Annotated in this window: 95 protein-coding genes, 2 pseudogenes and 1 riboswitch (2 of these 98 only partly in view); of the genes and pseudogenes, 44 read left to right on the top strand and 53 right to left on the bottom strand. The window is 49.8% G+C overall.

Annotation, left to right across the window (positions count from 1 at the left end):
• Nucleotides 1-202: the 5' portion of a hypothetical protein gene (locus tag ACJJI0_RS12155; protein ID WP_444882772.1), read on the bottom strand. Its footprint begins 311 nt before the window's first position; the window shows 202 of its 513 coding nt (coding positions 1-202); its start codon is at nucleotides 200-202; its stop codon lies beyond the left edge, outside the window.
• A gap of 534 nt (nucleotides 203-736) precedes the next feature.
• Between ACJJI0_RS12155 and ACJJI0_RS12160 the strand changes: the two genes are divergently transcribed.
• The 6 genes from ACJJI0_RS12160 to ACJJI0_RS12185 all read left to right on the top strand — a co-directional run bounded on the left by ACJJI0_RS12160 (nucleotide 737) and on the right by ACJJI0_RS12185 (nucleotide 8,018).
• Nucleotides 737-2,518 carry a trans-sulfuration enzyme family protein gene (locus tag ACJJI0_RS12160; RefSeq protein WP_444882773.1) on the top strand — a complete coding sequence of 594 codons (1,782 nt, stop codon included), beginning with the start codon at nucleotides 737-739 and terminating at the stop codon, nucleotides 2,516-2,518.
• Nucleotides 2,519-2,627: 109 nt separating this feature from the next.
• Nucleotides 2,628-3,926, top strand: coding sequence for a S1C family serine protease (locus ACJJI0_RS12165; RefSeq protein ID WP_444882774.1), 1,299 nt, complete (start codon nucleotides 2,628-2,630; stop codon nucleotides 3,924-3,926).
• Nucleotides 3,917-4,954: an FHA domain-containing protein gene (locus ACJJI0_RS12170; protein WP_444882775.1), complete on the top strand. Its 1,038-nt coding sequence runs from the start codon at nucleotides 3,917-3,919 to the stop codon at nucleotides 4,952-4,954. The genes ACJJI0_RS12165 and ACJJI0_RS12170 overlap by 10 nt, the downstream gene beginning before the upstream one ends.
• Nucleotides 4,951-6,024 (top strand): histidinol-phosphate transaminase, encoded by a 1,074-nt coding sequence (gene hisC, locus ACJJI0_RS12175; RefSeq protein WP_444882776.1) that lies wholly within the window; start codon nucleotides 4,951-4,953, stop codon nucleotides 6,022-6,024. The genes ACJJI0_RS12170 and hisC overlap by 4 nt, the downstream gene beginning before the upstream one ends.
• Nucleotides 6,025-6,100: 76 nt before the next feature.
• Entirely contained in the window at nucleotides 6,101-7,009 is a 909-nt protein-coding gene (gene mepA / locus ACJJI0_RS12180; RefSeq protein ID WP_444882777.1) for a penicillin-insensitive murein endopeptidase, read from the top strand.
• A 4-nt stretch (nucleotides 7,010-7,013) separates the two neighbouring features.
• Nucleotides 7,014-8,018 carry a D-alanine--D-alanine ligase gene (locus tag ACJJI0_RS12185; protein WP_444882778.1) on the top strand — a complete coding sequence of 335 codons (1,005 nt, stop codon included), beginning with the start codon at nucleotides 7,014-7,016 and terminating at the stop codon, nucleotides 8,016-8,018.
• A gap of 85 nt (nucleotides 8,019-8,103) precedes the next feature.
• Here ACJJI0_RS12185 and ACJJI0_RS12190 read toward each other — a convergent pair whose 3' ends face one another.
• Complete coding sequence (locus ACJJI0_RS12190; RefSeq protein WP_444882779.1) at nucleotides 8,104-8,673, bottom strand: HNH endonuclease; 570 nt, start codon at nucleotides 8,671-8,673, stop codon at nucleotides 8,104-8,106.
• Between the two features lie 801 nt (nucleotides 8,674-9,474).
• Between ACJJI0_RS12190 and ACJJI0_RS12195 the strand changes: the two genes are divergently transcribed.
• The 5 genes from ACJJI0_RS12195 (at nucleotide 9,475) to ACJJI0_RS12215 (ending at nucleotide 16,189) form a co-directional block, all read left to right on the top strand.
• The gene (locus tag ACJJI0_RS12195; protein ID WP_444882780.1) at nucleotides 9,475-10,953 is read left to right on the top strand and encodes a DUF7133 domain-containing protein; all 1,479 of its coding nucleotides are present in this window, start codon (nucleotides 9,475-9,477) and stop codon (nucleotides 10,951-10,953) included.
• 82 nt (nucleotides 10,954-11,035) lie between these two features.
• Complete coding sequence (locus ACJJI0_RS12200) at nucleotides 11,036-11,287, top strand: exodeoxyribonuclease VII small subunit (RefSeq protein WP_444882781.1); 252 nt, start codon at nucleotides 11,036-11,038, stop codon at nucleotides 11,285-11,287.
• Nucleotides 11,288-12,196, top strand: a complete 909-nt coding sequence (locus ACJJI0_RS12205) for a polyprenyl synthetase family protein (protein WP_444882782.1) — start codon at nucleotides 11,288-11,290, stop codon at nucleotides 12,194-12,196.
• Nucleotides 12,197-12,290: 94 nt separating this feature from the next.
• Complete coding sequence (gene dxs, locus ACJJI0_RS12210) at nucleotides 12,291-14,207, top strand: 1-deoxy-D-xylulose-5-phosphate synthase (RefSeq protein WP_444882783.1); 1,917 nt, start codon at nucleotides 12,291-12,293, stop codon at nucleotides 14,205-14,207.
• 131 nt (nucleotides 14,208-14,338) lie between these two features.
• On the top strand, nucleotides 14,339-16,189 hold the full coding sequence (locus ACJJI0_RS12215; RefSeq protein WP_444882784.1) for a DUF885 domain-containing protein: 1,851 nt from the start codon (nucleotides 14,339-14,341) through the stop codon (nucleotides 16,187-16,189).
• Between the two features lie 71 nt (nucleotides 16,190-16,260).
• Here ACJJI0_RS12215 and ACJJI0_RS12220 read toward each other — a convergent pair whose 3' ends face one another.
• Nucleotides 16,261-18,336, bottom strand: a complete 2,076-nt coding sequence (locus tag ACJJI0_RS12220) for a TonB-dependent receptor (protein WP_444882785.1) — start codon at nucleotides 18,334-18,336, stop codon at nucleotides 16,261-16,263.
• Nucleotides 18,337-18,625: 289 nt separating this feature from the next.
• Between ACJJI0_RS12220 and ACJJI0_RS12225 the strand changes: the two genes are divergently transcribed.
• Complete coding sequence (locus tag ACJJI0_RS12225) at nucleotides 18,626-18,943, top strand: DMT family transporter (protein ID WP_252083343.1); 318 nt, start codon at nucleotides 18,626-18,628, stop codon at nucleotides 18,941-18,943.
• Nucleotides 18,944-19,043: 100 nt separating this feature from the next.
• Here ACJJI0_RS12225 and rsgA read toward each other — a convergent pair whose 3' ends face one another.
• Nucleotides 19,044-20,165 carry a ribosome small subunit-dependent GTPase A gene (rsgA, locus tag ACJJI0_RS12230; RefSeq protein ID WP_444882786.1) on the bottom strand — a complete coding sequence of 374 codons (1,122 nt, stop codon included), beginning with the start codon at nucleotides 20,163-20,165 and terminating at the stop codon, nucleotides 19,044-19,046.
• Nucleotides 20,166-20,754: 589 nt separating this feature from the next.
• Here rsgA and pulA point away from each other — a divergent pair.
• Together pulA and ACJJI0_RS12240 are read left to right on the top strand one after the other, a co-directional pair.
• Nucleotides 20,755-24,081 (top strand): pullulanase-type alpha-1,6-glucosidase, encoded by a 3,327-nt coding sequence (gene pulA / locus ACJJI0_RS12235; protein ID WP_444882787.1) that lies wholly within the window; start codon nucleotides 20,755-20,757, stop codon nucleotides 24,079-24,081.
• Nucleotides 24,082-24,233: 152 nt separating this feature from the next.
• Nucleotides 24,234-25,508 carry a metal-dependent hydrolase family protein gene (locus ACJJI0_RS12240; RefSeq protein WP_444882788.1) on the top strand — a complete coding sequence of 425 codons (1,275 nt, stop codon included), beginning with the start codon at nucleotides 24,234-24,236 and terminating at the stop codon, nucleotides 25,506-25,508.
• A gap of 125 nt (nucleotides 25,509-25,633) precedes the next feature.
• On the opposite strand, the gene ribA is transcribed toward ACJJI0_RS12240, so the two are convergent.
• The 11 genes from ribA to glyA form a co-directional block, all read right to left on the bottom strand.
• Nucleotides 25,634-26,251, bottom strand: a complete 618-nt coding sequence (gene ribA, locus ACJJI0_RS12245; RefSeq protein WP_444882789.1) for a GTP cyclohydrolase II — start codon at nucleotides 26,249-26,251, stop codon at nucleotides 25,634-25,636.
• Between the two features lie 17 nt (nucleotides 26,252-26,268).
• Nucleotides 26,269-26,904, bottom strand: a complete 636-nt coding sequence (locus tag ACJJI0_RS12250; RefSeq protein WP_444882790.1) for a retropepsin-like aspartic protease family protein — start codon at nucleotides 26,902-26,904, stop codon at nucleotides 26,269-26,271.
• A 16-nt stretch (nucleotides 26,905-26,920) separates the two neighbouring features.
• The gene (locus ACJJI0_RS12255) at nucleotides 26,921-27,409 is read right to left on the bottom strand and encodes a phosphatidylglycerophosphatase A family protein (RefSeq protein ID WP_444882791.1); all 489 of its coding nucleotides are present in this window, start codon (nucleotides 27,407-27,409) and stop codon (nucleotides 26,921-26,923) included.
• Between the two features lie 46 nt (nucleotides 27,410-27,455).
• Nucleotides 27,456-28,403 carry a thiamine-phosphate kinase gene (gene thiL / locus ACJJI0_RS12260; protein WP_444882792.1) on the bottom strand — a complete coding sequence of 316 codons (948 nt, stop codon included), beginning with the start codon at nucleotides 28,401-28,403 and terminating at the stop codon, nucleotides 27,456-27,458.
• Nucleotides 28,404-28,413: 10 nt separating this feature from the next.
• Entirely contained in the window at nucleotides 28,414-28,857 is a 444-nt protein-coding gene (gene nusB / locus ACJJI0_RS12265) for a transcription antitermination factor NusB (RefSeq protein ID WP_444882793.1), read from the bottom strand.
• 65 nt (nucleotides 28,858-28,922) lie between these two features.
• Entirely contained in the window at nucleotides 28,923-29,393 is a 471-nt protein-coding gene (gene ribH / locus ACJJI0_RS12270; protein WP_152454910.1) for a 6,7-dimethyl-8-ribityllumazine synthase, read from the bottom strand.
• Between the two features lie 65 nt (nucleotides 29,394-29,458).
• Nucleotides 29,459-30,571, bottom strand: a complete 1,113-nt coding sequence (gene ribBA, locus ACJJI0_RS12275; RefSeq protein WP_252083351.1) for a bifunctional 3,4-dihydroxy-2-butanone-4-phosphate synthase/GTP cyclohydrolase II — start codon at nucleotides 30,569-30,571, stop codon at nucleotides 29,459-29,461.
• Nucleotides 30,572-30,670: 99 nt separating this feature from the next.
• Entirely contained in the window at nucleotides 30,671-31,333 is a 663-nt protein-coding gene (locus tag ACJJI0_RS12280) for a riboflavin synthase (RefSeq protein WP_252083352.1), read from the bottom strand.
• Nucleotides 31,333-32,478, bottom strand: coding sequence for a bifunctional diaminohydroxyphosphoribosylaminopyrimidine deaminase/5-amino-6-(5-phosphoribosylamino)uracil reductase RibD (gene ribD / locus ACJJI0_RS12285; protein WP_444882794.1), 1,146 nt, complete (start codon nucleotides 32,476-32,478; stop codon nucleotides 31,333-31,335). The genes ACJJI0_RS12280 and ribD overlap by 1 nt, the downstream gene beginning before the upstream one ends.
• Nucleotides 32,475-32,942: a transcriptional regulator NrdR gene (gene nrdR, locus ACJJI0_RS12290; RefSeq protein ID WP_252083353.1), complete on the bottom strand. Its 468-nt coding sequence runs from the start codon at nucleotides 32,940-32,942 to the stop codon at nucleotides 32,475-32,477. The genes ribD and nrdR overlap by 4 nt, the downstream gene beginning before the upstream one ends.
• A 152-nt stretch (nucleotides 32,943-33,094) precedes the next feature.
• Nucleotides 33,095-34,363 carry a serine hydroxymethyltransferase gene (gene glyA, locus ACJJI0_RS12295; protein ID WP_252083354.1) on the bottom strand — a complete coding sequence of 423 codons (1,269 nt, stop codon included), beginning with the start codon at nucleotides 34,361-34,363 and terminating at the stop codon, nucleotides 33,095-33,097.
• 752 nt (nucleotides 34,364-35,115) lie between these two features.
• Here glyA and ACJJI0_RS12300 point away from each other — a divergent pair.
• Both ACJJI0_RS12300 and ACJJI0_RS12305 read left to right on the top strand, forming a co-directional pair.
• The gene (locus tag ACJJI0_RS12300; RefSeq protein WP_444882795.1) at nucleotides 35,116-35,691 is read left to right on the top strand and encodes a hemerythrin domain-containing protein; all 576 of its coding nucleotides are present in this window, start codon (nucleotides 35,116-35,118) and stop codon (nucleotides 35,689-35,691) included.
• 40 nt (nucleotides 35,692-35,731) lie between these two features.
• A complete protein-coding gene (locus ACJJI0_RS12305; RefSeq protein WP_444882796.1) occupies nucleotides 35,732-36,172 on the top strand; it encodes a SpoIIAA family protein in 441 nt (146 codons plus the stop codon).
• Nucleotides 36,173-36,269: 97 nt separating this feature from the next.
• Here ACJJI0_RS12305 and fnr (ACJJI0_RS12310) read toward each other — a convergent pair whose 3' ends face one another.
• The 3 genes from fnr (ACJJI0_RS12310) to ACJJI0_RS12320 all read right to left on the bottom strand — a co-directional run bounded on the left by fnr (ACJJI0_RS12310) (nucleotide 36,270) and on the right by ACJJI0_RS12320 (nucleotide 38,353).
• A complete protein-coding gene (gene fnr, locus ACJJI0_RS12310) occupies nucleotides 36,270-37,001 on the bottom strand; it encodes a fumarate/nitrate reduction transcriptional regulator Fnr (RefSeq protein ID WP_444882797.1) in 732 nt (243 codons plus the stop codon).
• A gap of 253 nt (nucleotides 37,002-37,254) precedes the next feature.
• On the bottom strand, nucleotides 37,255-38,124 hold the full coding sequence (locus tag ACJJI0_RS12315) for an SDR family oxidoreductase (RefSeq protein ID WP_444882798.1): 870 nt from the start codon (nucleotides 38,122-38,124) through the stop codon (nucleotides 37,255-37,257).
• A gap of 52 nt (nucleotides 38,125-38,176) precedes the next feature.
• The gene (locus ACJJI0_RS12320) at nucleotides 38,177-38,353 is read right to left on the bottom strand and encodes a hypothetical protein (RefSeq protein WP_444882799.1); all 177 of its coding nucleotides are present in this window, start codon (nucleotides 38,351-38,353) and stop codon (nucleotides 38,177-38,179) included.
• Nucleotides 38,354-38,378: 25 nt separating this feature from the next.
• Between ACJJI0_RS12320 and ACJJI0_RS12325 the strand changes: the two genes are divergently transcribed.
• Entirely contained in the window at nucleotides 38,379-39,383 is a 1,005-nt protein-coding gene (locus ACJJI0_RS12325; RefSeq protein ID WP_444882800.1) for an adenosine deaminase, read from the top strand.
• 107 nt (nucleotides 39,384-39,490) lie between these two features.
• Here ACJJI0_RS12325 and fnr (ACJJI0_RS12330) read toward each other — a convergent pair whose 3' ends face one another.
• The 5 genes from fnr (ACJJI0_RS12330) to ACJJI0_RS12350 form a co-directional block, all read right to left on the bottom strand.
• Nucleotides 39,491-40,216 (bottom strand): fumarate/nitrate reduction transcriptional regulator Fnr, encoded by a 726-nt coding sequence (gene fnr, locus ACJJI0_RS12330; protein ID WP_444882801.1) that lies wholly within the window; start codon nucleotides 40,214-40,216, stop codon nucleotides 39,491-39,493.
• Nucleotides 40,217-40,289: 73 nt separating this feature from the next.
• Nucleotides 40,290-41,672, bottom strand: coding sequence for an oxygen-independent coproporphyrinogen III oxidase (gene hemN, locus ACJJI0_RS12335; RefSeq protein ID WP_444882802.1), 1,383 nt, complete (start codon nucleotides 41,670-41,672; stop codon nucleotides 40,290-40,292).
• Between the two features lie 124 nt (nucleotides 41,673-41,796).
• The gene (locus tag ACJJI0_RS12340; RefSeq protein WP_444882803.1) at nucleotides 41,797-42,495 is read right to left on the bottom strand and encodes an OmpW/AlkL family protein; all 699 of its coding nucleotides are present in this window, start codon (nucleotides 42,493-42,495) and stop codon (nucleotides 41,797-41,799) included.
• Nucleotides 42,496-42,877: 382 nt separating this feature from the next.
• A complete protein-coding gene (mmsB, locus tag ACJJI0_RS12345; RefSeq protein ID WP_444882804.1) occupies nucleotides 42,878-43,786 on the bottom strand; it encodes a 3-hydroxyisobutyrate dehydrogenase in 909 nt (302 codons plus the stop codon).
• Nucleotides 43,787-43,843: 57 nt separating this feature from the next.
• Nucleotides 43,844-44,950, bottom strand: a complete 1,107-nt coding sequence (locus ACJJI0_RS12350; protein ID WP_444882805.1) for an enoyl-CoA hydratase/isomerase family protein — start codon at nucleotides 44,948-44,950, stop codon at nucleotides 43,844-43,846.
• A gap of 181 nt (nucleotides 44,951-45,131) precedes the next feature.
• On the opposite strand from ACJJI0_RS12350, the gene ettA reads away from it, so the two are divergent.
• Nucleotides 45,132-46,796, top strand: a complete 1,665-nt coding sequence (ettA, locus tag ACJJI0_RS12355; protein ID WP_444882806.1) for an energy-dependent translational throttle protein EttA — start codon at nucleotides 45,132-45,134, stop codon at nucleotides 46,794-46,796.
• A gap of 348 nt (nucleotides 46,797-47,144) precedes the next feature.
• Here the strand turns inward: ettA and ACJJI0_RS12360 are convergent, their stop codons facing one another.
• The 4 genes and pseudogenes from ACJJI0_RS12360 to ACJJI0_RS12375 all read right to left on the bottom strand — a co-directional run bounded on the left by ACJJI0_RS12360 (nucleotide 47,145) and on the right by ACJJI0_RS12375 (nucleotide 48,698).
• Nucleotides 47,145-47,513, bottom strand: coding sequence for a transposase (locus tag ACJJI0_RS12360; protein WP_444885933.1), 369 nt, complete (start codon nucleotides 47,511-47,513; stop codon nucleotides 47,145-47,147).
• 163 nt (nucleotides 47,514-47,676) lie between these two features.
• Nucleotides 47,677-47,856 (bottom strand): annotated as a pseudogene (locus ACJJI0_RS12365) (transposase); the annotation flags it as partial.
• A 171-nt stretch (nucleotides 47,857-48,027) separates the two neighbouring features.
• A complete protein-coding gene (locus ACJJI0_RS12370; RefSeq protein WP_444882807.1) occupies nucleotides 48,028-48,546 on the bottom strand; it encodes a transposase in 519 nt (172 codons plus the stop codon).
• The gene (locus ACJJI0_RS12375) at nucleotides 48,516-48,698 is read right to left on the bottom strand and encodes a transposase (RefSeq protein ID WP_444882808.1); all 183 of its coding nucleotides are present in this window, start codon (nucleotides 48,696-48,698) and stop codon (nucleotides 48,516-48,518) included. The genes ACJJI0_RS12370 and ACJJI0_RS12375 overlap by 31 nt, the downstream gene beginning before the upstream one ends.
• A 100-nt stretch (nucleotides 48,699-48,798) precedes the next feature.
• On the opposite strand from ACJJI0_RS12375, the pseudogene ACJJI0_RS12380 reads away from it, so the two are divergent.
• A pseudogene (locus tag ACJJI0_RS12380) lies at nucleotides 48,799-49,727 on the top strand (IS5 family transposase).
• A gap of 500 nt (nucleotides 49,728-50,227) precedes the next feature.
• Here ACJJI0_RS12380 and ACJJI0_RS12385 read toward each other — a convergent pair.
• Genes ACJJI0_RS12385 through ACJJI0_RS12395 form a run of 3 tightly spaced genes read right to left on the bottom strand, consistent with a single transcriptional unit; the run spans nucleotide 50,228 to nucleotide 56,287 of the window.
• A complete protein-coding gene (locus ACJJI0_RS12385; RefSeq protein ID WP_444882809.1) occupies nucleotides 50,228-52,366 on the bottom strand; it encodes an ATP-binding cassette domain-containing protein in 2,139 nt (712 codons plus the stop codon).
• Nucleotides 52,356-55,100, bottom strand: coding sequence for an ATP-binding cassette domain-containing protein (locus ACJJI0_RS12390; RefSeq protein ID WP_444882810.1), 2,745 nt, complete (start codon nucleotides 55,098-55,100; stop codon nucleotides 52,356-52,358). Before ACJJI0_RS12390 ends, ACJJI0_RS12385 begins: the two co-directional genes overlap by 11 nt.
• Complete coding sequence (locus ACJJI0_RS12395) at nucleotides 55,100-56,287, bottom strand: HlyD family secretion protein (RefSeq protein ID WP_444882811.1); 1,188 nt, start codon at nucleotides 56,285-56,287, stop codon at nucleotides 55,100-55,102. Before ACJJI0_RS12395 ends, ACJJI0_RS12390 begins: the two co-directional genes overlap by 1 nt.
• 1,122 nt (nucleotides 56,288-57,409) lie before the next feature.
• Here ACJJI0_RS12395 and ACJJI0_RS12400 point away from each other — a divergent pair.
• Entirely contained in the window at nucleotides 57,410-57,730 is a 321-nt protein-coding gene (locus ACJJI0_RS12400) for a hypothetical protein (RefSeq protein WP_444882812.1), read from the top strand.
• Between the two features lie 93 nt (nucleotides 57,731-57,823).
• Here the strand turns inward: ACJJI0_RS12400 and ACJJI0_RS12405 are convergent, their stop codons facing one another.
• Both ACJJI0_RS12405 and ACJJI0_RS12410 read right to left on the bottom strand, forming a co-directional pair.
• Complete coding sequence (locus ACJJI0_RS12405; protein WP_444882813.1) at nucleotides 57,824-60,811, bottom strand: TonB-dependent receptor; 2,988 nt, start codon at nucleotides 60,809-60,811, stop codon at nucleotides 57,824-57,826.
• A 509-nt stretch (nucleotides 60,812-61,320) separates the two neighbouring features.
• Nucleotides 61,321-62,022 (bottom strand): glutamine amidotransferase-related protein, encoded by a 702-nt coding sequence (locus ACJJI0_RS12410; RefSeq protein ID WP_252083372.1) that lies wholly within the window; start codon nucleotides 62,020-62,022, stop codon nucleotides 61,321-61,323.
• A gap of 362 nt (nucleotides 62,023-62,384) precedes the next feature.
• On the opposite strand from ACJJI0_RS12410, the gene ACJJI0_RS12415 reads away from it, so the two are divergent.
• Nucleotides 62,385-63,986, top strand: coding sequence for an AbgT family transporter (locus ACJJI0_RS12415; protein WP_444882814.1), 1,602 nt, complete (start codon nucleotides 62,385-62,387; stop codon nucleotides 63,984-63,986).
• A 737-nt stretch (nucleotides 63,987-64,723) separates the two neighbouring features.
• Nucleotides 64,724-65,791: an AraC family transcriptional regulator gene (locus tag ACJJI0_RS12420; protein WP_444882815.1), complete on the top strand. Its 1,068-nt coding sequence runs from the start codon at nucleotides 64,724-64,726 to the stop codon at nucleotides 65,789-65,791.
• Nucleotides 65,792-65,881: 90 nt separating this feature from the next.
• Here the strand turns inward: ACJJI0_RS12420 and cobO are convergent, their stop codons facing one another.
• The 3 genes from cobO to ACJJI0_RS12435 all read right to left on the bottom strand — a co-directional run bounded on the left by cobO (nucleotide 65,882) and on the right by ACJJI0_RS12435 (nucleotide 69,313).
• Complete coding sequence (gene cobO / locus ACJJI0_RS12425) at nucleotides 65,882-66,496, bottom strand: cob(I)yrinic acid a,c-diamide adenosyltransferase (protein WP_444882816.1); 615 nt, start codon at nucleotides 66,494-66,496, stop codon at nucleotides 65,882-65,884.
• Nucleotides 66,497-66,570: 74 nt separating this feature from the next.
• Nucleotides 66,571-67,389: an alpha/beta fold hydrolase gene (locus ACJJI0_RS12430; protein ID WP_444882817.1), complete on the bottom strand. Its 819-nt coding sequence runs from the start codon at nucleotides 67,387-67,389 to the stop codon at nucleotides 66,571-66,573.
• Between the two features lie 124 nt (nucleotides 67,390-67,513).
• The gene (locus tag ACJJI0_RS12435; protein WP_444882818.1) at nucleotides 67,514-69,313 is read right to left on the bottom strand and encodes a TonB-dependent receptor plug domain-containing protein; all 1,800 of its coding nucleotides are present in this window, start codon (nucleotides 69,311-69,313) and stop codon (nucleotides 67,514-67,516) included.
• Nucleotides 69,314-69,439: 126 nt separating this feature from the next.
• Nucleotides 69,440-69,603: riboswitch (cobalamin riboswitch) on the bottom strand.
• A gap of 273 nt (nucleotides 69,604-69,876) precedes the next feature.
• Between ACJJI0_RS12435 and ACJJI0_RS12440 the strand changes: the two genes are divergently transcribed.
• Together ACJJI0_RS12440 and ACJJI0_RS12445 are read left to right on the top strand one after the other, a co-directional pair.
• Nucleotides 69,877-70,104, top strand: a complete 228-nt coding sequence (locus ACJJI0_RS12440) for a hypothetical protein (protein WP_444882819.1) — start codon at nucleotides 69,877-69,879, stop codon at nucleotides 70,102-70,104.
• Between the two features lie 42 nt (nucleotides 70,105-70,146).
• Entirely contained in the window at nucleotides 70,147-71,244 is a 1,098-nt protein-coding gene (locus tag ACJJI0_RS12445) for a YHYH protein (RefSeq protein ID WP_444882820.1), read from the top strand.
• 11 nt (nucleotides 71,245-71,255) lie between these two features.
• Here the strand turns inward: ACJJI0_RS12445 and ACJJI0_RS12450 are convergent, their stop codons facing one another.
• The 4 genes from ACJJI0_RS12450 to radA are packed head-to-tail and all read right to left on the bottom strand — an operon-like array spanning nucleotide 71,256 to nucleotide 75,253.
• Complete coding sequence (locus ACJJI0_RS12450) at nucleotides 71,256-72,044, bottom strand: ABC transporter ATP-binding protein (RefSeq protein ID WP_444882821.1); 789 nt, start codon at nucleotides 72,042-72,044, stop codon at nucleotides 71,256-71,258.
• 2 nt (nucleotides 72,045-72,046) lie between these two features.
• Nucleotides 72,047-73,036, bottom strand: a complete 990-nt coding sequence (locus tag ACJJI0_RS12455; RefSeq protein ID WP_252083381.1) for a FecCD family ABC transporter permease — start codon at nucleotides 73,034-73,036, stop codon at nucleotides 72,047-72,049.
• Nucleotides 73,026-73,853 (bottom strand): ABC transporter substrate-binding protein, encoded by an 828-nt coding sequence (locus tag ACJJI0_RS12460; protein ID WP_444882822.1) that lies wholly within the window; start codon nucleotides 73,851-73,853, stop codon nucleotides 73,026-73,028. Before ACJJI0_RS12460 ends, ACJJI0_RS12455 begins: the two co-directional genes overlap by 11 nt.
• A 5-nt stretch (nucleotides 73,854-73,858) precedes the next feature.
• Nucleotides 73,859-75,253: a DNA repair protein RadA gene (radA, locus tag ACJJI0_RS12465; RefSeq protein ID WP_444882823.1), complete on the bottom strand. Its 1,395-nt coding sequence runs from the start codon at nucleotides 75,251-75,253 to the stop codon at nucleotides 73,859-73,861.
• Nucleotides 75,254-75,517: 264 nt separating this feature from the next.
• Here radA and ACJJI0_RS12470 point away from each other — a divergent pair, with 264 nt between their 5' ends.
• From ACJJI0_RS12470 to ACJJI0_RS12500, 7 genes are all read left to right on the top strand, one after another.
• Nucleotides 75,518-75,961 (top strand): pseudoazurin, encoded by a 444-nt coding sequence (locus ACJJI0_RS12470; protein WP_444882824.1) that lies wholly within the window; start codon nucleotides 75,518-75,520, stop codon nucleotides 75,959-75,961.
• A 13-nt stretch (nucleotides 75,962-75,974) separates the two neighbouring features.
• Nucleotides 75,975-76,772: an oxygen-binding di-iron domain-containing protein gene (locus ACJJI0_RS12475; RefSeq protein WP_252083385.1), complete on the top strand. Its 798-nt coding sequence runs from the start codon at nucleotides 75,975-75,977 to the stop codon at nucleotides 76,770-76,772.
• A gap of 177 nt (nucleotides 76,773-76,949) precedes the next feature.
• Nucleotides 76,950-77,288, top strand: coding sequence for a hypothetical protein (locus ACJJI0_RS12480; RefSeq protein ID WP_444882825.1), 339 nt, complete (start codon nucleotides 76,950-76,952; stop codon nucleotides 77,286-77,288).
• A 115-nt stretch (nucleotides 77,289-77,403) separates the two neighbouring features.
• Nucleotides 77,404-77,895 carry a DUF411 domain-containing protein gene (locus ACJJI0_RS12485; protein WP_444882826.1) on the top strand — a complete coding sequence of 164 codons (492 nt, stop codon included), beginning with the start codon at nucleotides 77,404-77,406 and terminating at the stop codon, nucleotides 77,893-77,895.
• Nucleotides 77,896-77,904: 9 nt separating this feature from the next.
• Nucleotides 77,905-79,653: a copper resistance system multicopper oxidase gene (locus tag ACJJI0_RS12490; protein ID WP_444882827.1), complete on the top strand. Its 1,749-nt coding sequence runs from the start codon at nucleotides 77,905-77,907 to the stop codon at nucleotides 79,651-79,653.
• Nucleotides 79,650-80,444, top strand: coding sequence for a copper resistance protein B (locus ACJJI0_RS12495; RefSeq protein WP_444882828.1), 795 nt, complete (start codon nucleotides 79,650-79,652; stop codon nucleotides 80,442-80,444). The genes ACJJI0_RS12490 and ACJJI0_RS12495 overlap by 4 nt, the downstream gene beginning before the upstream one ends.
• 291 nt (nucleotides 80,445-80,735) lie before the next feature.
• Complete coding sequence (locus ACJJI0_RS12500; protein ID WP_444882829.1) at nucleotides 80,736-81,647, top strand: copper resistance protein B; 912 nt, start codon at nucleotides 80,736-80,738, stop codon at nucleotides 81,645-81,647.
• A 170-nt stretch (nucleotides 81,648-81,817) separates the two neighbouring features.
• On the opposite strand, the gene ACJJI0_RS12505 is transcribed toward ACJJI0_RS12500, so the two are convergent.
• The 3 genes from ACJJI0_RS12505 to ACJJI0_RS12515 form a co-directional block, all read right to left on the bottom strand.
• On the bottom strand, nucleotides 81,818-82,657 hold the full coding sequence (locus ACJJI0_RS12505; protein WP_444882830.1) for an alpha/beta hydrolase: 840 nt from the start codon (nucleotides 82,655-82,657) through the stop codon (nucleotides 81,818-81,820).
• Between the two features lie 554 nt (nucleotides 82,658-83,211).
• Nucleotides 83,212-84,006, bottom strand: a complete 795-nt coding sequence (locus ACJJI0_RS12510) for an SDR family NAD(P)-dependent oxidoreductase (RefSeq protein ID WP_444882831.1) — start codon at nucleotides 84,004-84,006, stop codon at nucleotides 83,212-83,214.
• A gap of 337 nt (nucleotides 84,007-84,343) precedes the next feature.
• A complete protein-coding gene (locus ACJJI0_RS12515; RefSeq protein WP_444882832.1) occupies nucleotides 84,344-85,420 on the bottom strand; it encodes an MBL fold metallo-hydrolase in 1,077 nt (358 codons plus the stop codon).
• 138 nt (nucleotides 85,421-85,558) lie between these two features.
• Here ACJJI0_RS12515 and ACJJI0_RS12520 point away from each other — a divergent pair, with 138 nt between their 5' ends.
• Entirely contained in the window at nucleotides 85,559-86,170 is a 612-nt protein-coding gene (locus ACJJI0_RS12520; protein WP_444882833.1) for a TetR/AcrR family transcriptional regulator, read from the top strand.
• Nucleotides 86,171-86,329: 159 nt separating this feature from the next.
• Here ACJJI0_RS12520 and ACJJI0_RS12525 read toward each other — a convergent pair whose 3' ends face one another.
• A complete protein-coding gene (locus tag ACJJI0_RS12525; protein ID WP_444882834.1) occupies nucleotides 86,330-86,992 on the bottom strand; it encodes a hypothetical protein in 663 nt (220 codons plus the stop codon).
• A gap of 42 nt (nucleotides 86,993-87,034) precedes the next feature.
• On the bottom strand, nucleotides 87,035-87,400 hold the full coding sequence (locus ACJJI0_RS12530) for a hypothetical protein (protein ID WP_444882835.1): 366 nt from the start codon (nucleotides 87,398-87,400) through the stop codon (nucleotides 87,035-87,037).
• Nucleotides 87,401-87,710: 310 nt separating this feature from the next.
• Here ACJJI0_RS12530 and ACJJI0_RS12535 point away from each other — a divergent pair, with 310 nt between their 5' ends.
• Nucleotides 87,711-88,136, top strand: a complete 426-nt coding sequence (locus tag ACJJI0_RS12535) for an N-acetyltransferase (RefSeq protein ID WP_444882836.1) — start codon at nucleotides 87,711-87,713, stop codon at nucleotides 88,134-88,136.
• A gap of 33 nt (nucleotides 88,137-88,169) precedes the next feature.
• A complete protein-coding gene (locus tag ACJJI0_RS12540; RefSeq protein ID WP_444882837.1) occupies nucleotides 88,170-88,769 on the top strand; it encodes a macro domain-containing protein in 600 nt (199 codons plus the stop codon).
• 96 nt (nucleotides 88,770-88,865) lie between these two features.
• On the opposite strand, the gene gbpA is transcribed toward ACJJI0_RS12540, so the two are convergent.
• The 4 genes from gbpA to ACJJI0_RS12560 form a co-directional block, all read right to left on the bottom strand.
• Nucleotides 88,866-90,377: an N-acetylglucosamine-binding protein GbpA gene (gene gbpA / locus ACJJI0_RS12545; protein WP_444882838.1), complete on the bottom strand. Its 1,512-nt coding sequence runs from the start codon at nucleotides 90,375-90,377 to the stop codon at nucleotides 88,866-88,868.
• Between the two features lie 681 nt (nucleotides 90,378-91,058).
• A complete protein-coding gene (locus ACJJI0_RS12550; RefSeq protein WP_444882839.1) occupies nucleotides 91,059-91,898 on the bottom strand; it encodes a DUF417 family protein in 840 nt (279 codons plus the stop codon).
• A 230-nt stretch (nucleotides 91,899-92,128) separates the two neighbouring features.
• The gene (locus tag ACJJI0_RS12555) at nucleotides 92,129-92,497 is read right to left on the bottom strand and encodes a cupredoxin domain-containing protein (RefSeq protein ID WP_444882840.1); all 369 of its coding nucleotides are present in this window, start codon (nucleotides 92,495-92,497) and stop codon (nucleotides 92,129-92,131) included.
• Complete coding sequence (locus ACJJI0_RS12560) at nucleotides 92,497-94,740, bottom strand: heavy metal translocating P-type ATPase (protein WP_444882841.1); 2,244 nt, start codon at nucleotides 94,738-94,740, stop codon at nucleotides 92,497-92,499. The genes ACJJI0_RS12555 and ACJJI0_RS12560 overlap by 1 nt, the downstream gene beginning before the upstream one ends.
• A gap of 216 nt (nucleotides 94,741-94,956) precedes the next feature.
• On the opposite strand from ACJJI0_RS12560, the gene ACJJI0_RS12565 reads away from it, so the two are divergent.
• The 8 genes from ACJJI0_RS12565 to ACJJI0_RS12600 all read left to right on the top strand — a co-directional run bounded on the left by ACJJI0_RS12565 (nucleotide 94,957) and on the right by ACJJI0_RS12600 (nucleotide 102,875).
• Nucleotides 94,957-96,288 (top strand): DnaT-like ssDNA-binding domain-containing protein, encoded by a 1,332-nt coding sequence (locus ACJJI0_RS12565; RefSeq protein WP_444882842.1) that lies wholly within the window; start codon nucleotides 94,957-94,959, stop codon nucleotides 96,286-96,288.
• Nucleotides 96,200-96,865, top strand: a complete 666-nt coding sequence (locus ACJJI0_RS12570; RefSeq protein WP_444882843.1) for a replication protein P — start codon at nucleotides 96,200-96,202, stop codon at nucleotides 96,863-96,865. Before ACJJI0_RS12565 ends, ACJJI0_RS12570 begins: the two co-directional genes overlap by 89 nt.
• Nucleotides 96,866-97,221: 356 nt before the next feature.
• Nucleotides 97,222-97,725 (top strand): GNAT family N-acetyltransferase, encoded by a 504-nt coding sequence (locus ACJJI0_RS12575; protein WP_444882844.1) that lies wholly within the window; start codon nucleotides 97,222-97,224, stop codon nucleotides 97,723-97,725.
• 35 nt (nucleotides 97,726-97,760) lie between these two features.
• On the top strand, nucleotides 97,761-98,168 hold the full coding sequence (locus ACJJI0_RS12580) for a hypothetical protein (RefSeq protein ID WP_444882845.1): 408 nt from the start codon (nucleotides 97,761-97,763) through the stop codon (nucleotides 98,166-98,168).
• A 700-nt stretch (nucleotides 98,169-98,868) separates the two neighbouring features.
• Nucleotides 98,869-99,063, top strand: coding sequence for a hypothetical protein (locus ACJJI0_RS12585; protein WP_444882846.1), 195 nt, complete (start codon nucleotides 98,869-98,871; stop codon nucleotides 99,061-99,063).
• 15 nt (nucleotides 99,064-99,078) lie between these two features.
• The gene (locus ACJJI0_RS12590; RefSeq protein ID WP_444882847.1) at nucleotides 99,079-99,285 is read left to right on the top strand and encodes a hypothetical protein; all 207 of its coding nucleotides are present in this window, start codon (nucleotides 99,079-99,081) and stop codon (nucleotides 99,283-99,285) included.
• Between the two features lie 1,063 nt (nucleotides 99,286-100,348).
• Entirely contained in the window at nucleotides 100,349-101,452 is a 1,104-nt protein-coding gene (locus ACJJI0_RS12595) for an agmatine deiminase family protein (RefSeq protein WP_444882848.1), read from the top strand.
• A 412-nt stretch (nucleotides 101,453-101,864) separates the two neighbouring features.
• A complete protein-coding gene (locus ACJJI0_RS12600) occupies nucleotides 101,865-102,875 on the top strand; it encodes a serine hydrolase domain-containing protein (protein WP_444882849.1) in 1,011 nt (336 codons plus the stop codon).
• Between the two features lie 604 nt (nucleotides 102,876-103,479).
• Here the strand turns inward: ACJJI0_RS12600 and ACJJI0_RS12605 are convergent.
• Together ACJJI0_RS12605 and ACJJI0_RS12610 are read right to left on the bottom strand one after the other, a co-directional pair.
• Nucleotides 103,480-105,432 carry a phytase gene (locus ACJJI0_RS12605; protein ID WP_444882850.1) on the bottom strand — a complete coding sequence of 651 codons (1,953 nt, stop codon included), beginning with the start codon at nucleotides 105,430-105,432 and terminating at the stop codon, nucleotides 103,480-103,482.
• Nucleotides 105,433-105,533: 101 nt separating this feature from the next.
• A complete protein-coding gene (locus ACJJI0_RS12610) occupies nucleotides 105,534-108,164 on the bottom strand; it encodes a TonB-dependent receptor (RefSeq protein WP_444882851.1) in 2,631 nt (876 codons plus the stop codon).
• Between the two features lie 267 nt (nucleotides 108,165-108,431).
• Between ACJJI0_RS12610 and ACJJI0_RS12615 the strand changes: the two genes are divergently transcribed.
• On the top strand, nucleotides 108,432-110,363 hold the full coding sequence (locus tag ACJJI0_RS12615; RefSeq protein WP_444882852.1) for a PhoX family protein: 1,932 nt from the start codon (nucleotides 108,432-108,434) through the stop codon (nucleotides 110,361-110,363).
• A 129-nt stretch (nucleotides 110,364-110,492) separates the two neighbouring features.
• Nucleotides 110,493-111,578 carry a phosphate ABC transporter substrate-binding protein PstS gene (pstS, locus tag ACJJI0_RS12620; RefSeq protein ID WP_444882853.1) on the top strand — a complete coding sequence of 362 codons (1,086 nt, stop codon included), beginning with the start codon at nucleotides 110,493-110,495 and terminating at the stop codon, nucleotides 111,576-111,578.
• 1 nt (nucleotide 111,579) lies between these two features.
• On the opposite strand, the gene ACJJI0_RS12625 is transcribed toward pstS, so the two are convergent.
• From ACJJI0_RS12625 to ACJJI0_RS12635, 3 genes are all read right to left on the bottom strand, one after another.
• A complete protein-coding gene (locus ACJJI0_RS12625; protein WP_444882854.1) occupies nucleotides 111,580-113,463 on the bottom strand; it encodes a diguanylate cyclase in 1,884 nt (627 codons plus the stop codon).
• Nucleotides 113,464-113,784: 321 nt separating this feature from the next.
• Entirely contained in the window at nucleotides 113,785-114,564 is a 780-nt protein-coding gene (locus ACJJI0_RS12630) for a sulfite exporter TauE/SafE family protein (RefSeq protein ID WP_444882855.1), read from the bottom strand.
• Between the two features lie 138 nt (nucleotides 114,565-114,702).
• Nucleotides 114,703-115,343 carry the 3' portion of a sulfotransferase family 2 domain-containing protein gene (locus ACJJI0_RS12635; protein ID WP_252083410.1) on the bottom strand. Its footprint extends 325 nt past the window's final position, so the window shows 641 of its 966 coding nt (coding positions 326-966); its start codon lies off the right edge, out of view; the stop codon is at nucleotides 114,703-114,705.

Below are 115,343 nucleotides of genomic sequence, written 5' to 3' on the forward strand. Positions count from 1 at the left end.
TGATTTTCAGAACCACCACTCCACCCTTGTGGATTTTGAAGCGCATATTGCCAAAGTGCTCTTGCGGATTATCGGCATTAAACAGCGGCCAGTACTGTGGCTCACCATCTTTTTGCTCTCTGGGCCTTAAAACCAGATCCAGCTTCAAGCCCTCCTCAGGTACCTCGCACTCCAATACGGGTAAATCGGCACAAGTGCTCATCGTTCATCCCCTTGTAAGCATTTGTTATTTGGTGTCATCCTAAGACGTTTTTTCTTGTGTAAAATACGTCTGTGACTGCGTCATGATAACCAGTTCAGCTCTGAAAAAAAGCCGGCAGTATAGCCACTGCCGGCCCGGAATGATGGTCCCAACCATCGACGGTTACAACAACACTATCAAGAGCAAAATTTGGCATCCGTGCCTCGGGCAAGCTCATCCACAAGGTCCGACTAAGACTCTGCACCCGTCGGTTCCAGCTTGTCCGCTCAGCTTGCGCTGATTCTTCCCGCTTCTCGCACCTCCAACAGTGCGAGAATACAAAATCCATCCGAAATGTTGTGGGGGCTGCCCATCCGTGGCAGGGAACCGCTTTCACAATCTCCCGTACCCCCTCAACTGGTAGCTACTTTACGAATTCAGGAATTACAGGTCTATCACGGCCAATTACAAGGAATTACACGCCAAGTATTTTATCCTTTCTCTTAGGCTGTTAGAGTCATCTAATAACAAAAAGCATCACCTGATGAGGATACGATGGAAGCGAATCTCGAAGATGTAAAAATTCTCTCTCCCCGACGCAACAGCACTGAGGCCACTAATATTACGGAGCTTGCTCGGGAGCAACTCCAGCATTTTTGTATTGATCGGGAGTCGGAGCACGGGCGTTTACTGGAGCAAACGGCGGCGCTGTTATATCAAGCACAGGGCAACTTGAACCAGCTGTGGAGTCAGGTAAGCGAAACTCTGAACCGATTGGATCGGTCCGACAAGATTGCCTACTTCAATGCCAAGCGCTTTATGAGTTTCCAGCTGGCAAAACTATTGGACACCCTTCAAAATCCGTTGCGCGCCAGCTTTCAGAGTCTGCAGGGAGATGATTTCAATATCACCACCCGCGGTGGCTACCCACTGTTCGATAATATCCCGGCGATTTTTTCTGCTACGCCGGTGATTGCACGCACCGCCACTTATATCTATGCCTGTACCGAGTGGGTAGACGACGCCTTCCGCGGCCGTGAACCCAGCCACGATATCTACTCGCGCCTACTCAACCCTACCTCGATCTCCCTGGCCAACGCCATTGTGGATTTGGAGTGCGGACCGGCAGCCAATGAGTATATGGCCTGGAACTTCAATTCCGGTATGGCCGCCATTGACGCACTACTCTCCAATCAGCTGCGCCGCGACGATATTTTAATCGTCTCACGCAATATCTATGGTGGCGTACACCAACTCTTACAGGATTTTTACGCTCGACCAGACAAACTGGCGATCCAACTGGTTTGGTTTGACGGCACCAGCGGTAAAGACTTCGAAAAACTGCTGGCGGACACACAGCGAGATTACGCCGATGCCCTTCAGCAAGGCTCTAAGCTCCACGTCTATATCGAATCGCCCTGCAACCCCCACGGTATCATGTTGGACGTACCCGCTATCTGTAAGGCTGCACACCAGGAAAATATTCTGATCAGCCTGGATGCCACCCTGGCCACCCCCTTCCTCTACCAACCACTGCGACGCCAAGATCGCGAGGAGCGTCCAGACTTTGTTGTGCACTCCTACACCAAAGACATTGGCGGCACCGGTGCCGCAACCGCTGGCGTGGTGATTGGGGAAAACCACCGTATGTTTATTCCCAAGGGCGACAGTGCCAAGGGGCTGAACTGGGATCAGTGCATGTTCTGGGATGTGTATTACATCAAAGGCGCTTTCCTAGATGCGGATAAAGCCTGGGAGGTGCACTGTGGTATGCGCACTCTGGAAATGCGTATGTTGACCAAGTGTATCAATACCCAGTGCCTCAGCCATTTCTTCGCCAGTCACAGTAAAATTCGTGTGAACAGCCATGCGGTGGAAAGCCATCCGAACTCGAAGCTACGCAAAGCCTTGATGCGCTATCAGCTGCCAACCCCATTATTTAGTATTGATATGGAAGCGGCACAGATTCCCGCTGAGGCTTTCAAGAGTTTCTTCGATGCGCTGGAGCCCGCATTTGGACAGATGGTAAGCCTGGGGCAGACCAATACCATGGTACTTTGCCCCGCGCTCACTTCTCACTCCGAACTTTCTCCTCAGGCCATGGAGGCGGCGGGTATATTCGCAACCACAATCCGAATATCGGTGGGAGATGAAAATATGGCCCAGCTAGCGGCTCATGTGATCAGCTGTGCGCGCCTACATCTGGACCCGGTCAGCCCTGGGTTTAGTGAGGGCTTTATCTCACCGCAGGAAGCGGATGCTACCTTCACCCGCTTCTATCTGGAATCGCATAAAAAAGTTGTAGAAGCACAACCGAAAATCACCGACTACCTGTAAAAAGCTCAAACGCGGGCGCGTAGCAATTATCCCCTGCCGTGGCCCGCTTGTTGCACTACCCTATATCCCGTAGTATCACCGCTTCTGTCCATAATTTAATCAAACAAAAATGCCGAATTTTTCTGCCCACTTTCTGGCCTGGGTGCTCTTCTGTCTCTCAACTCTGGCGCTGGCACAGGGATATGAGCAGCTTTACAGCGACTATCGCGGTAGCCTCTATCAAATACGCTTAATTGAAAAATCTTCTAATTCGAAAGCCGGGCTCGGCTCAGGATTCCAGATTTCCACCGATGGTCTACTCGCCACCAATTACCACGTTGTCGCGCAAGCAGTTAGCGATCCGGATAAATATATACTGGAATATCTTTCAACCGATGGCACCAAGGGCACCCTGGAGCTCTTGGATATCGATGTAGTCAACGACTTGGCGCTACTGCGCCAGGACAAGCCGGGCAAAGAATACTTACAGCTCGCCACCGAAACCCCAAAGCAAGGCGAAACTATAGTCTCCCTCGGTAATCCTCTGGATCTTGGAATGACCCTGATCCCAGGCACTTACAACGGTATCGCCGGAGGTAGTTTTTACGATCGTATTCATTTTGCCGGTTCTATTAATCCCGGCATGAGTGGTGGCCCGGCTATTAATACTCTCGGCCAAGTAGTGGGGATCAATGTGGCAACTGCTGGTAACCAGGTAAGCTTCCTGGTTCCGGTGGATAAACTGATCAACTTGTTAAAGCACTTCCATCAACGCAATGTGGCGCTGGACCTACAAAAGGTCACCTACCAGCAGCTGCTCGACAATCAACAGCGTATTATCGACTCCATACTGGAGGCGGACTGGCAGCGCCGCTCCCTTGGCGAGGCCAAGGTTGTTGGGGAAATAGTGCCCGCCATTAAGTGCTGGGGCAACAGTGAGGAAGATAGCGACAATCCTATTAAACGCATCGATAAAGGTTGTACTGGGCAGGATGTGATTTTTCTCTCCGACGACTTTAACACCGGTCGAGTGGAGTACGAGTTTTTCTGGCTCGAATCTGAAGGTCTTCTACCGGCACGCTTTTATGCGGAATACGAGCATCAGATGAGCACTTTCTATCCTGGCAACAGTGCCGGTGAAGAGGATGTCACCAACTTCCGCTGCCGCCAGAACTTTACCTCCCAGCCGCGCAATGGCAATGGCCCCGTATCCAAACCAGAGCGCAGTAAAAAACCGCTAATTAGCCGCACCAGTTACTGTGTAAGACGCTATAAAAACTTCCCCGACCTGTACGATATCTTTTTCTTGAGCCTCAGCGTGGACCAGAAGAATCGCGCGCTGGTCAGCCACTTTACTCTATCCGGCTTTACCCGGGAGTCTGCCGACGCCTTTGCCGAGAAGTTCACGAGCGAAATCCAATGGCACTGATAATTGAAGAACTCAACCGCGCTCACCGGGTGCAGGTGCGCTACCGAATGGAAGGTGAAAAGTTCACCCTGGGCCGCGCCTATAGCAACGATGCAATCTTGGAAGACATCCACACAGATGGGCGCCATGCAGAAATTCGTCGGGAAGAAGATGGCAGTTATATTCTGCACGATTTGAATACGGTGAATGGCAGCCAGCTACTGGGGAATCTGAAAGACCGATCGGTTAAGCCTGGGGAGATCTCCTCCCATCAGATTACCTCTGGGGATCTAATACAATGTGGTAAGTCGCGCTTACGAATATTTAATTGCGATGACGATGTTGCCGAGGCCACCCCTCTGCATTCGCTGGAAAATCTGTTTGCCAGCCTATCCAACCCTCTGTACGCCACCCTCCTGGTACTCGCCGTAGCCCTGTCCACGGTACTGCTCAGCTACCTCGGCTACGCGCGTACTTATCAGTGGACCATAGCAGTCAACATCTTAGTCAGTGCGGTGATCGGCTTGGTGATTTATGCGGGTGCCTGGGCTTTTGTAGGCAGGGTGGTCCGCCACGAAACACACTTTTTTGCCCACCTTTCCATCGCCGCTATGGGCGTACTCACTTACGCCGTCTGGGAGTGGTTCGGCAGTATACTGAATTACAACTTCGCCATAGGGGATACCATGGAGGTTCTGGACTTCCTGGTACTCGCTGTCATTTTGCCCACTATGCTCTGGTGCGCTTGTTATCTGGCCACCAACCTAGGGCGCGCCTGGCGCTGGGCGGTAGCACTAGTACTGCCGCTCGGCTTTTTAGGCCTCAGTCTGGTGGAAACGATCAGCTCGATCGATGACTTCCGCGAAACACCGGCGCTCTCCACTGAGCTCAAATACGATAATATGCTGTTGCGTAAGCCGGTGCCCATGCAGGAATTTATCACCGGTTCGGCCGCACTATTTGATATTCCTATCAAAAAAGAAGAGCCGGAAAATGAGAGCAAGGAGAGCTCTCCCGCAGAAAACGAGAACGCAGAGGTAGAGCAGTGAATACAGTGTTTTGGAGCCCCGGCCTGGAACAGTTGGAACCTTACACTCCCGGTGAGCAGCCCAGCGGTACAACTCTGATTAAACTGAACACCAACGAGAACCCCTACCCCGCTTCGCCCCGAGCACTGGCGCTATTGACACAGAGAGATTTTGCCGACGCCCTGCGTCGCTATCCCGACCCAGAGTCCTGTGAGTTGCGCGCAGCTATTGCCACACGATATGGACTGAATGACAGGCAAGTTTTCGTCGGTAATGGTTCTGATGAGGTCCTGGCGCTGAGTTTTTATAGTTTTTTCCGCCGCAACGAACCCTTACTGTTTCCCGATATCACCTACAGCTTCTACCCGGTGTACTGCCAGCTTTTCGACATAGAGTCCCGCAGTATTCCCCTCTCAGAAGACTTTAGTCTCAAAGTAGAGGATTTCTCGGGTACTGCCGCTGGAATTATTATCCCCAATCCCAACGCCCCGACAGGACGCCACTTATCACTCGATAGAATTGAAGCACTACTGCAGCTACAACCAGAGCGAGTGGTGATCATTGATGAAGCCTACATCGATTTTGGGGGGGAAAGCGCCACCCAATTGATCGAGCAATACCCCAATCTGCTGGTCATTCACACCCTGTCTAAGTCTTATGCTCTGGCAGGTCTGCGCCTCGGCTTTGCTATGGGGCAGGAACACCTGATTGAGGGGCTGCTGCGCGCCAAGAACTCATTCAATTCTTATCCTATCGATGCCATCGCACAGGAAGTGGCTACTGCAGCCATCCGCGATAGGGCTTGGCATGAAAACAACTGCAGCAAGGTTGTCGCCACACGCTCTCGCACAGAAGAGGCACTGCTTGAACTGGGGTTTGAAGTTATACCTTCCAAAGCGAATTTCTTACTGGCGAAGCCCCCTGCCCCTGGTGCCGAGGCCCTCTACCTGGCACTGCGCGAACTGGGCATTCTGGTGAGATACTTCAATAAGCCCCGCATCAGTGAATACCTGCGTATCTCTATTGGCACAGATCAGGAAATGGACCAACTGATAGGGAACTGTAAAGAGATACTTGCGTCACAGAGCTAGTAAACTGTCAGTCTATACTCGTCGGGTCCGCGCCCAGCGCAACCCGACCACCAGACTTATCGGTAACTAGGGATTTATGTCTCTCTTATTTAATCGCCCCAAACTGTTCGCCAATACCAAGCTCTTCGCCAGCGCTCTGGCTCTAGCCACCGCCATCCTGAGCTATCAGGCCCAGGCCAACCCCTGGGAGGAGAGTGAGAGCCCCAGCGCACAGAACCCAGCCAGCATAGGCACCTATACCAATGGCTGTCTCGCGGGAGGAGAAACCCTGCCTCTACGTGGCGAGGGCTATCAACTGGTGCGCACCGGCCGCGATCGCCACTTCGCCCATCCGGACACCATCGCCTTCCTCAAGGACTTTTCCCGGAGTGTTGCACGGAATAATCTCGGCAGAATTCAGATCGGCGATATGTCCATGGCGCGAGGTGGTCCCTTTGGCAGTGGAGGGCACAGTAGCCATCAGACCGGCCTTGATGTGGATATTTGGTTTTCACAAGACAAGCGCGCCGCAGAGCGGGCACTGACAGAGTGGGAGCGCGATAATATCTCCGCTATCCCTCTGGCGGATACCCGCGAACATCGCTTGGTCAAAGAAAATTGGGACGAACGAGTCCCCAAGATCCTGCGTATGGCCGCAGAGGATCAGCGGGTAGAGCGGATTTTTGTCCATCCCACCATCAAGCGTCACTTATGTGAAATTTCGGGCGTCGACAATGATTGGCTACGCAAAGTACGCCCTTGGTGGGGACACAATTACCATTTTCATGTGCGGCTTGCCTGCCCGGCCGGCAGCAGTGACTGCAAGCCTCAGGCTCCAGTGCGCACCACACCCTGCGGTAATGACCTGGACTGGTGGTTCAGCGAAGAATTCTACGCAATACTGAACGGCACTAAGGCCCAGCCGACAAAACCCAAACCCAAGACGATGCCGCAGCAGTGCCAGCAGGTTTTACTGGCGCCTCCAGCTGGCACCACGATGGAATAACTTTATGATCAACACCTTGCTTATCTGCGGCGGTGGCAGCAGCGAGCACGAAGTGTCCTTGCGCACCGCAGATTTTATTGAAGGACAATTGGCCGAATCCGAAGATATCGCCCTGATGCGAGTTGAGATGGATGCTAGCGGCTGCCTGACTGATAAAGAAGGTCGCGTCTATCATATCTTTTACGATGGCAAGATTCGCGATGAAGCCGGCAATGCCTGGGATGTGGATTACGTCATCCCAGCAATTCACGGTTACCCAGGAGAAACTGGCGACCTGCAATCCCAGCTCGAGATGTTCGGCATCCCCTATTTCGGTTCAGCACCGGAGGCGAGCAAAATTTGTTTTAACAAGATTAAAACGAAAATGTGGCTGAGCGCGCTAGGGATCGATAACACCCCCTATCTGTTTCTACACAGCCTGGAGGCTGAAGAGTTGAGTAAGGCCCACGCCGCACTGGAAGAGTGGGAAGCGGTCTTTATCAAAGCTTCAAACCAGGGTTCCTCGGTGGGCTGCTTTAAAGTCAGCCATAAGGAAGATTTGGAAGATGCAATCGCAGAAGCCTTTACCCTCTCATCCTATGTATTGGTAGAAAAAGCCCTCAATGCCCGCGAACTCGAGGTGGCAGTTTACACTTATGGCGAAGAGCTCATAGCCACTCATCCCGGTGAGGTCCGCGCGCCAGCAGATACTTTTTATACCTATAAGGAAAAATATGCCGCAGGCAGTCGCGCCGAGACGTTTATTAAAGCCGAAGGTCTGAGCGAACAGCAATTGGCTTGGATTCAGGAAGTCTCGATACGTACTTTTAAGGCCCTAAAGCTGAAAGATCTCTCTCGCATCGATTTTTTCCTAACAGACGAAGGGGAGCTCTACCTAAATGAAGTCAATACTTTCCCCGGAATGACTCCCAACTCTATGTTCCCCAAAATGATGCAAAACCATGGCCATGATTTTACTGAATATCTGACTGGTCAAATTCGTTCCGCGGTAAAACAATCGGTTAAATAAATACTACCTTGAACTCCACTCAAAAAAGTGACATTAAAAAAAGGGGCAATAGCCCCTTTTTTTAATGTCAGTAAACGAAACACAACTAGTGCAACAACCAATCCTGTTGCCGTCTACGGGAAAATTGGCTGCGCAGAAACTCCATCTGATCCCCGCGAATCCGCTCACTATTAATCAAAGCCAGATATTCTGCAGCATTGGGACAAAAGGGCAGAGCCAGTAATTCCATATCAATATCTTCAAGTAAAAAATTGCCCTTATGCTGATTACAGCGGCGGCAGGCTGTGACCACATTTTCCCAAGAGTCCATCCCTCCCTTCGACACTGGGATAACATGATCTCGAGTTAGCTCAGCTGACTTAAAAATACTTCCGCAGTAGAGGCAGGTGTGCACATCACGAAAAAAAAGTGCGCGGTTAGTAAGCGGCGGACGGTTGCGTGGCCGCGCCATTCGAGCACCGCCACAGGCGATAATTGATGCCAGATCCAGGGCCGAACGCTCTCCATTCCGATTAAACCCACCCCTTACCCTCTGTACTATGCCCCCCAAAGACCAGGTAACCAGATCCCGGACGTATAAACAGGAAGCCTCCTGCCAAGTGAGCCAGTCCAATGGCTGTCCCGCCAAATTCAGGCGCAAAATGCGTGCTTGCATGACTTCGCCTCCCCGCAGTTAGACAGAAGAACCCGGCCTACTACTACAGCTAACCAAGCGGATGCTTTTCCGGCACTCAAGTATCTGATTTGACATGCTGCCTGGAAGAAAGAGATAGACAAATAAGCCTGAACTTGAGAGTCCAGTTTGGATAAGGCGTTAAAGTGATAAGGGCGATAACCCGCTGATGATTTCAATGGCGAGAGGACAAGAGCCCGGCAGTGAGAGAATGCCAGAGCGTAAACGGGCACTGCTAATGATTGATTGCTGAATGCGCCATCCTCCACCGGCCCGAGCAATAATGGCCGACCTCTCATCATTAAAGCGGATAAATATTACAAATTCCAGATAGAAGCAGACCTGGCTTACAAAAAGTACCGACCGTGAATAATTAAGGATTAGAGAGGATGAAGATTAAGTAAAGAATTACTATTAAAAGTTATTTGAACAAATATAAAGTCTTCGAGCATGTAAAACACCGCCCAGGCAATCCGGCCCGGGCGGTGCGTCTCACAGGATGGTGCCCATATCCTTAGGGCGAGCGGCGCATTCCTTTTATCCTTTGCCGCAGAGTTGCAGTCCCTTTTGCGTCCCTGCCAGTTAATTATGGACATCAGGCGAAAAAAGAGTAGGGGTAATCTGCTGAATTTTATGTAAGACATATCTCACAAGGTGAAATATTTCTTTAATAAATGAGAGGGAGACTCGATGAGTACACTGTGCTAAAACGGAGCTCAGTGCATGAGCGCGGCCACTATAAACACCTTTATTTCAAGTTCAATCGAAACAGGGAAAAAGACGTTGAAATATACGCTAATTTTTTTGCTTATCTTCAGCGCCGTTGTTTCAAGCGCCTTCACAGCAGTCTCTTCGGGTATTAGCGTTCCCTGGCGCCAAATCATTGGAGGCGCGAAAACCAGCGAGCAGGAGGTCACTCAAAATTTAACAGCCGCCACTGGCTATCAACTACAACTATTTACAGATAATGTGCCCAATGCTCGCTGGCTGGCAATAACCCGTTCGGGGGATATCCTCGTATCCCAACCCAAGAAGGGACAGGTTTCCCTGTTAACCCCCGATCGTAACGGTGATGGACGCGCCGACAGCCAGCGCATATTAATTGGAGACTTAAACCGCCCACACGGGCTTCTACTGCATGAGAACTGGCTATATATAGCGGAAAGCGATGCTGTAGGCAGAGTGCCCTTTGATCACTCCGATGCCCGCCTGGCAGGGCGTTACCAGAGAATCGTCGAAGGCTTGGCAGACAGCGGCCATTGGACCAAAACCCTTGAAAAGGGACCGGATGGCTGGCTGTACCTCAGTAGCGGTTCCAGCTGTAACGTCTGTGTAGAAAAAGATCGTCGACGCGCCAGTATTATGCGCCTGCGTCCCGATGGCAGTGACCTCAAAATATTCGCCACCGGCCTGCGCAATAGTGTGGGGTTTGACTGGTCACCCAAAGATGGCGGCCTCTATGCCACAGATAATGGTCGCGACTGGCTGGGTGACAACCTGCCACCCGATGAACTCAACCTTATCCAAGCCGACAAATTCTACGGCTGGCCCTACGCCTATGGTGACCGGGTACCGGACCCGGACTTTATCGACGATGAAGACCCCACCATCAAAGAAATGATTGCCGCTTCCCTCCCCCCTGTACACGAGTTCGCCGCACATAATGCCCCTCTAGGCATCCGCTTCCTGCGAAGTCCGGAACAACCGACAGGTTATCGCGGCGCTGCCTTAGTAGCACTGCACGGTTCCTGGAACAGAAGCGTGAAAGATGGTTACAAAGTGGTATCTCTACACTGGGATGAAGGCGGGAAAATCACCCAGCGGGATTTCCTCTGGGGCTTCCTCAGCAACAACCGCAAGGAGGTTTCTGGCAGGCCAGTGGCAATTGCCGAAGATGGCAAGGGCAATATTTATATATCAGACGATTACGCGGGGGCCATCTATCGTCTCTCACCCACCGCTACCCCACAAAAAGTAAAGTTATCCGCGGAGAGAACACCTACCACACCTAGGGTACCCAAAAAACCACCACCAACCGATGCCACCGCCGCGCGCGAGGGAAGAGCGCTATACCTGAGCCACAATTGTGCGCAGTGCCACCAGCAACAGGTACCATTAGCAGGGCTCAACAAAAAGTACACCGTGCAAAGCCTGGCGGACTATTTTGATACGCCAACCCCCCCGATGCCCAGATATGATTTCACCGAGGAGCAGAAAAAAGCATTGGCCCACTACCTGCTTTCAAGGGAGGCTTTGCAATAACTCCCTCTTACCCCTTACTCCGTGCCAATTGACCCCTGCCGCGCCAGCGGCTAAGGTTGCCCCGCAATTACGAGGCGATGCTATGGCGGCAAAGAAAAAATCGGCAAGTTTTGAACAGAGCCTGGAGGCTCTTGAAGAATTAGTAGAACGCCTGGAGGCAGGAGACCTGCCCCTGGAGGAGGCCCTGGCCGACTTTGAGCAAGGGGTCAAACTCACCCGTGAGTGCCAGAAAAAACTCGCCAGCGCCGAGCAAAAGGTCAAAATGCTGATGGAGGAGAACGGTAGTATTCGCGAGTTGCCGTTCGAAGCCGATAACTCCTCAGGCGATTCCTAAGTGAGCTCCCCTACCCTGCCCGCCGAGCTGAGTGCATTCCTCAAGGATTCCTCTCAGCGTGTCGAAAGCCGTATCCGCAACACGCTGGCAGAATCTATTCCCGGTGCCAATAAGCTCTTTGAGGCCATGCGCTATGCCGCACTGGGCCCTGGCAAACGCCTGCGCCCAGCACTCGTGTACGCCTGTGCCCAGGTCTTCCATGGGGTGGATTTTGATCCTGCCAGATGCGACGCCAGTGCCGCTGCCCTTGAGTGCGTCCACGCCTATTCACTGGTGCACGATGACCTGCCTGCGATGGATGATGACGACCTGCGCCGGGGTCGCCCCACTTGCCATATCGCCTACAACGAGGCCACCGCTATTCTCGCCGGTGATGCACTACAAACCCAGGCATTCGAACTGCTGTTGGCCGATAACACCGAACCCACATTGAAGCTACTACTTATTGCAGAGCTCTCAAAGGCATCTGGCAGCCGGGGGATGGTTGCTGGTCAGGCCATCGACCTGGATTCTGTGGATAAAACCCTCACCCTGGCACAACTAGAAGCGATGCATCGCCTGAAAACTGGCGCCCTTATTCGCGCTAGTGCGCGCATGGGCGCGCTGCACGGTGGTGCCACCAGCGACCAACTGGAAGCGCTAACCCTATACGCAGAAGCTATTGGCCTGGCTTTTCAGGTACAGGACGATATCCTTGATGTCACAGTAGATACTGCCATTCTGGGTAAAACTCAGGGCGCAGACGCCCTTCTCAACAAACCGACTTATGTCTCCCTATTGGGGCTCAAAGGCGCAAAAGAGAAGCTCCAGGGCTTGCGCGGGGAGGCTTTAAGTGCCCTTTCAACACTGCCCGGCGATACACTACTACTGAAGCAGCTGGCCGATTATATCGTCCAACGCGGCCACTAAGTCGGGATCTCTACCCCGTCATTGGGATGCAATATGCCCTTCACAGGCATACAATCCCCTTCACTAATACCATCTGTAGCAATTGAACCGTTTGATGCTCGAAGAAATTCCACGCACACGCCCGCATACGCCGCTGCTTGACGTCATTGACGAGCCGGCACAGCTGCGCGCACTCGATGAACGCCAACTGCCCGAACTCGCTAGCCAGCTGCGCGAGTACCTGTTGTATTGTGTCGGCCAAACCGGCGGACACTTCGGCGCCGGTCTCGGTGTGGTGGAGCTGACCATCGCCCTGCACTATATCTACAACACGCCAGAGGACCGCTTGGTCTGGGATGTGGGCCACCAAACCTACCCTCACAAGATACTCACCGGCCGCCGCGAGCAGATGCTCACCATGCGCCAGCAAGGCGGCTTGTCAGGCTTCCCCAAGCGCAGTGAGAGCCCCTACGACACCTTCGGCGTGGGGCATTCCAGTACCTCTATCGGTGCCGCCCTGGGAATGGCCCTGGGTTCCCCCGACGAGCGCAAAGTCGTGGCGGTGATTGGCGACGGCGCTATGACCGCTGGCATGGCCTTCGAAGCACTCAATCACGCATCTCACACAGGCCGGGATATGTTGGTTGTGCTCAATGACAACAGCATGTCGATCTCTAAAAATGTTGGAGGCTTGGCTACCTACTTCGCCAAGATTCTTGCCAGCAAAACCTATCTCAATATGCGCGAGGGCAGCCGCAAGATTTTGTCGGCTATTCCCAAAGCCTGGCAGTTGGCGCGCCGCACCGAAGAGCATGTTAAAGGCATGATCACACCCGGCACTCTGTTTGAGGAGTTGGGCTTCAACTACGTGGGACCACTGGATGGGCACAACATGCACGATCTGGTGCACACCCTGCGCAACCTGCGCAGCCAGCCCGGTCCCCAGCTACTGCATATCGCCACTACCAAAGGCAAAGGCTTTGGTCCAGCTGAAGCCGACCCGGTGGGTTACCACGCATTGAACAAGCTGGAGCCAGAGAGCAAAGTCCAGGTGGCTGTGCCGGGCAGGAAGAAGCTGCCCAAGTATCAGGATATTTTCGGCCAGTGGCTGTGTGACACCGCCGAAAAGGACGAGCGCCTAATCGGAATTACCCCCGCCATGTGTGAGGGCTCTGGCATGGTAGAGTTTTCCAAGCGTTTTCCAAAACGCTTCCAAGACGTAGCTATTGCCGAGCAGCACGCCGTTACTCTCGCTGCCGGCCTCGCCTGCGAGGGCCAAAAGCCGGTTGTGGCCATTTACTCTACTTTCCTACAGCGCGGCTATGACCAAATGGTGCATGATGTTGCTATCCAAAACCTGGATGTAACCTTCGCCATCGACCGCGCCGGCCTTGTAGGTGAAGACGGCCCAACCCATGCAGGCAGCTTCGATCTGACCTTTATGCGTTGCTTGCCCTACCTCGCCATCGCTGCACCCAGCGACGAGAACGAATGCCGCCAATTACTCTATACCGCATACAAGTACGAGGGGCCCGCCGCTGTGCGCTATCCCCGCGGTACCGGTATGGGCACCGCAATAGAAGAAGAGATGCGCGAGTTACCTATCGGTAAGGGCCGCCTACTGCGTAAAGGCAGCGGCGTGGCCATTTTGAATTTCGGCACCCTACTCGCTCCCGCTACGGCAGCGGCTGAGCGCCTCGGCGCCACTCTCGCCGATATGCGCTGGGTCAAGCCATTAGATGAAGCGCTGATTGATGAACTGGCCGACAGCCATCAGTTGCTGGTCACCATCGAAGAAAATACCGTCGCCGGAGGTGCTGGCAGCGCCGTTATGGAGTATCTCAACAGCTCTGCGCGAACCATGCCCGTACTGCAACTAGGCCTGCCGGACCGCATTATTGAGCACGGCAAACACAAAGACCTACTCGCAGAGATAGGCCTCGATGCCGGCGGCATTGAGGAACAAATCCGCCGGCGCCTGCAGCTGCTTAACCGGCACAATTTTAACGACCGCGCCGCAGCCGCAAACTAACCATAAGGGCCCGATAACCATCTGGGATATCGGGCTCCTGAACCACAACTCAGCCGCTTACTATTGATTTGACGATGCCGCGTGACCTAGCGCCCTTCTATCAATCAATTTCCGCACGCCTTGGGGGAAAGATGTCACTACTCAAGAAAACTCTTGTCGCATCCATCGGTCTGTTCGCCAGCCTCAATGCAACCGCTATGGAACAGGAAGATTTTAAGAAGGCCTATCGGGCGCTGCCGAAAGAGAATGCCTCTGAACGACTGGTGGCCCTACAGGATCTGCGCTATCGCTGGATTATGGAAAGCTTTCCCAGCCAGGCCACTTATGAGGGCTATCCAGGGCAAAATGATCGCTGGGTAGACAACTCAAAGAGAGGCATTGAGGCTCGACAAGAACAGACTCGTCAACTTTTAGGTGCTACCCGCAACCTCGATGTCAGCGAGTTACCCGAGCAGCAACAACTGGACTACCAACTGCTTTACCAGGATTTGCTCGGTGGGGTGAAGGGCTTCCAGTTCCCCGAACATCTACAACCCATTACCCATATGAGCGGTATCCAGCTCGATGTGCCGAATGTACTCAACAGTATGCCGCGCAGTACGGTTGCTGATTACGAAGATATTCTGGCACGCCTATCAAAGCTACCAACTTTGGTAACACAGACACAGACGCTAATGCAGCAGGGATTAAGAAAAGGGGTTACACCGCCGCAAATCACTCTGCGTGATCTACCCCGGCAGATCCGCGCGCTGATCCCCACAACTCCCGAGCAGAGTCCTCTACTCAGTGCTTTTGCGGAAATGCCCAGCGCCATCCCCAAAACGAAACAAAAAAGCCTGCGCCAGCGCGCCCTTGCCATCTACGCAAGCCAGTTATTACCGGCATGGCGAGACATGGCGGAATTTATCGAAAGGGAATACATTCCTGGAGCACAGAAAGGCATCGCCCTCAGCAGTCGCCCAGACGGTCTACGCTGGTATGCCTACAAAGTAGAAAAGAGCACCACCACTCACCTTAGCCCGGAAGAAATCCACCGCATAGGCTTGGCCGAAGTGAAGCGTATCCGTGCAGAGATGCAAGCTGTCATGCAGAAGACAGGCTTCCAAGGTGACTTCAAGGCCTTTACCGAATTCCTGCGTACTGATCCACGCTTTTACCACACCAGCCGTGAGGCCCTGTTACGAGACTACCGGGATATTGCCAAGCGCATCGATGGCGAGCTGCCCGCCCTGTTTGGTACCTTGCCCAGGCTGCCCTATGGAGTTAAACCCATTCCCGGCTACTCGGAGCAGTCACAGACCACGGCCTATTACCAGCCTGGCTCCAACGAAGCCGGCCGCGCGGGTATCTTCTTTGCCAATACCTACAACCTGCCCAGTCGACCCAAATGGGAAATGGAAGCACTGACGGTACATGAGGCAATGCCTGGCCACCACTTACAGATTGCCCTGGCCCAGGAGCAAGCTGATATTCATCCATTGCGACGCATGGCTCTCTATACCGCTTTTGTGGAAGGCTGGGGCCTCTACTCCGAAAGCCTCGGTTATGACCTGGGTTTGTACAAAGATCCCTACAGCGAGTTTGGGGCGCTGACCTACGATATGTGGCGCGCCGTGCGTCTGGTTGTAGACACCGGCATGCATCAGCTGGGCTGGAGCCGTGAGCAGGCAATTGACTATTTTATGGAAAATAGTGCCAAGCCTCTGCACGATGTCACCGTGGAAATTGATCGCTACCTGGTTTGGCCTGGACAGGCACTGGCCTATAAATTAGGGCAATTAAAAATTAAGGAGCTACGTGCAAAAGCAGAAGAGGAACTCGACAATAATTTTGATATCCGCAGCTTCCACGATGCCCTTCTTGGCGCCGGTGCCCTGCCCTTAAATATTCTCGAAACACGAATGAACAGCTGGATTGAAAGCCAGGGCTCTGCATCGGCCCAGGTTACTCCCCCTGTAACATCACAAATCTCTGCGGGCTAGATAAGCGAAAGGGCAGGTATTTCCTGCCCTTTTTTATGACTGAAGTATCCGCTAAAAACCCTCTAATCAAATCACCACTCTGAAGATACAGATAAATAGATTGCGCGTGGCTCCCCAGGAAAATACCTGTCCCCAGCAAAGCTGCTATAGTCCGCTCGCTCTGCGTAAGCCCTATTGGTTAGATTTAACATCCTTGCTGAGAGAGCCCAACGATCGAATTCCCACCGGGCTCGCAGGTTCAATAAGTTGTGCCCAGAATATTCATGCTGATTTTGGGGGTCGGTGTAATAGCGCCCCTGATACAACCACTCCAGTTCAGCGTTTATACCTTGCCGAGGTTGCCACTGCAGGCGATAGCTACCGAAAGCCCTGGGAGCTGAATCCACAAGATTGCCATCCAGTAATACTCCCTGCAGCTCTCGCTCATCTCGATAACGGTGCTCCGCATAACTGGAAGAAGCCTCCAGTCGCCAGTCCTGGGCAAATTTATAGCCAAGAGCCATCTCTACACCGCGATGTGAGGTTTTCCCATTAGATTGGTTAAAGTACTCCGTATCCCGAAAAATCACATTGCGCTTGCGCATTCCATAAGCGACGAGCTCATAAGAAAGGTTTTTCTTAATAGCTCGTACCCCCAATTCAATACTGCTGATCTGCTCGGACTCCAATTCGGCAACAGTTTGTTCTCGCTGTAAACGGTAAAGCTCTGTTGCCTGGGGAACCCGATATCCTTGAGTCATATTTACAAATAATTGCAGACCTGATGTGAAATCGTAAGTAGCTCCTAGTTTGGGTGACCAGTTCTGGAAACTGTCTTTGCGGTCTTCTGGCCGGCTAAACCTACAGCCACCAAAGCCACAAGGGAGACCATCCTCGGCCGTACGGCCAGAAAGCATTTTATTGTTGTAGTCATACTGTACCGACTCAAAACGTACACCGCTGAAAAGCTTTAAAGTATCGGTAACATTCCAGGTAGCCAAAGTAAAAGGAGCAACGCTGTAAGCATTTACTTGATAGTCATAGTGCTTACCTGCGGGGATAGTCTCCCGCAAAAAATCTGATCCCTCAGTTGGATCTTTTTGGAGTTCTCGTAAGTAGCCTTGAGTAAATTCTGTATCTAGCCCCATTACTACTTCCAAGTTGCCTGCCCGGCTAAAAAGATAGCTACTCCGCAAGCCGATACTCTCCTGGCCATTTTCTTCCAACGCCTGCCCCGGCAAATAATGCTGCAGAAAACGCATATCTGTTTTTCTAAGATAAGGGGCCAGTGACAGCTTTTTTTCCGAGCCCAAATCAATATCGAGAATGGAGTAAAGCCGTACCGCGGAGGCATCGCGGAATGCTTCTGGATTCGGGTTTTCCCTGTCCCGCTGATCATCCCGATAGGCATTGTATCCTTCGATATAACCCGCTGTTTCCTGATTTAAATTCGTGACTGCCAGACGAGAACGGATTTGTGTCTTCCCTGTAGTGATAGAGTGTAAAAGGCTGAGCTTTTGTTGATCGTAACCAGAGTGGTCCCGATAACCACCATCAGATGCCAGGGAAAGATCTGCTCGCACTCTGCCTTTGTTAGAAAAGTTAGATTCTGCCGAAATACTGGCTCGATAGTAATCGTGAGGACCACCTTCAAAGCCTAAAATGCCAGAGAAGGCCTTGGTATTTTCTTCAATTTCCGGACTCAGAATATTCACGACACCATGTATAGCATTGGAACCATACAGGGTGCTGGCCGAGCCGCGAATAACTTCAATTCTCTGAGCCATTTCACTATGGGATTCAAACAACTCATTTATATTGCAGAATCCATGTGCCCGCAGAGGGATGCCATCCTCCATTGTCAGCACACTGCCACAGGCTCCAGCCCCAGATAGTACTGGCGAACGCAATGCGGGTAAATATTCCTGGCCGTTACCCCTTGCCACATTGGCCCCAGGAACCCTCACTAAACTTTGCTGGATATGATTGTGCTGAATCAGCTTTAACTCGAAACGATCAACCATGGAGAAACTTTCTGGATAATCCTGAAACTGTTTCTCAATACGACTGGCTGTGACAACGACCGACTCTATTTTCGCCGAATCCGACAAAGCCACCTGACTGACCGACAAAAGTATTAGCACCAGGCTCTTGGTTTTTATTAACATGCTTCCAGCTTATTTTTCCTTCGATATCAGTCAACCATACAGGACCTGGGCAGGGTTTTCCCACTCTCCCCCTACTTCTCTCAAAGTCTCCTTCCGCATTAAGCTATCAAGCTCCCTGTCAAAAGCTATACCGAAATAAAAACACGCTATAAAAAGGCGTCACCTGTAAATTAGTCAATCTATTTTCCCTAACTTCTAGGCAAAGTGGCAGATAGCTATTCTCCGACCTAACCTCCAAGAGGAGGTCGAAATAAGATTTTTTAAAAATTACCCTTTAAAGAGGAAAAGCATGGCCTGGTTCTACCTGTTAATGGCCGGTCTTTGTGAAATAGGCTGGGTGCTGGGGCTAAAAATATCCCAAGAGACATCGACTCGCCTGCTGGGTGTTGTAATGGCGGTCGTATTTATTGGCCTCAGTGGGTTTTTATTGTGGTTGGCCCAGCGAGAGATTCCCATTGGCATCTCCTATGCCGTCTGGACCAGTATCGGTGCGGCCGGTGCCTTTCTGATGGGAGTCATTTTCTTTGGTGAGACGGCCAGTCTCGGACGATATCTCGGAGTACTGTTAATTATCGTCGGGGTAGTCACATTAAAATTGGCCCGCTAGCTTGTATAAAGGCTTTGAAGGGCAGCGAATGCTGCCCTTCAAAGCCTGGTTAAATAGCGCTTAAAAAAATAGAGGTGCAAAAAAAGAGGCAGTCATTTTTTCAATCCTCCCCGTGATACTTGCGTTTACGTGCCTGGTTTTGCACAGATCGATACATCTGGGATAGCGCTCTCTCCCCTGCCCGTTTCTGCGCGAGAGTTTGACCGTTACGGCTTAGTTCCTGTTGCAGTTTTTGCCAATTGCGCAAGCGCCGATCATCCAGCGAACCGCCCGTTATCGCCTCTTGTACCACACAGCCTGGCTCTGACTGGTGCTGGCAGTCAGAGAAGCGACACTCCCTAGCCAAGGCCTCAATATCGGAAAAAGTCTCCGCCACGCCATCTTCAACGTGCACCAACCCCAGCTCCCGCATTCCAGGGCTATCGAGTAACAGCGCTCCCCAACTCAGGGAGTGAAGAGAGCGCTTCCGTGTAGTATGGCGCCCTTTACTATCGGCTTCGCGAATGGTCCCAGTCTCAGCCAGGGATTCGCCAGACAGCGCATTTAGCAAAGTGGATTTACCCACTCCAGAAGAACCTAACAGCGCGATAGTTTCTCCCGGTAAACACCACTGGCGCAGCTGTGCCACGCTTTCTCGATCCAGGCTATTTACCATTGCAGCGGGTAATTCGCCGAATGGGCGCAATGCCTGAAGAAAAGGGGCTGTATCTTCACACAGATCGGCCTTAGTCAGTATCAGGTGTGGGCTGCAACCAGACTCCCGAGCCAGAGCCAAATAGCGCTCAATACGTGAGAGGTTAAAGTCATCATTCAGGGACGAGACAATAAAAACACTATCGACATTGGCTGCGATCATCTGCACCTGATGCCCCCCAGGTGCCATGCGCTCAAACTGGCTGCTGCGGCTCAACAAACGCACGAAATATCCACTGCTCTTCTCTAACAACAGCCAATCCCCCACCGCGGGCAAATTAGCCACAAGACTCCCGGTTAGCGGAAGGGACACAGCCCCCTGCTCGCCGGCCAATTCCAGGCGACTGCGGTGTACAGCCATAATCCGCAGCGGCAAACACTGCTCGAGTTCTTCGAGCGTCAGCTGCTGTTGGAAAAAAGACTTCCAACCGAGTTTTTGTAGCGGAGAAGCTTCCCGCTCAATTTTGATAGATAGGGATTTAGTGCCGAATCTATTAACAGACCGGCGGGTAAAGTGAGATTTACTCAAGATTGAAACCCTCTGGGCGCAACAAAGCACCAAGCGACCGCAGATACGCGGCCAACAGAGCTTTCTCAGGGAAAGCCCGACGTCTAGGAATCTATCGCCGGGCGTGGGCAGCTGGAGGCTGCTACTGGACCCGACGGAGGGTTGTAACAATCATCAATCATCCTCCGCAGTCATTGAGTTCTGGATTCCGCCAAAGTACCTGGCGGGCTATGGGCAAATTAGCACTACCCGGGGATAGGAGCAAGGATAATCCCGGGAAGCCTCTTAGTAATTGCCCCGCCACAAAAAGCAAAGCCGGCAAAAGCCGGCCTTCGAATCCGATTACAGCGAGTGCATCACCTTTCTCGACTCACCATAACCCGATCAGTTGAGTATAGATCCGGCTTTTTCTTTCGCCATCGCGTTTACTCGAGAAGCATCTTCTCCTGCGGGTGTTTCCACCAAGTGACGAATTTATAAAGGTTTTATGACACCCCCAACCACCTCCCCCAGACCTCCACCTCCTCGGGGTGGGAGGCCGTCAATGCGTGACTGCGATTCAATACCAACTGAGAGAACCGCAACAAGTACAAAAAAAATGGGAAGCGCTATGCCAACAACAAAATTTACAGGGCCCGGCACAAAGGCCGGGCTGATTCTGGGGGCAATCTTCTGCTCCATCCAAATACCGGTGTGGGCATCTGACACACCAGACCCCACAGAGGTCAATATTCCCGGCAACCTACAAAGCCAACTGGGCTGCGATGGCGACTGGCAACCAGGTTGTGTCGCCACCCTGCTCAGCTATGACAGCGAAGACGACAAATGGCAAGGCAACTTTTGGATACCCGCCGGCAACTGGGAGTACAAAGCCGCTCTCAACAACAGCTGGGATGAAAATTATGGCTGGGGCGGCCAGAGGGACGGCGGTAATATTCCCCTTAGCCTGGATGAGGCCCGCGAAGTTAAATTTATCTACGACCACGAGAGTCACTGGATTACCGACAACCACAATAGCGTGGTCGCCACTGTAGCCGGCAACTTCCAATCCCTTCTGGGGTGCCCGGGAGACTGGCAACCCGGTTGCCTACGCAGCTGGATGCAGGATGCCGATGGAGATGGCACCTACACCTTTATCACCTCAGCACTGCCTGCCGGTTCCTATGAATTCAAGGTAGCCTTGCACGAAGGCTGGGAGGAGAGCTACGGCAACAATGGAGCCAACGTCAGCTTTACCGTGGCTGCCGATTACGACGAAATCTACTTTGCTTTTGACTCGAATAGTAAAGAAGTCTCCGTCAGCAGTGATGGCTTCGCCAAGGGTGACCTGAGCAGCGATAAAGCTCACTGGGTAGATACCAGCAGTTTTGCCTGGGATATCCAGGTGCAGGAAGGCACCAAGATCAAATTGCACTACAGCAACACCGCCGAGCTAAAACTGGAGGACGGTGATATCCGTTCCGATGGCACCATCGATCTCACCCCTCTCGCCACCCTGCCCGACAGCGCCCAACAAAAATTCCCGCACCTGGCCAGTTTCAGTGCCTGGCAATTGCCGGGGCAGGCTTCCACTAGTGATCTGGTAACCCAGCAACTCGCCCTCGCCGCTTACGATGCGGAGGGCAAGTTACTGGATGCGACTGGTGTGCAGATGGCAGGCACGCTCGATGATCGCTTCTACTACGACGGTGAACTCGGTGCCCGTGTCGGCGAGGAGAGTATCCAACTCGATCTTTGGGCTCCCACCGCACGGGCAGTAAAGCTGCACCTGTTTACAGACTCCAGCAGCGATAGCGCCGATCAGGTGGTATCCATGCTGCGCGATGAATCTACCGGGGTTTGGAGTGCCGATATCGACAAGCAGTGGGACCGCAGTTTTTATCTCTATGAGGTCGAGGTGTACTCCTACTTCAGCCGCCAGATTGAAACCAACCTGGTCACCGACCCCTATTCCCTGAGTCTCTCCATCAATAGTGGCAAAAGCCAGATCATTAACCTGAATGACCGGGACCTGAAACCGCGCGGTTGGGATCGCCTGCGCAAGCCCAGGTTAACCCAGCCGGAAGATATCAGTATCTACGAGCTGCACGTACGCGATTTCAGTATTGTGGATCAAACTGTCCCCGAAGCAGAGCGCGGCACCTTCAAGGCTTTCACCCGCAAGCACAGCGACGGCATGCGCCACCTCAATAAATTGGCCCGCGCCGGCCTCACCCATATCCACCTGCTGCCGGCCTTTGACTTTGCCACAGTCAATGAGGACCGCACGCAGCAGCAGCAAACCCCCGATCTCTCAGACTACGCATCGGACAGCAGCGAGCAGCAGGCCCAGGTGGATTCTGTTCGCGATACCGATGGCTTTAACTGGGGCTACGATCCATTGCACTACACGGTCCCCGAAGGCAGCTATAGCAGCGCGCCCGATGGACCTGCGCGCATTCGCGAATTCCGTCAAATGGTGCAAGGGCTGTCCCACTCCGGCCTGCGACTGGTGATGGATGTGGTTTACAACCACACCAGCTCCTATGGCCAATACGACAACTCCGTACTCGATAAAATCGTCCCCGGCTATTACCACCGCCGCAATCTGGAGGGCGGTGTGGAAATGAGCAGCTGCTGCGCAAATACCGCCAGTGAGCACGCCATGATGGAAAAGCTGATGATCGATTCCCTGGTCACCTGGGCCCGAGCCTACAAGGTGGACAGCTTCCGTTTCGATCTGATGGGACACCACAGCCTCGACAATATCCTCAAGGCGCAAGCGGCATTGCAATCACTGACCCCGGCAGCCGATGGTGTCGATGGCAACGCTATCTATCTGTACGGCGAGGGCTGGAATTTTGGCGAGGTGGCTGACGATGCCCGCTTTGTACAGGCCCGCCAGGGCAATATGGCCGGCAGCGGTGTCGGCACCTTTAACGATCGCCTGCGCGATTCCGTTCGTGGCGGCAACCCCTTCGGAGGCTTTGAGGAGCAGGGCTTTGGTACCGGTCTGTTCACCGACAGTAACGGTAAGTTTGAGGGAGAAGATGAGCGTGCCACACTGCTAACCCTGGCAGATAAAGTCCGCGTTTCCCTCGCCGGCAACCTGGCGGATTATCCTTTTGAAGATGCCAACGGCAATATCATTACCGGCAGCGAGCTGATCTATAACGGCCAGCCCACCGGCTATACCGCGGACCCGCAGGAATCCATTAATTATATTGCCGCCCACGACAACGAGACGCTGTTCGACGGAGTACAGATCAAAGCCAGCGACAGCGCCGACTTGGCTGAACGAGTGCGTATCCAGGCATTCAGTAATTCCCTGGTTCTGTTCGCCCAGGGAGTGCCGTTTATCCACGCAGGCCAGGATTTCCTGCGTTCAAAGTCGATGGATCGGGACAGTTACAACTCCGGTGACTGGTTTAATGCTCTGGACTTCAGCCTCGCCACCGATAATTGGGGTATAGGTTTGCCTATCGCGGATAAAAACGAAGATAACTGGTCCCTGATGCAACCTTTACTGGCAAATCCGGAATTGGCTCCCGAGCGCCGGCACCGCTTGTGGAGCTCCGCTCTATTCCGCGAGCAGCTGGCAATTCGCAACAGCTCTCCCCTGTTCCGTTTGTCTGATGCAGAGTCCGTAGAGGCACACCTCAATTTCCTCAACACCGGACCCGACCAGATTCCTGGGCTGATTGTGATGGAGTTATCCGATTCCAATGGCAACATCGATCGCCGCTTTGAACGTATTGTGGTGCTGTTTAATGGCGATGACGAATCATTGGAATTTACCAGCGAAAACCTCATTGGTGAGTACCTGTTCAAGCATCCACGTCAGCGCCGCTCTGTAGACCCACGCCTGTACAAAGTGAAATTTGATAGGAGCAGCGGCACCTTTACTCTGCCCGGCCGAACTACCGCAGTATTTGTGCAGCCACGCCGCAGATATTAATTCTCTGCAGATTAAAAAAGGCCGGATTTTCCGGTCTTTTTTTGGATTTTTTAGAAACTTATTTCCGGCTTTCACCAAGTAATAACCCCACAATTGTCATATTCCGCAGATTGATTTAGCTTGTGCCTAAATAATAAATAGGTGTACAAATCATGAAGCGTTTCATTCTCAGCAGTATTGCAGCGACTCTTTTCTCTTCCTCAGTACTGGCAGAAACCATTATCCACGCAGGCACACTGCTCGCTGTTCCCGGTAAAAAGCCTCTAAAAGAGCAAAGCGTAATAATCGAGAATGGCAGGATTACTTCCATCCGCCCTGGTTATGTGAATAGAGATGATGCCGAAGTCATTGATCTTAAGGACAGCTTCGTAATGCCGGGCTTAATGGATATGCACGTTCACCTGCAAACTGAGTTGGGCCCCAATAACGATTCCGAAGCCCTAAAGATGTCCATGCCATTGACCCAAATGCGCTCGCAAATGTTTGGCATGCGTATTCTGAAATCTGGTTTTACCACTGTACGCGATGCGGGTAATAGCGGTGAAGAAATGTATGCGATGCGCGATGCGATCAATAATGGCTGGGTAGATGGCCCACGTATTATCGCAGCCGGCGGAGTAGGTATTACCGGAGGGCACGCAGATATCAGTGGAGTCAGCCCCGAGTTAATGGCACTGCATGACGATAAAACCAGAACGGTATGCGACGGCCCCTATGATTGCCGCCGCGCGACCCGTCATGCAATTAAATACGGCGCTGACTTTATCAAGATTACCTCTACCGGTGGTGTACTTACCGATCGCGCTACAGGTACCGGCCAGCAGATGGAAATTGATGAGCTAAAAGAGGTGGTCCTGGCAGCCCAGCGCATGGGTCGCAAAGTGGCCAGTCATGCGCATCAGGAAGAAGGGATTATCGCCGCACTGGAGGCCGGTGTAGACAGTATTGAGCACGGCACCTACGCAGGTCCCCGCGCTCATAAGCTATTTAAAGAAACCGGCGCTTACCTGGTTCCGACTCTTCTCGCCGGCGATACCGTGGTACAGCTGGCAAAAAATACTGATGTTTTATCTGAAGCTCAGAAGGAAAAAGCCATACGTGTTGGCACAGATATGCGCGGCAATTTCCGTAAAGCGGTCGATGCCGGAGTAAAAATTGCCTTCGGTACCGACTCAGGTGTATCCAAGCACGGCATCAATGCACGCGAGGCGGTCCTGATGAGTGAAGCCGGTATGGACAATATGGCCATCCTGCAGTCCGCTACCGTTAACGCCGCAGATCTGATCGATATGAGCGATTCACTGGGCACCATTGAATCCGGTAAATACGCCGATATTATCGCCACCGATGGCTCGCCACTGGATAATATCGATGAGCTTTTAGATGTGGATTTTGTGATGAAAGGGGGCAAGGTCTTTAAGAATTAAAAGCTTCTGAAAAGTTTAATAGCGAAATTAAAATATTCGAACCCAGTTTTAATTAATTTCTACAAAATAAAAAAGGCCGGATAACTCCGGCCTTTTTTATTGGGGTGCTTCAAGAAAAGTGAAAGTTAGTTTTCCTCTTTTCCTTCTTCATCCTCATTTTCGATCAAGTGACCAAGTTTGCCTTTTTTGGTGGACAAATACTTGGCATTGTGAGGATTGCGCCCGGACTGGTGCGGCAGGCGCTCAGTCACATTTATACCCAAGTCCTCCAACGCTTTTACTTTGCGCGGGTTATTGGTCATCAAGCGAATGGCATGAATACCCAGGTGGTCGATCATCGCTTTCAGAATTGAATAATCCCGCATATCGGCGCCAAAGCCGAGTTGCTCATTGGCCTCCACGGTATCCGCACCGCAATCCTGCAAATGGTAAGCACGGATCTTGTTTAAAAGGCCTATGCCACGGCCCTCCTGGCGCAGGTAGAAAATAGCTCCACGTCCTTCCATGGCAATGCGGTGCATGGCATGTTGCAACTGGGCACCACAATCGCAACGCAGGGAAAACAGGGCATCACCGGTCAGGCATTCCGAGTGAATGCGGGCCAGTAGGGGCTCGTTGGTATCGAAGTCCCCCATGGTGAGCACCACATGCTCTTTGCCGGTCTCCACTTCCTCGAAGCCGTGCATTTCAAACATACCCCAGGAAGTGGGCAGCTTTGAGGATTCCACATAACGAATGGTCAACTTAATACCTCTTCACGTCAGTTGCGGGCGCGCAGTATCAGCACACCCCTCTGCTGTTCCATATCTAACCGGCCGAGAAAACTGTTTCCCAGAAGCACCACTTGGGGAAAGTTATCAGTGTGCACGGTAGCTTCTACATTGTGCAATTTAATGCCACCGATAGTGACACTGCTGAGATTGATCAAATAAGCACTGGTGATACCACTGGCGGTCGACACCGGTATGCGCTTGGCACCATTAAGATTTAAGCGCAGACGCTGGGCGGTGGGGTAATTGATTGCCAGAGTAGTCGCTCCGGTATCCACCATCACCGGAACCAGCATCCCATTAATCCAGGCATCGGTATTAAAATGGCCACGACTATCTCCCATCAAACGCACTTCGGCGCGCTCAGCCTGGGCATAGCTTGCGGCGATGGGCGCATCCAGGGTGAGCTTCTGTTCGCGTCCATTCACGCGAACACGCGCGTAACTGGTCGTCGATTCAATCAGGCCAACCCCTTCCGGTGATTGTTGGCCGGCCTTAAGAATGCGTTGGCGGCCATCGATTTCCAGCATGGCGCTATCGCCAAACAAACCCTTCAGCTGTACCTGTTGTGCCCAGGCTGTACTGGAAACCAGTAACCCCAGCAGAAGCCAAAATGCCTTGTGCATCGATAATCCCTATCCGCTAAGCCCCTACAAAAAACACGGTTATTTGCAATATTAAAGCCGCATAAACGGCGGCCAGTATATCGTCGAGCATAATTCCGACGCCACCCTGTACCCGCCGATCTGCCCAACCGATGGGCGGTGGCTTGGCGATATCGAACAGGCGAAAAAGTACGAAACCGTAAAGTGCCCAAATCCAGCCAGCCGGGGCCATAAACATAGTGAGCCAGTAGCCCACCATCTCATCCCAAACGATACCCCCATGGTCATGTACACCGAGCTTCTTTGCCGCAGCGCCACATAAATAACACCCCACTAAACCCGTCACCACTAGGATTCCCAGGTACCAAGATGGGGGGAGATCTTTCATCAGCCACCAAAAAGGTATGGCAACCAGAGTGCCAAAAGTACCCGGTGCCTTGGGTGCCAGCCCCGAACCAAAACCAAAAGCCAGCAACAGAGTAGGATCGCGCAAAAGCTCGGAAAAACTGGGGTTATGTATTCTCATTGTCTTATTTCCAAAGCCACCACCGGCACTTCCGGGCCAATACCATTTAAAAATGCTGATAGCCAGTGACCGCTGGCGACCAAGGGTTACCATTATGCCAGCAGCGCACCCCGGTACTGCCCTCAATGAGGGTGCCGATAGCAGTTACTTTCAGACCCAGTTGGTCCAAATCTGCAACCCGCTGCTGGGGAACGGTAAAACAGAGTTGGTAATCATCGCCACCGCCTGTAGCCAGAGCCATTGCTTTCTCTGCGGCAAGTGTTTGCGCCAAGGGAGAAACGGCCAATCGCTCCAGATGAATATCAGCGCTGACACCGCTGGACTCACAAATATGTCCCAGGTCCGCGAGCAGACCATCGGAAATATCCAGAGCCGCACTGGCCAACTCGGCAATCGCCGCAGCCACAGGGAATTGGGGTTCGGGATAATAGAAGGCGCGTTCACACTGCAACTGCACATCGGTATTCACCCGCTGCTCTCCCAGCACCACCGGCAGAGCGGCGGCAGCGGCGCCTAGAGGACCGCTGACATAAACGTGATCACCGGGGCCGGCACGGTCTCGGCGCAGTGGCGATTCCGTGTGTCCGATCACCTGAATGGTGATCGACAAAGGGCCCGCAGTGGTATCGCCCCCGACCAGAGAAACACCAAACTGTGCTGCGGTCTGCAGCAGGCCATCGGCAAATTTGCGCAACCAAACTGCATCACTGTGAGGCAGGGTCAGGGCCAGGGTAAACCAGAGCGGGCGCGCATTCATTGCCGCCAGGTCACTGAGATTAACCCTGAGTGCACGCGCGGCAATAGCAGCGGGGTCCGCATCAGCGGGAAAGTGGCGGCCTGCCACCAGGGTATCCATAGAGGTGGCCAACTGCCCCGAGGTGGGTGCCTGCAATAGAGCGCAGTCATCACCTATACCCAGAGCAACTCCTTCGCCCACAGGAGCACTGGCGAAAAAATCGCGGATAATTTCAAATTCGCCCGGCGCGGTTCCCATCAGCGTGACTTCAGGACTTCTTGTCTGCGGCCACTTCCGCAGTGCGCAGGTCTGCAGCAGTCTTATCCAGGATGCCGTTGATGAACTTAAAAGCGTCGGTGGGGCCGAATTTTTTCGCCAGTGCGACTGCTTCGTTAATCACTACTTTGTAGGGCACATCGATGCGGTTTTTCAGTTCATAAGTGGCCATGCGCAGCAGGGCGCGGGACACCGGGTCCAGATCTTCCACTTTGCGATCCAGATGGGAGGAGTAAGCACCTTCCACTTCGTCGAGGTTTTTGGCTACCCCGTGGAAGATATCGCGGAAATATTCCACGTCGGCTTTGCTCATATCGTTGTCGGTATGGAACTCCGCTTCAATCGCATTGAGGCTGGCGCCGGCCATTTGCCATTGGTAGAGCGCCTGCATGGCGTAGTGGCGCGCCTTGCGGCGGGCAGATGCAGTTACGGTCATTGTCTTTTCCGGTAGATACTTCTCAGAATGGGCAGCGCCGACGCAACTGGCCGGCGCTGTGGCAATTAGATTTTGCCGAGTAGGGAAACCATTTCCAGGGCGGTTTCGGCGGCTTCACAACCTTTGTTGCCAGCCTTGGTGCCGGAGCGCTCGATAGCTTGCTCAATGGAGTCCACAGTCAACACACCAAAGGTCACCGGAATACCGGTATTCAGGGATACCTGAGCCAGACCTTTGGTGCACTCACCAGCGACATATTCGAAGTGCGGAGTGCCGCCACGAATCACCGCGCCCAGTGCAATAATCGCATCAAATTTTTTGGTTTCCGCCAGCTTTTGCGCGGCCAGCGGGAATTCGAAGGCACCGGGGGCGTAATAGATGGTGATATCCTCATCCTTGATGCCCTTGCGGCGCAAGGTATCGAGGGCGCCATCTTTGAGGCTCTCAACCACAAAGCTGTTCCAACGGCTCACCAGCAGCGCGTACTTACCTGTACTGCCGACAAAATCCCCTTCAATCACTTGAATGTTGCTCATAATGTCCAATCCGTATTTCTTTCCATACCCGTGCCATTTCAAATGCACCGGGAAACATTCTGTTATTACTCTTCGACGTTCAAGTACTCTTCCACTTCCAGTTCAAAACCAGAAATAGCGCTGAACTTAAACGGCGCACTCATCAGGCGCATCTTGCGCACCTTGAGATCACGCAGTATCTGCGAACCGGTACCCACCTGCTTGTACACTAAGTCCTGGCTGGGGCGCTGCTGCTTGCCGCTGATCAGCCAATCGATACTCTCCTCGATTTCCTCAGTGGTCTCGTTATGGCAGATCAATACCACCACACCTTTGCCCTCTTTCTCGATGCGCTGCATGGCGCGGCGGAAAGTCCAGGGAACAAATTTTTCATCACCGCGCTGGATGGTGAGTACATCGCGCAGGGTGTTACCCACATGTACGCGCACCAGGGTCGGCTCCTCCGGCGTGGGCTCACCTTTGATAAAGGCGAAGTGGCGCTCGCGACGGGCCTTGTCAAGATAAGTGCGCAGCTTGAACTCGCCAAACTCGGTTCGCACTTTGCGCTCGTTCACACACTCCACGGTTTTCTCGTTGAGCGCGCGGTAAGTAATCAAGTCGGCAATAGTGCCGATCTTCAGGTTGTGCTCTTTCGCGAACTTTTCCAGATCCGGGCGGCGTGCCATGGTGCCATCGTCATTCATGATTTCAACGATTACCGCGGCCGCCTCGAAACCCGCCAAGCGAGAAAGATCACAGCCGGCCTCAGTATGGCCGGCACGGCTCAGTACGCCACCGGGCTGGGCCATAATCGGGAAAATATGTCCGGGCTGAACGATATCGCTGGGTTTGGCATTTCTATTTACGGCGGCGCGCACGGTACGCGCACGGTCCGCAGCGGAAATACCGGTGGTCACCCCTTCGGCAGCTTCGATAGAGACGGTGAAGTTGGTGCTGAACTGGGCACCGTTATCCCGCGACATCAGCGGCAGGTCCAGCTGCTCACAGCGCTCCTTGGACATGGGCATACAGATCAGACCGCGGGCATGGGTAGCCATAAAGTTGATGTCTTCAGCGCGCACCTGCTCCGCTGCCATCACCAAGTCACCCTCGTTTTCGCGATCCTCATCGTCCATCAGGATCACCATTTTGCCCTGGCGGATATCGTCGATCAGTTCTTCAACCGTATTTAATTCCATTGCTAACTCTGGATAAATTAATCAATTGCAAATTGAGCGGCTTTCCCTGCAGTTACACTCACCCGCCCTCACTGGCGCGGCATGCCGGGATAAAGCCAGCTAGCGCTTGTAAAACCCGTTCTGGGCGAGAAATTCGAGTGTCATACCACCGTCGCTGGATTTGGCCGCCTCCTCGCCAAGAAGCAGGCGCTCCAAATAACGCGCGATCAGGTCCACCTCAAGGTTGACCCGGGTGCCGGCGGCATAGCCCTGCATAATCGTTTCCTGCAGAGTATGCGGCACAATAGTGAGTTCAAACTCGGCGCCGTCCACCGCGTTCACGGTAAGACTGGTGCCGTCGACAGTAATTGAGCCCTTGTGGGCAATATAACGAGCCAGATTATCCGGTGCGCGCAGGCGAAAACGCTCAGCACGGGCCTCGGATTTACGCCACACCACCTCGCCGATACCGTCCACATGGCCGCTGACAATATGGCCGCCAAGGCGGGTTTGTGGGGTCAATGCCTTCTCCAAGTTGACCCTATCCCCGCGCTTCCAACTGCTGACACTGGTGACATCCAGCGTCTCCGCGGAAACATCCGCCCAATAGCCATCACCGGGCAGCTCCACTACGGTCAGACAGACCCCGTTGGTGGCGATACTATCGCCAAGCTGTACATCGGCGAGGTCCAGCTTGCCGCTCCTAACGCGCACGCGTAGATCCCCACCGCGCGGCTGCAGATCGGCAATCTCGCCGACCGCTTCAATAATTCCAGTAAACATCAGCGCTCGATATCCGTGGTTGCGGTGATGCGCCAGTCGTGGCCGACCGCGCGCATATCGGTAATCGTGATCGGCAGCACCGAGCCCATACGCTCAATGGGCAATTCAAACAGCGGCCGTGCCGTGCTGCCGAGCAGCTTGGGCGCCAGATAGACAATCAATTCGTCTACGTGCCCCCGGTAGAGAAACTCACCGGAAAGGATCGCACCGCTTTCTATCAGTACTTCATTGCATTCGCGTCGGGCCAACTCTTTGAGCAGGGCAAGCAGGTCTACCCGACCGTCCTTGTCCTGAGGCAAAACAACAACTTCGGCACCGGCGTTTTCCAGTCGCTGACGGCGCTCTGGATCGGCGCGCTCAGTAGTGCACACCAGTGTGGGGGCGTCCCCCTGCAAAATAAAGGCCTTTGCCGGCGTACGCAGCTGGCTGTCGACAATAACGCGCAGGGGCTGAACTTCCGCAGCCTGTTCCGCTTCGAGCAGCTCCAGCGCCATCTCATCGGCGCGCACATTGAGATTCGGGTTGTCGAATCGCACAGTCTCTACGCCAGTTACCACTGCACAGCTGCGCGCACGCAGGCGCTGCACATCGGCGCGCGCAGCCGGGCCCGAAACCCATTTGGATTCACCGCTGGCCATGGCGGTGCGACCATCTAAACTCATCGCAGATTTGCTGCGCACCAGGGGTAACCCCAAGGTCATACGCTTGATAAAACCCGGGTTGAGCGCACGGCAGCGCTCTTCCAGCACTGGCCCCTCTACCTCAATGCCCGCATCGCGCAGTTTCTGCAAACCGCTTCCGGCAACCCTGGGATTCGGGTCTTCCATACCGTAAACCACGCGGGCGACACCGGCCTGTACCAGTGCCTCGGCACAGGGACCTGTGCGGCCACTGTGGCTACAAGGTTCAAGGGTCACATAGACGTTGGCGCCGCGGGCCCGCTCGCCCGCATCGCGCAGGGCTTCTATTTCAGCGTGGGGTTCGCCAGCACGCTTATGCCAGCCCTCGGCAATTACTTGGCCATTAGCATCGGTGATCACACAGCCGACCCGGGGATTCGGCATAGTGGTATAGAGACCGCGCTCCGCCAGCTGAATAGCGCGGCCCATCAGTGCCTGGGCACTCTCTACAGCCATTTGACTCATTGCGTTTGGTTTTCCTTACTGGTCAGGCGCTCAATTTCTTCACTGAAGTCGCTGACATCTTCAAAGCGTCGATACACCGAGGCAAAGCGTACATAAGCGACCTCATCCAGCTCGCGCAACTGCTCCATGACCAGCTCACCGATGGCCCTTGCGGGCAGCTCGCGCTCACCCGTTGCGCGCAGCGCATGCTTGATTTGGGAGACTGCGGATTCCACCCGCTCGATACTGACCGGGCGCTTCTCTACCGCGCGCTGGATGCCCGCGCGCAATTTGTCTTCATTGAAGGGCTCGCGCTGGCCATTTTGTTTGATCACCCTGGGCAACAGCAGCTCTGCGCTTTCAAAGGTGGTGAAACGTTCATGGCATTCGAGGCACTCGCGCCGGCGGCGCACCTGATCGCCCTCCGCCACCAGGCGGGAATCGACTACTTTGGTTTCTTCTGCGCTGCAGAAAGGACAGTGCATGTGGGATCGTCCCCAGGGGAATGGAAAATGGGCCGCAGTTTATCACAGCCGTTGCCCCCTGTGACTGCACCACGCACCGCTGCGGTGCAGCACACTGTGATACAGCCATAAAAAAAGCGGCTCACCGAGCCGCTTTTTCCAGCAAAGCTAAATTAGGCTTTCTTGTACACTGGAAACTGTGCACAGATCTCCAGAACTTTTTGCTTCACATCGGCAATGGTGGCTTCAACATCGCCGCCTTCCAGTGCGTCCAGGATATCGCAGATCCAATGGGTCAGCTGCTGGGTTTCCTTCACGCCGAAACCGCGCGTGGTAATCGCCGGAGTACCGACACGCAGGCCACTGGTGATGAAGGGAGAACGCGGATCATTAGGCACCGCATTTTTATTCACCGTGATATTGGCATTGCCCAGGGCCTCATCGGCATCTTTACCGGTGTATTCCTTACCGATCAGATCCACCAGCATCAGGTGATCATCGGTGCCGCCAGAAACGATATTGATACCGCGGTCGAGGAAAGTCTCCGCCATAGCGCGGGCATTCTCTACCACCTTCTTCTGATAAGCCTTGTATTCTGGGCTCATGGCCTCCTTAAAGGAAACCGCCTTGGCCGCGATAACATGCATCAGCGGGCCACCCTGACCACCAGGGAATACCGCGGAGTTCAGTTTTTTCTCGATCTCTTCGTTGGCACGGGCCAGGATAATGCCGCCGCGCGGTCCGCGCAGGGTCTTGTGAGTGGTGGAGGTCACCACATCGGCGTGGGGAATCGGCGATGGGTATTCACCAGCGGCAACCAGACCGGCTACGTGGGCCATATCTACAAACAGATAGGCACCCACTTTGTCGGCGATTTCGCGGAAACGCGCCCAATCCATGACGCGGCTGTAGGCGGAAAAACCGGCCACGATCATCTTGGGCTTGTGCTCCAGAGCTAGACGCTCCACTTCCTCGTAATCCACCTCACCGGTTTCCGGGTTCAAACCGTACTGCACCGCATTGTAGATTTTGCCAGAGAAGTTGACGCGGGCACCGTGGGTCAGGTGGCCGCCGTGAGCCAGGCTCATACCCAGCACGGTGTCGCCGGGGGCGCACAGGGCTTGATATACCGCTGAGTTGGCCTGGGAGCCAGAGTGCGGTTGTACATTGGCGTAATCCGCACCAAACAGCGCCTTGGCGCGCTCAATCGCCAGGGTTTCCACTTTATCCACATACTCACAGCCACCGTAGTAGCGTTTGCCCGGATAACCTTCTGCGTACTTATTCGTGAGGCTGCTGCCCTGGGCTTCCATGACTTGTGGGCTGGTGTAGTTCTCGGAGGCGATCAGCTCAATGTGGTCTTCCTGGCGAGAATCCTCTTCGCGGATAGCTTCCCAGATTTCGGGATCGTAAGAAGCGAGCGTGACAGATGAATCAAACATGGTGTTCCCTCGGTAATGCGGGCTGAGTAGAGACTGGTGTAACTCGGTACCACTGTGCTCAGGCCTTGCAACTTGGCCTCAGGCGCCAACAGGCCCCACTGACTACTCAAAGAATCCTGAGCATTTTAGAAAGGCGCGCATTGTACACCAAGGTCACAGGGATTGCGCGAAAACCAAAACCCGGCCAGTTAGCCGTGTTTTGGACTATTGATTGCCTTAGAAATGAGCAATTCAGGGGCCGGACTCATAAGCCACCTCTTTAAAAGCTTGTTTTACTCAAATACCTTGTCACTGCTGGCCCTTACGCTAAGCCAACATCAAAACCATACTAGGATCACCAGTCACTGCCTCATTCTCACACCAGTGACTTATACCCACCGTCACCAGCTTGTGTGGACCGGTAGGACACCAATAATAATGTATGGCCTATCCTCCTATTGATTTAACCGTTGCCCCCCGTAATTAGAGTGCACCACAGCACTCAGCCTCCAAAATAAAAATGAGGAATTAATACTCAAACCCTGTGCGGCAATTAACATGGCTTGAGCCCAATTTCGTTATCTCACAGCCTTTGTATGACTCTAACTCGATAACTGGTTTTAGATAATTTTTAAAAATGGTGCCCTTTAATTTCTTTACTGCGCCAAAATCCTCAGGTTGTACCACTTTTTTTTCGCTACTTGATCCACATCAATTCCTCTCTTGAGTCTGCTGGCAACAATACGCTTCGAAACTGATCGCGGAGGTCTGGGATGAACAACATCTACCGACAACTCTGTTTAGACCATAAAAATATGCAGCAAATGCTCAATGCCTTTGAGCGCTTGCTACAGGACCTTTTTGGAACTCATGAGCGAGACCCTAACACCCTCTCTCTGATTCTTGACGCACTGGATTATTTTTCTGTTTACCCAGATAAATATCATCATCCGGTAGAAGACTTGATTCTTGCTCGCTTGTTGACCAAACCTGTGCATGACCGAAGTGCTATTTATGAAGCGCAGATGCAGCACGAAAAAATTGCTGCAACCACCAAGCATATGTGTGCACTTTTCTATGCCGTAGCCAATGACGCCATGGTTGAGAGGAGAGTGTTACAAGGAGCTAGTAATAGCTATTTGCAGTTACAGCGGAATCATATTGAGCTGGAAAATTCTGCGATTTTTCCTCAAATAGAGCAATATTTACAGGTAGAAGACTGGAAACAAATATACAGACAGGTCAAGCAGTTAAAAGATCCTTTTTTCGATAAAAATACCAGAAATGTATATGAATCTTTACGCGAATATCTGACTCAACCAGAAACACCCTCACAAGTATTTGCTTAAGATGACCGGGTCATTCCACAAACTATAAAAAGGAGGAGACATGAAAATCAAGCGTCACGGAATCTCCATTGGCATGGAGAGAATTGATGATGATTTCTTCCTGTATATCAAAGCTGTTGGGCAGTTGACCCATGAGGACTACGAATATATAACGCCTTTGCTAGAGTATGCTCTTGAGGGCGTTAAAAAACCACAGGTACAAATGCTGATTGACTTGCGGGATTTTGAGGGCTGGGGTCTGCACGCGATTTGGGATGAATTCAAGCTAACCCTTAAACATGGCAATGAATTCTGCCGCATTGCTGTACTTGGGGATGAAGGCTGGCAACAGCTGGCCACCAAAGTTGGAGGATGGTTTGTAAGTGGCGAAGTGCGTTACTTTGAGAAGCAGCACGAGGCCATGGACTGGCTGTCACAAGCACCGGAAGAAGTAGAGAAAAAAGGTGCAGAAAAGGAATTAGCTTTCTCCACACACTCCTGATAAGTAGTGGATTCCGGGGGCGTTTTCGCCCCCTTTTTTATTTTTTAATGCTCAAACCCTTATCCTTTCCAGAAAATTTTCGGCACTTCAAAGACTTCTAAACCTCGCCCTCATAACCACAGTGGGTTCCCGCTATTTCACTAAGCCCCAGTAAATTTTGAATCTGCACTACCCTGCCATTTACTTGGATAACCCCCTGCTTTTGAAAGCGAGTAAACAGACGACTCACCGTTTCTGCAGTTAATCCTAGGTAATTGGCAATATCTGTACGCGACATTGAAAGGATAAATTCATTGGGGGAATAACCGCGACAGGCATAGCGACTGGAAATATTCATAAGCAATGCGGCAAGGCGAGTATCTGCAGAACGCTTGCCAAGCAGCATTAAAATTTCATTCTCCTTGCGCAACTCTTCGGAAAAAATGCTGTAAATCTGTTGCTGCAGGGCCGGAACCTGTTGCGCCAGTACTTCCAGTTGAGCAAAAGGCAGGAGACAGACACTGCTGTCTTCTAACGCCTCGGCATAGCTAGAGTGGACACGGGTACTATAAGCATCGAGGCCAAGTAATTCTCCCGGCAGGGCAAAATGTGTTATCTGGGTATCACCATCTGCGGCAATTACTACATTTTTAAAACTGCCAGAGCGAATCGCGTAGAGATTTTGAAATGAATCGCCAGCCCGGTAGAGAGATTCTCCGGCCTTAATGACCTTCTTTTTTCCAGTAACCTGCTCGAGGCGATCAATCTCTGCCAGAGACAGGCCCGCAGGCAAACAGAGACGCCTGACAGAGCAATTACTGCAACTTACTGGCACTGGTGAATCAGCCATACCCAAATCGCCGTTTGACAATATAGGAAAATTGTAACGGCATTATTGAAAAGCGTCGCCACCCAGAAATAAAACACTAAATATTAAAAAATTAGTATCGAGGCCAACCATCTTTCTAAAACAACGGACCAATATATGCTACGTTTACACAATTTCAGACATTACTCTTCTACATAAAAATAATGACTAGCGGGTGCTCCTGGGCTTATCTAAATAAACAAAGTCCTGCGAAATCAATGAACTTTTCGGTAAATCATTGATTGGCAGATAACAGGGTATCTATCACCATTTTCTGCTGAGCTTTACCACTTGGATCTGCATCCGTTTTATAAGCACAAAATTCATTGGCCCAAGGAGAAGTACGGACCCGAACCGGTGGATCTTCACTTTCAACAACATCTAAAACTACCTGCGCCACCTGCCCGGCACTCTGATAAAGACGGGCTGTTTGTTCTGGTGTGCGCCTCTGGATACTTCCTAGATATTGTTCGAATAAGCCCTGGTAATCTCCTTCTGGCACACCACCATCCACTTGCAGTTGAGATAAAACACTGTTGGCAAATTCAGAGTAAATGCCGCCAGGTTCAACCGCAGTGAACTGAATGTTAAAGCTGGGCTGGATATAGCTAGCCATAGCCTCTGTGTACCCCTCTACAGCAAACTTGGCAGCACAATAAAGTTCATTAAACGGCTGCCCCACTAACCCACCCACAGAGGAAATGTTGATAATCCGACCGCTGCGTTCCTTTCGCATATGGGGGAGTACTGCCTTGGTGCAACGCACTACCCCGTGGAAGTTCACATCCATAACCCACTGTGTCTCTGCCTCCGAGGCCATTTCGGTGGTTTTCACAAAGCCGGCACCGGCATTGTTAACCAAAATATCGATACGCCCCTGCCCCTCAATAATGGTATTCACAGCATGTTGAATACTTCCTGCATCCTGCACGTCTAGCGCTAAAACGTTGAGCTTGTGCCCAAGCCCGGCATCTTTCAGCAGTGGGCCCGCTTTGTCCAAATCCCTCATGGTGGCGTAGACAACATACCCCCGCTTCGCCATTTTGGTGGCCAAACTCTGTCCCAAACCTGTAGATGTTCCCGTAATCAGTACTACCTTGCCCATAGGTCCACTCCAACACTCAGAAAAAGTACACTGCCTGGTGTATGTTACACCTTTAACCCACAAAGTAAACCGACTGGTTTACACATCTGTAGTCTTGCGGCTTCACCAGCCATGCCCGGGCCGGCAGGTTAGCGAATGGCTTTTCAGCCATAAGGAAGAAGCTGTTACCATTACCGCCAATTTTTCCGGCTGTTGAATCGATGCCTCCGGCCCGGGTAACAGCTCCCACACTTATCTCCAATACAGTTATTACTATGAGCATCGCCGATCTGGATTTTATTAAGACTCTCCCCAAGGCAGAGCTGCATTTGCACATTGAAGGCTCGCTGGAGCCAGAACTAATGTTCGAGCTTAGCCGGCGCAATAAAATTGAAATCCCCTTTTCCAGTGTTGAGGAAATTAAGGCTGCCTATAAGTTTCACAACCTGCAGTCCTTCCTGGATATTTACTACCAGGGAGCCTCGGTCCTTATCCATGAACAGGACTTTTACGATCTAACCATGGCCTACTTGCAGCGCTGTCGTGAAGATAATGTTGTGCACACTGAAATTTTCTTCGACCCACAAACCCATACAGAAAGGGGTATTGATATCGGTGTGGTTATTCGGGGCATCCACAGCGCTCTAAAAGATGCCGAATCTGAGTGGGGAATTAGTAGCCACCTGATTCTCTGCTTCCTGCGCCACCTGAGTGAGGAAGAGGCCATCACTACTCTGAAAGCCGCCAAACCTTACCTGGAATTTATTAAGGGTGTTGGCCTGGACTCCTCAGAACTGGGACACCCCCCCAGCAAATTCCAGCAAGTCTTTGCCATGGCTAAAGAATTAGGCCTGGAGAGGGTCGCTCATGCGGGGGAGGAAGGGCCAGCTGAATATATTAAAGAAGCCCTGGATTTACTCGATGTAAGCCGCATAGATCACGGCGTGCGCTGTGTAGAAGACGAAGCACTGATTGAACGACTTATCGATCAGGAAATTCCCCTCACTGTATGCCCTCTGTCCAACACTGCACTGTGTGTCTACGACGATATGAGCCAACATCCCATATTACAGTTATTGGAGCGTGGGCTCTGTGTCACAGTAAATGCGGATGATCCGGCCTATTTCGGCGGTTACGTTAACCGCAATTACCTAGCACTGAGTGAAAGTCTTGGTATGACCAAGAAACAGGCAAAACAGCTGGCTATCAATAGCTTTAAGGCCAGCTATATTTCGCAAGACCAACAACAAAAATGGGCCGAAACCATCGCCGCTATTTAAGAAAAATCTAACGCAAATCATTTGAAAAATTTTATAGGGCCTGACTATTTATTTAGCTCTGGCCCTTTTAATCAACTAAATTTATCAAACTCTGATAAAGTTCTTAATTAGTCTTCATCGTAACCGTAATGGGTTCCGGCCAGTTCACTGAGACTGATCATATCCAGTATTTCCACCGCCCGACCACTTACCTTAATCAGCTTTTCTTTTTGAAAACGCGAAAATAATCGACTTACGGTTTCTGCAGTTAATCCAAGGTAATTGGCAATATCTGTGCGCGGCATGGACAACACAAATTCACTGTGCGAATAACCGCGGCGAGCATAGCGGCTGGAAATATTAATCAGCAAAGCCGCTAAGCGGGTATCAGCCGATCGCTTGCCCAGCAGCATTAAAATATCATTTTCCTGGCGCAGCTCCTCAGAAAAAATACTATAAATCTGTTGCTGCAACGCGGTGACCTGATTAGCCAGTAATTCCAGCTGGGTAAAGGGCAACAGGCAGACACTACTGTCTTCCAGCGCCTCAGCGTAACTGGGGTGTACGCGGCTACTATAGGCATCCAGCCCCAACAACTCACCTGGCAGGGCAAAATGAGTGACCTGCGTATCGCCATCCGCTGCGATAACCACAGTTTTAAAACTGCCTGAACGAATAGCGTAAAGGTTTGCAAAAGGATCACCGGAGCGATACAAGGTCTCACCGGCTTTTACAATTTTCTTACGGCGCGTAACCTGCTCTAGTCGATCGATATCTGCTTGAGATAACCCCGCAGGCAGGCATAAACGTCTAACCGAGCAGTTGCTGCAACTAACCGCTACTGAGGAATCCATCATACTAAACCAGTCGGTAAACTAATTTGCGGCTATTGTACCCGCTGTGAAGACAATCGTCTCCTGTAGAACATTAAAGAACACGAGAATATTGTGCATCAGTTTGCTGACTGTGTAAGTAAATATCAAAAGCCGAGGCAACATTGCGTACAAACCAGCGCCCCTGCTCCGTGACGATGATCTTTTTTTCATCCTGATAAATAAGACCATCCTCAAACATGGGTTCCAGCCTTTTGAGTTCCTGGAAAAAGTATTGATTAAAAGGTACGCCAGTGCGACGCTCAGCCTCAGTTTTATCCAGGCTTAACCGGCACATCAGTTCAGTAATAACCCACTGACGCAACTTATCTTCATCGCTCATTAACCAGCCGCGACACGAAGCATTACCCCGCTCAGCGACGGCCTGGGTATATTCTTTCAGACGGTGCAGGTTCTGCCAGAAACCATTACGGCTGTAGCTGATTGCGGAAGCCCCCAGTCCAACTAACGCATCGGCGGGCATTAATGTGTAGCCTTGGAAATTCCTCTGTAACATCCCCGCATGAGCGGCCTTGGCCAGCTCATCTCCCGGCCGGGCAAAATGGTCCATACCCAGGAATTCATAACCGGCCTGGCCCAAGTGCTCTACCGCAGCCAGCTGCATTGCTACTTTTTCTGAGGCGGAGGGAATGAGTTCCGTATCGATAAGACGCTGAGCTTTAAAACGATGGGGTAAATGCGCATAGTGATAGAGGGCAATACGATCCGGCTGTAAATCTAGCACCTTATCCAGGGTGCTGTGCAAACTGCTGAGGTTTTGTTTGGGCAAACCATAAATCAGATCATAGGAGATAGATTCGAATCCCCGCTCACGCGCCGCAACCGTTAATTCAGTCACCTGGTCGGCACTGCAAATTCGGTTGATGGATCTCTGCACCTCGATATCAAAATCCTGCACGCCCAGGCTCAAGCGATTAAATCCGAGCTCTCTTAGGGTATCCAAGGTCTCCAGCTCCAAGGTGCGTGGATCGGCTTCAATGCTGTACTCCACTCCATCGCCTGGGCGTAAATCAAAAATCTCACCCAGCCCTTCCATCAAACGGCGCATATCTCCATCGCTGAGGAATGTGGGTGTACCACCTCCCAAGTGCAACTGGGTGACCGGTACCTGGGCCACCTTGTCCCGATACCAGCGAGCTTCCTGCAAAAGATTATCCAGGTAGCTGGAGGCGAGACCGTATTGGGAAGTAATTACCTTGTTGCAAGCACAGAAATAACAGAGAGAACGGCAAAAAGGGATATGCACATACAGGGATAAGCTGCGAATATTTTTTAGCGCATCCCAAGGTTTGATGCTGCCATCCAGAGGTTTAAATCTATCGGCTGTTGGATAAGAGGTGTAGCGCGGGCAGGGGCCACTGTATCGGGATAACAGTTGTTCTGATAGGCCACCTATAGTGCTTTTAGTCTCTTGCATCATATTTCTACAACCTCAATCAATTGTTTGCGACAGCCTCCCGCACAAACTAAAAGGCAGTCGCCGAGCTCCCACTTGGAAAACCGCAACGACTGCCACACTCCAAAACTAGAGTGCTGCCACCTTAGAAGCGGTAGCCTAGACCCGCCATATAAACCAGCGGGTCGATATCTACTTTAGCGGTGACATTGCCCACACCAGGTACCTTTACGGTGGCGTCGGTATCAATATCCATCCAGAACACGGACATATTAAACAACCAGCGCTGATCTGCGCCGAAGGCGAAGTCGATACCCGCTTCAGCCGCCAGACCGAAAGAGTTATCCAAGGAGAGTTTTGAATCTCCAGTTGCGCCAATGCCTTTAAGGGTGGCATTACCGGTGCTGCTAACTTCCTCATCAAAGAAAGCGGTGTAGTTCACCCCCAGTCCTACGTAGGGCTGGATTGTGGATTGAGTATCCATTGGGTACCACTGCACTAACAGAGTGGGTGGCAAATGCTTGGTTTCACCCAGATCAAAGTTGCCAAGGCCTTCACCAACAACTTCGATATCGTGACTAAAAGGCGTTGCTGCAACCAGCTCCACGCCCCAGTGATCGCGGAACATATACACACCGGTCAAGCCCAGGGCAGAGCCGTTGTCCACATCAACCCCAGTATTACCAATCTTGCTCCCATTCGCAGACAGTGCGCTGGAACTGGTGTCGGGCGCTACTGTGGCCATACCACCGCGCAAAATAAAGCTGCCCTCTTCGTAGGCCAGTACCGGTGCAGAAAGTACGGCGGTCAGGGCGGCTGTCGCACAAGCAGTTATACGATTCATTAACTTCTCCATATAGCGATTTAGCATTTTTCCCGACTTTGGAAGGCCCCCTCCAGGCACAATCACAAGTCGCAGGCAGGTTAACCGCTGGCCGCAATCGTGAGCTTGATCCAAATCAAGCTGTAGAATTTCGCGGAATTAAAAGCAGCGTATTGCCCATAACGCTTGTCTGGCCAATCATCAGATGGCCTTCCGAGCGGGGCAGCGAAGATAGCGATAGGGGTGTAATGAAGGAACGGCTAGGGGGCTAGTAATTGGTACCTATTGCCAATTTTGCGAACTGGTCCAAATTTTTAACGTTAGGCGACACTGAAGCAAAGCTCCCTCTCCGGTACTGGCCAGAAACAATCAACTGAGGAGGGAGCGCGCGGAAGCTAGATATCTACCAGGTCAGACCACCTGCCGGGCGGCGGAACATATTCTGGATACTGGAGAAATCCAACTTCTGATTTTCATCACTGGCTCCATGTAGCTGATAAAGGTTTTTTGCCAGAGCCCCCATAGGCGTGGAAGAGGCACTGGTAGCTGCAGCATCCATGGCGAGCCCCAGGTCTTTCAGCATTAGCGCCACGGTGAAACCACCAGAGTAACCATTTGCCGCAGGTACATTCTCCATAGCACCTGGGTAGGGATTGTAATTGGCCAGAGACCAATTGTTGCCAGAGCTCTGCATCATGATCTCGCTTAGAACCTTGGGATCCAAGCCTTTGTCGACCCCCAACTGCAGGGCTTCGGCGGTACCGGTCATATGGATAGCCAGAAGCAGGTTGTTACAAATTTTTGCCACCTGCCCTGCCCCAGCCGAGCCGGCGTGAAAAATCTTGGCGCCCATCGCCTGTAACGGCGCCCGCGCAGCATCTACTGCCGCTTCTTCACCTCCACACATAAAACACAAGCTGCCAGCCTGAGCTGCCGCGGTACCCCCTGAAACTGGCGCGTCAATGGCGAGTAGGCCCCGCTCAGATGCGGCCTCATTCACCAGGCGGGCATCTTCTGCAGAGATGGTTGAGCAATCGATAATCAGAGTATTCTCAGCCAGGCGGTTCAGCAGCCCCTCTTCTCCCAGATAAAGCCCTTTCACCGCCGCACCACTGGGCAACATCGAGACTACAATGGAAGCCCCCTCAGCCGCCTGCATTGGGGAGTCGCAGGACCTACAGCCATCTTCTTGCGCCTGCGCCAGAGCCGTGGGATTGAGATCGAAAGCCGCCACACTAAAACCGGCTTTCACCAGATTGGCCGCCATAGGGCCGCCCATATTCCCCAGACCAAAAAAGGCTATTTTTTCCATAAAAGCCACTCCATATTTTGTTGTTGGTATCCCGTGCGTAAAGCGGCCCGGGTCGCGTTATAAATCCACAAGGGGATGCGCACTGCTCCAGGGAGCAGTAAAACAGCTCTCCAGCTGTTGTGGACTAATTTCCTCCAGGCTAAGGGGCCGCCACTTTGGTGTGCAATCCTTGTCAATCAATAGAGCCCGCACCCCCTCCTTGAAATGACCACTGGCACAGAGGTTTACCGCGAGAATCAGCTCCATCCTAAACACATCGGCCAGAGACAAGTGGCGCGTACGTCGCAACTGCTCCCACACCACCCAGGGGGTCAATGGCGAACCACCGGCCAGAGTAGTGGCGGCGCGCTGCAGCCATTTATCCACTCCTTGGTAGGCGCTGATTGCCGCGCAAACCTCAGGCAGGCTGGCAAAGTCGGTAAGCTGCTGGATCTGATCGTAGTGTTCACGCAGCTGTGATTCCGGCCGCTGCAATGGGGAGAGTTCGCAACTTTTAAGGCAATCGCTTACAAGGCGGTGGTTAAACGCACAACTGGCCGAATAATCCAGCGCCGCCAGCGCCGCCAACACGGGCTCGCGCTGATCCTGGGCAATAATACGGTCGGCCATACCGGCAAACAGGGCATCGGCCCCATTAAACTGGGCCCCTGTCAGCCCTAGGAAAAGCCCCAGGCGACCCGGCATACGGTTCAGGAACCAGCTTCCACCCACATCGGGAAATAAGCCGATAGTGATTTCCGGCATCGCCATACGTGTGGTTTCAGTCACAATACGGTGGCTGGCGCCTGCCATAATGCCGATACCACCGCCCATCACAATACCGCCACTCCAGACCACAATTGGCTTCGGATAAGTGTGTATTTGGTAATCGAGACGATATTCACGAGAGAAGAATTCAGTCGTGTAACTATATTCCGGCGTCTCACCGTAGGCGGCCGATTGCTCATACAGCGCCACCACATCGCCCCCAGCACAGAGGGCTTTATCTCCACTGCCTTCTATCCACACAGCGGCCACGTCATCGTCATGCGCCCATTGACCTAGTTGCGCTGAAAGCAGATCAATCATCTGCAGGTTGAGCGCATTAAGTGCCTTCGGCAGGTTGAGGGTCGCGATCGCCAATGCGCCGCGCCGGGAGAACAACACCGGGGAGTCCTGATCCATTGCTATCTGTCTTATTGCTCTTGTACTAATTAGCGTCGCAGTTAAGCACAGATCAGATTCAACGTCAGCCACACGCGAGTACAGCGGCGACATGCTCTGCGGCGCGGTTGCACTTTTTACGCAAACTGATAAGTTGCGCGCAAAATCTGAGCGATTGCAACACCCAGTTACGGAACCCCAAATGGCTGAATACGTATACACTATGAACCGGGTGGGCAAAGTAGTGCCCCCCAAACGCGAAATTCTGAAGGACATTTCCCTTTCCTTCTTCCCCGGCGCCAAAATCGGCGTACTCGGTCTCAACGGCGCAGGTAAATCCACCCTGCTGCGCATTATGGCTGGGGTCGATCAGGACTTTAACGGCGAAGCCCGCGCAATGCCCGGCATCAAGGTCGGCTACCTGCCCCAGGAACCGCAACTCGATGCCAGCAAGACCGTGCGCGGCAACGTAGAGGATGGTGTACGCGAAGCCATTGACGCCCTCACCGGCCTGGAACAGGTCTACGCCGATTATGCCGAGCCCGACGCGGACTTCGATGCCTTGGCTAAGAAACAGCAACAGTTCGAAGACATTATCCAGGCCTGGGACGCCCACAACCTGGAGCACCGTCTGGAAGTTGCCGCAGACGCCCTGCGCCTGCCGCCCTGGGATGCGGACGTCAACAACCTGTCCGGCGGTGAAAAACGCCGTGTGGCCCTGTGCCGCCTGCTGCTGTCCCGCCCGGATATGCTGCTTCTCGACGAACCCACCAACCACCTGGATGCGGAATCCGTATTCTGGCTGGAGCGCTTCCTGCACGATTTCACCGGCACTGTGGTAGCCATCACCCACGATCGCTACTTCCTAGACAATGTTGCCGGCTGGATTTTGGAACTGGACCGCGGCCACGGCATCCCCTGGGAAGGCAACTACACCACTTGGCTGGAACAGAAAGAAAAGCGCCTGGAGCAAGAGCAGCGCGGCGAACAGGCCCGCGCCAAAGCCATGCAAAAGGAACTCGAGTGGGCCCGTCAGAATCCTAAGGGCCGCCAGTCCAAGAACAAGGCCCGTTTGTCCCGCCTGGAAGAAATGCAGTCCCAGGACTTCCAGGCCCGCAACGAGACCAACGAAATCTACATTCCGCCCGGCGAGCGTCTCGGCGACAACGTGATTGAGTTTAAAGGTGTGAGCAAAGGCTTCGGCGAGCGCCTGCTGATCGACAACCTGTCTTTCCGCGTGCCCAAGGGCGCAATTGTGGGTATCGTCGGCGGTAACGGTGCCGGTAAGTCCACCCTGTTCCGTATGATCAGCGGCACCGAGCAGCCGGACTCCGGCGAGATCAAGATTGGGGAAACCGTTAAGGTCGCCTACGTTGAGCAGGGCCGTGAAAATCTGGATGACAGCAAGACCGTATGGGAAGCCATCTCAGACGGCCACGATATGCTCAAGATCAACAACTACGAAGTGGGCTCGCGCAACTATGTTGGCCGCTTTAACTTCAAGGGCAGTGACCAGCAGAAGCGCGTAGGCGAACTCTCCGGCGGTGAACGCGGACGCCTGCACCTGGCCTACACCCTCAAGCAGGGCGCCAACGTGTTGCTGTTGGACGAACCCTCCAACGATCTGGATATCGAAACCCTGCGCGCCCTGGAAGAAGCCCTGCTCAACTTCCCCGGCTGCGCCCTGGTAATCTCGCACGATCGCTGGTTCCTGGACCGCGTTGCCACCCATATCCTCGCCTATGAGGGTGAAAGTGAAGCGATCTTCTTCGAAGGTAACTACACCGAGTATCACGAAGACTTTGTGCAGCGCAAAGGCGAGGATGCCGCACCGCACCGGATGCATTATAAGAAGCTGAAGACCTAAGAATAAAAAAGCCCGCGTAATGCGGGCTTTTTTATTCAAAAGGAGTAAGGCTTAACTGATTGTACCCTCAAGTTAGTAAGCTACAAATATGAACTAACTTTAATCAATATAACTGATTAACAAAGAGGTTTCCGAATGATGATCTCCCAGGAATTCCAGACCCTCCTCTCACTATAACCAATAAATAATACATATTTTCTTCACCTAGAAATGCAACAGCTTCTCGGAACCAGCTTAAATATATATTTCTGCATCTAGAATTAATTCGTGTTAGAAGCTGTTTCATAACTTCTTTAGCGTAATTAACATACATGCAATATAGAAAAAAGCACGATAAGTGGACAAATATCACCCCCATCTAACAACTAAACGGCGGTAATTTCCCAACCACGCAAAAGTCCTTTCAACTTTCCAACGGCGAGGGTACCTTCTGAGCTTTCTGCCATCCTGCCTTGCGACTTTTTTCCTATTTCTCCTGTGTGGACAGATAAAGTCGATTCCACGACTCAACAGGCTATCTCTAAGAGGATCCGAGTCCGCCGCTTTATCATAAACTAAACGAAGAATCTTTGTATTTTTATACGTAACATCAAGTAATGGGTGTAATAACTTCACTTCTGCTGGTGAGGCCGAAGTAATGATGCCTCCCAGTGGAATACCTTCGCCATCGACCACCACCATCCACTTTGAACCCTTGCTCCGCTTGGTTTTCCCGATTTCGAAGCCCCTTTTTTTGCTGGTGCAAAGCTGCCATCAGAAAGACCTCCTCCCAGTTAAGCAAAGACTGCTGATCCAACAGCCCCAGAAATCTTCTCCATGCCTGTAACCAAGCTCCTTGCTCTTCCCAAAATTGAAACCTTCTCCAGCATGTACTCGGTGATGGATAGTGTGAAGGAAGATCTTTCCATCGCGCTCCAGAACGTAAAACCCATAGGATGCCCTCAAAACAAGCTCGATTATCAATGGGTTTTGGGCCTCCCTTTCCTCGTTTTAACTCAGGAAGACAAGGTTCGATCAATTTCCATTGATCATTGGTTAACTCTGACTTGAATCGGCTCACTATTGCTGGACTTTTTTCTATGTAATAGCGTGAGAATAACCGATTTCAAGTTATGAAACAGCCTCTAGGGAACCTCTGAATAATTCCGAGCCAATTTGGTAGAAGCTATTTCATAACTTCTTTAACGTAATTAACATGCATGCAATATAGAAAAAACACGATAAGTGGACCCTAGATTCCCATAACAACCAGGCGGCGGTAATGTCCCAGCCACGCAAAAGTTCGCTCAACTTTCCAACGGCAAGTATACCTTCTGAGTTTTCTACTATCCGGCCTTGTGGCTTTTTTCCTGCTTCTCCTGTATGGACAGATAAGGTCGATTCCACGACTCAACAGGCTATTTCGAAGAGGATCAGAGTCCGCCGCTTTATCATAAACTAAGTGATGAATCTTTGTATTTTTGTACGTAACATTAAGTAATGGTGCCTCCCAGTGGAATACCTTCGCCATCGACCACCACCATCCACTTTGAACCCTTGCCCCGCTTGATTTTCCCGGCTTCGAAGCCCCCTTTTTTGCTGGTACAAAGCGGCCATCAGAAAAAACCTCCTCCCAGTTAAGCAAAGACTGTTGATCCAACAGCTCCAGGAATCTTCTCCATGCCTGTAACCAAGCTCCTTGCTCTTCCAAAATTGAAGTCTTCTCCAGCATGTACTCGGTTATGGATAGTGTGAAGGAGGATCTTTCCATCGCGCTCCAGAACGCAAAATCCACAGGATGCCTTCAAAACACGCTCGATTATCAATCGGTTTTGGGCCTCCCTTTCCTCGTTTTAACTCAGGAAGACAAAGTTCGATCAATTTCCATTGACCATCGGTTAACTCTGACTTGAATCGGCTCACTATTGCTGGACTTTTTTCTATATAATTGCGTGAGAATAGACAATTTCAAGTTATGAAAAAGCCTCTAGTGTTCGGCTATCCGTCAAGATAGCGATAAATCATGTACCAAGTCACCTTTGCCGAAACAGAATATAATCTAAAGCGCCGTAAAACTCGCCGTGAGAAGTTTCTTTTTCAGATTCATGCTCTCATCCCATGGGAGCGACTGGAAGCCCAAACAGAGCCTTGTTATCCAGGAGGTAAGCGTGACCGGCAGCCATATCCATTGAGTGTCATGCTGCGCATCCATTGCATGCAGTTGTTTTATAATCTCAGTGATCCCACTATAGAAGATGCGCTATATGAGATTTAATCTATGCGTAATTTTGCCGGGTTGACTTTGAGCGGCATAATTCCCGACGAGACAACAATTCTTAACTTTCGCCATTTACTGGAGTTGAATCAGCTGGGTACAGCTCTTTTTGAGGAGATCAATAAATATCTTGCTAGCAATGGCATGATGTTACGTGAAGGTAGTATTGTTGATGCCACTATCATCTCCGCTCCAACCTAGACTAAGAACAAAAGAAGGAGTGCGATCCGGAAATGCATCAAAACAAAAAAGGTAATCAATGGCATTTTGGAATGAAGATGCATATCGGTACAAATGACGTCCTCAGGCTCATCCATAACTTCGATACAACAGCCGTTAACCAACATGATATTTCTGCGACGGGTAAGCTGCAGCATAGTGAATAGAAGCGAAGTCGCTCAAAATACCGTCCGGGACAGAAAGCGTTACGAAGGGTCGAAAAGCTAAAGGCGCTGATTCGGGCAAAAGTAGAGCACCCATTCCTATATATAAAAAACATCCTTGAGTATAGAAAAGTGCGTTATCGAGGTTTAAAGAAAAACACTCAGCGCTTATGCTTGCTGGCCGGCTTTACCAATTTGTTAATTGAAAAAAATATCTGCTTACCTAGGGTTAGTGCGCCTGAAACCTACGAAATATGGAATTCAGGCGATGGAAATGGTGACCAATTCGTATGAAAAATTGGAATCCGAATAAAAAATAGTCATTTTTAGCTATATAAGGCGTAAAGTGATAATTGAAGCCTATTAATCAGCGATTCTCCAATGTCAAGCCGAAGGTAAAAACAACGCTCTCAGTCACAAAGAATTGAATCGCCAGTTACAGCATTGGGCACAACGATCACCTCCCAGCACAATAAGTCACAAGCTAGCTATAATGCAACAAAGGAAGCATATTGAAACACTCAAGGTTCTTCAACTAAAAGAATAAAACACGTTATTTAGACTATAAGAATGGGGCAGAAGTTTCCACCCTGACCCATTCAATAAAATTAAGCAGCTAAAGATGCTTGTTTGGGGGGATCAATACCACCTTCTGGACCAGCACAAATATCAGTTTCAGTATGCATTTCGCATCTCCTTATTTAAATTAAAACAACAGTCCAAAACCAACCATGATCAAGGACAGGGTATAGCTTAACTCGAATTTAACCTGCCACACCACAAACAACCAAAAATTATGGGTGAGCGATCACAATTAAGCTATTCGAATAGTTTTGCACACAATGAAACGATCGTCTTAAATTACCTGGATCCAAAGCTGCAAAACTCTCATCCAATACCAACAACTCAGAATTCTGCAAAAGTGCCCGCGCAATAAACAAGCGACTCATCTCACCGTGAGATAATCTCCACCCCATTTCCCCCACCGTCTGTAACATCCCTGCAGGCATTTTTTTAATTAATGGGCTCAAACCTAATTCATCACAAACTTTATAGGCTCTACGAACACTTTCCGCCTTTGGTGGCCATTCATCTCCCATTAATAAATTAAATAAGAAAGAATCGCCAAGTACATGATTTTCATGAAATTGTGGTACTGATGCAACCAGCCTGCGCCAATGCCCAGCACCAATACTGGTTCTATCGTACCCATTGATAAGTAATATACCCTCTCTTTGCTTTTGGATGCCGGCAATCACATTTGAAAAAGTAGATTTACCTGAACCAGAAGCCCCCTGTAAAATTACTCGATCACCGGGATAAATACTCAGCTTACAGTTTTTTAAGACCGCCTTGTCTTGATTAGGGTAATTAAAACTTAAGTCACGGATATAGCACAATGGCTGCTTGGCCCCTGGTATGTCTGAATGAACTTTATCGGCCACTGAGATAGAGGTAGCGCCCCGCTTTAAAGCAGCTTCCAAGGAAAAAAGTTCACGTACTTTTTCCCAAGTCACCAGGGCGCTGAGTCCACTGGAATACCCTGTCATGCCTTTCAGTACTGCGCGATATCCAAGCAGTACCCCCCCCAAAGCCGCAGCAATTTGCCCACTCTCAGTATTGCTATTGACAAAAACAGGCACCAAGCCAGTTATACCCAATAGCAACCAGAAACGTGGCAAAAATGCGACTAGGCGAGTCATGTTGCCATCCATTGCCGTAGAACTTCGCAAATACTCTTCCAGTTCCTGATCTTCCCCCCGGTGCCAATCCGAAGGTTTCTGCTGTGCCAATCGGGTCCGATGGCCAAGCATTTTCTCAATTAGACGGTGGGTCATACTCAAACGTTGACCAGTCCAGTATTGACGAGCCAAATACTGGGCACGCCCTAGAGCGATGGCTATAAGTAAAAATATGGTCAAAATCCCCAACGATATTGGAGTTCCAAGACTTAGCTGTAGCACCATGAAAGCCAATACCAGCTCTACACCACCGAGTAGTAGCATAAAGCTCGCCTGTAGCGCACTGGCTTCAATATTTTCTGCATCATAAACACGCCCAAGTATCTGTCCCGACCCCATATGGCGCACCTTGCCTGGATCTATTCGCAAAGCGCTGGCGAGTAAGCGCTGCTTCAACAGGGCACCGGTTTCTAGCGATATGGAACCTTGTAACCGAGCAGTTAAGAGTGAAAGGGGGATCTGTGTTATCAGTAATAATACCCAGGCTACCAGCCAGCCACTATCTACATGGCCATCAAGAACAGCACGACCTATCAACCACCAGCTGGCTATAAACAAGAGTACTTGTATTGTGTGGCAGGTGATCATACTTAGAAAGCGCAAATGCTGGCGATGATGGCGCAGCTGCTGCCAAAAAGAGCGGTGGGAAGGCTGCCGCAACAACCAGCAGTCATCGATTTCTAGCCCTACTAGATTTTCTCGTAATAATGCCTCGGTGGCTTTTTTACGCCGCCGCCCAACTATTTCTGCACTGTCCAGTAGGCGTGCAATACGTTGACGCTGAGGTGTTTCTTGTGCGCTTGTTAGTGCTCTCAACACTTGACCTGGGCGCAGCTTTACGACTTGTTGTGATGGCGTAAGAAAATGTAAAAAACGACGATTACCACCACACAAAGCGATGAAATATTCCTCCTCTGCAAAGCGCAAACGCAGTAAGGCTGGTGCGGCCCGGACCAACATCTGCTCCAACTCCCCATATTTGCAGTTAACTCGCTCAATGTTTAAATCGAAAGCTTCTGCCTGTAACTGTAAGCGAGCATCTGTATCCAAATATACTTGCGCTTTGTTTTCGAAGTCAGGAACTGCAGGCTCAAGCCCGCTATGAAGAGCCAGGGCTTTCACTGCACCATCTAGCTGGACTGCAGGCCAACAGTGATGGCGCAGCTTGCTTATGGAAGCTTCAGGTTTCACTATGCACCTCTTGAGACTGCACAGTATCTCTATCTTGAGCCCGTTTTTTTATTGCAGATTGAAGCTCAGTAATTCGCCCTTGTTCCATACGCAGATGACGCCAGTCGGTACTTTGCCAACACTCTTGCCAGAGTCTCTTTTCCGCTGTGAGAAGTTGGGCATAACGAGATTCAGTTTGCGCTTCCAGATTTGTGGGTGTGTCATCCTCAATAATTTGCCCATCTTCTACCACCAATACGCGAGGAAAATCTTTGGTTTCTGAAATATCATGAGTGATGCAAATTAGGGTGGTGTCTTTCCATACTCGCCTCACACGAGCAAGTAAGCGCTGGCGTTGCCCGCGGTCTAGCCCGCGAAACGGCTCATCTAAAATGACACAAGCTGGAGACTCTCGGCCTAGGGCACGACCTAATCGCACGCGCTGCCCCTCCCCTCCGCTGACAAGCGCACCACTTTCCCCCAAGCTGCTCTGTAAACCTTCAGGCAAAGAGGCAACTAGGTTTAATAGATCAGCCTGTTGCAGTGTTGGGAACAAGGAGGAAGAGGAGTTATTACCGTAGTTTAGGTTATCCAGCAAACTGCTCTTCCAAAGTTGTATTGCAGGGTCGACCCAAGCACAACTTAGACGAAAACGACACAGTAATTCACCCTGTAATTTCTCGCCATTTAGCAATAGGATTCCACTCTCAGGGTTATGCCAACCCAACAATAAACCGGCCAAGCTTGACTTTCCAGCACCAGATGAACCAACAATGGCGACATGCTCCCCGGAGGCAACATTCAGATTAATATTCTTAAGAATACTTCTACCACTGGCTTTAACACTGACATTATCAAAACGAAATGATACAGGCGCCTTTAAAGGTTGAACCCTTTTATCATTAAAAGGCTCTTCACTAGCACCAACCGTAACCGCTTGCAGCGGCTCTAAAGCTCTCAACAAAGTATTCCTATGACGAGGGTAGCTCCGCATTAACTGTGCGATATCTTCCCCCAGTGGCGGTAGTGCCAATACCCAATAAATAAGCAGAAGTAAGTAGGGAGTTGCCCCCAGGATCTGAACACAGTAAATCACCAGTACACAAGTGAGAACCCCATTCACAATCAGCTGCACCGCTTGGCTATTAAGCTGGAAACGCAAAGAGGAATAGCCTGCTTTAATCCACTCGGTGAGCAAACTTTCATGTTCACGGCGAACAGACTCTCCAGCACCGTGTGTACGAATTGGTATTATTCCCAGCAGGGCATCCATATAAAATCTAGCCAGAGCGCCAGTATGGGTCTGGACACGCATATTATGATCACTAAGTACTGGCTGAAATAACAGAGGGATAACTACCTGTAACCCCGTTATTAATAACACCAGAGGCGCGGTTGTGGGCGCTATCCAAACGATACCAGTAGCTGTTGCGAGCAGTGACAACCCTTTGAACAGTATCCCTCCCCCCAGTAAAGGCAACTCTCTCAGAGCTGCTATACGATGAGCTCTCTCTGCGGTATCTGAGGTTGGGCGGCTTTGAAAGAAATGGTCTGGTATTTTCGGCAAGGCGGAAAGAAAGCGCATGCGAAAACGATTTTCCAAGTGCTTACCAATAATTAGCTGCAGCTTGGTCATCGGCCACTGCACAAGTATGAGTGTTAACATAAATCCCAGTAATAAAATGACAGCGCCGATTCGCTGCACCTCCGTAGCTAGTTCTGAGTGGATATCGATCAAACCTCGAAATAGCAGTGCCTCAACCATCACACCAAGCACCGCAGCAAACATCGCTAGCATCACGATACTCGGGGCAAGCAAACCATCCTCTCGCAAAAACTCCCATAACTGTCGGAGTGGACTTATTGACTGTACTTGTAAAGCTTTGCTTAGAGCCTCCGATTTAGGTTTGATTTCTTTCCTCTCTCGTACTCCCTTTACGCTGACTATTACGGCGCCGCTAAACTCCAACAGCTCTGGTTCAAGCTCAACTGTGTCAACTTCTTCAGTGCCGGGAGAACTGGAAGGGCGTACACACCAATAGCTCTGTGGCACTAGTTGATAAGCGTCAATCGTGTCTTCTGAAAAGTCACTTATCAGCCTTTGCAACAATGCACTTGTTTCTGCCCCTCGTCGCACCGCACCAGAGCCAACGAGCGCTGCCAACATTCTTACACTGGCATCGAGAAAAGCCAGTGAGAGCCAATCCCCTTTCTTCAAGGCTTGCTCACACATTACTTCGCTGATGGATTTAGAAATTCTCAGCTGCTCCATACGCTCTTGCAGGGGATCGATAAAATCTTTTCCTCCAGCCCAACTTCTCCACCCTTGCGGCGAAACACGCATAGTGTGGATATGTAACTCATCGAGAAAGTGTCGCGCACTGGGCCAACGTCTTCCCGAGGCTGGGTCCATAACCTGTATAATTCCCCGGTGATTACGCCAAGCAACAACAAAGTGAGTATTACCATTGGGCAAGCGCACCACCACCAGCCCCGGCAAGTAGCCAGCTGAACCTAACAGCAAGTGATCTTTGGGCACGACCATCTGTGCCGCATCCAACCCCAGCTCAACCGCAATTTTCTCTAGGGTATTAATAGAAGTGCCGTCTACATCAGTTTGACAGGCATCACGCAGGTGGCCGTAGTGTACATTTACACCAAAGCCTTCAAGCAAGCTCTTAAGGGATGCAGGGCCACAATCCATATTGGAAGTTTGCACAACTTCGGGAACCAACCAGCGAACTTGTCCCTTCACTACAGGGTCTCCAACGAATTTACGCTACTTTCTGCTTGGCCTGATAAGAAGTCGCCAGCACTTTGCAATAGCAACTGATATGGTGTCTTTACTCCAGTGGCAATCTCTACCCTTGCTGGTAGGTCATGCAATAGCGGCAACAGTGGGGGAATCTCTCCTCGGAGAGATAACTCAACGAGAATCTTTCCTTTTTGCACAGCACTAGCGACCCGCTCTACACGGGCCTGTAACTGACCATAACGCGCCCAGGAAAACCCATCTAATTTTACTCGCGCACTCTGCCCTGAACGAATATGTCCCAAAGCAAGGGCAGGGGAGAAAAACGCCTGTACGGTGATATTACCCTCAGCCTGTAGTGTGGCAATCTGTTGCCCTGCGACTAATACCTCCCCTTCCTGAATATCCGCCAGTGAAGCAAGCTTACCGGAGATAGGCGCACGCAGACGCTGTTCATCTACCGCCAAGGTGCTCTGCTGAATGCGAGTATCCACCTCCGCCAGCTGTCTTTGTAGATCTGCTCGACGCTGTTCCAATTCACTCATGGATAACTGGTACTCGCTAGCCAATTGCTCCCGGCGATCATGGGTTGCTCTTATTGCCGCTTTCGATGCGAGGGTGGCCATGGCCATTTGCTGATAGGTACGTTTAGCTGCAAGGTAATCAAGTTCAGAGCTTTGCTGTTTCTTCAGCAAGCGTTCATAGCGCTCCGCCACATCTGCCTGAATCTGCTGGTTGTTTATCTGAAGTTTATGCTGTTCTTGGAGTAGTTTCAGCTGATCACTTAAAGCCTTGTCGTCTTCAGTAAATTTTTTATCCCGTAAACGCTCCTCTCGCTCTATTCCCAGTAATTGATCCGAGAGGCTCTGAGATACTCGAAGATCACCATCTAGATCCAAATCAAATGCCCTGGTATCCAGCTCTATTAGCAAGTCTCCTTCTCTCAAGGTATCTCCTAGCGAGGCAGTAATAGCAACTACTCTTCCTGTACTCTGGGTGCTGACATGTACAGTATTCTGCTCTTGTTCAAGTCTCGCCTGGTCACTAACGCTATAAACTGTGATTTCTTTAAAAAAAAACCATATCCCCCAGCCCAGCAATAGAAATACCCCTAATGTGCTTATCAGCGCTAGAAAGTAGATTGAGTCGGAGTTGATCGCGCGGGAAGTTTGAATAAACGGTGTTGGCAATACGATTCACCCTGTTTGTACCAGTTAAGGCGAGAAAGATATTCATTGTATTTATGCGAAACCAGTGTGATCTGTGAGCCGCGGCGCCAAATCTAATTCTCTATTATCTGATAGTCAAATTCGAAGAAATTTTACTTACTGGAGAAGTTTCACATCCCGATCAAACCTGTGATAACAGCTCAAGCAGGCCTGGAAATACCTAAAAAGGCAAGGGCTGATAACTCACCCCTCTTTAGATATTTGAAATGTGAAATTAGGATATCAAGCAATACCTCTGGGGCCATCTGAGGACTTCTACGCTCTATACCGAGTAGATAGACGATAAAATTACAGCCAATTACAAAAAGCCTAGTACTGATACACGGTCTGTTTCATAGTGGTTGGTACTGATCTAAAGTCAATCAAAGGCTCGCGCTGGGTCTTTAGCCTAACCCAAACAGGCCTAGGTGAGTGCCAACACCTCCTTTCCACTAAGGTGGGTATCAGTACTTTCTTTGACGATATAGTCAACCTGATAGCATGGGAGGATTTACAAGAAATACCGGTAGTGGGGCAGCGTCTTGGTGGGATCACAGCCTCCGCTTTAGCTGATAAATTAAGAGACCGTATTCAGTACTTGATTTATCACAATGTTGCTATCGCTCAGGTGGGCCATTGCTTGTATGAATAGCTGCCATGAAAACAGGGCCCAGAGATTGGCTAGTAGCCTATTAGTTCGGGAAACCCAATGTTTTATGACTACCTCAGCCTCCAGTTTTGATATAACAAATCCGAATGATATAGCTTAGGCAGAGAGCCACCTTACCCTATCCAGTTAAAACTTATCTAGACTCTGTAAATATATCGAAGTTTATTGAATCAGGGTTAGATTGCACTTACATCGCATACAGTAAAATTCTACATCCCTCTCTTTAATTAAGCAGACAATGGCAAAGACCTAAAACAACAGAAAATTAAATATACAGCAATAGGCACAGCGCCCCATTAATTATCCTGATATTGCTAGCGACCCCTAAAAGATTTGTAAAATTAGCAGCTTATTTTTTAACAGCTACACTAACTGTATATTAGCTGCACGAAGAAGCGAGAGCCTCTTCAATAGAGATACTAGGAATCCCGCATATGTCCAGCTGTAAAATATTTGTAGAAGTCTCGAAGATAATTCCTGACTCTACAGCCAATATCTTTAATGAGATAGTGACCAAGCGCTTGGAAACAGAGGGAGAAAAAATTCCAGTTGTCGTGATCGAATCCAAGCAGGTTGAGCCGGCCGGTTGTTATATCGAAATTCTCTGTAATAGAACACCTCATCGCACTCATGAGGTGATACAAAGCATGGCCATTGAGCTTGACAATACGGCTAGAAGGATATTTCAGATTGACGAACCTATCGGAGTAAGGATTCAAATGGTGGATGATGATTTTTTATCCAGCATAAACTAGGCCTTGAGAGTAAACATGAACACTCTCGATAAAGGAGGCCTTCTTTTTATAGAAGACCTCCAGCAAAAAATATCAACTTACAACAAGTTTTAGCTAGAACCTAGCACTTGCCCCAAAGCGAAAATACCGAGGGACTTGATATTCTTGATTTACCCCCCAGCTTGGATCTAACACACCGGGACTTGACTCAGCAAACTCATAAACCTCTGTTTCAGCATCCGCATCAAGCAGGTTAAAGACCTCAGCTCTAAGCTCCACATCAGCCAAACCAATGCGAGTACTATAGACAAGGGATAAATCTATCTGATTGACCCAACTAGTTCGCCCCCTACTGCCTCGACTTGTCTTAATAAGATTTCCATTTGAGTCAGTCACATAATAAGTATCTCCATAAGCCGGGGTTCCATTGGGATGGCCAGCACCAAAGGAGTTAATTGGACGTCCTGATTGCAAAAGGAAATTAGCCCCCAACAAAAGATTCTCCATCACCTGATAGTTCCCATAAATTTTTATTTTATGAGTACGATCATTTGGCAAATATCCGTTGGCTCCATCCATCAACTCGGGGAAATCAAAATCTTGGGTAATCCCAGCATCATCCTGGGCGTTGTCCGACTTAACGTACCCCTCACTATTCCCCTTACTCTGAGACCAGGTGTAACTCGTACTTAAACCCCAAATACCATCAAAGGCGCGCTTCGCGGAAAATTCTAACTCCTTATAAGTCCTTTTGGCCTCTGGATAGTTAAGCAGTTCAGCCGAAAATGTTGTCATTTCCAACTCGCCCGTTCCATAACGATCGTAAGGTATGGTGATATCACTTCCCGGGTTTGCAAGCACATAACCATGACCATCACCAGTGTGCTCATATCCCAAAGCATCTACCGCATGGTCAATACTCACATCATCAATATGTGATTTTAAATCACGATAGGTAGCTTTAATTCCCAATGTCCAGTCATCAGCAAAAAGCCTCTCATAACCAAGAATAAACTCATCCTGATACATAGGCTTGAGGTCTTTATCCGAGAGCTGAGCACTATCCGGCACATTACCATCTGAAGTTACCCTTGCGGATCCAACTTCTTCAGATGTAGGAACACCATCGGCACCTACATTTGTAGGTGCGTATGTCTTCGGATCGTATTCGCCATCAAAAATGAAATACCTTTCAAATCCCAATTCACCGCCAGATAAGCGCACATTGGTATTGGAAGCGATAGGCATAAAGTAACGACCCCAATTGCCATATACTCTGGACTCGCCATCACCACCTGGATCCCAAGAGAAGCTTAACCGTGGCGCCCACTGATCATCAATTTCAATAAAAGTATCGCCCTCTCCATTAAAATTGGAGAAAGTTTCATTACGAATTCCTGCACTTAAAGTAAGTGTATCCGTAATATCCCAGGTATCTTCGATATAAAAAGCTTTTGACTCAACCTCAAAGTCCCCTTCTACATCGCCAACCCGATAAGAGACTATATGAACAAGAGAGCCATCTCCATTTACATTGTCAACCACCGTGCCATTGGGAAGCTCTTTACCAGGTTTATATGAATCATAAGTGTAAAACACTCCCCCATCTTCCCTAAAACCTGTTCCAGAATAAGTTTCTTTAGACGAAGAGGAGTTAGTTTCCTGATCGTAGCCGAAGCGTATTGTATGATCATTAATCACCCACTCAAAATCGATACGATCAGCTACCCTTTCATCACCCCCAGTTTGAACCCTAGAACTGGCTTGACAGCCAGGTCTGTCATCCGTATTTCCAGGTAAAGCACCGGTACTAAAGTCCCTTACATAAGGGCACTCCATATCAGTTGTACTAATTGTAGTAAGTGAGTATTCATTCTGGCCATGGAGCATAGAAACACTGAAATTATCTGTTATCTGACCATCATAGCGAACCAGCCAGTTATCTCCGCCACGCTTATCCCACTTAGTGCCCGTATACTCTTTTTTATCTCTATTAAAATAGTCGTAATTGAATTGATCATTTTCCCTGGTGCGTTTGTCTGAAAACTGCATATAAGAGAGGATATGATTATCAGTTACATTCCAGGTTAAATTGACTCCCCAGAAATCATCATCAATACTTCTATCGTTGTATCTGCTTGGACTTCCTCTTGTGGTGAATTCTTCAACCGTTTCCTGCTGTTCGTAAAGGGCATAGAAAAATAATTTATCCGGAATGATAGGGCCACTAACATAATAATCTGTTGTGTACTTGGACTGCTCATTTTCCGAATTTAAGTCATAGAGAGTCCCATCTGCAGAGAGAGAGTCGGGTGCTTCTGAACGCAAGGCTGCTGGCTCATAATAGGCAACCACACCATATTCAAATTCGTTGCTGCCTTTCTTGGTAACGGCATTGAACACTCCCCCCAAAGAACGACCAAATTCAGCACTATACCCCCCGGTTTTTATTTGGAACTGATCATAAAATTCAAAAGGTACCGATGATCCACCCAACCCGTTACGGAAATTAGTGACATTGAGACCATCAATGTAATAAGCGTTTTCTCCTACGGATGCCCCCCCGAACGATATCAGATCCTTATCCTCACCAAACCCGGAATCACCTAAAACAGTACCAGGAGCCAATAAAGCAACCGATTCAATATTACGAGCAACCGGTAACATCTCTATATCTGACAAGCCAATATTCAGTGCAGATTCTGCCGTGCCAGTGCGGATCTGGGGAACCGCCTCCCCCACTACAACCACCTCCTCCAGATCTCCCAATATCAACGGTATATCCAACTTGGTGGAGCTACCTATTGAAACGGCAACGGCTTCAACCACCGCGGGCTGGTAGCCATCTTTCTGAACTGTCACCTTGTAGATGCCTGTGGGCAAATTCACCCGGAAGTCACTATCCTCACCCGTGGACATAGTCCTTCTAAAGCCATTTTTATCATTTTCTATAATAATTGTAGCGCCACTCAGATCGTTACCATTGCTACCGATAACCGTCCCATCAATAGACCCATTCACGTTGCCTGCTGCCAACGCTTGCCCCCCAATAACCGGCAAGCTAATAGATGCAGCCAGCAGCACCCGCTTGAAGTTCTTCATAAAGCCATCCTTTTGATTATCAATAAATTTATAATTTATTATTTACAAGCTTTACTTAAACCGATGATCGTCCCCCAGCGACCTCATTATCAACTCGAATAAAATAGTGATTCAACCAACCAAAACAGCCATATTATTCCCCTTCAAACAGTCAACACAACAGGCATAAAAATTTATTTAAAATGAAAAATATTATTAACGCCACAAAATCGACCCCTATAACCTCCCCAATAAAAATAAATTAATAAAATGATTTAAAAGCATTAAAAGCGACGCGAATAAACACACAAACAGGACTTCAAAATCATCACGAGAGAAAAAGAAAGTAGAAAGGGAAGCAGTAATAGTCAGCTTCAGATCCAAACCAATAAACAAGAAGATTTTATTAAGTCATCAGAAAGATGATCATCAATTCATCTTGTCAATTTAAGAATAAAAAGGAAGAAGGAAGAATATTTAAAACTAGATGGCGAACTCAAGGGGCAGTATTATCTACCCCTTGAATAAAGCTACTTGCGTAAAAACTCCAGCATCCATTTTGCAACCATATTCTCGTGAATATCGTTTTGCAGGGAGGCCTGGCCCTTTTCCACCACATCTGTACCAAAAGCTTCTCGACGTAACTCCATCAGGCTATTGGAATAAGGTTTGGTAAACTCCGGGTGGGCCTGGAAGGTGAGCATGTGGTCATCAACCTGGAGCATAGCCATTGGGCAGAACTCGCTGGAAGCCAGCACTCGACCGCCGGGAGGAAGGGTATCTACTTGGTCCTGGTGAGTAACCAACAGGTTGAAGCTATTCGTAGGCTCCGACATCCAGGAGGGGGTTTCCTGCATTTCATAGGAATGCACTCCCAAACCCCAACCTTTATCAGATTTGCGAGCCCTTCCACCCAGTGCCTGAGCAATCAGTTGATGACCAAAGCAGATTCCAATAGTTGGTTTTTTTTGGTCATGCAGCTTGCGCACAAAGTCCATCAGTGGAGGAATCCATTCCTTGTCATCATAGACACCGGTTTTACTGCCGGTAATCAGGTAGGCATCCACCTCATCGACCTGGGCCGGGTACTGGCCGTGCTGCACTTCATAGGTGGAGAACTCCAGTGTGGGGTCCTGGCTGCGCAATAGATCTGCGAACATCTCCGGATATTCACCGTATTCGCCCACCAGCTCCTTGCGCACATCGTCGGTTTTTAAAACTCCAATCTTCATTATTTCACCGCTGGGTTGACTGCTGAGTTTTCGGATTATGGCATATTCGGGAATGCAAAGGCGGCTAGTCTGTCACTTGAACAAGTCATCTAAAACGTTAAATACCAGCTCTCAAGCTTCTATTCGATACGCATAGGCGCTTTTCATTTCCCGCCGCCTGCCAATATAGCCCTCTTCCACGTAGGGCTTTTTACTTTCCGACTTTGCCGACCCGCTAACCAAGAACATTCCGGTGCGGGCATTCTTACCTAAAGGACTTTTGTGTATGATCGCGCACTTAGCACATTTTTCAGCCAATTATTGGGCTAACGGGTATCCCAGAGGCAATTAGGGCTACTCGCCAACTAAATTGAGGACACACAATGACCACAACGACCTCCCCCAGCGACCAGCAGGATAGCCCGCCCGGACGCAAAACGGCCTTTACCCGCTTCCTGGATGTGGTGGAATGGCTCGGCAACCTGCTCCCCCATCCCATTACGCTCTTTGCGCTCTTTGCTGTGGGTGTGGTGATTCTAAGCGGTATAGCCTCCTATTTTGGCCTTTCTGTGGCAGACCCACGCCCGGTGGGTGCTGCGGGACGCGATCCCGATGGGGTAATTGAGGTCTTCAACCTATTAAGTGGCGACGGCCTCCGGATGATCGTCACCGGTCTAGTGAATAACTTTACTGGCTTCGCGCCACTGGGTACCGTTCTCGTAGCCCTTCTTGGAGTAGGTATCGCCGAGCACTCCGGGTTGTTGAGTGCCGCCGTTCGCGGCTTGGTGCTGCAAGCCTCCAAGCGCACAGTCACCGTGATCGTGGTATTCGCCGGCATCATCTCCAACACAGCCTCTGAACTCGGCTATGTGGTACTTATTCCTCTCGCCGCCATGATCTTCCACTCTCTTGGCCGCCACCCACTCGCCGGTTTAGCGGCAGCCTTTGCCGGCGTATCTGGAGGCTACAGTGCTAACCTGCTACTGGGCACGGTGGACCCACTCCTATCGGGAATCACCGAATCTGCAGCCCATATGATTGACCCAACTTATAGCGTTGGCCCGGAAGTGAACTGGTTCTTTATGATCGTCAGTACCTTCCTGATCACCATTGTTGGCAGCTGGGTCACAATGGCCATCGTTGAACCCAAGCTGGGTAAGTACGATCCCAATGAGGCCTCCGTTGACCTGAGTCAGGACAAACTTGGTACGCTTACCGACGATGAAAAACGCGGCCTTAAGTACGCTGGCCTTGCGGTTCTGGCTGTCTCCGCGGTATTTGCCCTGACGATTGTGCCCGAGTGGGGTGTGTTGCGTAACCCGGAAACTGGCCTGGTAGCCGGCTCGCCGTTCCTGAAAGGTATTGTGTCCCTTATCCTGGTGTTCTTCGCTATCCCCGGCTTTGTCTATGGCAAGGTGGTGGGCACCATGAAGAATGACCGTGATGTCATTGATGCCATGGCCAAAAGTATGAACAGCATGGGCATGTATATCGTGCTGGTATTTTTCGCCGCGCAGTTCGTCGCCTTCTTCAAGGTGACCAACCTGGGGACTATCTTCGCCGTACTGGGCGCCGATGCCCTGCAGAGCATCGGCCTGACAGGCCCGCTGCTATTCCTGTTCTTTATCATGATGTGCGGATTTGTGAATCTGATGCTGGGTAGTGCCTCAGCACAGTGGGCCGTTACCGCTCCAATCTTTGTGCCGATGTTGATGCTGCTGGGCTATGCGCCTGAGGTGATACAGGCTGCTTATCGAATTGGCGACTCGGTTACCAATGTCATTACCCCGATGATGAGCTACTTCGGTCTGATCATCACCTTCGCCGCCCGCTATAAAAAAGATCTGGGTATGGGAACACTGATCGCCACAATGATCCCCTACTCCATCTTCTTCTTTGTTGGCTGGACTGCATTGTTCTATATCTGGGTATTTGCCTTGGGCCTCCCCGTTGGTCCCGGTGCAGCAACTTATTATGGTGGCTAAAACCCACTTATTGAAAAGGCCCGCTTTTTAGCGGGCCTTTTCAATTGTGAAAGAAATATGCACATTTAAGCTCAATACTGTAATTGAAAGATCTCGAGCGTCTCATCTAATCCTCCACGACCCCTGATATAATTGGTACCATTGAGCCAATATTAAATTTTTTCTCCATCCAGACTAAAAAATTTATATTCCCAGTGACGCAGTCGTCATAAAACAAAAAATACTTAAATTAAAAATTTAGGGATAAAATACCTAAAAAACAACAATAAAAAGATTTATTTCCCATGCGGCTACTTCCGGGAAGTACCCCCAAGTTATCTTTGGCCTTTAAAACACCTAAATAAAACGAGTAACATTACACAGTAATAACGTTTTGCGGAGATCGATACGCGGATTATCGCCAGCATAGACCTGCCCTGATCTAACTATCATTCATTTTTCCGCTCAGGACGAGCACCGTGGTTGTGCCCTACCTTGCCCTTTTGAAGGGTAAAGATTGCTATTGCCCTCCATTACCGACATTACAGGACGTCGACACAGAGCAGGCCCTGGCCAGAGAGACTGTCCTTTAAACCAGTCGTAAAGAAGCCTTCACTAGATAAACAGTTTGAGCCATATGGCTCTTTTTTATCTTTGGCGTCCGCCCAGATCCGATCTATTCCGCTGGATTAACCTTTCTCCACCTGGGAAATGAATAACAGCAATTTTTTCCAGGGGATTCACAGGATTTATAAAAATTGACTCAACAAATAAGAACGACCCTGTTAACAGGCTTTTACGAGTTGGTGAGCCAATTAAAAGGTAGCCCTGAAGCCCTGCTGATCAGTTCCCGTATTAACCCCCACCAGGTTGAGAGCCTTGATGGGTATCTGGCACTAGATCAAGTGGCTGAGCTGCTGAACAAGACCGCTAGCCAGTTGAACTGCGCCGACTTTGGACTGCGTCTTGCCTACAGTCAGGGGGCTGCCGCACTGGGTTCTCTTGGGGCTGCGGTACTACAGTCCCTTACTTTGGGTGAATTCCTTAACACAGCGATAAAACAGCTAGGCAATTCTCCCTATAATCTGCGAGTTGAACTCACAAAAAAGGGGAAACACACGCATCTAAGTTTTCTGTGTATCGATGACCTGGAAGCTCAGCTTGCCGAGGACGCTCCTCCCCCCCAGCAACAATCCCGCGAGTTTCTACTCGGTGTTTCATTGGTAGCTCTACAACACCTTTGTGGGAGTAATTTTCAGCTGGAAAGTGTTCACCTAAAAACCGAGCGCCCCGTACATGACCATTACGAAAACTTCTTTGGGGTTTCCGTACACTTCGGCAAGGAAACTGATGCATTTATCCTGAATAGCAGCTCCCTGCTGCAACCTACAGAGAAATGCAATCCCAGCCTGCGTCCACTCTTGAAAACCTATATCGAAGAGCTTCTGCAAAAGGGGGAAGCCAGTTTGGTGGAACAGGTGCAGCAGCTGATTTATTGCCTGATGCCTTTAAAAAGGTGCAGCCTACAAGAAGTCGCCAATCAGCTGGGTATGCACAAGCGTACCCTACAGCGCAGGCTGAGGGACCGGGAATTGGTATTTGAGGATCTATTGGATCGCATTCGCCGGGAGCGTGCCGAGTATTATTTAAGCGGTAAACAACCCCCCATGTCCCAGATTTCGGATATGCTGGGTTATCGCGAACAGAGCTCTTTCAACCGCGCCTGTTATCGCTGGTTTGCCACCACCCCAATGCGAGTAAGACGCCAGCTGATGGCACAGATAGTAGCCCGCGAAGCCGCACAAGAGTTGGCTGAAGTCGAATAAACGCTGCTGACAAGAGGCTTTCGCTGAATGAATTTTGCTTCAGCTTAAGTCTCTATTTAGCTCCTCTATTCAGATTGCACGACTTCACAATCACCACTCAATGCCTCTGCGAGCGGCAATACCAGTATTGAATGCGTGTTTTTCCGCACACATTTCGCTCACAGTATCGGCTACATCCTTGAGGTACTGCTTAGCCCCGCGTCCAGTTATAACAACCGTCTGATCCCTGGGCCGCTGCTGTATCGCCTGTACTACCTCTTCTTTGTCCAACCAGCGGTAATTCAGCGCGTAGGTGAGCTCATCCAAAACCACCAGATAAACTCGCTCATCCCGCAACGCCTCCCGCGCCTTCTCCCAAAGTGCCATTGCCGCAGCTTTATCGGCTTCAAAATCCTGGGTTTCCCAGGTGAAATCAGTGCCCATTTGATACCACTGTAACGGGTGGGCGGCGCCCATTAGAAGATTCTTTTCTCCACACTCCCAGGTGCCTTTAATAAATTGAGTCACCACGGTGGAGTAACCGAAGCCCAGGGCACGGGTGACTGTGCCCATCGCTGCAGTGGTTTTACCCTTGCCATCGCCGGTATAGAGAATCACTATGCCGCGCTCCTCCAGCGCTTTAGAAATCGCCTCATCCACAATTTTTTTACGGTTCTGCATACGTGACTTATGTCGACTCTTTTTATCCTGTGATTCTGAACTCATAAATACCATCAAACATTTAAAGTAAAGGGAGCGTGCAGATTGCACTCAAGTGTGCGTCGTTATTCAGAGGCTTCTCACTCTGTCATTGCTAAAAATGCAGAAATAAAATCCCAAATCAGATCATCCTGCCAGAGAACATTGTGGCCACCGGAAAAAATACCCAAGCGCGAATTGGGGATCCGCCGAAACAAAGCCCGCTGATTTTCAAAAGGAGCGACACTATCGTAGCGCCCGGCACAGATCAGCGTTTCTACCTCTAGAGTCGGTAGGCGAGCAAAAGTATCGTGGCCTTTTCTCGCCTGAAGCTGTCGCATACGGCACAGGGCTCCGTCAGGCTTGCTTGCCGCCAGTTCACAGACCTGGCGATAATACTTATTTAAAAATGTATAGAGTGCTGATTCTGAATGTATACCATCGGCACTTTGCAGGCGGCTATCGCCCGCAGTCACCCATAGGTTCACTTTTTCCTCAAGGCTCATAGCCTCAATATCGTATTGATGAAATGGGAATGAAGCGCCTCCGCGGCCTCCGGAGCTGGTTACCAATAAAACCAGTTTTCGCACCAACTGGGGATATTGCAATGCAAATTCCTGAGCGACCATGCCACCAAATGATTCTCCCAGTAGATACGCATCCCGCCAATCGAGATGATCCATCAGTCGTTTAAGGTCTAGGGCGTAATCGGCCATATTGGGAGAGTCGATGGGTGAATCAGACTGACCGATGCCACGGGGGTCAAAGGTTAAGATTTCAAACCGATTCGCCAACGGGGAGTCGAAAATAGTCGGGGCTACCCTGAGATCACTGAGGGTACCAGGGTGAAACACCAAGCGCGGGCCCCTTCCGCGAACTTCAAAATGCAATTCCACGCCATCATTACTGAATACCGCCACAAAATAGCTCCCGGAAAAAACTAGACGCTGCAATAATAGCCGCCGGGAAGAGAAACACCGGGATTGAATCGTTAGAAGAGAGTGAACAGAGAGATAGCCCAAGGGGCTATCTCTCCAAACATTTTTACAAGCTAAATTCTATACCGGCATAAACTGCTGCGCCTGCTGTGTAATAACCCGCAACTTCGCGATAGTTCCGGTCCAACACATTTTCACCGCGTAGATTAACCCGCATATTGGGGGAGACCCGATAGACAGCATTCAGATCAACCTTACTATAGTTCTCCAGAGCAATTCCGGTATAACCATCGATACGATCCTCAACCCGCTGCCAGTTACCACTCAGAGTCAACTTATCTCCCAGCCATTGGTGGCTGAGGCCGAAGTTAAATACCCTCTGGGGCACTCCACCACGCTGAGCGCCTGTGAAGTCCTCTGAGTTCAGCCAAGTGCCAGTTATAGACCAATCCAGATTGCTATTAAGGTTGCCGCCCAAGGACAGTTCCACCCCCTCAGATTGACTCTCACCATCATCCTGTTCATAAGACCAGGTTGTGTAATTATAAAAAATAGCATCGCTTATCTCCTGGTCGAAGTAGGTCAGCTCAGCCTGTAATAATTGTGCCCACTGGTATTCCAGACCCAACTCATAACCACGACTGGTTTCAGCCCCCAAAGAAGCATTGGTAGTATATTCGTACGGGCTCGGAGCACGGTAACCGGTTCCAAAACTCGCGCGATACTTGAGCTGCTGATCATCACCTAGAGAAACAGGTAGAGCTGCAGAGACACGCCAGCTATTGTGATCCTCAGTCTCCAGGCTATCGCGACGGTAGCCTAGGGTATAGAAAACTGTTTCGGCGAAATCACTGTGCCACTCCGTAAAGAAGCCAGTACTTTCCAATACCTCATCGGCAAACTCTGTAGCATATTTCTGCTGTTCATACTCTCCGCCCCACAGTAGTTTTCCACTGCTCAAGGTATTGCTGCCGATATAATTTGCCTCACGAATTTCACCACTTGTTATAAATGGAAAGGCCCCAGGGCTGATACCCTCTTCGCGGTCAATCTCCTGTTGAGAAAGGCTTACTCTATGATTCCAGTTCGCAAACTGGTAATGACTACTAAAGATGAAAAATTCCTGGTCGAAGCGACTCAGGCAATCATTAGGATAATCCGAAAAACAGTTGTCGTACTCGGTCTCAGTATCCACCTTGCGGTACTGACCCTCGAGAGATAGATTTTCATTTATCTGGTAACCGAGACGTGCACTGGTGGTAAAATTATCGTAACCATCTTCCTCACCAGAAGAATCTTTTTCGGTTGCATTAAAACCATCGGTGGAATAGTCAGAAACACTCAAATCGTAGTACCAGGATTCAATGCTTCCCCCAAGGTTCGCACTGGTATTCTGGCTTCCGTAACGACCCACCTCTACAGAGGCACTGGCGTTAACACTCTCAGCAGGCCTTTTGCTAATAATATTAATCACGCCACCGGCGCCGGCACCGTAAAGCATGCCCTGGGGCCCGCGCAGGACTTCAATACGCTCAATATCGCTAACCTGCAAGTGCTGCAATTGGGTACTTACCTGTAAACCCGTCGGGTCGGCAATATTCACCCCATCCAGTAACACCAGGGTGCGGAAATTACTTTCCCCACGGATAAACAAGGAACTGACCTTACCCGCTCCGCCGCTATTGCTGACAGCAACACCTGGCAGAGTGCGCATCACATCCAGCAGGCTGGTATAACCCAATCGCTCAATATCGGCAGCATTAAGAATTGAAACAGAGACACCCAGCTGGCTCTTGGGCAGATCCAGACGGCTGGCAGTCACTGTGATTTCTTCCAGGTCCGCAGCCGCAGACAATAGCGGTTGCACCGCGGCAAAGACGGCAGCGGCTAATAAAGTTTTTTTCATTGTGGTTCCCCAATCTCGAACAGAAAAACGGATTGAGGGAGGGTGAGTACAATCGGTGCGCAACCCAGGCGGGCACACTGACCAGACAAAGCCCTCCGCTTTATCCTCAAGGCCGGATATAAAAACTCCGGCTTAGTGCCGAGGGCCGGTATCGGGCTTATCATTTTGTAAAGAAAAATGATTTACCGTTGCGGGGGCAGCGCCGGACTCTGTATACACATCACCGGACTTCCCGTTTACCCCAGCCAAGTGTAAATACACTGCTGGGCACCCAAAGCGGCGGCAAGTATAACAGCGTGGCTGGCGCTTCCCCAGCGAAAGTGAGACGTTAAATCCACGGGGTAATTTTCAATAAAAATCTGTTTTTCAAACACCACTCAGCCCTTACTCGCTTGCACACTTCTTTACCAAAAATCCACATTCCTTGCGCATTCCTGAACTATGTTGGCTATCAGCGGCTGGTTAAAAAACACCTCCCAGGAAGGGGGATACTGGCCGCCGCTAATCGCCCGCGCCTGCTCTTCAGTGCAGGCGCTGTCCAGCTGCCTTCAATGGAGAGCACCATGTACAAGGTTTTATTATCTGTCGCCCTAATGGCCATGATTTCCTCTGCAAACGCACAGCCACGCAAACCTCCTCAGGAAGCCTTTGATGCCTGCAAAGTGGAAACTCCGCACGGTACTCTGGAAGGCACTTGCCGCATGCCCCCTAGAGAAGAGCAACTGGTGTGTGTTCCCACAAAAATGGAAGGCCACAGACCGGGCAAAGATCGGAAAGAAAATAACGAGTAAATCATTGGGGCCCTTGCGGGCCTCGCAGTTCGAGAATGCAGTATGAAAAAGTGGCTATTAGTGGGCCTCACCTGTGTCGCCCCGGCAGCTCTGGGACACCTGCCGGAAACAACCGTGGAAGCCTGCCAAGGGTTAACCTCCGGCTCCAGTTGTAGCATCGGTCACAGTAGCGGCCAATGCTTGCGCTTATCTGAAGATCAGGCTCCGGTCTGTGTGACGGGCACATTGGCTATTGCCAGAATCCCTTCTCAAGAGCGCGCTAACGGCAGACCAGCGGCGCGCAGGCATCGGGTAGTGCAGTCGGAGGGATTACAATATAGGGTTCCCGCCGACCACAGCCCAATCACCACCAGCCGCATTAAAGTCACAATCGAGGGGCCCTGGCGGGTGATTGAAGCCAACGGTATCTCCACGCATAAAACCGGTGCCTTCCCAAACTCCGGCAATCCCCACAAAATCGAAACCCAACGCTACAAATACCGAGTACCCGCAGCCCCCAAGTTGGCAAAAAAATCCACACCAGTAAGCCTGCAAAATTTTGGTATTGGCATTAACGGCGTGCCCTTTGATCCCAGCGCCGCAGAGTGGTACCTGGGTAATCGCGGCCTCTGGCGCTATGAGGCGCTCTCCGGTGCAGTTCCCCTCGGCGTTGACGACAACTACGCCCATGTCCAGCCCAACGGGGCCTACCATTATCACGGTCTGCCCACCGGACTATTGGCAAGACTACAAGTTACCCCGCAGCAGCATTCACCACTGATTGGTTGGGCCGCAGATGGTTTTCCCATTTACGCACTATATGGTTATGGCGATGACATGAATGAGGAGACTGATGTAGTAAAAATGCACTCCAGCTATCGGGTGAAATCTGGACATCGGCCAACAAGCAACAAGCAACCTGGCGGCTATTACGACGGCACCTTTGTGGCGGACTACGAATATGTTGAAGGGGCGGGCTCCCTCGATGAGTGCAATGGCCGCTTTGTGCGCACCCCTGATTTTCCTCAGGGTATTTATGCCTATTTCCTTACTGAGGAGTGGCCAATAATTCCGCGCTGCTACAAAGGAACACCCTCCGAGGACTTCCGCCGCGGACCCGCAATGGGGCGGCCACAGCCCCCGCGCAGGCGATTTGGCTGAGACAGGAATTTCTAGCCACTGGATTTTCGCAACAAATCCAGTGGTACAAAGTCTGCGATACCATCGCGCCAACGGAATTCACAACTCACCCCGTAGGCTTCGCCAATCAACGTCGGGGTCAGTACCTGTTGCGGTGTTCCCTGAGCTAACAATTCTCCATCCAGCATCAAGAGAATCCGATCGCAAAAGCGCGCCGCCAGGCTGAGGTCGTGCAGTGCCAACACCACGGTTTTGCCACTGTCGGCCAGGCTGCGGAAGTTCTGCATCAGCTGAAGTTGGTGACGGATATCCAACGCCGCAGTGGGCTCATCGGCGATCAGCAGCGGTGCCCGCCCCACTAACAGGCGGGCCAATTGCACGCGGCGCAGCTCGCCACCGGATAATTGAGTGACCGGTCGCTGGGCAAATTCCTGCGCATCGACCAATAACAACGCCTGTTGAATTCTCTGCTCGCGATCTGGCAGGCGCCCCCAGGGCAGTAAACCCAAGGCCACCATATCCGCCGCACTGAGAGACCAAGCCGGAGTTTCCGACTGCGGTAGGAAAGCCCCCAGCCTCGCGCGCTGGGATGCCGGCAATTGCCCCGCATCGAGACCATTCAGCTCAACATGACCCGCATCGGGGGACAAGACGCCCGATAAACACTGCAACAGGCTGCTTTTGCCGGCGCCGTTGGGGCCCACCACGGCGGTCAGCTCGAAGGGCTTGAATACACAATTCACGCCATGCAGGACACTCTTGCGCCCCCGCTGCAATTCCAGCGCAACGCAGGTGGCCTCAATAGTTTTCTCACTAGCCATATTCACAACCACTGCCCCCTGCGCGCCGTCAAAATCAGCCAGAAGAAAAAAGGTGCACCGATAAAAGCGGTGACCGCGCCAATGCGCAGCTCCTGCGCGCCGACAAAATTAATCACCAGAATGTCTGCCAGCAGCAACAGCAGCGCTCCAGCTAAAGCGCTGATCCACAGTAAACGGGCGGGGTCCTGGCGCACCAGAGGGCGCACCAGGTGCGGCACCACCAATCCGACAAAACCGATGGTGCCAGCTACTGCCACGGCACCACCCACGGCACTGGCGATGCCCAGCAAAATAAGAAAGGGATAGGCGCGGCTCTGGAAACCCAAGGAAGCCGCACTGTCTTCACCCAAGGCCAGCGCGCGCAAATAATTGCGTGTGAAAAACAGGCACAGCACCCCCACGGCCAAAAAGGGCAATGCCAAAAACAGTTGGTCCCAGCCGCGATTGGCCAGCGAGCCCATCAACCAGAACACCACCTCCTGCATAGCGAACATGCTCGGCGCATAGTTAAGCGCCAGTGCAATCAGTGCCGATAGGAAAGCGTTAATGGCCACCCCCGCCAACACCAGCCGTCCGGCACTGGCGCCCCGCCCCGCCAACAACCACACCGCCGCCGCCGCGCTAAAGGCACCACCAATAGCCAGAGCCTGCAACAACCAACCGGATTTCCAGGCTGCGCCGTAATAGAGAAACAGTACCGCCGCCAAAGCCGCACCGCTGGAAACACCGAGCAGCGCCGGCTCCGCCAGAGGGTTACGCAACATCCCCTGCATGGCGGCGCCCCCCATCCCCAAGGCAGCGCCCACCAGTATTGCCAACAGGGCACGGGGCAGTCGCAATTGCCACAGAATCACCGCATCGCTGCTCTGGCCACTCCAGCCCTCAGCCAGCGCATTGGAAAGGTCCACCGAAACCGGGCCACTGCCCAGTGCCCCGAGCAGGGCCAGCGGCAGGGCCGCCAGCAATAGCAAAACCGCGTTTTTATTGTACAAGCGCTTCTCTCTTATCCATCAACTGTTGCAGTGTATCCACCACCGCCAGTACCGGGCACAGGCTCAGCTGCTTCGGCAGGGTATAGGTGCGGCCGCTATCGATATAGCGCTGAAGTACCGGGTGGCGCGCGGCCAGGTAAGCCAGTGCGAAATGCTGCTCGCTGCCATAGAACACCAACAAATCCGGTTGCAGGGCAATCACCTCTTCCAGGCTGATCCGTGCCAGTCCCTGAGTGGTGGCGAGATTGTCAAAACCGGCGCGCTGCAGCAACTGGTGCTCCAGCATGCCGCTGCCGTAAGTGATGTTATTGGCAGAGAGAATCACCGCACTGGCGCGCTGTTTAGCAGCGGGCTGATCGAGTAGTTGTGCCAACGCGCGTTTCTGCTCTTGCAGCGAAGGAAGCGGGCCCAGTACGGCTTGCAAAGCACCGAGTTGTTGTTGCAACTGCTCCAGACTGTAGGCATCGGGGATGGTCACCACATTCATACCCAGTGCCTGCAGCCGCTCAGCCGCACGCTGGGCACCGTACTGCCCGGCAAGCACCAGATCTGGCTTTAATGGCAGCAGCTCCTCGGCGCGGGCGCGATTGAGCTGAACGTGTTCGGGAATCGGCAGGGAGCGATACTGTTCGGCGACGGACAGCCAGGTCAGAGAGGCAATATCCGCAGGTTGTGCCCAGTTCAGCAGTACTTGGTCCAGACACAGGTTCAACGAAGCAATGCGCTCATAGGCCTGAGCTTTGGCGGCCAGAATGAACACTGCACCGAGTAATAGTTGCCAGCAGAGAAGATGACGCCTGGACGTGCGGGTACTCATCCGACTCAGCTCATGTCGATCACGGCAAGGGCTTCCGCCAGGGTTTTTACCGAATGCATTTCCATACCCTCGATATCGTTTTTCAGGCGATTGGCGGCGGGCACTATCGCTTTGCGAAAACCGTGCTTAGCGGCTTCGCGCAGGCGCTCCTGGCCCGAGGGCACGGGGCGGATCTCACCGGAAAGTCCCACCTCACCGAAGACCACCAGATCCCGCGGCAACACCCGATTGCGAAAGCTGGAAACAACTGCCAGCAAAAGAGTCAGGTCGGCACTGGTTTCCATTACCTTGACGCCGCCTACCACATTGATAAACACATCCTGATCGCCGACCAAGACGCCGCCATGGCGGTGCAGCACCGCCAGCAGCATATTCAGGCGGTTCTGGTCGAGGCCCACCGCCACCCGGCGCGGATTACCGAGGCTGCTGTCATCCACCAGTGCCTGCAGTTCCACCAGCAGCGGCCGGGTGCCCTCCCACACGGAAGTCACCACCGATCCCGCGGCGATCTCCTCGGCGCGCTGCAGGAAAATAGCGGAGGGATTAGAAACTTCTTTAAGGCCCTGCTCGGTCATGGCAAATACCCCCAGCTCATTCACCGCTCCAAAGCGGTTTTTATGGGCACGCAGGGTGCGGAAGCGAGAGTCGTGAGTACCTTCGAGCAATATGGAGCAATCAATAATATGTTCCAGCACCTTGGGGCCTGCCAAACTACCGTCTTTGGTGACATGGCCCACTAAAATCAGCGCAGTACCAGTCTGCTTGGCGAAGCGGGTCAGGTAAGCAGCACTCTCACGCACCTGGGCCACCGAGCCCGGAGCAGACTGCACATCGCTCATATGCATCACCTGGATAGAGTCCACCACCATCACGCGTGGATTGACTTCTTTTGCCGCCAGGCAGATGCGCTCCACATCAGTTTCACTGAGGAGCTGCAGGGAATCGGTGGGCAGGCCCAGGCGTTTGGCGCGCATAGCCACCTGCTGAAGAGATTCTTCACCGGTGATATACAGCGCCGGCATTGAAGTAGCGAGGTGGCACAGAGTCTGTAGCAATACCGTGGATTTACCCGCCCCCGGGTGGCCCCCGATCAGCACCACCGAGCCCGGCACCAGACCGCCTCCCAGCACTCGATCCAGTTCCGAGGCGGAAGTGGGAATACGCGGCAGCTCACTCAGGTCGATTTCCGAGAGCTTCTGCACCTTGCCAGCACCGGCGGCACCGGCATAGCCACTCTGGGCATCGGTGAAATTGGCCGCGCGGCTGTCTTTGTGCTCCGGCCCCAAACGCACTTCAGAGAGACTGTTCCAGGCACCGCAAGCACTGCACTGCCCCGCCCACTTTGTATAGTCAGCGCCACATTCATTGCACACATAGGCAGTTTTGCGTTTAGCAGCCAAGGTTACTCCCCCAAAGCGTCACCCAGTCAAATTGGCGCACAGTTTACCCCTTATCTCCCTTCAGAGGGCAGCGCTTAACAGACAGATATGACTCTCCTTTACCCAAGTGGTGTATTGGCACTTTTTCCCACTTTCTCTGGGATCTGCGCGATTGATCTAGATCAATTCTTCGTATTTTCACCGGGCTAATATCCGGCGCGTCTCGCCTCCTCCTATAGGCAGAGTCATTACAACATCACCGACTACTCAAAACAGGAAGTAAATATGTCGTCTATTACTCTTCGCAGTGCGCTTCTCGCACTCGTCATGGCCTCGACGTCCGCCCTGGCAGCAGATCACGAAGTTAAGATGCTGAACCAGGGCAAGGACGGCATGATGACTTTCGAACCCGCGTTCCTAAACGTTGCAGTGGGCGATACTGTCACCTTCCTGCCCACCGATATGGCACACAACAGCCGTTCCGTACTCTCCCCAGCCGAGGGCGACAGTTGGAATGGCGGCATGGGTGAGAAAGTCAGTGTGACCTTGAATAAGGAAGGCGTTTACCTGTACCAGTGCGATCCGCACCTGCCCTTGGGCATGGTCGGTGTAATTCAGGTAGGCCAGGCCGGCAACTTGGAAGATGCCAAGAAACACGCTCAAGGAATGAGTGAACGTATCGCCGTCAACAAGGAGCGCCTCAGCCAGTACCTTGAACTAATTAAATAAGAGAGGCCGCGGCGTGGACATTTTATTTGAGCAAGGCCCTCACCTGGTTGCGCGTTTCTGCGATCTGGTTAAAGAACAGAATGGCAGCGATGGAGTGCAGGCCAACCAGTTTGTGATTCGCCGCGGCACCCAAGGTGCGCTAATTGATCCCGGCGGTGATCTCACCTACACACCCCTAACCATTGAACTCAGCCGCCACCTGAACCTGAGCGATCTGGAATATATCCTGGCCTCGCACCAGGACCCGGACATCATTGCCTCACTGCCACGCTGGATGCTGCACTCGCGCTGCAAGGTAGCGGTATCCAAACTGTGGTCGCGCTTCCTGCCCCACCTAGTGTCTGGCTTTGTCGCCTCACGTGCCGGTAGTGAACGTTGGCAGGACCGTATCATTCCCATCAGTGACAAGGGCGAGGTGCTGCCTTTTGCCGACAGCGAAATCTGGGCCCTGCCCGCACACTTTATGCACTCCTGCGGCAACTTCAGTTTCTACGATCCGGTTAGCCGCATCCTGTTTTCCGGTGACGTGGGCGCCTCTCTCGGTGGAGAGGAGGGCGAAGTCATCGATTTTGATGCGCATATTCCATCCATGGAAGGTTTCCACCAGCGCTATATGGGAGGCAACTGGGCCTGTCGTCTGTGGGTGAAAATGGTGCGAGAACTGAACCCAGCCATGATTGTGCCTCAACACGGCGGGTATTTTGCCTCTGAGGAAGTTAAGGGAGGCTTCCTGAGCTGGTTGGAGCGATTGGAATGTGGACCCGATCTGCTGCGACATCAGGACTATCGCTTGCCGCTGAGGAAACCCTAAAGACCTGTCTAAAGGACAGTCTTTACAAGCGATAACCCTGTAGGCTCCGAATCAATACAGGCATAAAACCAAGGGAGAGCGGGACGCTTTCCCTTAACCTCCTCCAACCTCCCGCTGTGCTTGCGCCCCCTGCTGCCCACACATACACTGACCGACATACTTCTCCTGGCCTGCTTTATGTACATTGCCTACCTTCGCACCTTGTTGCTGATACTGCTGTTGGCCTTCGCCGGCCTAGCATCGGCCGTGCCCTGTGCGGAACCTGCAGATATGCTGAGCATGGAAAGCAGCGAACAGGGCCACTGCGAAGCGGATAAAGCCGATGATTGCCACAGTGAGCACCGCGGTGACTGTGGTATCGAATGCGGCTGCTGCCCGGGATTGAGCAATAGCCTCGCCGTAATCTCCGCCAATATCCCGAATTTTTCGCGGCCAATTTCCCTGGCAACTGCCCACACAGTATTTAAACCTTCCCCCGACCCGGAAAGCGCCCTGCGGCCTCCTATTGCCACCTGAGCCTCGGCTCCAGCAATAAACTTCGCCGATAAATCTTTTTTGCCCGCCACTAGCTGCACCTATGCTGCACTGACGATGTGGTGGGTCAGTTGATATGAATGACAGGAGTAATTCCATGTACCGATCTTTTTTAGCCGCAATTGCCGCGCTTGTTACTACATTAGCCCTCAGTGCTTGTGCCGAACCCACCGAGCCCAAAGAATCTCAAGCGCAGAACCTAACTACCTATAAATCCGCTACCTGTGGCTGCTGCAAAGTTTGGGTGGACCACGCTCGCAACAGCGGCTTCGAAGTGGTGGCAAAGGATGTCGATGACCTCAACGGCGTCAAAAAACAGCACGGAATCGAACCCCGCTACCAGTCTTGCCACACCAGTGTGTCCAAGGAAGGCTATGTTTTCGAAGGGCATGTGCCAGCCAAGCTGATTCAGCAATTTTTGCAAAGTCCGCCTCAGGGTGCGCTGGGGCTGGCTGTGCCCGGTATGCCTCTCGGAAGCCCTGGCATGGAGATGGGCGATCGCTTTACCCCCTACCAGGTAATGCAGTTAAACAAGGACGGCAGCAGCGTGGTTTATGCAGAAATCAACGCGGCCGGAGAACAGTTCTGAGGACTGTCGATGACAAAACCTCCGCGGTGCGGCTCGGTTTCGCGCCGCACCTTTGTAACCGGAATCAGCGCCGGCATGGCCCTGCTGGGCATGCCCGGCTCCCCTACCCCCGCCAGGGCGCGAGTCCCCCCTCCCACGACTTTAACTGGCGAGAATTTCTCCCTGCGGGTAGACCAAAGGGCAGTCAACCTGACCGGACAACCCCACAACGCAATTTCAGTTAACGATTCTATTCCCGGCCCAATCCTGCACTGGCACGAGGGGCAAACTGTCACTCTCAATGTCCTCAACCAATTAGATAAAAACACTTCGATTCACTGGTATGGCATCAGGGTGCCCAATCCTATGAATGGTGTACCAGGGCTCAATTTCTCCGGTATTAGGCCCGGGGAAAATTTTCGATACCGCTTTAAAGTCACACAAAGCGGAACTTACTGGTATCACAGTCACTCCGGCTTCCAGAGGCAGCAGGGACTCTACGGTGCTATCGTCATCGATCCAGCTGTGGGAGAGCCGGTGACCTATGACCGGGACTATGTAGTGTTGCTCTCCGATTGGAGCGATGAATCCCCCCAGCTGATTTATTCAAACCTGAAGAAAGATGGCCACTATTACAACCGGCGCCGCCACCGCACCACCACAGATCTCTGGCGAGATGTACGCGCGAAAGGCATAGAGCAAACCTGGCGTGAACGACACCCATGGAACTTCGCAGGCATGTCTGATCGAGATGTGTCTGATGTCACAGGCTACACCTACAGCTACCTGATCAATGGACAAACTCCGGAAGACAATTGGACTGCCCAATTTGCCCCCGGTGAGAAAGTACGGCTGCGTTTTATCAACGCCTCTGCCATGACAATCTTCGACCTACGCATTCCCGGTCTGGATATGACCGTGGTGACTGCTGATGGCCAGAATATTCAGCCGGTGAGAGTGGATGAATTCCGCCTAGGTACTGGGGAAACCTACGATGTGGTAGTTAGGCCCAGTGGCGACAGAGCCTACACCCTTTTTGCCCAGGCGATCGATCGCGGCGGTTACGCTCGCGGTACCTTAACGCCCGCTCAGAGTCTTTCTGCCGAAGTTCCCCCCATGGATCCAATCCCTATTCTCAATAAGCGCGATATGGGATTCACCCGTGCCAGTGGTGCTAGAGCTGCTGATAGACAGCCCACTGCAGAAGAAGGCAATGCCAAACTGGCCCCCGCTGGCCTGGGAAGCCATAGCCCCATCATCCACCAGCCAACAGAAAAGGGCCATGGCGTAGCCCTGCGCGTGCTCGCTCCCCAAAATGGAATGGATGATCCCGGTGTTGGACTCCGTGAACACCAGCAGCGTTACAACCGCCGCATCCTAACCTACAGGGATCTTCGCAGTCTCACACCATCATTAGACCAACGCCAACCGCAGCGAGAACTACAACTACATCTCACCGGTAATCCAGCTCGTTACCTATGGTCCATTGACGGTGTTAAATATAAAAACGCCACACCAATATTATTGGCTTATGGCGAGCGTCTACGTATCACTCTGGTGAACGACACCCTACTCACCCAGCCCATGCACCTGCACGGTTTATGGAGTGAGTTGGAAACTGGTGACCGAGAGTATCTACCTCGCAAGCACACGGTGATGGTGCAGCCCGGTGCCAAGATCAGTTACCTAGTAAATGCCGATACCCGGGGGCGCTGGGCATTACACTGCCAAATGCTTTATCGCACATACGGTATTTTCCGAGAGGTGCGCGTGGTATGAGGCGCACTCTCTGTACCAAAGCGACAGTGATAATAATTGTTACCCTGTGCTTGCAACTGGGTTTTCAAGCAGCTAAAGCGCAAAATCGGGAAGACCAGCACCACAGCTTCCAAGCCCCCTCAAAAGGATCAGTCGCTGGAGAGGACAATGGTATGGCCGGGGAGGGGGACAAGCCGGTAGCCAAACTCAGCCTTGACCAATTCGAACGGCGCGGTATGAACGGCGCGGCAATCGAAGGCGATTTCAGTTATGGAGATGACGTCAATAAAGTAGTGCTGGAAGTAGACTTTGAGCGGGGAGGAGGAGAAACGGAAAAAAATGAGCGATGGCTGGTCTACAGCCGATCCATTTCCAAAGATTGGAATTTCCTCGCCGGCTTCCGACACGACCTACAGCGGGAAACTACCAGCCGCAATTGGCTGGCGATTGGGCTGGTTGGAGAAACCCCTTACTCATTAGAAATGGATGCAGTGCTATTTCTGGGAAGGAACGGCAGTACAGCTTTTCGCCTGGAAGGGGAATATGATGCAAAGCTCGCAGAAAAAGTGAGCCTTATTCCGCGCCTGGAGCTGAATTTCTTTGGCCAAAATGATGAAATCGCTGGCAGTGGCAGCGGATTGTCTCAAATAGAAATAGGATTGCGTCTACTCTACGAAATTCACCCTAAATTTTCCCCCTATATCGGCGTTCACCATGAACGAGTTGTGGGCAATGCCGCAGATTTTGCCCGTGAAGAAGGGGAAAAGGTATATAGCACCGTGTGGGTTGTCGGTTTTCGCGCCTGGTTTTAGTTCCCGGTTCTATAAAAAATTCTGTTCACAACAAACTATCCGCCAAGTAAATGCAGCAGGAAACCAGAATTTTTCTTGGCTTACAGTCGCAATTCACACTTTTTCTTAGGATTCATTAATAGAGAGATTTTATCAAATTTGAAAGATTAGAAAGGCAATATGCTTATACTGGTAAATATTCCTTACAACAAGCAAACTCAAAACTTTGTAAAATGGCAGAATACAGAAACAACTTCTATTAAATGTATGAAATTATTACATCAGGAAGAAATGGTATAGAAAGGGCAAAAAGTGTCGTACATAAACACTTCAGCTCTACACTTTATTCACTCACCATATCTGCAGCAAGATTTCTCCTCATTGAACCTCATAGGTCGCACCAAGCCTATATGGGGTAACCGGGAGTCCAGACGATACGCAAGTGAAATTCTTCTACGTAAAGTATCAATAACTCCAGCGATTACTATTTCCTTACTAATGGGGATGCTCGCTATCGAAGGACAATCCCAAGAGGATTTACATCATGGCCTTCAGTATCACTCCACATCTGGAAGTAACAATGATGCAACCCTAGGAGAAGACAAACCCATCGCCAAGCTCAGCCTTGATCAATTTGAATTACAAGGTAATAACGGAGCCACCATTGAGGGGGACATCAGCTATGGTACAGACCAAAGCAAGCTATCCGCAGAAGTAGACTACGAGCGCTCCAACGGGGAGACCGAGGAGAATGAGCTATGGGGCATTTACAGCCACGCAGTTTCTGCTAATTGGAATATTCTCGCAGGCATTCGTCATGATTTTTACCTGGAGAATACCAGCCGCAATTGGTTTGCAATTGGTATTATTGGCGAGACCCCCTACTCATTTGAAATGGACGCTGTATTTTTCCTTGGTAGAAGCGGCAGCACTGCCCTTCGCATAGAAGGGGTTTATACATTTAAACTCTCAGAAAAGTTCAGTTTAGCACCCCGTGCAGAATTTGATTTTTTTGGGCAAAATGACAAAAGTTCAGACGGAGGGTCTGGTCTATCTGAAATAGAAATTGGCATACGTTTACGCTATGAACTTCATCCGAAATTCTCCCCTTATATTGGCATACATCAATATCGCAATATCGGAAAAACTGCAGACTTTGAACGCGAAGAGGGAGAAAAAGTATACGATACCGTGTGGGTTCTGGGGTTTCGAGCTTGGTTATAAACCAAAGATCATTCCCCCTTAGCTAACATTGGCACTATTAAAATAGCGGCACCTCTGAAAATTTACCATTTTCACCCTATGAACCTTAAATCTTTATGTGCCCAACATCAAACAGGATGGCAAGAATAATTCGCAGAGGTGCAAAAAAGGTCAGCCAAGCAGCTAAAGCGTTAATCTTCTTTAAATATTTCCCTAATTCCGAAATTGTAACCCACCACTGGAACCGTTAGGTGATTCTCCCCCTTAAATACCTTTTTCGACAATTTAAGGCTAGGATAATTGCGCGACTCTAACCTGCGCACAAGTTGCTTCATATCCTTCACCATAAATCCCTCTTCCTTACCGACAAACATGAATATATGCTTCTCCATATCTATATTATTTTCTGCATAAGTTCGTTCCTCGGCAAAAATCACTTTATCATCCCACCAGATACTAGGGCTTGCTACAATATAACGGTGAAAACTTTCTGGCTGAGTAAACAAAGCATGAAGAGCAAATAATCCCCCCAGAGAATGCCCCATAAAGGTCTGGTCCTGTTGATCAGCAGGGAAAGCATTGCTAATAAAGGGCTTTAACTCTTCGTTAATAAACTCAAGAAACTGATTCGCACCACCCCCCTGAATCTCCCCATCCATCTCCACAGCAGTTGGTGTCAAATCGAGACGCCGTAACTTCCCCAAACTATCATCAACATAATCAATGCCTACAAAAATAAAAGCCGGAATCTTTCCTGTTACACTCTGCTTGAAGAAATTTGGAGCCATCATTGGAAAATCGAGATAACCATCCACCATATAAACAACTGGATATTTAACGGTATCGTTCTCTGGATCGTATTCTTTTGGCAATAGAACATCAATTTGATACTGACGCGCCAAGAGGTCTGACTGGTAATAAAAAGACAATATTTCGCCACGAGTAAAAGAGACTGGCTCGGCAGTTCCTGCAGACACCGCCCCCACAGAAACGACAAGTATAAAAACAACCGTTGACAATAATATTCGCATAAACTTTCCCTAGCTGAATGAAATTACTATCACCAATGCAATCAGCGACACCCCAGTTTTTAATTCAGAGCAAACCATAATGTCAACTTAGACACAAAAATTAATAGCCATGTAAATAGACAGGCATAAAACTCACATTTATTTAAAAACAAAAAATTCGCGGAGTGTAGCCTTTCATAGCCTCAAGTAAAGATAAACCAACACAACATACTACAACTTTGCAAAATAAGACATCATTGTATCTTTTGAGACAACTTACCCAGGATCCACTCTAATCTTTACCCTATGCGTTGAATATGGCGACACACCCGATTCTCAAATAGCCTAAAACCAATACCCAAAACTACGGTTACTAGCTACAAGAAAATATTGAATCACCATTTTAACCCCGGAAATTTAGGCAACCTTTACTAACTGAAGCGTAAAAATACCACTCAGCGGCAACCCAGTATTCTGACTCTCCAGAGTCAGCAGGAATATATTCTTCCCAGATTATCAATAAGGCCCACAGCAAGGCCAAGTGGATAATCCAGCTCTAATAAAATAGCGAAATTTTATGTCTTTTCATTACTTACAATACGCTTAAATACTTTCCCAGATAGACGCAGCAGCTGCGCTCGGCTCAATAGTCGAGAAAGTAAAACAAGTGCCCATTTTTGCTTACCTGACAGTACATAACTTTTTTTGGAGAAGAATGCTTTTAGCCCTATTTGAGCGACGTACTCAGCAGTTTCGTAAATACTCTCATCCACCTTGACTTGATTATTCGCCACCTCAGCAAAGTTTGTCTTGGTTCCACCGGGGCAAAGGCAGGTTACTGTTACACCTGTTCCTTGTAGTTCATTGTGCAGAGCTTCCGAAAAATTCAGTACGTAACTTTTGGATGCAGAGTAGACGCCAGCATAAGGTACCGGCACCAGGGCTGCTCCAGAGGCAACATTAATGATACCGCCTGTTTTTTTAAGCCTCATCTCTGGTAGATATAAGTAACAAAGCTCTGTAAGGGTGTTAATATTGAGCTGCAACATATCCCTATAGGTTTCAAGAGTGAAGCTTTCAAAGCTTCCCCACTTGCCTAAACCTGCGTTATTAATGAGAATGTCAACTTCAATACCCATCTCTTTAGTTTTATCGAAGAGCTTTTGCGCAGATCCTTCCACACTTAAATCCATAGGAATAAAGCTTGTATCTACTGGGTATGACTCATTAATTTTTGTTGCGATATTCGATAAGGAGTCTTCAGATCGAGCCACCAAAATTAGGTTTGTACCTCTTTTAGCACATTCATACGCAAATGCTTCGCCGATTCCCGAAGAAGCTCCCGTAACCAATACAGTCTTTGATTTCATTTACTACTATCCCAATACAACTCAAATCCTATTTATTTAGGAAAATATCGGCCTGTGAGTTTCTCTTACCGCAACATTGATAAAAGCATCCGATTGCAAATACGATCGCCAAACCATTCGCGAGTGAGATCCATTTTTAAAGGGGCAGTATCTTGATCCTTTAGGTCGCCCATTCGATCACGACATCGGGCAGGTGTGTAGATAAAAAACCCTTTACGGCCCGTGCTCAGTCAGAGCCCTTGCCCATAACCCACGAAGCTCCAGTTATCAATACAAATTGTTTATCCATCTGCACTTCCCTCTTGAAAGAAACTCAACTGAATTGGCAAGATCGTATTTATGGTTGAGTAGCCAGATCGATCTGCACTTCAGCTATAAACTTCCTCCACCAGGCCTGTGTCGGGGCGGGCGTACGCACATTCACCGGAGCACCGATAACAGGCGTAAGAACTGTTGCCCCATGAGTTTCTGCGGCCACTGACGCGCGCTCTAGGGGTTCAAACCAATCGTGCAAGGCAAGATCAAAAGTACTGTTGTGGATAGGAACCATGGCACGGCCACGCAAATCCAAATGAGCCTGCACACTCTCCTCCGGTAGCATATGGACTTCACTCCACAGATCGTTGTAAGCACCGGTTTCTATCAGGGTTAGATCAAAGGGCCCGAAGCGCTCCCCGATTTCCCGAAAGCCACCGAAATAACCACTATCACCGCTAAAGAAGATTCGTGCCTCGTGCCCTGCAATTACCCAGCTGGCCCATAAAGTTTTATCCCTATCAGTTAGGCCGCGCCCGGAAAAATGTTGCGCCGGAGTGGCCGTAAATTGCAGACTCCCTATTGAAAAGGACTGCCACCAGGCCAGTTCGATAATCTTGCCTGAAGCGACCCCCCATCCCCGTAAGTAATCGCCTACCCCTGTAGGAACAATAAAGCGTTCAACTTTCTTATCCAGCGTGCGCACGCTGGTTTTATCCAGGTGATCGTAGTGATCATGACTGATTATTACGGCTTTTAACGCCGGCAGATCTTGTAGAGAAAAAGGTAGCGGATGGAAACGTTTCGGCCCCATCCACTGTACTGGTGAAGCCCTCTCACTGAATACCGGGTCAGTAAGCACAAACTCCCCATCAAGATGGATCAAAACGGATGAGTGCCCCAGGCGATAGATCGTTGGCTGACCCTCATTAGTTGTGAGTACTTCCTTTGTGATCGTCTGTAGGGGAAGAGGTACTCTAGGTACCGGTGCCGCCCTGTCAGCACGGGCATAGGCTGCAATGATGTCCACCATCTTACCCAGCCCCGCTTTATAAACGGTCTCCGTGTTTTGAAACTTTTGCGGCTGTGTAGCACAGCTATTAAATAGACCAACGGACATACCTATCACTCCTAGTAATAACCACCAGCGCTTCTTCATAGATGCCACCAAGTAAACTATACAGTGCAGTTTATTGCCGACAGAAGAAAAAGTAAACCAGTTAGTGTAAAATTAATCACTTAGATTAATTTCCCGCCAGGTAGCTTTCCTGACGCAAGCAGAGATATCGAGAGTCACATGAGTGAAAAGAAGCCGACCAGAAGCGAAATTAAGCGCCAGGCCATTATTGATGCCGCTAAGCAGGTCTTTCAGGAACTGGGCGTCCAGGGAACCAGTATGGATGAGCTGGCAGCCCGCGCCCAGGTGTCCAAGCGCACGGTATATAACCACTTTGCCAGCAAGGAAGCCTTGGTGATGTTTTTGATTGGCGAGCTCTGGCAGCAGGCAACCCAGTCCCCAGGCTGTGACTATAACCCGGATAGCGACCTTTATGCTCAACTGCACACGCTGTTGGCGCAGGAAATTAAAACTATCTGTAACCCGCAGTATATTGAACTAAACCGTATGGCCTTCGACTACTTCTTCCACCAGCCGGAAGCCCTGCGTCAGGAAATGGAAAAATACAAAGCCCATGAAACCGGCGTACAACGCTGGATTAAAGCCGCCGCAGCCGATGGCCGGCTGAAGCCACTGGACCCAGAAATCGCCAGCGGGCAGATACACAACTTAATTAAGGGAAGCTGTTTTTGGCCACAGATGTTACAACTCTCCGGCCCGCCTAGCTCAACCGAACAAACCGCACTAGCGGAGCGTACTGCGGAGATGTTTTTGAGTCATTATCAGGTTTAATATCTATATGTGTTGGTAGATAGTCCTGATAACTACCAACACATTATTGTATGCAAGAAATCTACTGTTCTAAGAAGATTTCTGAGGGTTATTTATTAACTTTTAACTAAAAATAAAAACCACTAATATAATCACCTTTGAACCATACCTACGCCGTGATTAAACTTGCAACTTACCCAAATGCAAATTAGTTATTAACATTTGAGCATCTTCTCCATCATTTGACCCACTTATATATTTGAATTTTCGTTTTGCAACTGCTGTAGCTTTAGCGCCTCCATCTTTAAGGGCTTGGTGTAATTCCTTTTTAGGTATTTTGGGGTTTACATTGTTACTCATAACCCAAAAGTCTATTCCTCCACTATAGTCAAGTATTCGTGCGGCCTCACGTATTGCTTTACTCACACCTGTATACAGCTTTTTATTCTCCTGAACCAAGTTATTTGGTGACATGATTCTTTCACCCTCAGCATTCAGATTTTTAACATATATATTTCTTATAAATGCTTGAGGAGTAGTTTGATACCATTCCGCTGCAATTTTTACTGCAGCCACAATATCGCTACTCACTGTAGAATCTATACCATATACCCACACCTCATTATCGATAATGGCAGCATTTTTTGTTATAGAGTCAAACCTCCTTTCAAAAGGAGATTTATTTATAGATCCAAAATACTTTAATGACCATATATCAATCGAATCAAAGCAGGTACGTAAGATTTTCTCTCTATTTTTAGGGCTTCCAAATACCAAAGAGACATCCATTTTAAAGCTTGGACTGCCCTCAGCCATAGACATCGCAAAAGAATCTATATTCATTGCAACAACATCCTTATTAAATTTGCTACTAACTAGCTAAAGTCAGTCCCACTCCACTTCATCGTTATCGCTTTCTTCACTTTCATTAAAGCTCATAGATTCAGAAGAAATAAATAAAGCAAACTTAGGCTCACCTTTTTGTCTGGCAGCTTCAGCCGCACTCTCAATCTGGCTAAAATGCTCTGTATCTACCCACGACTCGGCATTATAAATTTCACACCTCAATACCTCACACAATTCCAACTGTTTATCTCGCAATAATTGTTCAATTGAACCATTTGCCTCTTCAAAGCTATTTGAGGGAATTAGGCACTCGACAAAATAAAAATCAGACCCATCATCATCTAACTGGCATCCATCCATTCGACGTGACTTTGTCGAAACGATCCATATATCTTTGTTATCCATATTCATCTCTCAATATTAAGCATGAAGGTTAGCTTATCAAACACAGTACGGGAACACACACAGCCCTGACGAGTTCAGAATTTTAATATAAAATCAATAGCAATAACCCCAAATGTAATCAATTGTTATTGGAAAAATATCTACTTTCTCATTGTGAATTTACCCTAAGTACCAATCACAAATTTTTTCAGCCAGATATACTATTACACCAAAACTGAAAATCAGCAGGGACGGCCAAAATATACTGATAGGTCCATGACGACTGACTACCCACTTTGATATAAATCCAATAAATAAGCACATCAAAAAAATGATTAGAAGCTACAATCCAAACGACATAGAGCCCATCTTAAATATTTGGCTAAAAGCCTCCGTTAGGGCGCATAATTTTATCGCAGCTGACTTCTGGGAGTCTCAAATAGATAATATGCGCGATACCTATATACCGAACTCAGAAACCTATATCTATGATATACACTCAAAAATATCCGGCTTTTACTCTCTAGCTGACAATACTTTAGCCGCGCTTTTTGTGGACCCAGAATTCCAAGGCCAGGGCATTGGGAAACGGCTTATAGCGCACGCTAAATCACAGAGAAACCCGTTAAACCTAACGGTTTACAAAGAGAATGTTAATAGCTATCAGTTTTACCTATCTCAAGGCTTTCACTCACTAAAAGAGCAAGTAGATAATCATACGGGACATATTGAGTGCTTGATGAGCACAAAGATATAAAGTGCCTAACTCCTCAAATATAAGTAAAAGACAATGCTCCCTGACAAGATATATTTAATCGACAAATCAAAAGAGCTGACTCAAGCATGGCACCAGGCTTTTAGTGATATTGAGATTTTTGAAATTATTGAGGGTGATTATTTCTCAAAACCTGCCAATGCAATGGTAAGCCCAGCAAACAGTTTTGGAATTATGGATGGAGGCCTCGACCTGCCGATTAGAAATGAATTAGGGTTTGAGGTGGAAGATCAGTTACAAGAGCGAATTAAATCTGATTTTCATGGTGAACTGCCCATTGGATCAGCAATAGTGATTTCAACCTCGAATGCCAACTGGCCTTACATGATTTCTGCCCCCACTATGCGTATTCCTGAGGACATATCAAATACCATGAATGCCTACTATGCTTTCAGGGCCATTTTAAACTCAGTAAAACTATTCAATAAGTCAGGCCCCACGAAGAAGATAAACTCCATAGTTTGCCCAGGCTTGGGCACTGGCATTGGGAATTTACCGGCTAGGCGTTGTGCTGGCCATATGCGAGCAGCCTACAATTACTTATCCAAACCTCCTAGAATTCCCAGCTTTAAAGAAATTCATGAAACCCATAGAAAACTGCAAATCACATACTAAATAGAGCCAGTGTCCTATTGGAGTAGCTCAACGTAAGTAATGCACATCGTAAAATACAAAAAGGCCCCTAGTGGGGCCTTGTTTGATTAGTTGGATTTATAATTTTTCCCAGGCCATCTGCCAGTAGCTACCTCTGCCAGGTTCATACTGGTTTGCACTTCTGCTCCACTGGACACAGTAGCCAGAATTGGGGAAGGGCTTACATTGATAAATATCCCCATCACTGCCCATTACTTTAGTTCCTGCCGTATAGGATTTTAGACCTTCGGGGAAAACAAAGTCGTAGTCACCTGCTGGCGGTGGAGAAGTTTCGTCTTCCATCAAGTGGAAATCTTGTGTAGTTTGATCAATCAAATTGCCATCAATATCTTTTGTCACAATAACAAGCATATGATGGCCAGGTTCAGACTTTGAAAGTGTCAAAGTCCTATCTAATCTCTGACCGTCACTCATATTGACTTCATAATTAGCCAGTGTTTCACGAGCATGGTTCAAGACTTTTAGCTCAGCCCTGATATTTCCTTTTGCCGTGAGAGCAAGCTGTAGTGAGAGTGGATCATCAGATATTGTGTACATATCCTCAAGTCCTGACACATTTAAATCATAATCTGGTGTTGGACTATTGATTTCATAATTAATTTCAACACGCTCTAAGCCACTGCCATCCTGTAAATATATTGGGTTTGAGCCAAAGACAGGGCTAAATTGATCTTCGCCATTAAACTGGCCTGCGCGAATACTGGTCTGTTCTTGATTGATTTTGGTTGCAAGGTCATGTGCCCAGTTATTAGCCATACCCTGCTCATCAGTAGCAATTTCCAGCACTGTTGCATAAGCTGGCTCTTCATTACTGCTACTATAAACACGTGTGGAAACTTTATCGCCAACTTTTAAGTTTTGTGTTGGATTAATTGTTCCACCTTGATTCCATTCTGATTCGGGTATGCCATCGCCATCAAATTCTACGTCGATAACATTGTAAAAGGCCGCGGCTGTATCAGCCACATCCCACACAGCAAGGATAACTTGGTACCCATCTCGCTCAGGAACCACGCATTCGTGATGCATATCAATGGGTGGCTTTTGATTATTTCCATCAATAGTACAGAATGGATTTAAATCAAATGAAGCTCGGGATAATGGTTGATTAGGGTTCCAATCCGGTTTGGTAATATAATATTTCCAGTCACGAGCTACGTGATTCGCGGTAAAGTGCCACTTAAAAGTTTGTTTACCAGCAGTTATGGGAGTTTTCAGCCAGCGGTCAGCAGTTTGTTCATTTAATGGTGACCATACATTACTACCGGCACTAGCGATCATGCCATCAGCCGGGCCACTCTCTGGAAACCCTTCGGGCCCTTCAACACTTTGCGGCTCCCATTGAACGGCTCCACAATTTATGTTTTTTTGACCTGTAGAGGCTAGAGGGTATTTACATAAAGTACCCCGCGCAGATGCCACACCTCCACCATATTCTTCCACGTAGCCATGGCCAATTGTATTAGAGCTGACCCCCACCAGAATCATCGCCAATAGAGTTTTGTTTAATGCAGGTTTCTTCAGTGACGAAACCGCTTTTTTCATTCGTAAAGTCATATCAACAGCCATTATTTATGCATGTGCGATTTCCTTCCTGGGTTTATTTACTTCCTTATTTTTGCCCGACCAAGTAAACATCGCTTTATTTAAAAATACTTGTGAGACGTTATTGTCAGGTTAATGGACTTTGACCTTTAGATACGGTTCCAAATAATTTCGCAATTATGCAAACATAGTGAAAAATTGTCACCAAAAGCCATACTGCCATTTTGAGAAAGGAATAAATTATTCATGTAAGGGAATTTCTATTTAAGCTTACTGTCATGACAAAAGAAAAATAAAACCACGTATAAATATTTAGAAAGATCTAGACATATAGGCAACGGGAAGTAACTACCTAGACAGCAAGAAAATCTCTATGAATATATGACTAAAAATTAGGAATTGTTCTTAAAAAAATAATCAAGACTAGAAGACCAATAAACACCTCATTTTTATTTAGTAGTCATAAAGCGACACATCCCTGTGTTACCTAGACATATTCACTCAGTAGACGAGTCTTCTAAAAACTGGCTAAAGGGCAAAAAGATTAAATCATCCATATGTTATGCCGCCATAAAAGGTCTACTGAGAGGCAGGGGCAGAAGGAAATGAAACCCTCAAGGCCCAACAGCCAAAGTAGTGATTTATGCTCCAAAATAAAAAATACTACTCTTTACGCCTCAATATCTAAGATTAGACGCAACCCTGTTACTTACCGGTAACTGAGTGACTTAGGTGCTTACGGATATCGATCATTATTAGCAGATTGGCGATAAACCAAAGATCTTTAATAATAAATATGCCACTAGAGGCCAAAACTCCTGGGCTTTGCCAGCTTCCGGGATAGCTGAATAGAAAAGTCTGAGTTGTTACAAACACCGCACCACAGAGCAGTATCCCCGGCCAAAACAGGGGCCGGATGACTAACCCCAAAGCCAGAATGATCAGAGCGATCAAGTCATAAATGCCAATCAGATTGGAGGCCTGTTGTATATTAAAGAAATTATAGAGCCATGCCATCAAGGGTGAACTACTCACCAGGCCCTCAATACCCTGGGCTTCTATTGCAGTGAACTTCATTCCGCCAATCCACAATAGAACCAACCCCACAGGTAAATAGTTCAGCCAGATATAGCGCATTGACTGACAGGCACTGCAGCTCAACAGTGTCAGACCAATCGCGGTGAGGGCAAAGTACTTGATCACGCCCTGCCCGGAGCCAATAGCTGGAAACCCACCGAGGCTATCGATCCAATGCGCACTTCCGAAGAGACTTAACAAAGGGACCAAGGACATACATATAATCAAGAGTGCCAGGGGGCGAATATATTGTGGTTTTAACAGTGATAGCAGGGCTAAAACCGCAGCTACCGCAAAGAGAAGTGCTACGGCAATTCTTACGATGTGCAAGCCCGCCTCACTATTAACGCCATAAAATCCGAAAATGGAGGCCAGGCCCCCATTCTGGCCAAGAAACAAGGCAGCAGCAATCAATGTGAATGAAAGGCCCAGCAGGGCCCTAGAAGTTTTTTGCAAAAAGGTGTTCATTATTTAGGGACCAAATCGTAAATAGCACTTCTGGAAAACCTAGTGGCCTCCCCTCTGTCTCCTCCGGGCACTTCCCTATGCTTCTTTGACCCATTAAGTGTTCTAAGTCGGGTTAGCTGTGAAGGAAGTGCCTGAAGGCCTATTAATGTTGTCGGTCCTGATTGGAAAAAATTACACCTTAATTGACTTGTTCGCAGAAAATAAACTGACCTCTTCCGGTTGAGTTCACTTTATTCCAAGGTAAGCGTCCCACGATACATCTGCATCTGGCAGCTAAAGGGGTATTTTCCCGGTTTGGCCGCAGGGATTTCTACCGCTGTTTCTTTATTGAGCGCTAGCTCAGCACTGATTTCGAGATCGGGGAAAATCACCCACTCGGAGCAGGGGCTGGGATCTTCCCGTAAAAAATGCAGGGTGGCGGCATGACCCGAAGGCAGGCGAATATGATCCGGCTCATATACGCCATCTTTGACCACTATTTGCAGTTGTTCACTGACCGCCACTGTCTTTGCCGCACCGCGCCTCGGGCCCAGCCAGAACCACCAGATGATGGCAATAATTAGCAGTACTCCGATGGTATTTACCAGGGTCGCAATCATTAGTGCACCTCCGAGGGCTTAAAGAAGCGTAGACGGTTGGCATTGCTCACCACGGTAAGCGAGGAGAGTGCCATAGCGGCACCTGCCACGATCGGGCTCAGCAACATGCCAGTGAGCGGAAATAGCACCCCTGCGGCGATGGGTATACCTAGGGTGTTATAAATAAAGGCTCCAAAAAGGTTCTGTTTGATATTGCCGAGAGTCGCCCGCGATAATTCCACCGCATTGGCGACTCCATGTAGGGAGGATCGCATCAGGGTGACATCGGCACTTTCGATAGCGACATCGGTACCGGCGCCGATAGCAAAGCCCACATCGGCGCGAGCCAGTGCTGGGGCATCATTGATACCATCTCCCACCATGCCCACACGCGCACCGTCTTTCTGCAGTTGCGCCACTATGCGCTCTTTGTCTTCCGGCAACAACTCAGCGTGCACTTTATCGATTTTAAGATGGCGGGCAACGGCCTCGGCACTGGCTTGGTTATCACCAGTCAGCATCTCCAGGCGCAGGCCCATCTTACGCAAACGGGCTATGGCCGCTGCGGCATCATCCCGAATTGGATCAGCCACAGCGATAATTCCCTGCAGTACACCATCCACTGCCGCATACATCACCGTACGCCCTGCCTCCGCCAGATTGTTGGCGCGGGCCTTCCAGTCACCCAGGGGAATATTTTCCCGCTGCATTAACTTACTGTTACCGAGCAGTATCTTTTTACCGGAAATAACCCCCATCACCCCATGTGCAGTAATGGCTTCGAAATCACTGGGCTTTTGTAGATCAAGCTTTTTCTCATGGGCCGCAGTCACAACCGCCTCAGCCAGCGGATGCTCCGAGCCCTGTTCCAGGCTCGCCAGCAAACGCAGTAACTCATCGCTATCGCCTTCGCTCTCGATATCGGTGAGGCGTGGTGAGCCTTCGGTGAGCGTGCCGGTCTTATCCACAACCAGCACATCCAGATTGCAGGACTGCTGCAACGCCTTGCCGTTGCGCACCAGCACACCGTACTCCGCACCCTTACCCACGCCCACCATCACCGACATGGGCGTAGCCAGCCCCAGGGCGCAGGGGCAGGCAATAATCAGCACCGAGGTAAGAACCACCAGCATATGGGCGGCGCGCGGATCCGGTCCCAGGTTGAACCAGACCAGTGCCGCCACCACAGCGATGATCATCACCACCGGCACAAAAATGGCCGAGATTTTGTCTGCCAGGCGCGCAATGGGCACCCGTGAGCCCTGGGCGTTTTTGACCATCTCAATAATTTGTGCCAGGCGGGTGTCCGCCCCCACTTTTTCCGCCCGGAACAGCAAGCTGCCGTTCTTGTTCAGGGTGCCAGCAGCCAGATTGTCCCCCTCGCCCTTCTTCACCGGTACTGGCTCGCCGGTGAGCATGGATTCATCCACCAGGCTACCGCCCTCCAGCACCACGCCATCCACCGGGATCTTTTCTCCGGGGCGCACGCGCAACTGGTCACCGGCCTGAACCTGCTCAATCGGCAGATCCACTTCTTTACCGTCGCGCAGAACCCGCGCCGAGGTATCCTGCAGCTCCAGCAGTTTCTCCACCGCCGCACTGGTACGCCCGCGAGCGCGCACTTCCAGTGCCTGGCCCAGGCTGATCAGGCCGATAATCATGGCGCTGGCCTCAAAGTACACATGGCGCGCCGCTTCCGGCAGCAGGTGGGGCACCAGCACCACCAACATGGAAAAAAGCCAGGCCGTGCCGGTACCCAGGGCCACCAGGGTATCCATAGTGGCGCTGTGGTGGCGTAGCGCTTTCCAGGCCCCGCTGAAAAATTGACCACCACAGAACACCAGAATCGCCAGGGTAATAAGCCCCATGGCGCCCCAAGCCAGCTGATCTGCGAAGCTGTTGACGGACATTTTATCGGTGATCAGGCCCCAGGCCATCAACGGCAGGCCCACACCCAGGGCGATAGCGGAGCGCCACAGTAACTGGTGATAGTGGCGCTCTTCCTGGGCACGCTGCTCTTCGCGCCGCTGGCGCTCGCTACTCTTGGCCACCTCGGCGTCATAACCCGCCTGGCGCACCGCCTCGATACAACTTTGCGGCGCCGCCGCGCCCTGCACCTTAAGGGTTTTATCGGCCAGGTTTATGCGGGCATCCTGCACCCCCGCAACACCCTGCACGGCGCTTTCAATCTTATTCACACAGCCGGCACAGCTCACGCCACTGAGGCGGAATAGTGTCTGCGCTGCTTGCTGTTCTCTCGCCATAATGCTCTCCCTCAATACCGTTTCTGGCGACAAAGTTACAACCTTACCCCAGGGGTAAGGCAACGGGTTACAGCCACAATTTACCCTGCTCTATTTCCGGGCCGCCATTATTCAGCTTAGCGGCTGGACTGGCGCGCCTTGCTCTGGCAAGAGCAGGCCATAAAGAGCCACTGTAAAGGCCGCGCAAGCCCCACGCCGGAGTGTTATTATCGCGCCATGAAACACCCCCTGCTCCCCGAAAGACCCCTGAGTATCTCCCCGACTCTGGCCTCAACTGTTGGCCTGGAGGAAGCGGTATTGCTCACCGCCCTGGGCGACCTGATACCTTTCCTGCCCGCAGAGCCCTACGCTGGGCGGGACTGGTTTACCGCCACCGGCGAGCAACTCTATCTGCTTCTGCCGTTCTGGCAGGCAGCAGATATCCAGCGGGTAGCCACCAGCCTGCGCAATCAGGGCGCCCTGATGCTGGGCGCAGCTCCTTTCGGTAGCAGTGAAGTCCTCAAGTTCACCCTGCCCAGTGAACACCGCCGCCCTTCAGCCCTGGCTCAAACCCCGGAACCGAGCCGCGCCCCGGCACCAGCCAATCGCAGTGCCAACACCATTGCCCCCAGCTGGCAGCCAGATGCCGAAACTATGGCGCGCATCAGCCAGCTCGGCATCCCGGAACACTTTGTGCGGGAGCAGTTACCGGAGTTTGTCACCTACTGGCGCGAACGGGCCGAGCCACGCCACTCCTTTGGCTCACTGTTCCTGCGCCAGGTAAAGAGCAAATGGGAAGCCTTTCGCGCTACTGCCCAACGCAAGCAGGCCCTGCCGGATAACTGGCAACCGAACAACGACACCCTGCGCAAACTGGCCGACGAGGGGGTACCCAGTACATTTGTCAGCCGCGGCCTACAGCGCTTCCTCGACTACCACCGTTCCAGCGGCAAGCAATCCATTTCCTGGGATCTGGAATTCAATGACTGGATCATGGAAGACTGGGAGAAACAGGAAACTCCATTTATTGAAAAGCGCAAACCCACTGCCATGACGCGCGACTGGCAACCCAGTGAACATACCTGGGAACAGCTACAGCGCCTGGCGATCAACCCGCGCTTTGCCGCCGAACTGCTGCCGGAATTTATTTACAAGTGGACAGAGCGCAGTGGCCACAGCGCGCGCTGGGGCGAGCTGTTTATTGAGTACGCTCGCGAGGAATGGGCCTACTACTGCCAGGGTATTGAGAAAAACCCGGTAGCCAAACCCATAGCGCGCAACTGGCAGCCCGGCGGCGACTGCCTGAGCCACCTGGTGAACCAGTGCGAGATAGAGCGTGACTTCGCCCTATCACTGGTGCCGGAATTTATTATTTACTGGCGCGGCCAAAACGCCGCGCGCAAAAGCTGGGACGCCGTATTTGTGCGTCACGCTCGCCATCAATGGGCAGAGCGCAACAAGTTGGCAATAGGAAACTCTTATGGCAATCCACAAGACGCCCACAACAGCGCAAACCAGCGCACCCGCGACCGCTCAATCGGCGACATACTCACAGACACAAACTGGTAATGCGCAAGATCAGGAACTGCTGAACGAAAAAAAACGCGCGATTAACGAAGTATTCGCGTTGTTTAAACTGAATTACCATAACCAGTTCAGTGCCGCATTTCCGGATACCGAAACCCTGCATCACGCAAAACGCCTGTGGCTCGAAGCGCTGGCCGCTTTTGAAGCGCAGGATATTATGCAGGGCGCAAAGCGCGCGATACTGCAGAGCGAATACCTGCCCACAGTACACAAAATGCTGCAGCTCTGCGCCGCCGGCGAAAACGGCCTACCAGAAGCCCGCGCCGCCTACCGCGAAGCCTGCAATGCGCCCAGCCCCAAAACCAATCACAATTGGAGTCACCCAGCGGTTTACCATGCTGGGCGTGAATCCAACTGGTATTTTCTCTCCAACAACCCAGAATCCATCGCCTACCCGGTATTTGCAGAGCACTACCGCAAACTTTGTGCACGCGTACTGGAAGGAGAAAAACTCAGCGCCCCGGAACAATTAAAGCTGGAAGAAAACCCCGGCACCCCGCTTTCCAAAGAAGAGAATGCGCAAAAAATGGCAGCCTTGAGGGCTGAGTTAGGTATTTAAATCTTCTTCATCCGGCGCTAGGGAATACCCTTAGCGTCCTCCCCCTCCAACACTCCTATTTCCCCACATACTCTCAAAAAATATGGCCGAATCTACTGAAAGATTTAGATCACCTTGATCATTCTTTTTATCGAGCCTCCGCAAAAAGATAGAACGCCTCTTAAACTTAAAGAATTGTAGATTTATTGCTCTATCAGCCTCTGGTATGCACCATGGAACCATTTAGAAGTGGCAGATTGATTTATTATGTTTTTTGGGAGACATTAGCGCAGAAATGCGTTTGGAATAGAAATCAAGGTGGTAGAGGTCCTGTTAATCACCATATAAATGTTTTTTCTTAGGGCTATTAATCGAAAATGTCTAAAGTAAACATTCGCACTGCAAATGAGCTAGATCTGGATAGGTGCTATGAGATTGAGTCTGTATCCTATACCGGTAACGAGGCTGCAACTAGAGAAAAAATTTTAAAGCGAATTAAGACCTACCCTGATGGTTTTCTCGTTATAGAAAACAGTGAGGAAATTATTGGTTTTATTAATTCAGGAGCAACCCATAAGGTTGAACTATCCGATGAAAACTTCAAAGAATTAATAGGCCATGATCCGAGTGGAAAGAACATTATCATCATGTCTGTGGTAGTTCACCCTAAATATCAAGGGAAAGGCATGGCAAGTACGTTAATGGAGAGATTTATTGATTCCATGCGGGATATAGGGAAAATAAAAATTTACCTTATATGTCAGGCTGAACTTGTTGGCATGTATGCCAAATACGGCTTTATACACCTTGGAAAATCGGATTCTGATCATGGCGGGCTTAGCTGGCATGAAATGTCACTTACATTACAAAATACGGAGTGACAAAAAATACCAGCAATGAATATTGGATTAAAAAAATGCGTAGGAAGCGATTAAATCATTATGCAGATATAGTTTGTAAAATGTTTTTCGGCTGGCGCATGAGCAATGACCTAGAAATGATGTCCGACTTACCAGATGGCACTATCTTTGTAAATATTCTTTCGGGCGAAGCTCATCATTCTATTTCTGGCGCCGTAGATCTACATATAGCCAAGCAGATTAAATCTTGGTTTAAGTATCAAAGCAAAAAAGACAGTATTGACATTTCGCAACTAGAAAGTGCCATCCTGGAAGTAGACATCGACACAGGCAAAGTAGCTACAAATAAAAAGAAAATTGTTTTATTCAATATGGAATGTCGCAGTACAATCAAAACTAATGATAAAACTTACAAGGCGATGATAAAGGATATGAAACAATGGCACACCAGAGTCATAACCTAAAATTTGGTTACTGCCAGAAACAATGGGCAACTACTAAAAACGTAATCACCGGAGTTATATCAAAAAACAATACAAACTAACAGTATGGCCATAGTGCCAGGTGAGTTTAAGGACGTACAATCACTTAAGCACCTCAAAAACACCATTGGTATTATTAAAGTCATTACAGAACAAAGGGGGGGCTGTAATAGACTTTCAAAACGCTAGGCTCTAAACGCCTGATCAGTGGTCAGATACTTTTTTTGAACCACGGAGACCTTCTTTACAAAAACATGCTTTTCTAATGTAATCTCCGGAGAAAGATGGAATTTGGTTACATCCAAGGGGGATGCGAATATTTTGAATGCCCGACATTAGCCTGGTGGGTTGGCCAGAAAAACATCTTCATGATGGGCATAAGTTGGCAAACAGATTTATAGAAATCTATGCAAAGGGTAAATTCCCGGAGTCCGGTATTGAGATCAAGGTCGAGGGATTGCCAAGAGGTATGCATACACAACTCAAAGATGGACACGAAAACTTAGACTTAAAAACTATCACATTGAGATAAAATACAAAAAAACAAAATAAATTGTAATTTTGAATTGAACACATACACAATGAGGACATATTATTGTAGGGTATGCCGACTGGTGAAATTTAAACCAGTAATGATTGAGCTAAATATTTTATGACCTTTTCCCGTTAAATGGATTTATTTATGGAAGAAAATCCTAAAAAACTAAAGTCCCTCTCACCAGGAAGATTAGAAGCAGAGTTAAGGCAAAACTTAGAGAAAATTACAGGTTCTAAGTTTCACTCAATTTACATAAGTCTATTCGAATACGCATCAGGGGGATGCTCTGATGATGGTGCTATTGAATTTACGATAGAAATTGATTGCAACAACTGGTGAGAATAGAGGTAGACAATGGATTTAGATAGAAATAAAGACTTAATTTGTATTTCTGCAGAAGATCTCGAAAAATCTTTAACTGAAGTTATAGAAAAGATGACTGGAGAGCAATCCTATGAAGTTTCTGTTAGCTCTTTAGTATTCAAGAGATCTGAAGGTGGAAAACAACAGATACGAATGATCGTCAAAGTAGGCGAAAAACATAGTGTTAGTGGATGGTAAATATATATTAATGGTTAGCTGTAATTATAGCCGTCACCCCCTAACGATACTCATCCGAGCATAAAATTTCAACACCAAGCCCCTAAGTTCCTGGCAGTTTAAGTTGGACTTAGAGGGCTCGGCCTAGTTAATAAGTGAAAGTGATATTGTGATAATGCTTATTCCAGCTTCAGACACCACATAATATCATGACGAAAAAAGTGTATGCGACTGTATCAAATAATGTCAGACTTATTAACTGATTTTGAGCATCAGGAAGTTATTTAGATCTCGGAAAGATCGCCGTATGCAACCTTAAAGAAAAGCTTAAATAAATTGAGAGGATAAAAAACAACTTTCATCTAAGCGCCCTCTACCAGACAAGAATAAGATAACAATTCAAAGATGCCAGCAAGCCTGCTACTTAAGCCATATACAACACTCTATGTTTAAAGCTTACCCTATCTGGACCCTAAGGCTTTGAAAATCCTCCGTGAATAAATTGGCAATTTAAAAAGTATATTTTTCATGCCTACAGAAAAAAACTAACAATAAAATGACCAATTTTAAGTATTACAAAAAAAGGAATGATATGTTTGACCCTTGAACATGAACTTCAACATTAATTCACAATAATAGTTTTGGCATCTGTTGCAAAAAAGCACTAGAGTAAAAATTAAATCTGTCATTTAATGATACTCAGCAAGAGCCTTACTGCTCACATGGTTGCTCATGGAATAGCTTAGGTAAACTATATGATCTATTAAAACCGACATTAGATGAAATAAGAACTAAGATAATCGAGTATTCATAGGCATTTATTCCATTAGATATTGAGTTACTTGATAAAAAACGTTACTGGCCAACACTTTCAAACACATATGACTCTGAATTGCGTATTTTAAGAAGCAATGAATCACTTTTTTATGATGATTGTGAACTTTATACTTATTGTGAATTATTGGTAGCCATAAAAGAGGCAAATATACATGGGTTACTGCTATGGGTTAGTTAACCTGATATCCTTTTAAACAACTTATCATCTTCAGTAGCATCATTTGTGTCAAGAAAGGGAGGTCACTTTATGACCAATCGTCGTAATTTCGTTAAGGTTCTAGGTGCTTTTACTGCAGCCTCTCTACTGAGTGGCACCAAGGAGTCATTTGCAGTAATGAATAGTAAAAGTACTTGGTACATGCCAGATGAGGGTGAGCCTCACCTGCGTACTTGGATGGCCTTTGGTGCAAGCCGCAAAATTTGGGGACGGAAACTCCTTAGGGAAGTCCAGCAGAATTTGGCAACAATTGCACTGACGATTGCGGAGTACGAGCCAGTTTCAATGCTGGTTCGACAAGCAGATCTCCCACTTGCCCGGCGACTAATGGGAGATAAGATCGAACTAGTTGTTTGCCCTCTAGATGACTTGTGGATACGTGATACAGGCCCCGTTTTTATTGTAAATGAAAACGGTGATAAAGCGGCTATTAACTTCAACTTCAATGGTTGGGGAGAAAAGCAGGATTTTGATAATGATGCAGAAGTTGCTGCATTCACTGCTCAGTCGGCCGGTGTGCCCAGTATCCAAACTAACCTGATACTCGAAGGCGGCGGGATAGAGGTTGATGGGTATGGTACCGCGATCATAACCGAGAGTTGTGTGCTCAACGATAACCGTAATCCAGGTGTTAGTAAGCAACAATGCGAACGGGAATTAAAGCAGCTTCTTGGTCTAGAGAAAATTATCTGGTTACCTGGCATTAAAGATATGGATATCACTGACGGACATACAGATTTTTATGCCCGTTTCGTACACCCAGGTGTAGTTGTTGCCGGCTTTGATCCCGATCCCAACTCTTTCGATCACGCCGTAACAAAGCGGCATCTTGAGATTCTACGCTCTGTAACGGATGCCAGTGGCCGCGAACTAGAAGTTATTGTATTAGAGGCACCTTCAATAGTTCGAGAGCGGTTTGACAACAGGGATTTCGCCGCTGGATATATTAACTTCTATGTTTGCAATGGCGCGGTCATAGCACCTGAGTTCGGCGATCACTATGCAGATGCCTCAGCCAAGCGAAAATTACAAAGAGCATTTCCTAATCGCGATATTATACAAATCAATATTGATGGCATAGCAGCCGGTGGTGGAGGTATACATTGTACAACCCAACAGGAACCGGAAATTTAACTGCTCTTAACTTAAAGTGATTAACGGATATTTAATATATATAAATACTTGCTACCTTAGATATTCGCCATAAAGAAGTGTGTATTTATTTTGAGTATATTTGAGCAGCAATAATTTAGCCTATAAATACATTGACTGCATAAATATCCATGAAAAATAGAAATTACAAATAATTACATTTCTATAGTAAAACATCCTTCTTTCAAGAATCTATGGCAAGATAACAGTCTTGCTATAACGTTGATCATATTCTTTATAAAAAAGACAATTCAGCTATAAAGCTCCCCCAAGATTGGAAAACAATAAGGATATATTGTTTATGAATTATACGCTTCGATTACTAACTAGACTACGCTTAACAATTCTAGCTGTTGTTATGATATCCCTCAGCTTTCCAGCATATGCAGACTCTGTGGATAAGCTGATCAAAAACATCATGGATAAGCGCCAAATCCCTGGTCTCCAATTGGCCATCGTTAAAAACGGTGAAATAATCAAACTGGGAAATTATGGATTATCTAATTTACAGGACAATGTGCCGGTAAGATCCAACACTGTATTTCCAATTAACTCAATGACTAAGGCGTTTACGGGTGTTGCATTGGTACAGCTCGCAGAGCAAGGACGCCTTTCCTTAGATGATGAGATTAGCAAACACCTTACTGACTTACCTGCCAACTGGAAGTCAATAAAGATAAAACATTTAATGGCACACACTTCTGGGCTGCCCAATATTTTCAGTGGTTATCTTGCTGACTTGGTTGTTCGTGGCAACCCAGATGCTGCATGGAACAAAGTAAAAGAATTACCTTTAAAATCTGAAGTAAACACACAGTTTAGTTATAATCAGACGGGTTATGTTATTATCGGTAAAATAATCGATAAATACGTACAAGGTGGCTTCCCAAAATTCATTACCGATAATCAGCTTAAAATCGCCAATATGAAATTAACAGCTGATGCCGGCTTTGAACACATGACGCGTCCTATTAACAATCATGCAAGGCAATATCTCTACGATTCCGATAAGGGCCAGCACAAAAATAACTACGTTGAATTCCCTTACATATTACAAAGTGCAGCTGGCATGAATTCAACAGCAACAGAAATTGCGCAATATCTTATTGCCTTGCAGTCTAAAAAGCTGCTCAAAAACCTCCATTCTCTTTGGACACCGATCACTTTAAAGAATGGCCAAACTGCTGGGTTTAATCATGTAGAGAATGGTTATGCTATTGGATGGCAAGTTATCGATCGGGAACATCACCGTGCAGTTAGTGCGAGCGGTGGAAATGCGGCAACTATGATTCACTATCCTGAGGATAAACTATCCATAGTTGTTCTTACAAATTTAATTGGCGGATTGCCAATCCAGTTTGCAGATAAAATTGCAGCTGAATATATTCCTGAATTTAAGCTTTAAAGTAGCAGGGGCAGTTAGTAGCTGGGATTTTAAAGAGCTGGTTAATAAGCAAACATATCACCTATACAAAACCTGCCCCAACAATTAATCCATTAATGAGTCAAAAATCATTATCGGGGATACAGCGGAGCTTCTAAATAATTCCTTAATGCCTCTACGAGTCTTAGGGATTGCAGAGGTTAGCCGCGGATAGTCCTAATCCTCTGTAAGAGCTGGAACGTGGCAGATATGGCCTGCCCCTCAAGGGTTTCAGAGCGATTTACATTCTGTATTGCAACTTCTTGGAAATTCTTGGAAATTCTTGGAAATTCTAGGCATTCCTTCAAATCAACATTTTGATTGTAAACTACTCTGAGGGCCAAAGGAATCGCGGAATTATTCAGCCCCCCTAGATTTAACTTTTCACCAAATTTTTTTTGACTCAGGTGGAAAATTTAATCAAAATCACTATAACCAACAACGCTAGATCATAGCTTGGAGCAGGAAATATAAAAAACAATTTTTATTATGTATATCAGGTTTATAGCAAAGACGAAACCCGATATTTTTCATAGCAATTCTATAGAAAATTCCAACAGGGTTTTGTCACAATAAATATAAATGGTTAATTTTTAACAAAGACCGACAAACCCAATGCCTCACTCACCGTATACCAATCAATCAATTTGAAATTCTGCTTGGCATTGGGCAGACGATTCCTGCCATCTTGGACAACAAGCAAACCCATTGGATATTCCGGCCCAAGATACAGGCTGGTAACATCCAGGCCATCGGTTTCAGAACTTCCATCGATACCTGAGCGCACATTCATTGTTACCCTAAAATGACCAACAAAGTCATTACCATCACGTGTGAATAACGCATAACTGTCATTACCCTGGCTAGAGGCGATCAGGTAACCACTATCCTCTGTTAGGTAGAGGGCGAGCCCTTCCACATCATCCACCAGGGTCTGTCCATCCACTTCAGCAACCAATTTAGCTTGGTATTCACTATTCTGTTGCTTTTTAAGGCCCAGTGACCAAATCCCCCGATCCTCCTCGGCAAAAAAGAGCCTCTGCCACTTATCATCGACGACACAGCCTTCAACCTGGCTATTTACGACTATTTCTGTATGCTTTTTTAACGAAAATTCTGTGGGATTCTCGCCGAGATCAATTTCAAACTGGTGAAAGGCAGCATCTTTATCCGATACCCAAGCAAATAGCTGATTATTGGTTTTCTGCAAACATAGACCATAAGGATCTTGCAAATTTATAGCGCGTAGCCCCAGGTGCTCGACATGCCCCTCAGCCGTGATGGCAAAGAGGTTCACCCCGGCGGTCGAGCGGTTAGATGCTGCCGCTAATGCACTATAATAAGGATGTTCAATACTGCGGATATCCACATTGTTAACACGTCCCACAGCAAAATGTTCGAGCAGCTTTCCCGATAAATTGTAAATATTCAGGCCACTTTTTTTGTCCGTTGCCAAAATCAGGCTATTCTGTGGCTGGGATTTATTGGCCCAGATAGCAGGATCATCAGCAGCATCACCAAATGACTCTACCGGGTCCGTCTGATTGCGAGCAAATACACTGACGATTGAATCACCTCTCTCGGGATCAAATCCTGTAGACTCAGTTTCTAAGTAATCACTTTCCACATCATCAAAAACCAACAGCTGATCCCGACCAACATCCAGGGCCCAGAGCTGACCATTTAAGAATACTGGGGAGACTGCCGAGTGGTTCTCGTTAATATGAAGGTGCCACTCTGGCTCCTCTGAGGAAAAAGGCAGTCGGTAGCGATGTATCTGATCACCTGCGCTCAGCCACAGACTTTCACTACGAGCATCAAACCATAGATTGCCGAAGTCTTCACCAAGCCAATGAGCACTGAGGAATAATTTACGCTGCTCATCCTTTTCCGCGTTTGTATTTAAGCTCAGGATTCCAATGGGTGGTTGAGATACTAGTAGGCGTTGGGAGCGTGGGCTTACTGCGCAAGCATTAACTTGCTCACCAAAATAGAGTGGACGTACTTCTTGCATCTGCCACTGTTGTTGGGCTGGGAATAATAAATATTCACGACCTATTCCATCTTCACCAATGCTAAACAAATGAGTGCGCTGTTCTTGTTGGGAAAAGCACAGGGCACTCTGTAGCGTTGGCATTTTCTGGCTACCCAGTAGCCTAAAATTTACGTTATTTGAAGCATCACTGTGGCGTATTTCATGTAAATTTATTTGCGCCAGGCGCTCATCGAAGGAGGCCACCAGTAAAGTTTCATTAGGCAGAGCTTGTACGGCTAGGCGTTCCACCCTTCCCTCTTGGGAGGCGAGTATTTCTCCGTAGGAATTTATTACAAGCAAACCGCGACGCTCGCTGGCAAGCAATAAATATTGCTCAGCCCCAACCCGTATTGGCAGAATCTGTTCTGCGTCTATCGCACCCAAGGGAATTACCCGTTGTGGCAAGGCCTTTTTAATGCGTAAAACAGAATCCACATCATGACCACAGCTAACGAGTAGCGTAGCGGCGAGCATGATCGCAATAATAAAATGCAGTTTTTTCATGGAGAGCCATTCAATTCCGGAGAAAGAGCCCCACCTGTGTGAGGCTCCTTGCAGTGCATAAACACCATAATTTTATTAAAAATGCTTTAGATGTTGTCCCGCTAGAAAGTGCTGTAACTCAGACCCAGGGCATAAGTCGGCCCGTATTCTTCATATTGACCGTTGAAACCAGAGTTATGCACATAATAAGGCTCATCGGTCAAATTCACTCCGGTGAATGTCAGCAGTAAACCGTTGTTCAAGTGGTAGCGCACAGAGAGATCCAATTGTAAGTGATCCTCTTCATAACGATCACGGGATGCATCCTCCATATCTACCTCCAGCAATCGCTCGCTGCGAAAAGCAGCAGACAAGCGCAGGCTAAAAGCGTCTCGCGCATAACCGACAATAAAATTCCCCACCAGATCTGCTTGGGATGGCATAGATATTCCATCGCTACGTTGACGACCCGGCCCCAATCCTAGACGGGCTTCAGAGTCTGTGAAGTTCGCGTTAGCACGCAGTAGGAAACCATTATCGAAGCCCTGTGTCCAAGCCAGTTCCGCACCGTTAATCCGTGCCCTGTCACCATTGATAGGCTGAAGTATTTCGGCCTCTTCCACTATCAGGTTACCGATATACTGAGTAAAGTCCGCGCTACTGGAAACATCGGACATCACAATAAAATTATCGATAGACTTGTGGAACAATCCCAGCGATAGCATACCCAGATGATCCACGTAGTATTCTGCGGAGAAATCCAGGTTGCGAGTTTCATAAGGTTGCAGAGCTGGATTGCCGGCTTCCACTTCCAGCTCACCATCGTCGTACTCAATTTGCGCCGGCGAGGGATTCAGATGGCCAAACGAGGGGCGCGACAGGGACTCGGTGTAGGCCGCACGCAGCACAATATTATCGCTGTAATCAAGCTTGAAGTTTACACTGGGGAAGAAGTGATCGTAATCGCGCTGATAATTGACCGCACTTGCATAGACCTCATCGGCAATGAAATCGGCACCGGGTACTGGCTCTTCGGATTCAATCACACGCATTCCTTCGGCACTGAAATCGGTGCGTTCATAGCGCACTCCAAAGACCCATTGAGCGCGATCAAGTTCGATGGTATTCATTACGTAAAGCGCACTGATATCTTCCTGCATCTGGTAATCACGCGCAGAAGAGAGGGCGGTTTCAGTTTCATCCATCTCAAAACTGGCAATATTGCGATTAATAAATAGATTGAGATTGCCTGGATTAACTCCCGGTCCGAAGGTATCGAGACGGTAATCAATATCGTTACGAACAAAATCTGCCAAGGTATAGTCACCGGCAAAACCATCATAAACGCTGGCATTCAGATCACCGCGTTTTTCCCTCTGGCGTTCGTGCAGGCCAAATTGCACAGTTGAGTCATAGGTGCCCCAGTTTATCTCCCTGGTAAAATCCAGACGTAAACTCAACTCTTCATCCTCGGAGAAATTATCCTCAATAACCAACTCGTCCAGTTGATAATTGGCGGGATCTAATATTTTTTCAGCGTCGCTACTGTCCACTGCCATACGCGGAGTTTTACCCACTTCCACATAACCCAGGCGCAGTGGTTCAAGGACAAAGTCGGTATCACGGCGATGTGGCTCAGATTCCTCCGCGTAAGAATAACCCAGCACGTAGGCAAGACCCCATTGTTCGAAATTATGCTCTCCACCCAATACTGTTGAAATAATCTCCTGTTCATCCAGGCGATCTTTCAAGGATTTTTCCAGTGCCGCCTCTTCCCAAATGGCGCTATGTCTGGACATCGTCTCTGGCTTATCGCGCTCTGCATCCAGTTTCCAGGAATTGCGTTGACGGATCTCCTGATCTGAGAAGTCGGAATAGAGATTGTGCAGATAGATTCGTGCACCACTACTCAATTGCAGGTCAAAATTCGCGGCCATACCGGTGCGCTCACGAGTAATGGTGTAATCCCGCTGTTCTATTTCGGTTGCCCCAATACCCGCACTACCGTCCTCGGCCACAAGCACTTCCCAGCTACCATCGGTTTCAATATTTTCAGAACCGAAATCTCGCTGCTGATGACTAACTGCCAGAGCGACACCAAAGCGCCTGTTGCCATCGAGATCGAAAACATTGGTCATGGTGGCTGCATATTTTGGACTGTGCTCCTCTTGCAGGTCGCTATAACTGTTTTCAACACTGAATTTATAGCGACTGCCATCGTAGTCCAGCGCGTTAATACTCTTGATTTCTATGGCCCCGCCGATGGAGTCTGCACTCATATCCGGTGTAAGGGTTTTGAATACTTCTAAGCTGGCAAGTAGGTCTGAGGGGATGACATCCAGAGCCACAGCGCGACTGCCAATTTCTGGTGCGGGCAGACTGACGCCATTGATGCTGGCGGCATTTAAGTTGGGATCAATACCGCGCACCCCCACAAAACGTCCCTCACCCTGGTCGCGGGCAATAAAGACTCCAGGCATCCGCTGCAGGGCCTCTGTTACATTGGCATCCGGCAACTCACCAATGGCATCAGAAGTTTGTACTGCCACCAGCTTGTTGGAGTCACGCTGACGATCCAGGTCGCTGCGCGCATTGTTGGCCTGAGCGGTAACCGTCACCGTTTCCATGGTGCGGGCCTGGCTCTCTTGTGCATAAGCATTGCCACTCAAGCCGTTATTAGCACAAAAAACTGCTATGGCAAGCGCGGTAACGGGGGTGTTGGGCGTTCGAAAATTGATGGTTGTGCTTTTCATGGCGTCCCACTCCAATTAGTCCCGGCGGCGTATTTATTGGGGCGCAGACTAGTAGGCGACTATGAACTTTACATGACGGTTTTTTTAAGCTGTCATCAAGCTTTCAGAAATAGCTGGAAAAATTCCCAGATAAATTAAATATCCTTATTTATTTATCGCTTTTTATTAACCTCTTTTAATTAATCGATTGCGTAAAAGATATGTCATCGATTTAATTAGGTCAGGTTAATTTAATTTTATTAGGTTCCCCGCAACGGAGCAGCAGCAATGAAAGATTCTCCTAAAAACCCTGACCGTAGAAAGCTATTGAAGGCCATTGGTGGTGCCACGGCTGCGGGCGCCGCAACCAGCTTTATGCCTGGCTGCGGATCGGAGCATCATCGGGAGAATCTCTCATTTCAGGAAGTTCCCCACAGCTTGGACTTCAAACATCATTTACCGCAGGGTTACAGCGCCGATATCCTGCTACGGTGGGGCGACCCCATTGTCGCTAACCTCAAAGAATTTGAGCCGAAACAATTGACGGCGAAGGGGCAATCTCAACGCTTTGGCTATAACAACGACTTTATCGCCTTTATGCCATTGGCGGAGAATACCCCTGCCGGGCACGGAGATATCCACTGCCAGAGTGGTAACAGCGATCGCGGCCTACTATGTGTAAATCACGAGTACACCCAACCACACCTGATGTTCTCTGGTTACAACGATGAGTATAGTGCCACGCGGGGAGTCAGTGCCGAGCATGTAGCCATAGAACTAGCCGCCTGTGGCCACTCGGTAATAGAAATTACACGTACCGACAAAGGCTGGCAGCCTGTTTTGGAGAGCCCCTACAATCGCCGCATCACCGCGACCACGCCGATGCAAATTAGTGGCCCCGCCGCCGGAGACAAACGCTTGCAAACAACCGCAGATCCCTCTGGCACCCAGGTGCTCGGTACCATTGGCAACTGCGCCGGTGGCAAGACTCCCTGGGGCACGGTATTGGTGGCCGAGGAGGGATTTGGTGGCGCCTTCCAAGGAGATCCCAACAAAGTCGAGGATACTCGCGAGGCGCGCAATCATCGTGACTTCGGCGTAAGGCCCCACAATCGCAACTTAGGTGATTACGACCCGCGCTTCGATATACAGCAAGAGCCCAACGAACCCAATCGTTTTGGTTGGATGGTGGAATACGACCCCTACGACCCGCAATCTATACCGCGCAAGCTGACCAACCTGGGCCGCTTTGAACACGAGGGCTTTACCCTGGTCTGTAAGCCGGGCCAACCGGTGGTGGCCTATGGCGGCGATGACGACGAACATCAGTTCGTCTACCGCTATGTCTCCAAAGAGGCTTATCTGCCCAAAGATCCAACCCACAATCGCAATTTACTGACCGAAGGCACCCTCTATGCGGCACGCTTTGATGCGGATGGAAGTGGGAAATGGTTGCCACTAGTTTTTGGGCAGGGCCCTCTAAACAGCAACAACGGTTTTCACAATCAAGCAGATGTCTTGATTGACGCACGCCAGGCCGCTGCACTGCTGGGCGCCACTCCTATGGACCGCCCGGAGGATGTAGAGACCAATCCCCACAACGACTGCACCTATGTGATGTTAACCAAGAATAAAAGCCGCGCCGAAGACGGTGTGGATGCGGCTAATCCCCGTCACCAAAATACTGCCGGGCATATTTTGGAAATTGTGCCCCCGGCCATGCCTGGTAAAAAAACCGGCCGAGATCACATCAGCGACCAATTCCGCTGGCACCAGTTTTTACTTGGCGGCAACCCCAATGCGGAGAACCCTGTGGAGCGCGGCGCTTACGGGCAGCAATCCACTTACAATATTTCTAATCACGGCTGGTTTACCAACCCGGACAATGTCGCCTTCGATCCCCATGGCAACATGTGGGTGGCCACTGACGGCTGCGAGCGCTTCGGCTTTCACGACGGCCTCTGGGCCATGGCCACCGAGGGGCCAATGCGTGCCGCGCCCAAACACTTCTTTGGATGCCCGCAGGGCGCTGAAGTGTGCGGCCCTGAGTTTACTCCCGATGGCACAACTCTGTTTATCGCAGTGCAACACCCTGCCGACGCGCTCAACTCTACTTACGACCACCCCTTGCACCGCTGGCCGGATAACAATCCGGAGCTGCCACCGCGCCCCTCGGTATTGGCCATCTATAGGGACGATGGCGGTGAAGTGGGCAGCTAGTCATCCCAGAACGGCGCGCTTTCACACGAAGCCGCCGGTCCTGCTAGAATTTTTTAATCGAAGCCTATTTTTGGCGGCTCGTCGCTGGTCTCCAATAAGAGACCGGTGACCCTTTAGTTGAGGTAGCCCATGTTATCGAGGTACACCGCGGTACTACGCCGCCTTGCAGCCATACTGGCGGTGACCGCTGGCATTTCACTCTTCGGCCTACAAGTGCAAGCCCAGGTGCCGGAAAACCCCGTTAATCTGCGGGGCAGTGGCGCCAGTTTCCCCTATCCGATTTATGTGGAGTGGTTTCGCCAGTTTACCCACCGCGAGAACAATATTTTTATTTTTTACGAAATGAGCAGCAGCGGCGACGGCATCCGCGATTTTCTCGGCCATACTGTTAATTTTGCCGCCTCAGATGCGGCCATAGAAATCGATGAACTCAAGAAGCTTAAGGAGGGAGGTGTTGTATTACCCGTCACTGCCGGGCAAGTGGTGTTAGTGTTTAATTTACCGGGTATCGATAAATTGAAGCTGTCGCGGGAAGCCTATGTGGGCATTTTTATGGGCAAGATCCGCCATTGGGACGACCCGATCATCGCCGCCAGTAATCCAGATATTAAATTACCACGCACAGATATTTCAGTGGTTACCCGCTCCGAGAGCTCCGGAACTTCCTATATTTTTTCCGGCCACCTCAGCGCCGTTAGTGAAGAATTCCGTGAGAATATTGGCCTGGACCGCACACCCGACTGGCCCCGGCTGTCGACCTTTAAAATCGCACCAGGTAACCAGGGTGTAGCGGCCAAAGTACGAGAAATACCCGGCGCTATCGGTTATGTGGAGCACGGCTTTGCCAACATAGTCAATTTACCGGTAGCAATCCTAGAAAATCGCGCGGGCCAATTTATCGAAGCCAATGCCAAGAGCGGAGTAGCTGCTTTAGAAGAAGTGGAATTTCCCGATAGTAAACTGCCTGTGAGCGGCGCACCCAACCTGATCGCCTGGGTCTGGGACCCCAAAGGGAAAGATGCCTACCCGATTACCAGCTTTTCCTGGTTGCTGCTCTACGCCAATCAGAAAGATGATGTTGCTCAGGCTCTAAGACAGATGCTGGTCTTTATGTTGAGCCAAAATTCCCAATCGGAAGCCGGCAATATCGGTCTGGTACCTCTACCGGAAAACGTGCGCATCAGGGTGCTCAACGCAGTGACCTATGTGCAGTAGCTCAGCCCTCCGCCACAGCATACTCTAATACACGATTGCGACCGGTCCTTTTGGCCCGGTAGAGAGCGTTGTCGGCATGCTGCAATAATTCCAGCACGTTTCTCTCTCCCTGCAGCTGGGCCACACCGATGCTAGCGGTAAACTGCACCGGCCCCAGAGCGGACTTGATCATAATTTTGGCGATATCTTCATGGATACGCTTGGCAACAGACAGCGTACCTGGGCCATCGGCACTAACCAACAGTGCAAATTCCTCACCGCCTATGCGCCCAAACACATCCACCTCACGCACATGCTGGGCTATTACCCGGGCAGTAGCACACAAGGCCTGATCACCGATCAGGTGGCCGTGGCGATCATTGATTGATTTAAAGCGGTCTATATCCAACATCAATATACCCAGGGGAATTTGCTTGCGTTGAGCCAATTTGAGCAAAAGATTGGCCTCTTCAAAAAAACTGCGGCGATTGTGAATGCCAGTTAGTGGATCGGTACGTGCCTCCAGTTCCGCCCTGGCCTTAGCAGCTTCCAGCTCTCTGGTGCGTGACTGCACCAACTCCTCAAGATCAATCTTGGATACTTCCAGCTGTTGCAGGTATTTTTTTTCCGCCCGATCCTTCTGTAACCGCAGGCGCTGCACCATTAAACCGATCGCTGCCATAATCGCCAGCATCTCCACAAAAGAGGCCACCGGCGGCCAATAGTAGTTGACTGGGTTGTGCACCACATAACCGAGATCACGCATTGCCTGCACCAGTAGTCCCAGCACTAGGGTGGCCCACCCCAGGGCAAACACTCCTGCAGCATTCTCTCCCTGGCGCCAGCGAATCATCGCGATGGGCACGATCAGGGGATAACAAAGCAATGCGATGATCATGGATATTTGGGAAAGGGCCTTCAGCTCTAAAAACACGCAACCAATCAGGAAAGCACCGTTGAGCAACATCAGCTGTAAGAGGAAGTCCAACTTTGGCGTGAACTGACGGGTTTCGAGAAATGTCCGTGCAAAGACAAGCCCGGCCATAATTGCCACAGCCCCACTAAGAGAGCCGTATCCCCAGTGGAAGCTGCCTGTCATCAGGTATTGATGGGTATATCCCAGCACTGTGCCCCACACCAGGATTTTGCTAGCGCAGTAGAAAGAATAGATATAGAGAATCTTTTCTTTGATTGCGATCGCTCCCACTAGGGCAAAGACCGCCATTAAAAAGTAGCCTCCAAACAGAAAAGCGATCAGGCTCGTCTCACCCTTACTGTTTTGTTGCAATGCCTGGGGGCTCCAGATACGCAGACTGGGAAAGACCACACCCAATTCGCCAGAATCGAACCTTACCATTAGCTCCTGAGTGGTCCCCGGTGCGATGGTCACTGGAAAAACAAAACGGTTATGCGCCACCTGCCGACGGGCAAAAGGCTCATAAATAGAAAGGTTGCTCACTTCGCGGAAGAGATCTCCACTGCCCGCCTTCCGGCCGAAAGCTTGCAAACCGACCAACTGGTGATCGACATACTCAATATTTAGGGTTAGCGGGTGGCTGTCGCGATTGCGCAACGTAAAGTGAGACCAGAAAACACCGGCGCTTAGACCGGTGGAACCCGCTGTTTCCAAAGTGCGAAACTTCCCCTGCTTATGAGCTTGTCGTGCACTATAAATATCACTCTCTCCACCCTTGTCATGCCATATCGCATGGAGTCCGGTGGAATTTTCCCCCTGCTCATTGGTGTTCACGTCCAGGGGAGTATGCGCCCATACCGGAATCTTGGGCAGGAAAAGGACATAGAAGGTTAAAAGTAGAAAAACATAGAAAGAGGGACGGATGTACCAATATTTAAAAATAGAACGCCAAAGATCCAGTAACCGCAGTCTTATTATTCTGTCTTTCATAGTCTTGGCGCGCGGGGATAACACTTACCCCTTATAATGCCTTCCTCCAAAGCAGTAAATGACAGCCTCTCACTTAACGCGAGACATTCTGGCTAGCTAACGCTTTCACAGTGATCAATCCGCCCCCTCAATGAAGTTTTGCGTATCTTTTGGCTCTCAATCGGAGCACCATAGGTACTAGCAACCACTAAAGTTCGAATCTACATAAAAGACACAACATTGCCGCAATTCCCCTATTAATTACTAAGCCTTAGCCTTGATCATAGAGATTACTCCACTGTCTCAATGCTTATCGGTATACGCTCGTTTTACGACAAGTATCTAACTGAGTAAGGTGATATCAGAAAAAATATCTGGTCTTAATTGAACAATTTGTGTCAAAGATCGTAATGCGAGAAACACCCCACAAATAAACACTAGAGCGAGCATATAGTAATGAAAGCTCTGTGTACTCATACGCAAGATGCGATGCTTAGCAAGGTAAACTCCAATTATCCCTCCAATACCAATAGCAACGCCATAACTTGCCAAATCCATGGTGATAGCACCAAAGCTAAGATAGGTCATTATTTTGGTGGCCTGTAAGACCATGGTGTTCAACGCCTTGGTTGCAATCAAATTTTCCTTATCAACACCGTAATTGATAAAGAAGGGATTCTGCACCGGGCCAATAGCACCAATAATCCCAGAGAGAAATGCGACTACTACACCAAGCAAGAAAAAGTAGGGTAAACGCATTGGAAAAGAAGATTGTTTTCTACCGAGCCGATATTGAACCAAAGTGGACATCAAGAAGATGCCCACAAAGAGCTGAAGCCATATTGGGTGCATTTGACTATAAATATAGGCACCAACCATCGCCCCCAGAATACTACCGGGTAGCATCCAGCAAATAACGCTCCAGTTAATATATGGCCAAAAGAACAACACGCGGGAAGGTGCGGCAATAACACTGCCAATCGTAATCGTAGGAGCCACCAAATGTGGCCCAATCAAGAGACCGACTAGTGGAATCATCAGCATGGCCCCACCACCGGCAGCGAGGGTGCAGATATACCAGGAGAGGGCCCCAAAGATTAGTAAAACTGGGATTAGTATCATGCTCTTATCCGCAGCTCAAAGATGCCTCTGCTAGGCAGGCAATAAATTTGCAGGCGATTGATAGCCCGAAGAGTCAGTCAATATAGACCATAGAAAGATCGGTAGAAATAACGAAGAAAAGTCACTTCTCCAATAGACTTAATCTTCACCGCGAATTACCCAGGGAGAATTTACTAGCGGTTGCCCCGTCTCAGCCACCTCACACTCCAGAATTGCGCCCTTTGCAAAGCCAGAGATATCTATAGAAAAACCGACGAAACCACCACGGCCTGCACCATTTGCGCGTAGATCAGCACGATATTCATTCGCTAGAACTTCGCCCTTATAGGCCCCATCAACTTTCACACGCAGTACAACCGCATCATCGCTTTGCTCGGGAATAGCACACCCTAGAATATGTTCCTTGGCCTGACCGCTAAGCAAGCCGGCCACAAATTTCATGCCGTTCTTGAAAAGTGAGACTCTCCATTCAAATTGTGACACTGCCTTATCATATAGATCAATTTCACGAGCATTCCTAATACACGTTTCATCTAATTGGTCCTGAGGAATATCATATTTCCCCTTAAGATCCTCACGCCCTAAATTCATTGTTAAATACGGAATTTCTATTCCATATTTATTATTTAGCAACTGTAGGGATTCATCATACCTCTCAGTCAAACCAACAAAACCGAAAAGTGGCCAGGAAAACCTACGGAAAATTTTTAGCTGCCGATTGGTGAATGATGACTTTCTATAAAAAGACTTAAAACTGTCTTTATACCCATTATGTCGAG

It is taken from the genome of Microbulbifer mixtoriginis (SeqCode) (genome assembly GCF_052466695.1).

What these genes read in the sequence shown, in the direction of transcription:
- ACJJI0_RS12160 (WP_444882773.1), top strand. Translation starts at nt 737, where the DNA reads ATGGAAGCGAATCTCGAAGATGTAAAAATTCTCTCTCCCCGACGCAAC.
- ACJJI0_RS12165 (WP_444882774.1), top strand. Translation starts at nt 2,628, where the DNA reads ATGCCGAATTTTTCTGCCCACTTTCTGGCCTGGGTGCTCTTCTGTCTC.
- ACJJI0_RS12170 (WP_444882775.1), top strand. Translation starts at nt 3,917, where the DNA reads ATGGCACTGATAATTGAAGAACTCAACCGCGCTCACCGGGTGCAGGTG.
- mepA (WP_444882777.1), top strand. Translation starts at nt 6,101, where the DNA reads ATGTCTCTCTTATTTAATCGCCCCAAACTGTTCGCCAATACCAAGCTC.
- ACJJI0_RS12185 (WP_444882778.1), top strand. Translation starts at nt 7,014, where the DNA reads ATGATCAACACCTTGCTTATCTGCGGCGGTGGCAGCAGCGAGCACGAA.
- ACJJI0_RS12190 (WP_444882779.1), bottom strand. Translation starts at nt 8,673, where the DNA reads ATGCAAGCACGCATTTTGCGCCTGAATTTGGCGGGACAGCCATTGGAC.
- ACJJI0_RS12200 (WP_444882781.1), top strand. Translation starts at nt 11,036, where the DNA reads ATGGCGGCAAAGAAAAAATCGGCAAGTTTTGAACAGAGCCTGGAGGCT.
- dxs (WP_444882783.1), top strand. Translation starts at nt 12,291, where the DNA reads ATGCTCGAAGAAATTCCACGCACACGCCCGCATACGCCGCTGCTTGAC.
- ACJJI0_RS12215 (WP_444882784.1), top strand. Translation starts at nt 14,339, where the DNA reads ATGTCACTACTCAAGAAAACTCTTGTCGCATCCATCGGTCTGTTCGCC.
- ACJJI0_RS12220 (WP_444882785.1), bottom strand. Translation starts at nt 18,336, where the DNA reads ATGTTAATAAAAACCAAGAGCCTGGTGCTAATACTTTTGTCGGTCAGT.
- ACJJI0_RS12225 (WP_252083343.1), top strand. Translation starts at nt 18,626, where the DNA reads ATGGCCTGGTTCTACCTGTTAATGGCCGGTCTTTGTGAAATAGGCTGG.
- pulA (WP_444882787.1), top strand. Translation starts at nt 20,755, where the DNA reads ATGCCAACAACAAAATTTACAGGGCCCGGCACAAAGGCCGGGCTGATT.
- ACJJI0_RS12240 (WP_444882788.1), top strand. Translation starts at nt 24,234, where the DNA reads ATGAAGCGTTTCATTCTCAGCAGTATTGCAGCGACTCTTTTCTCTTCC.
- ACJJI0_RS12250 (WP_444882790.1), bottom strand. Translation starts at nt 26,904, where the DNA reads ATGCACAAGGCATTTTGGCTTCTGCTGGGGTTACTGGTTTCCAGTACA.
- ACJJI0_RS12255 (WP_444882791.1), bottom strand. Translation starts at nt 27,409, where the DNA reads ATGAGAATACATAACCCCAGTTTTTCCGAGCTTTTGCGCGATCCTACT.
- thiL (WP_444882792.1), bottom strand. Translation starts at nt 28,403, where the DNA reads ATGGGAACCGCGCCGGGCGAATTTGAAATTATCCGCGATTTTTTCGCC.
- nusB (WP_444882793.1), bottom strand. Translation starts at nt 28,857, where the DNA reads ATGACCGTAACTGCATCTGCCCGCCGCAAGGCGCGCCACTACGCCATG.
- ribH (WP_152454910.1), bottom strand. Translation starts at nt 29,393, where the DNA reads ATGAGCAACATTCAAGTGATTGAAGGGGATTTTGTCGGCAGTACAGGT.
- ribBA (WP_252083351.1), bottom strand. Translation starts at nt 30,571, where the DNA reads ATGGAATTAAATACGGTTGAAGAACTGATCGACGATATCCGCCAGGGC.
- ACJJI0_RS12280 (WP_252083352.1), bottom strand. Translation starts at nt 31,333, where the DNA reads ATGTTTACTGGAATTATTGAAGCGGTCGGCGAGATTGCCGATCTGCAG.
- ribD (WP_444882794.1), bottom strand. Translation starts at nt 32,478, where the DNA reads ATGAGTCAAATGGCTGTAGAGAGTGCCCAGGCACTGATGGGCCGCGCT.
- nrdR (WP_252083353.1), bottom strand. Translation starts at nt 32,942, where the DNA reads ATGCACTGTCCTTTCTGCAGCGCAGAAGAAACCAAAGTAGTCGATTCC.
- glyA (WP_252083354.1), bottom strand. Translation starts at nt 34,363, where the DNA reads ATGTTTGATTCATCTGTCACGCTCGCTTCTTACGATCCCGAAATCTGG.
- ACJJI0_RS12300 (WP_444882795.1), top strand. Translation starts at nt 35,116, where the DNA reads ATGAACAACATCTACCGACAACTCTGTTTAGACCATAAAAATATGCAG.
- ACJJI0_RS12305 (WP_444882796.1), top strand. Translation starts at nt 35,732, where the DNA reads ATGAAAATCAAGCGTCACGGAATCTCCATTGGCATGGAGAGAATTGAT.
- fnr (WP_444882797.1), bottom strand. Translation starts at nt 37,001, where the DNA reads ATGGCTGATTCACCAGTGCCAGTAAGTTGCAGTAATTGCTCTGTCAGG.
- ACJJI0_RS12315 (WP_444882798.1), bottom strand. Translation starts at nt 38,124, where the DNA reads ATGGGCAAGGTAGTACTGATTACGGGAACATCTACAGGTTTGGGACAG.
- ACJJI0_RS12325 (WP_444882800.1), top strand. Translation starts at nt 38,379, where the DNA reads ATGAGCATCGCCGATCTGGATTTTATTAAGACTCTCCCCAAGGCAGAG.
- fnr (WP_444882801.1), bottom strand. Translation starts at nt 40,216, where the DNA reads ATGGATTCCTCAGTAGCGGTTAGTTGCAGCAACTGCTCGGTTAGACGT.
- hemN (WP_444882802.1), bottom strand. Translation starts at nt 41,672, where the DNA reads ATGCAAGAGACTAAAAGCACTATAGGTGGCCTATCAGAACAACTGTTA.
- ACJJI0_RS12340 (WP_444882803.1), bottom strand. Translation starts at nt 42,495, where the DNA reads ATGAATCGTATAACTGCTTGTGCGACAGCCGCCCTGACCGCCGTACTT.
- mmsB (WP_444882804.1), bottom strand. Translation starts at nt 43,786, where the DNA reads ATGGAAAAAATAGCCTTTTTTGGTCTGGGGAATATGGGCGGCCCTATG.
- ACJJI0_RS12350 (WP_444882805.1), bottom strand. Translation starts at nt 44,950, where the DNA reads ATGGATCAGGACTCCCCGGTGTTGTTCTCCCGGCGCGGCGCATTGGCG.
- ettA (WP_444882806.1), top strand. Translation starts at nt 45,132, where the DNA reads ATGGCTGAATACGTATACACTATGAACCGGGTGGGCAAAGTAGTGCCC.
- ACJJI0_RS12370 (WP_444882807.1), bottom strand. Translation starts at nt 48,546, where the DNA reads ATGGAAAGATCCTCCTTCACACTATCCATAACCGAGTACATGCTGGAG.
- ACJJI0_RS12400 (WP_444882812.1), top strand. Translation starts at nt 57,410, where the DNA reads ATGTCCAGCTGTAAAATATTTGTAGAAGTCTCGAAGATAATTCCTGAC.
- ACJJI0_RS12405 (WP_444882813.1), bottom strand. Translation starts at nt 60,811, where the DNA reads ATGAAGAACTTCAAGCGGGTGCTGCTGGCTGCATCTATTAGCTTGCCG.
- ACJJI0_RS12410 (WP_252083372.1), bottom strand. Translation starts at nt 62,022, where the DNA reads ATGAAGATTGGAGTTTTAAAAACCGACGATGTGCGCAAGGAGCTGGTG.
- ACJJI0_RS12415 (WP_444882814.1), top strand. Translation starts at nt 62,385, where the DNA reads ATGACCACAACGACCTCCCCCAGCGACCAGCAGGATAGCCCGCCCGGA.
- cobO (WP_444882816.1), bottom strand. Translation starts at nt 66,496, where the DNA reads ATGAGTTCAGAATCACAGGATAAAAAGAGTCGACATAAGTCACGTATG.
- ACJJI0_RS12435 (WP_444882818.1), bottom strand. Translation starts at nt 69,313, where the DNA reads ATGAAAAAAACTTTATTAGCCGCTGCCGTCTTTGCCGCGGTGCAACCG.
- ACJJI0_RS12440 (WP_444882819.1), top strand. Translation starts at nt 69,877, where the DNA reads ATGTACAAGGTTTTATTATCTGTCGCCCTAATGGCCATGATTTCCTCT.
- ACJJI0_RS12445 (WP_444882820.1), top strand. Translation starts at nt 70,147, where the DNA reads ATGAAAAAGTGGCTATTAGTGGGCCTCACCTGTGTCGCCCCGGCAGCT.
- ACJJI0_RS12450 (WP_444882821.1), bottom strand. Translation starts at nt 72,044, where the DNA reads ATGGCTAGTGAGAAAACTATTGAGGCCACCTGCGTTGCGCTGGAATTG.
- ACJJI0_RS12460 (WP_444882822.1), bottom strand. Translation starts at nt 73,853, where the DNA reads ATGAGTACCCGCACGTCCAGGCGTCATCTTCTCTGCTGGCAACTATTA.
- ACJJI0_RS12470 (WP_444882824.1), top strand. Translation starts at nt 75,518, where the DNA reads ATGTCGTCTATTACTCTTCGCAGTGCGCTTCTCGCACTCGTCATGGCC.
- ACJJI0_RS12480 (WP_444882825.1), top strand. Translation starts at nt 76,950, where the DNA reads ATGTACATTGCCTACCTTCGCACCTTGTTGCTGATACTGCTGTTGGCC.
- ACJJI0_RS12485 (WP_444882826.1), top strand. Translation starts at nt 77,404, where the DNA reads ATGTACCGATCTTTTTTAGCCGCAATTGCCGCGCTTGTTACTACATTA.
- ACJJI0_RS12490 (WP_444882827.1), top strand. Translation starts at nt 77,905, where the DNA reads ATGACAAAACCTCCGCGGTGCGGCTCGGTTTCGCGCCGCACCTTTGTA.
- ACJJI0_RS12495 (WP_444882828.1), top strand. Translation starts at nt 79,650, where the DNA reads ATGAGGCGCACTCTCTGTACCAAAGCGACAGTGATAATAATTGTTACC.
- ACJJI0_RS12505 (WP_444882830.1), bottom strand. Translation starts at nt 82,657, where the DNA reads ATGCGAATATTATTGTCAACGGTTGTTTTTATACTTGTCGTTTCTGTG.
- ACJJI0_RS12510 (WP_444882831.1), bottom strand. Translation starts at nt 84,006, where the DNA reads ATGAAATCAAAGACTGTATTGGTTACGGGAGCTTCTTCGGGAATCGGC.
- ACJJI0_RS12515 (WP_444882832.1), bottom strand. Translation starts at nt 85,420, where the DNA reads ATGAAGAAGCGCTGGTGGTTATTACTAGGAGTGATAGGTATGTCCGTT.
- ACJJI0_RS12520 (WP_444882833.1), top strand. Translation starts at nt 85,559, where the DNA reads ATGAGTGAAAAGAAGCCGACCAGAAGCGAAATTAAGCGCCAGGCCATT.
- ACJJI0_RS12525 (WP_444882834.1), bottom strand. Translation starts at nt 86,992, where the DNA reads ATGAATATAGATTCTTTTGCGATGTCTATGGCTGAGGGCAGTCCAAGC.
- ACJJI0_RS12530 (WP_444882835.1), bottom strand. Translation starts at nt 87,400, where the DNA reads ATGGATAACAAAGATATATGGATCGTTTCGACAAAGTCACGTCGAATG.
- ACJJI0_RS12535 (WP_444882836.1), top strand. Translation starts at nt 87,711, where the DNA reads ATGATTAGAAGCTACAATCCAAACGACATAGAGCCCATCTTAAATATT.
- ACJJI0_RS12540 (WP_444882837.1), top strand. Translation starts at nt 88,170, where the DNA reads ATGCTCCCTGACAAGATATATTTAATCGACAAATCAAAAGAGCTGACT.
- gbpA (WP_444882838.1), bottom strand. Translation starts at nt 90,377, where the DNA reads ATGGCTGTTGATATGACTTTACGAATGAAAAAAGCGGTTTCGTCACTG.
- ACJJI0_RS12550 (WP_444882839.1), bottom strand. Translation starts at nt 91,898, where the DNA reads ATGAACACCTTTTTGCAAAAAACTTCTAGGGCCCTGCTGGGCCTTTCA.
- ACJJI0_RS12555 (WP_444882840.1), bottom strand. Translation starts at nt 92,497, where the DNA reads ATGATTGCGACCCTGGTAAATACCATCGGAGTACTGCTAATTATTGCC.
- ACJJI0_RS12560 (WP_444882841.1), bottom strand. Translation starts at nt 94,740, where the DNA reads ATGGCGAGAGAACAGCAAGCAGCGCAGACACTATTCCGCCTCAGTGGC.
- ACJJI0_RS12565 (WP_444882842.1), top strand. Translation starts at nt 94,957, where the DNA reads ATGAAACACCCCCTGCTCCCCGAAAGACCCCTGAGTATCTCCCCGACT.
- ACJJI0_RS12570 (WP_444882843.1), top strand. Translation starts at nt 96,200, where the DNA reads ATGGCAATCCACAAGACGCCCACAACAGCGCAAACCAGCGCACCCGCG.
- ACJJI0_RS12575 (WP_444882844.1), top strand. Translation starts at nt 97,222, where the DNA reads ATGTCTAAAGTAAACATTCGCACTGCAAATGAGCTAGATCTGGATAGG.
- ACJJI0_RS12580 (WP_444882845.1), top strand. Translation starts at nt 97,761, where the DNA reads ATGCGTAGGAAGCGATTAAATCATTATGCAGATATAGTTTGTAAAATG.
- ACJJI0_RS12585 (WP_444882846.1), top strand. Translation starts at nt 98,869, where the DNA reads ATGGAAGAAAATCCTAAAAAACTAAAGTCCCTCTCACCAGGAAGATTA.
- ACJJI0_RS12590 (WP_444882847.1), top strand. Translation starts at nt 99,079, where the DNA reads ATGGATTTAGATAGAAATAAAGACTTAATTTGTATTTCTGCAGAAGAT.
- ACJJI0_RS12595 (WP_444882848.1), top strand. Translation starts at nt 100,349, where the DNA reads ATGACCAATCGTCGTAATTTCGTTAAGGTTCTAGGTGCTTTTACTGCA.
- ACJJI0_RS12605 (WP_444882850.1), bottom strand. Translation starts at nt 105,432, where the DNA reads ATGAAAAAACTGCATTTTATTATTGCGATCATGCTCGCCGCTACGCTA.
- ACJJI0_RS12610 (WP_444882851.1), bottom strand. Translation starts at nt 108,164, where the DNA reads ATGAAAAGCACAACCATCAATTTTCGAACGCCCAACACCCCCGTTACC.
- ACJJI0_RS12615 (WP_444882852.1), top strand. Translation starts at nt 108,432, where the DNA reads ATGAAAGATTCTCCTAAAAACCCTGACCGTAGAAAGCTATTGAAGGCC.
- pstS (WP_444882853.1), top strand. Translation starts at nt 110,493, where the DNA reads ATGTTATCGAGGTACACCGCGGTACTACGCCGCCTTGCAGCCATACTG.
- ACJJI0_RS12625 (WP_444882854.1), bottom strand. Translation starts at nt 113,463, where the DNA reads ATGAAAGACAGAATAATAAGACTGCGGTTACTGGATCTTTGGCGTTCT.
- ACJJI0_RS12630 (WP_444882855.1), bottom strand. Translation starts at nt 114,564, where the DNA reads ATGATACTAATCCCAGTTTTACTAATCTTTGGGGCCCTCTCCTGGTAT.